The 115096-nt window shown below is 68.7% G+C and carries 92 protein-coding genes, 3 tRNA genes and 3 pseudogenes (2 of these 98 only partly in view); 27 read left to right on the forward strand and 71 right to left on the reverse strand.

Annotated elements, in window-relative coordinates; all coding sequences use genetic code 11:
* Together AB3X07_RS14630 and AB3X07_RS14635 are read left to right on the forward strand one after the other, a co-directional pair.
* On the forward strand, positions 1-844 hold the 3' portion of the coding sequence (locus AB3X07_RS14630; RefSeq protein ID WP_369944779.1) for a DUF4105 domain-containing protein. The gene continues 407 nt to the left of window position 1, outside the view; 844 of the gene's 1251 nt are visible here — the last part of the coding sequence; the start codon falls outside the window, past its left edge; the stop codon is at positions 842-844.
* Positions 845-868: 24 nt separating this feature from the next.
* Positions 869-1861: a magnesium and cobalt transport protein CorA gene (locus AB3X07_RS14635; protein ID WP_369939321.1), complete on the forward strand. Its 993-nt coding sequence runs from the start codon at positions 869-871 to the stop codon at positions 1859-1861.
* Between the two features lie 351 nt (positions 1862-2212).
* Here the strand turns inward: AB3X07_RS14635 and AB3X07_RS14640 are convergent, their stop codons facing one another.
* The 7 genes from AB3X07_RS14640 to AB3X07_RS14670 all read right to left on the reverse strand — a co-directional run bounded on the left by AB3X07_RS14640 (position 2213) and on the right by AB3X07_RS14670 (position 11157).
* Positions 2213-3577: an NAD-dependent succinate-semialdehyde dehydrogenase gene (locus AB3X07_RS14640; RefSeq protein ID WP_369939322.1), complete on the reverse strand. Its 1365-nt coding sequence runs from the start codon at positions 3575-3577 to the stop codon at positions 2213-2215.
* Positions 3578-3769: 192 nt separating this feature from the next.
* Positions 3770-4624, reverse strand: a complete 855-nt coding sequence (locus AB3X07_RS14645) for an ABC transporter permease subunit (protein ID WP_369939323.1) — start codon at positions 4622-4624, stop codon at positions 3770-3772.
* On the reverse strand, positions 4621-5589 hold the full coding sequence (locus AB3X07_RS14650) for an ABC transporter permease subunit (protein ID WP_369939324.1): 969 nt from the start codon (positions 5587-5589) through the stop codon (positions 4621-4623). Before AB3X07_RS14650 ends, AB3X07_RS14645 begins: the two co-directional genes overlap by 4 nt.
* Positions 5586-6746 carry an ABC transporter ATP-binding protein gene (locus AB3X07_RS14655; RefSeq protein ID WP_369939325.1) on the reverse strand — a complete coding sequence of 387 codons (1161 nt, stop codon included), beginning with the start codon at positions 6744-6746 and terminating at the stop codon, positions 5586-5588. The genes AB3X07_RS14650 and AB3X07_RS14655 overlap by 4 nt, the downstream gene beginning before the upstream one ends.
* A gap of 118 nt (positions 6747-6864) precedes the next feature.
* Positions 6865-8352 carry an efflux transporter outer membrane subunit gene (locus AB3X07_RS14660; RefSeq protein WP_369939326.1) on the reverse strand — a complete coding sequence of 496 codons (1488 nt, stop codon included), beginning with the start codon at positions 8350-8352 and terminating at the stop codon, positions 6865-6867.
* Positions 8353-8359: 7 nt separating this feature from the next.
* Positions 8360-9937, reverse strand: coding sequence for a DHA2 family efflux MFS transporter permease subunit (locus AB3X07_RS14665; RefSeq protein WP_369939327.1), 1578 nt, complete (start codon positions 9935-9937; stop codon positions 8360-8362).
* A complete protein-coding gene (locus tag AB3X07_RS14670) occupies positions 9934-11157 on the reverse strand; it encodes an HlyD family secretion protein (RefSeq protein ID WP_369939328.1) in 1224 nt (407 codons plus the stop codon). Before AB3X07_RS14670 ends, AB3X07_RS14665 begins: the two co-directional genes overlap by 4 nt.
* Before the next feature lie 380 nt (positions 11158-11537).
* On the opposite strand from AB3X07_RS14670, the pseudogene AB3X07_RS14675 reads away from it, so the two are divergent.
* A pseudogene (locus AB3X07_RS14675) lies at positions 11538-12333 on the forward strand (IS5 family transposase).
* 272 nt (positions 12334-12605) lie between these two features.
* On the opposite strand, the gene AB3X07_RS14680 reads toward AB3X07_RS14675, so the two are convergent.
* The 3 genes from AB3X07_RS14680 to AB3X07_RS14690 form a co-directional block, all read right to left on the reverse strand.
* On the reverse strand, positions 12606-13730 hold the full coding sequence (locus AB3X07_RS14680) for a polyamine ABC transporter substrate-binding protein (protein WP_369939330.1): 1125 nt from the start codon (positions 13728-13730) through the stop codon (positions 12606-12608).
* 160 nt (positions 13731-13890) lie between these two features.
* A complete protein-coding gene (locus tag AB3X07_RS14685) occupies positions 13891-15027 on the reverse strand; it encodes a polyamine ABC transporter substrate-binding protein (protein WP_369939331.1) in 1137 nt (378 codons plus the stop codon).
* A 99-nt stretch (positions 15028-15126) separates the two neighbouring features.
* Entirely contained in the window at positions 15127-16491 is a 1365-nt protein-coding gene (locus AB3X07_RS14690; RefSeq protein ID WP_369939333.1) for an aspartate aminotransferase family protein, read from the reverse strand.
* Between AB3X07_RS14690 and AB3X07_RS14695 the strand changes: the two genes are divergently transcribed.
* Positions 16444-16983, forward strand: coding sequence for a hypothetical protein (locus AB3X07_RS14695; RefSeq protein ID WP_369939335.1), 540 nt, complete (start codon positions 16444-16446; stop codon positions 16981-16983). The genes AB3X07_RS14690 and AB3X07_RS14695 overlap by 48 nt on opposite strands.
* 412 nt (positions 16984-17395) lie before the next feature.
* Here AB3X07_RS14695 and AB3X07_RS14700 read toward each other — a convergent pair whose 3' ends face one another.
* Together AB3X07_RS14700 and AB3X07_RS14705 are read right to left on the reverse strand one after the other, a co-directional pair.
* Positions 17396-18778 carry a glutamine synthetase family protein gene (locus AB3X07_RS14700; protein WP_369939336.1) on the reverse strand — a complete coding sequence of 461 codons (1383 nt, stop codon included), beginning with the start codon at positions 18776-18778 and terminating at the stop codon, positions 17396-17398.
* A 10-nt stretch (positions 18779-18788) separates the two neighbouring features.
* A complete protein-coding gene (locus tag AB3X07_RS14705) occupies positions 18789-19544 on the reverse strand; it encodes a gamma-glutamyl-gamma-aminobutyrate hydrolase family protein (protein WP_369939338.1) in 756 nt (251 codons plus the stop codon).
* Between the two features lie 255 nt (positions 19545-19799).
* On the opposite strand from AB3X07_RS14705, the gene AB3X07_RS14710 reads away from it, so the two are divergent.
* Together AB3X07_RS14710 and AB3X07_RS14715 are read left to right on the forward strand one after the other, a co-directional pair.
* A complete protein-coding gene (locus AB3X07_RS14710) occupies positions 19800-21179 on the forward strand; it encodes a glutamine synthetase family protein (RefSeq protein ID WP_369939339.1) in 1380 nt (459 codons plus the stop codon).
* A 91-nt stretch (positions 21180-21270) separates the two neighbouring features.
* Complete coding sequence (locus AB3X07_RS14715; RefSeq protein WP_369939340.1) at positions 21271-22578, forward strand: NAD(P)/FAD-dependent oxidoreductase; 1308 nt, start codon at positions 21271-21273, stop codon at positions 22576-22578.
* 9 nt (positions 22579-22587) lie between these two features.
* Here the strand turns inward: AB3X07_RS14715 and AB3X07_RS14720 are convergent, their stop codons facing one another.
* From AB3X07_RS14720 to AB3X07_RS14740, 5 genes are all read right to left on the reverse strand, one after another.
* The gene (locus AB3X07_RS14720; protein ID WP_369939342.1) at positions 22588-23868 is read right to left on the reverse strand and encodes an MFS transporter; all 1281 of its coding nucleotides are present in this window, start codon (positions 23866-23868) and stop codon (positions 22588-22590) included.
* Between the two features lie 441 nt (positions 23869-24309).
* The gene (locus tag AB3X07_RS14725; protein ID WP_369939343.1) at positions 24310-24558 is read right to left on the reverse strand and encodes a hypothetical protein; all 249 of its coding nucleotides are present in this window, start codon (positions 24556-24558) and stop codon (positions 24310-24312) included.
* On the reverse strand, positions 24548-26896 hold the full coding sequence (locus tag AB3X07_RS14730) for an FdhF/YdeP family oxidoreductase (protein WP_369939344.1): 2349 nt from the start codon (positions 26894-26896) through the stop codon (positions 24548-24550). Before AB3X07_RS14730 ends, AB3X07_RS14725 begins: the two co-directional genes overlap by 11 nt.
* Complete coding sequence (fdhD, locus tag AB3X07_RS14735) at positions 26893-27732, reverse strand: formate dehydrogenase accessory sulfurtransferase FdhD (protein ID WP_369939345.1); 840 nt, start codon at positions 27730-27732, stop codon at positions 26893-26895. The genes AB3X07_RS14730 and fdhD overlap by 4 nt, the downstream gene beginning before the upstream one ends.
* 17 nt (positions 27733-27749) lie before the next feature.
* Complete coding sequence (locus AB3X07_RS14740) at positions 27750-29432, reverse strand: OFA family MFS transporter (protein ID WP_369939346.1); 1683 nt, start codon at positions 29430-29432, stop codon at positions 27750-27752.
* Positions 29433-29623: 191 nt separating this feature from the next.
* Here AB3X07_RS14740 and AB3X07_RS14745 point away from each other — a divergent pair, with 191 nt between their 5' ends.
* From AB3X07_RS14745 to AB3X07_RS14760, 4 genes are all read left to right on the forward strand, one after another.
* Positions 29624-30694, forward strand: a complete 1071-nt coding sequence (locus AB3X07_RS14745) for a substrate-binding domain-containing protein (protein WP_369939348.1) — start codon at positions 29624-29626, stop codon at positions 30692-30694.
* 85 nt (positions 30695-30779) lie between these two features.
* Complete coding sequence (locus AB3X07_RS14750) at positions 30780-31394, forward strand: DNA-3-methyladenine glycosylase I (protein WP_369939349.1); 615 nt, start codon at positions 30780-30782, stop codon at positions 31392-31394.
* A 209-nt stretch (positions 31395-31603) separates the two neighbouring features.
* Positions 31604-32197 (forward strand): hypothetical protein, encoded by a 594-nt coding sequence (locus AB3X07_RS14755; protein WP_369939350.1) that lies wholly within the window; start codon positions 31604-31606, stop codon positions 32195-32197.
* A 253-nt stretch (positions 32198-32450) separates the two neighbouring features.
* Positions 32451-32921, forward strand: coding sequence for a DUF1203 domain-containing protein (locus AB3X07_RS14760; RefSeq protein ID WP_369939351.1), 471 nt, complete (start codon positions 32451-32453; stop codon positions 32919-32921).
* 245 nt (positions 32922-33166) lie between these two features.
* On the opposite strand, the gene AB3X07_RS14765 is transcribed toward AB3X07_RS14760, so the two are convergent.
* Complete coding sequence (locus AB3X07_RS14765; protein ID WP_369939352.1) at positions 33167-33571, reverse strand: H-NS histone family protein; 405 nt, start codon at positions 33569-33571, stop codon at positions 33167-33169.
* Between the two features lie 279 nt (positions 33572-33850).
* Here AB3X07_RS14765 and AB3X07_RS14770 point away from each other — a divergent pair.
* Positions 33851-33926, forward strand: a tRNA-Ala gene (locus tag AB3X07_RS14770).
* A gap of 175 nt (positions 33927-34101) precedes the next feature.
* Entirely contained in the window at positions 34102-35331 is a 1230-nt protein-coding gene (locus tag AB3X07_RS14775) for a tyrosine-type recombinase/integrase (RefSeq protein ID WP_279583837.1), read from the forward strand.
* Between the two features lie 65 nt (positions 35332-35396).
* On the opposite strand, the gene AB3X07_RS14780 is transcribed toward AB3X07_RS14775, so the two are convergent.
* A complete protein-coding gene (locus AB3X07_RS14780) occupies positions 35397-35819 on the reverse strand; it encodes a hypothetical protein (protein ID WP_369939353.1) in 423 nt (140 codons plus the stop codon).
* A gap of 40 nt (positions 35820-35859) precedes the next feature.
* A complete protein-coding gene (yecR, locus tag AB3X07_RS14785) occupies positions 35860-36204 on the reverse strand; it encodes a YecR family lipoprotein (protein ID WP_080640090.1) in 345 nt (114 codons plus the stop codon).
* 159 nt (positions 36205-36363) lie between these two features.
* Here yecR and AB3X07_RS14790 point away from each other — a divergent pair, with 159 nt between their 5' ends.
* The 3 genes from AB3X07_RS14790 (at position 36364) to AB3X07_RS14800 (ending at position 38146) form a co-directional block, all read left to right on the forward strand.
* Positions 36364-36597, forward strand: coding sequence for a helix-turn-helix domain-containing protein (locus AB3X07_RS14790; protein WP_040942302.1), 234 nt, complete (start codon positions 36364-36366; stop codon positions 36595-36597).
* Positions 36598-36793: 196 nt separating this feature from the next.
* Positions 36794-37705 carry a ParB N-terminal domain-containing protein gene (locus AB3X07_RS14795; protein ID WP_369939354.1) on the forward strand — a complete coding sequence of 304 codons (912 nt, stop codon included), beginning with the start codon at positions 36794-36796 and terminating at the stop codon, positions 37703-37705.
* A 207-nt stretch (positions 37706-37912) separates the two neighbouring features.
* Positions 37913-38146 (forward strand): helix-turn-helix transcriptional regulator, encoded by a 234-nt coding sequence (locus tag AB3X07_RS14800; RefSeq protein WP_011347765.1) that lies wholly within the window; start codon positions 37913-37915, stop codon positions 38144-38146.
* Between the two features lie 202 nt (positions 38147-38348).
* Here AB3X07_RS14800 and AB3X07_RS14805 read toward each other — a convergent pair whose 3' ends face one another.
* From AB3X07_RS14805 to AB3X07_RS14825, 6 genes and pseudogenes are all read right to left on the reverse strand, one after another.
* Positions 38349-38510 (reverse strand): hypothetical protein, encoded by a 162-nt coding sequence (locus AB3X07_RS14805; RefSeq protein WP_369939355.1) that lies wholly within the window; start codon positions 38508-38510, stop codon positions 38349-38351.
* Positions 38511-38646: 136 nt separating this feature from the next.
* Positions 38647-39156, reverse strand: a complete 510-nt coding sequence (locus AB3X07_RS14810) for a chemotaxis protein CheW (protein ID WP_369939356.1) — start codon at positions 39154-39156, stop codon at positions 38647-38649.
* An 11-nt stretch (positions 39157-39167) separates the two neighbouring features.
* Positions 39168-40061, reverse strand: a pseudogene (locus AB3X07_RS22950) (methyl-accepting chemotaxis protein); the annotation flags it as partial.
* A 291-nt stretch (positions 40062-40352) separates the two neighbouring features.
* Positions 40353-40838 (reverse strand): annotated as a pseudogene (locus AB3X07_RS22955) (CHASE3 domain-containing protein); the annotation flags it as partial.
* 79 nt (positions 40839-40917) lie between these two features.
* Positions 40918-42585 (reverse strand): methyl-accepting chemotaxis protein, encoded by a 1668-nt coding sequence (locus AB3X07_RS14820; protein WP_369939358.1) that lies wholly within the window; start codon positions 42583-42585, stop codon positions 40918-40920.
* A 472-nt stretch (positions 42586-43057) separates the two neighbouring features.
* On the reverse strand, positions 43058-47428 hold the full coding sequence (locus AB3X07_RS14825) for a DEAD/DEAH box helicase (protein ID WP_369939359.1): 4371 nt from the start codon (positions 47426-47428) through the stop codon (positions 43058-43060).
* Between the two features lie 533 nt (positions 47429-47961).
* On the opposite strand from AB3X07_RS14825, the gene AB3X07_RS14830 reads away from it, so the two are divergent.
* Both AB3X07_RS14830 and AB3X07_RS14835 read left to right on the forward strand, forming a co-directional pair.
* A complete protein-coding gene (locus AB3X07_RS14830; protein WP_369939360.1) occupies positions 47962-48279 on the forward strand; it encodes a DUF3175 domain-containing protein in 318 nt (105 codons plus the stop codon).
* Between the two features lie 119 nt (positions 48280-48398).
* The gene (locus AB3X07_RS14835; protein WP_369939361.1) at positions 48399-49772 is read left to right on the forward strand and encodes an EAL domain-containing protein; all 1374 of its coding nucleotides are present in this window, start codon (positions 48399-48401) and stop codon (positions 49770-49772) included.
* A 192-nt stretch (positions 49773-49964) separates the two neighbouring features.
* Here AB3X07_RS14835 and pnp read toward each other — a convergent pair whose 3' ends face one another.
* The 25 genes from pnp to tpiA all read right to left on the reverse strand — a co-directional run bounded on the left by pnp (position 49965) and on the right by tpiA (position 76131).
* Complete coding sequence (pnp, locus tag AB3X07_RS14840) at positions 49965-52073, reverse strand: polyribonucleotide nucleotidyltransferase (protein WP_369939362.1); 2109 nt, start codon at positions 52071-52073, stop codon at positions 49965-49967.
* Between the two features lie 164 nt (positions 52074-52237).
* Positions 52238-52498, reverse strand: a complete 261-nt coding sequence (gene rpsO / locus AB3X07_RS14845) for a 30S ribosomal protein S15 (protein WP_019797620.1) — start codon at positions 52496-52498, stop codon at positions 52238-52240.
* Positions 52499-52701: 203 nt separating this feature from the next.
* Positions 52702-53628 carry a tRNA pseudouridine(55) synthase TruB gene (truB, locus tag AB3X07_RS14850; protein ID WP_369939363.1) on the reverse strand — a complete coding sequence of 309 codons (927 nt, stop codon included), beginning with the start codon at positions 53626-53628 and terminating at the stop codon, positions 52702-52704.
* A gap of 187 nt (positions 53629-53815) precedes the next feature.
* A complete protein-coding gene (gene rbfA / locus AB3X07_RS14855) occupies positions 53816-54229 on the reverse strand; it encodes a 30S ribosome-binding factor RbfA (RefSeq protein WP_369939364.1) in 414 nt (137 codons plus the stop codon).
* Between the two features lie 116 nt (positions 54230-54345).
* The gene (gene infB, locus AB3X07_RS14860; RefSeq protein WP_369939365.1) at positions 54346-57054 is read right to left on the reverse strand and encodes a translation initiation factor IF-2; all 2709 of its coding nucleotides are present in this window, start codon (positions 57052-57054) and stop codon (positions 54346-54348) included.
* A 95-nt stretch (positions 57055-57149) separates the two neighbouring features.
* Positions 57150-58661 (reverse strand): transcription termination factor NusA, encoded by a 1512-nt coding sequence (nusA, locus tag AB3X07_RS14865; RefSeq protein ID WP_369939367.1) that lies wholly within the window; start codon positions 58659-58661, stop codon positions 57150-57152.
* Positions 58658-59269 carry a ribosome maturation factor RimP gene (gene rimP, locus AB3X07_RS14870; RefSeq protein ID WP_369939368.1) on the reverse strand — a complete coding sequence of 204 codons (612 nt, stop codon included), beginning with the start codon at positions 59267-59269 and terminating at the stop codon, positions 58658-58660. Before rimP ends, nusA begins: the two co-directional genes overlap by 4 nt.
* A gap of 207 nt (positions 59270-59476) precedes the next feature.
* Positions 59477-59553, reverse strand: a tRNA-Met gene (locus AB3X07_RS14875).
* 211 nt (positions 59554-59764) lie between these two features.
* Positions 59765-61240: an NADH-quinone oxidoreductase subunit NuoN gene (nuoN, locus tag AB3X07_RS14880; protein WP_369944780.1), complete on the reverse strand. Its 1476-nt coding sequence runs from the start codon at positions 61238-61240 to the stop codon at positions 59765-59767.
* A 37-nt stretch (positions 61241-61277) separates the two neighbouring features.
* Complete coding sequence (locus AB3X07_RS14885; RefSeq protein ID WP_369939369.1) at positions 61278-62780, reverse strand: NADH-quinone oxidoreductase subunit M; 1503 nt, start codon at positions 62778-62780, stop codon at positions 61278-61280.
* A gap of 20 nt (positions 62781-62800) precedes the next feature.
* Positions 62801-64975 (reverse strand): NADH-quinone oxidoreductase subunit L, encoded by a 2175-nt coding sequence (nuoL, locus tag AB3X07_RS14890; protein ID WP_369939371.1) that lies wholly within the window; start codon positions 64973-64975, stop codon positions 62801-62803.
* Positions 64976-64982: 7 nt separating this feature from the next.
* Positions 64983-65288 (reverse strand): NADH-quinone oxidoreductase subunit NuoK, encoded by a 306-nt coding sequence (nuoK, locus tag AB3X07_RS14895; protein WP_145700751.1) that lies wholly within the window; start codon positions 65286-65288, stop codon positions 64983-64985.
* A complete protein-coding gene (locus AB3X07_RS14900) occupies positions 65285-65935 on the reverse strand; it encodes an NADH-quinone oxidoreductase subunit J (RefSeq protein WP_369939372.1) in 651 nt (216 codons plus the stop codon). Before AB3X07_RS14900 ends, nuoK begins: the two co-directional genes overlap by 4 nt.
* Positions 65936-65944: 9 nt before the next feature.
* Positions 65945-66433 (reverse strand): NADH-quinone oxidoreductase subunit NuoI, encoded by a 489-nt coding sequence (nuoI, locus tag AB3X07_RS14905; protein WP_369939373.1) that lies wholly within the window; start codon positions 66431-66433, stop codon positions 65945-65947.
* Between the two features lie 3 nt (positions 66434-66436).
* Complete coding sequence (nuoH, locus tag AB3X07_RS14910; protein WP_369939374.1) at positions 66437-67528, reverse strand: NADH-quinone oxidoreductase subunit NuoH; 1092 nt, start codon at positions 67526-67528, stop codon at positions 66437-66439.
* Entirely contained in the window at positions 67525-69774 is a 2250-nt protein-coding gene (nuoG, locus tag AB3X07_RS14915) for an NADH-quinone oxidoreductase subunit NuoG (protein WP_369939375.1), read from the reverse strand. The genes nuoH and nuoG overlap by 4 nt, the downstream gene beginning before the upstream one ends.
* Positions 69771-71114, reverse strand: coding sequence for an NADH-quinone oxidoreductase subunit NuoF (gene nuoF / locus AB3X07_RS14920; RefSeq protein WP_209031858.1), 1344 nt, complete (start codon positions 71112-71114; stop codon positions 69771-69773). Before nuoF ends, nuoG begins: the two co-directional genes overlap by 4 nt.
* A gap of 5 nt (positions 71115-71119) precedes the next feature.
* Positions 71120-71647 (reverse strand): NADH-quinone oxidoreductase subunit NuoE, encoded by a 528-nt coding sequence (nuoE, locus tag AB3X07_RS14925; protein WP_048489486.1) that lies wholly within the window; start codon positions 71645-71647, stop codon positions 71120-71122.
* On the reverse strand, positions 71644-72951 hold the full coding sequence (locus AB3X07_RS14930; protein ID WP_369939376.1) for an NADH-quinone oxidoreductase subunit D: 1308 nt from the start codon (positions 72949-72951) through the stop codon (positions 71644-71646). The genes nuoE and AB3X07_RS14930 overlap by 4 nt, the downstream gene beginning before the upstream one ends.
* Complete coding sequence (locus AB3X07_RS14935; RefSeq protein WP_369939377.1) at positions 72948-73697, reverse strand: NADH-quinone oxidoreductase subunit C; 750 nt, start codon at positions 73695-73697, stop codon at positions 72948-72950. Before AB3X07_RS14935 ends, AB3X07_RS14930 begins: the two co-directional genes overlap by 4 nt.
* Positions 73698-73731: 34 nt before the next feature.
* Entirely contained in the window at positions 73732-74286 is a 555-nt protein-coding gene (locus tag AB3X07_RS14940; RefSeq protein WP_010343006.1) for a NuoB/complex I 20 kDa subunit family protein, read from the reverse strand.
* Positions 74277-74633 (reverse strand): NADH-quinone oxidoreductase subunit A, encoded by a 357-nt coding sequence (locus AB3X07_RS14945; protein WP_369944781.1) that lies wholly within the window; start codon positions 74631-74633, stop codon positions 74277-74279. Before AB3X07_RS14945 ends, AB3X07_RS14940 begins: the two co-directional genes overlap by 10 nt.
* Positions 74634-74740: 107 nt before the next feature.
* Positions 74741-74825: transfer RNA gene (locus tag AB3X07_RS14950), tRNA-Leu, on the reverse strand.
* 49 nt (positions 74826-74874) lie between these two features.
* On the reverse strand, positions 74875-75315 hold the full coding sequence (gene secG / locus AB3X07_RS14955; protein WP_369939378.1) for a preprotein translocase subunit SecG: 441 nt from the start codon (positions 75313-75315) through the stop codon (positions 74875-74877).
* Between the two features lie 63 nt (positions 75316-75378).
* On the reverse strand, positions 75379-76131 hold the full coding sequence (gene tpiA / locus AB3X07_RS14960; protein ID WP_369939379.1) for a triose-phosphate isomerase: 753 nt from the start codon (positions 76129-76131) through the stop codon (positions 75379-75381).
* Positions 76132-76260: 129 nt separating this feature from the next.
* On the opposite strand from tpiA, the gene AB3X07_RS14965 reads away from it, so the two are divergent.
* Complete coding sequence (locus AB3X07_RS14965; protein WP_369939380.1) at positions 76261-77061, forward strand: SDR family NAD(P)-dependent oxidoreductase; 801 nt, start codon at positions 76261-76263, stop codon at positions 77059-77061.
* Here AB3X07_RS14965 and AB3X07_RS14970 read toward each other — a convergent pair whose 3' ends face one another.
* The 7 genes from AB3X07_RS14970 to trpB form a co-directional block, all read right to left on the reverse strand.
* Positions 77062-77670, reverse strand: a complete 609-nt coding sequence (locus tag AB3X07_RS14970; RefSeq protein ID WP_369939381.1) for a hypothetical protein — start codon at positions 77668-77670, stop codon at positions 77062-77064. It lies immediately after the preceding gene.
* Between the two features lie 10 nt (positions 77671-77680).
* On the reverse strand, positions 77681-78619 hold the full coding sequence (locus AB3X07_RS14975; protein ID WP_369939382.1) for an isopenicillin N synthase family dioxygenase: 939 nt from the start codon (positions 78617-78619) through the stop codon (positions 77681-77683).
* A 118-nt stretch (positions 78620-78737) separates the two neighbouring features.
* Positions 78738-80087, reverse strand: a complete 1350-nt coding sequence (glmM, locus tag AB3X07_RS14980; protein WP_369939383.1) for a phosphoglucosamine mutase — start codon at positions 80085-80087, stop codon at positions 78738-78740.
* Between the two features lie 139 nt (positions 80088-80226).
* Positions 80227-81114 carry an acetyl-CoA carboxylase, carboxyltransferase subunit beta gene (accD, locus tag AB3X07_RS14985; protein WP_369939384.1) on the reverse strand — a complete coding sequence of 296 codons (888 nt, stop codon included), beginning with the start codon at positions 81112-81114 and terminating at the stop codon, positions 80227-80229.
* A gap of 309 nt (positions 81115-81423) precedes the next feature.
* Positions 81424-82227, reverse strand: coding sequence for a tryptophan synthase subunit alpha (gene trpA, locus AB3X07_RS14990; protein ID WP_369939385.1), 804 nt, complete (start codon positions 82225-82227; stop codon positions 81424-81426).
* 26 nt (positions 82228-82253) lie between these two features.
* Positions 82254-82478, reverse strand: coding sequence for a hypothetical protein (locus AB3X07_RS14995; RefSeq protein ID WP_369939386.1), 225 nt, complete (start codon positions 82476-82478; stop codon positions 82254-82256).
* A gap of 3 nt (positions 82479-82481) precedes the next feature.
* Positions 82482-83699 (reverse strand): tryptophan synthase subunit beta, encoded by a 1218-nt coding sequence (trpB, locus tag AB3X07_RS15000; protein WP_369939387.1) that lies wholly within the window; start codon positions 83697-83699, stop codon positions 82482-82484.
* A gap of 95 nt (positions 83700-83794) precedes the next feature.
* Here trpB and AB3X07_RS15005 point away from each other — a divergent pair, with 95 nt between their 5' ends.
* Positions 83795-84700, forward strand: a complete 906-nt coding sequence (locus AB3X07_RS15005; protein ID WP_369939388.1) for a LysR family transcriptional regulator — start codon at positions 83795-83797, stop codon at positions 84698-84700.
* Positions 84701-84854: 154 nt separating this feature from the next.
* Here the strand turns inward: AB3X07_RS15005 and AB3X07_RS15010 are convergent, their stop codons facing one another.
* From AB3X07_RS15010 to prmB, 12 genes are all read right to left on the reverse strand, one after another.
* Entirely contained in the window at positions 84855-85952 is a 1098-nt protein-coding gene (locus AB3X07_RS15010; RefSeq protein ID WP_369939389.1) for a toxic anion resistance protein, read from the reverse strand.
* A 42-nt stretch (positions 85953-85994) separates the two neighbouring features.
* Positions 85995-86708, reverse strand: a complete 714-nt coding sequence (locus AB3X07_RS15015; protein WP_369939390.1) for a hypothetical protein — start codon at positions 86706-86708, stop codon at positions 85995-85997.
* Complete coding sequence (locus AB3X07_RS15020) at positions 86705-92059, reverse strand: DNA repair ATPase (RefSeq protein WP_369939391.1); 5355 nt, start codon at positions 92057-92059, stop codon at positions 86705-86707. The genes AB3X07_RS15015 and AB3X07_RS15020 overlap by 4 nt, the downstream gene beginning before the upstream one ends.
* 122 nt (positions 92060-92181) lie before the next feature.
* A complete protein-coding gene (locus AB3X07_RS15025; RefSeq protein WP_369939392.1) occupies positions 92182-94182 on the reverse strand; it encodes a flotillin family protein in 2001 nt (666 codons plus the stop codon).
* Complete coding sequence (locus AB3X07_RS15030) at positions 94179-94865, reverse strand: hypothetical protein (protein ID WP_369939393.1); 687 nt, start codon at positions 94863-94865, stop codon at positions 94179-94181. The genes AB3X07_RS15025 and AB3X07_RS15030 overlap by 4 nt, the downstream gene beginning before the upstream one ends.
* A gap of 370 nt (positions 94866-95235) precedes the next feature.
* Positions 95236-95898 carry a phosphoribosylanthranilate isomerase gene (locus AB3X07_RS15035; RefSeq protein WP_369939394.1) on the reverse strand — a complete coding sequence of 221 codons (663 nt, stop codon included), beginning with the start codon at positions 95896-95898 and terminating at the stop codon, positions 95236-95238.
* The gene (gene truA / locus AB3X07_RS15040) at positions 95895-96668 is read right to left on the reverse strand and encodes a tRNA pseudouridine(38-40) synthase TruA (RefSeq protein WP_369939395.1); all 774 of its coding nucleotides are present in this window, start codon (positions 96666-96668) and stop codon (positions 95895-95897) included. Before truA ends, AB3X07_RS15035 begins: the two co-directional genes overlap by 4 nt.
* Before the next feature lie 306 nt (positions 96669-96974).
* Positions 96975-98960: a FimV family protein gene (locus AB3X07_RS15045; RefSeq protein ID WP_369939396.1), complete on the reverse strand. Its 1986-nt coding sequence runs from the start codon at positions 98958-98960 to the stop codon at positions 96975-96977.
* A gap of 434 nt (positions 98961-99394) precedes the next feature.
* Positions 99395-100420 (reverse strand): aspartate-semialdehyde dehydrogenase, encoded by a 1026-nt coding sequence (locus AB3X07_RS15050; RefSeq protein ID WP_369939397.1) that lies wholly within the window; start codon positions 100418-100420, stop codon positions 99395-99397.
* A 103-nt stretch (positions 100421-100523) separates the two neighbouring features.
* Positions 100524-101561, reverse strand: coding sequence for a 2-hydroxyacid dehydrogenase (locus AB3X07_RS15055; protein WP_369939399.1), 1038 nt, complete (start codon positions 101559-101561; stop codon positions 100524-100526).
* Positions 101554-102657 (reverse strand): chorismate synthase, encoded by a 1104-nt coding sequence (aroC, locus tag AB3X07_RS15060; protein ID WP_369939400.1) that lies wholly within the window; start codon positions 102655-102657, stop codon positions 101554-101556. Before aroC ends, AB3X07_RS15055 begins: the two co-directional genes overlap by 8 nt.
* Positions 102658-102667: 10 nt before the next feature.
* Positions 102668-103594: a 50S ribosomal protein L3 N(5)-glutamine methyltransferase gene (prmB, locus tag AB3X07_RS15065; protein ID WP_369939401.1), complete on the reverse strand. Its 927-nt coding sequence runs from the start codon at positions 103592-103594 to the stop codon at positions 102668-102670.
* A gap of 79 nt (positions 103595-103673) precedes the next feature.
* Between prmB and AB3X07_RS15070 the strand changes: the two genes are divergently transcribed.
* Positions 103674-104324 (forward strand): SCO family protein, encoded by a 651-nt coding sequence (locus tag AB3X07_RS15070; RefSeq protein ID WP_369939402.1) that lies wholly within the window; start codon positions 103674-103676, stop codon positions 104322-104324.
* On the forward strand, positions 104321-105166 hold the full coding sequence (gene asd, locus AB3X07_RS15075) for an archaetidylserine decarboxylase (RefSeq protein ID WP_369939403.1): 846 nt from the start codon (positions 104321-104323) through the stop codon (positions 105164-105166). Before AB3X07_RS15070 ends, asd begins: the two co-directional genes overlap by 4 nt.
* A gap of 387 nt (positions 105167-105553) precedes the next feature.
* On the opposite strand, the gene AB3X07_RS15080 is transcribed toward asd, so the two are convergent.
* Complete coding sequence (locus AB3X07_RS15080; RefSeq protein WP_369939404.1) at positions 105554-107149, reverse strand: transglycosylase SLT domain-containing protein; 1596 nt, start codon at positions 107147-107149, stop codon at positions 105554-105556.
* 178 nt (positions 107150-107327) lie between these two features.
* Here AB3X07_RS15080 and AB3X07_RS15085 point away from each other — a divergent pair, with 178 nt between their 5' ends.
* The 6 genes from AB3X07_RS15085 to AB3X07_RS15110 form a co-directional block, all read left to right on the forward strand.
* Entirely contained in the window at positions 107328-108833 is a 1506-nt protein-coding gene (locus tag AB3X07_RS15085; protein WP_369939405.1) for a helicase HerA-like domain-containing protein, read from the forward strand.
* 471 nt (positions 108834-109304) lie between these two features.
* Entirely contained in the window at positions 109305-110594 is a 1290-nt protein-coding gene (locus AB3X07_RS15090) for an HlyD family secretion protein (RefSeq protein WP_369939406.1), read from the forward strand.
* Positions 110591-112696 (forward strand): peptidase domain-containing ABC transporter, encoded by a 2106-nt coding sequence (locus AB3X07_RS15095; RefSeq protein WP_369939407.1) that lies wholly within the window; start codon positions 110591-110593, stop codon positions 112694-112696. Before AB3X07_RS15090 ends, AB3X07_RS15095 begins: the two co-directional genes overlap by 4 nt.
* Positions 112697-112964: 268 nt before the next feature.
* Positions 112965-114110: an MvdC/MvdD family ATP grasp protein gene (locus tag AB3X07_RS15100; protein ID WP_369939408.1), complete on the forward strand. Its 1146-nt coding sequence runs from the start codon at positions 112965-112967 to the stop codon at positions 114108-114110.
* A 132-nt stretch (positions 114111-114242) separates the two neighbouring features.
* Positions 114243-114431, forward strand: coding sequence for a hypothetical protein (locus AB3X07_RS15105; protein WP_369939409.1), 189 nt, complete (start codon positions 114243-114245; stop codon positions 114429-114431).
* Positions 114432-114553: 122 nt separating this feature from the next.
* Positions 114554-115096, forward strand: the 5' portion of a protein-coding gene (locus AB3X07_RS15110; protein ID WP_369939410.1) for a hypothetical protein. Its footprint extends 162 nt past the window's final position; only the first 543 of its 705 coding nucleotides appear in the window; it begins with the start codon at positions 114554-114556; the stop codon falls past the right edge of the window.

Raw genomic sequence — 115096 nt, forward strand, 5'->3', positions numbered from 1 at the left:
ACCGGCGCAGGCGCGCGCGCTGCAGGCGGCGCTGGCCTGGCGCGCGCGCCCGGAAAACGCGCGCTACCGCTACGACTACTACACCGCCAACTGCGCCACGATGGTCCGCGACGCGCTGGACCGCGCGCTGGGCGGCAGCCTGCACGCGCAACTGTCCGGGCGCTCGCGCGGCAACACCTACCGCAGCGAATCGGTGCGCCTGGCCTCGCCGGCGCCGTGGATGTGGCTGGGCTTCGACCTGGGCCTGGGGCCGTTCGCGGACAAGCCGCTGTCGCGCTGGGAAGAGGCGTTCGTGCCGATGCGCCTGGCCGAGAGCCTGGGCGAGGTGCGCAACAGCGCCGGCCGGCCACTGGTGCAGGCGCGCCAGCAACTGCTGCCGCAGCGCCTGGCGCCGGAACCGAAGGAACAGGCGCGGCACTGGTGGCCGTGGCTGCTGGTCGGCGTCGCGGTCGCCGCCGGCGTGCTCGCGCTGGCGCGGCGGCCGCGCTGGCTGGCCGCGCTGGCGCTGCCGTTCTGGCTGCTGTGCGCGCTCGGCGGCGGCGTGCTGCTGTACCTGTGGGGCTTCAGCGAGCACCGCGCCGCCTGGGCCAACCGCAACCTGCTGCTGCTCGACCCGCTGTGCCTGCTGCTGGTCGGTGGCGCCATCGCGCGATTGCGCGGCCGCCGGCCCGGGCGCTGGTTCGGCGTCGTGCTGTGGACGGTGACCGCGCTGGCCGGCGCGGCGCTGCTGATCCATTGGCTGTCGATGCTGCAGCCGCAGTTCAACCTGCAATGGATCGCCCTGCTGCTGCCGGTGCACGCCGCGCTGGCGTGGGCGTTCACGCGCCGCCGCTTGCAGCCCTGACCCCGCCCGCGCACGATTTCCGCCATGGCCTCCGTTCCCGCCAATCCCGCCTGCGTCATCAACTGCGTGCACTACGACGGCCACGGCCGTCGCCACGACATCGCGCTGGAGCAGATCAGCGACGTGCTGGCCGGCGACGACGGCTTCGTCTGGGTCGGCATGTACGAACCGGCCGACGCGGTGCTGGAGCAGTTGCAGGAGGAGTTCGGGCTGCACGACCTGGCGATCGAGGACACGCGCAAGGCGCACCAGCGGCCCAAGGTCGAGGCCTACGGCAATTCGCTGTTCCTGGCAGTGCACACCGCGCAGGTGATCGACGAGCGCATCGTCTACGGCGAGACCCACGCCTTCCTCGGCGCGCGCTTCCTGCTGACCGTGCGCCACGGCGCCTCGCTGCCGTACGCGCCGGTGCGCGAACGGCTGGAGCGCGAGGCGGCGCTGATGCAGCTCGGCCCGTCCTACGCGCTGTACGCGGTGCTGGACTACATCGTCGACAACTACCAGCCGATCCTGGACGAGTTCCGGCAGAGCCTGGAGCGTCTGGAGACGGACATCTTCGCCGAGGCCTACCGGCGCGACACCGCGATCCGCCTGTACGAACTCAAGCGCGAACTCAACCAGATGCGCCTGGGCGTGGCGCCGCTGCAGGACGTGCTGGCGCATCTCAAGCGCAACCCCGGCCCGCTGATCCCCGACGAGGTGCGGCTGTACGTGCGCGACGTGCTTGACCACGCGGTGCGCACCAACGAGGCGATCGACACCTTGCGCGAGATGCTCGGCACCGCGCTGAGCGTGAACCTGTCGCTGGTGACCCTGGCCCAGGGCGAGACGGTCAAGCGCCTCGGCGCCTGGGCCGCGCTGCTGGCGGCCCCGACCCTGATCACCAGTTGGTACGGCATGAACTTCAAGCAGATGCCGGAACTGGAATGGCCCTGGGCCTACCCGCTGATGGTCGGCGGCGTGGCCGCGGTGTGCCTGGGCTTGTATGTGGCGTTCAAGCGGGCGAAGTGGCTTTGAGCCGCCGCTTTGCGGCGGCGGGAATGGGGAAACGGGAATCGGGAATGGCAAAAGCACAGCCCGCGACGGACAAACCGTAGCGCCGGGTCAACGCCACAGCGCATGAAGCCGGCCGCAGAGCCGGCTTTTCCTATTCCCCATTCCCGACTCCCCACTCCCCACTCCCCACTCCCAGCCTCACTCACCGAGCCGCCGCGATGCGGCGGCGAGAATGGGGAAACGGGAATCGGGAATGGCAAAAGCGCAGCCCGCGACGGACAAACCGTAGCGCCGTGTCAACGCCACAACGCATGAAGCCGGCCGCAGAGCCGGCTTTTCCTATTCCCCATTCCCGACTCCCCATTCCCAGCTTCACCCCACATACACCGACTTGATGTTCATGAACTCATGGATGCCGTGCTCGGCCAGTTCGCGGCCGAAGCCGGAGCGCTTGATGCCGCCGAACGGCAGGCGCACGTCGCTCTTGACGATGGCGTTGACGAAGGCGGCGCCGCACTGCAGTTGCCGCGCCACGCGCTCGCCGCGGTCGCGGTCGGCGCTCCACACACTGCCGCCGAGCCCGAAGGTGGTGTCGTTGGCCACGCGCACCGCTTCCGCCTCGTCGGCCACGCGCAGGATCGCGGCCACCGGGCCGAACAGTTCCTCGTCGTAGGCCGGCATGCCCGGCGCCACGTTGTCCAGGATCGTCGCCGGGTAGCCGGCATGGGTCGTGGTGTCCGGCGCGCCGCCGAGCAGCGCGGTGGCGCCCTTGGCGATGCTGGCCTGCACCTGCTTGTGCAGTTCGTCGCGCAGGTCCTGCCGCGCCAGCGGCGCCAGGGTGGTGGCGTCGTCCTGCGGATCGCCGAGCCGGCGCTCGGCCGCGGCGGCGGCGAAGCGGCGCACGAACTCCTCGGCGATCGCCTCCACCACCACGAAACGCTTGGCCGCGATACAGGTCTGCCCGGCGTTGTCGAAGCGCGACTTCACCGCCGCGGCCACGGTGCTGTCCAGGTCGGCATCGTCCAGCACCACAAACGCGTCGCTGCCGCCCAGCTCCATCACGCACTTCTTCAGCTGGCCGCCGGCGTTGGCGGCGATCGACCGGCCGGCGCGCTCGCTGCCGGTCAGCGTCACCGCGGCGATGCGCGGATCGCGCAGCACGTCGGCGGCTTGGTCGTTGTCGATGTGCAGCACGTCGAACACGCCGGCCGGCACGCCGGCGGCGGCCAGCGCGGCATGGATCGCGTCGGCGCAGCGCGGCACGTTGCTGGCGTGCTTGAGCAGCGCCACGTTGCCGGCCATCAGCGCCGGGGCCAGGAAGCGGAACACCTGCCAGATCGGGAAGTTCCACGGCATCACCGCCAGCACGCAGCCCAGCGGCTCGTAGCGCACATAGCTGCGCTGCGCGTCGGTGGCGACCGGCACTTCGCGCAGGTAGTCGGCCGCGTGCTCGGCGTAGTAGTCGCAGGCGTCGGCGCACTTGTCGATCTCGGCCAGGGCCTCCTTGCGCAGTTTGCCCATCTCCATGGTCATCAGCCGTTGGATCTCCTCGCGCCGCGCGCGTAGCTGCGCGCCGACCTCGCGCAGCAGCGCGCCGCGCTGTTCCAGCGGCGTCGCCGCCCAGCCGGGAAACGCCTGCGCGGACGCGGCCAGGCGCCGTTCGACGGCGGCCGCGTCCATCAGTTCCTGGCGGTGCTCGACCTGGCCGGTGGCGGGATTGACGGTGTCGTAAGGCATCGCGACGGACTCCTGAAAAAATGTCCGGCCAGCCTAGCGCCGCGAAGGTTGCGGCGGCGTGGCGACGGCGTTGGCGCGATGGACCACAGCGTTCCGTGGCGGCGCCTTTGTAGGAGCGGCTTCAGCCGCGACAGGCACGCGCCGAAGGTATCTGTCGCGGCTGAAGCCGCTCCTACAGAAAGCCGGAAGCGCCTATCCGCCTTGCTGCTGCGCCAGTTGGATATCGCGCTGGCGGCGCTTCTCGTTGCGCGCCATGAGCCACCAGCCGACGAAGGCGGCGATCGACACCGCCAGCACCATCAGCGTGGCCAGCGCGTTGATCTTCGGCTTCAGCCCCATCCGCACCGAGGAGAACACGGTCATCGGCAGCGTGGTCGAGTTCGGCCCGGCGACGAAATTGGCGATCACCACGTCGTCCAGCGACAAGGTGAACGCCAGCAGCCAGCCGGACACCAGCGCCGGTGCGATGATCGGCAGGGTGATCAGGAAGAACACCTTGAGCCGGTTCGCGCCCAGGTCCATCGCCGCCTCTTCCAGCGAGCGGTCCAGTTCCTGCAGACGCGAGGACACCACCACGGTGACGAAGGACAGGGTGAAGGTGACGTGCGCGGCCCAGATCGCCATCACCCCCTTGGGCGGGATGCCGATCAGCCCGCCCATCGACACCAGCATCATCATGATCGACAGGCCGATGATCACCTCCGGCATCACCAGCGGCGCGGTCACCAGCGCGCCGAACAGGCTCTTGCTGGGGAAGCGGCGAAACCGCGTCATCACCATCGCCGCCAGCGTGCCGATCACCATCGACGCGGTCGCGGTCCAGAACGCGACCTTCAGGCTGATCCAGGCCGCCTGCAGGATCTGCCGGTCGCGCAGCAGTTCGCCGTACCACTTGGTCGAGAACCCGGCCCACACCGTCGCCAGCTTCGAGGCATTGAACGAATACACCATCAACAGCAGGATCGGCAGGTAAAGGAAGGCGAAGCCGCCGCCCAGCACCACCCAGCGCAGCACCCGCCCGCCGCGCAGCGCGCCGGCCGCGCTCATGCCTGGCCGCCTTCGAGCTGGCGCTGCTGGTAGCGGTTGAAGATCAGGATCGGCAGCATCAGCAACGCCAGCATCACGATCGCCACCGCCGAGGCCGCGGGCCAGTCGCGGTTGTTGAAGAACTCGCCCCACAGCACCCGGCCGATCATCAGCGTGTCCGGGCCGCCGAGCATTTCCGGGATCACGAACTCGCCCACCGCCGGGATCATCACCAGCATGCAGCCGGCGACGATGCCGGGACGCGACATCGGCAGGGTGATGGTCGCGAACGCCTTCCACGGCCGCGCGCCCAGATCGTAGGCGGCCTCCAGCAGGCGGTGGTCCTGCTTGACCAGGGTCGCGTACAGCGGCAGCACCATGAACGGCAGGTAGCAGTAGACGATGCCGATGTAGGCGGCGACCGGGGTGTAGAGGATGTGCAGCGGCGCATCGATCAGGCCCAGCGCCAGCAGCGCGCGGTTGAGCACGCCGTTGCTGTCGAGGATGCCGATCCAGGCGTAGACGCGGATCAGGAACGAGGTCCACGACGGCAGCACCACCAGCATCATCGCGATGTTGCGCGCCGCCGGCGACATGCGCGCGATCACGTACGCCATCGGGTAGCCGATCAGCAGGGTCAGCGCGGTGGAGATGCCGGCGATCTTGATCGAGCCCCAGTAGGCGGCGATGTACTGGCTGTCGCGCAGCAGCGCCAGGTAGTTCTGCAAGGTGAACTTCAGCGTCAGCACGCCGTCCCTGTAGTCCACCAGCGCGCTGTAAGGCGGGCTGCTGATCGCCTGTTCGGCGAAGGAGATGCGCAGCACGATCAGGAACGGAATCGCGAAGAACAGCAGCAGCCACAGGTACGGCGCGGCGATCACCAGCCAGCGCGTCGCTGGCAGCGCGCGCAGGCGCAGCCGCTGCCAAAGTCGCGGCGTCGGCGTCGGCGACGATACGGGCGCCACCGGGACGACGGGCGCACTCATGCGGTCAGCACCACGCCGTCGTTGTCGTCCCACGACACCCACACGCTGTCGCCCCAGGTCATGCCCTCGCTGTCCCAACGCTTCTGGTTGGCGAAGTTGGATTGCACGCGGATGCCGCTGGGCAGGCGTACGTGGAAGATCGAGTGGCTGCCGAAGTAGGCGATGTCCTCGATGCTGCCGCGCGCCTTGTTGTAGGCCTGCTCCGGCTCGCCCTTAGTGATCCAGACCTTCTCCGGGCGCACCGCGAACGCCACCTCCTGCCCTTCCACCCCGGTGATGCCATGGCTGATGTAGATCGGCACCGGAAACTGCGGCGAAATCACCGTCACGTGATCGGGATGGTCTTCGCCGATCCGGCCCTCGATCATGTTCACCGAGCCGATGAACTCGGCGACGAAGCGACTGTTCGGCGACTCGTAGATGTCGCCCGGGGTGCCGACCTGGCGGATACGGCCGTGCTCCATCAGCGCGATGCGGGTGGCCATGGTCATCGCCTCCTCCTGGTCGTGGGTGACCATCACGCAGGTCACGCCGGAGGTCTCGATGATGTTGACCAGCTCCAGTTGCATCTGCGAGCGCAGCTTCTTGTCCAGCGCGCCCATCGGCTCGTCCAGCAGCAGCAGTTTGGGCCCCTTGGCCAGCGAGCGCGCCAGCGCCACGCGCTGCTGCTGGCCGCCGGAGAGCTGGTGCGGCTTGCGCTTGCCGAGCTTGCCCAGTTGCACCAGCTCCAGCATCTCGGCCACGCGCTTGGCGATGGCCGCGCGCGACAGCCCGTCCTGCTTCAGGCCGAAGGCGATGTTCTGCTCCACTGTCATGTGCGGGAACAGCGCATAGGACTGGAACATCATGTTGAGCGGACGCTCGTAGGGCGGCAGGCCGTCCAGCGGCTGGCCGTCGAGCACGATGCGGCCGCGGCTGGGCTGTTCGAACCCGCCCAGGCAGCGCAGCAAGGTCGACTTGCCGCTGCCCGAACCGCCGAGCAGCGCGAAGATCTCGCCCTTGCCGATATCCAGGTCGACGTCGTCGAGCGCGACGAAGCCGTCGAACTCCTTGCGCACGCCGGCGATGGACAGGTAGCCGCCGCCCTTGGCCGGGGCGGCCGCGGCCGCCGCGAGCGCGGCCGGCGGGAGGTCGGAGTTCGCTTCGCTCGAAGCCATCTATTGCTCCCCGTGGAGGACACCGCCGCGCAGAGTCGCCGAGGCTGCCGGCGATCGCGTGGCCGGCCCCAGTGTAGCCGCGGCCGCCGCATCGGCGATACCGCGGCGCGGGCCGTCGCTATCGCGGCGCGGGCGGCGGCGGTGGCGCCCAGCCCAGGCCCAGGCTCTTCTGCAGCGCCACGTAGCGCAGCAGCACCTGGGTGCGCGCCTGCACCGCGCTGTCCTGCGCCGAAGCCTGCTGGCGTTGCACGTCCAGCGCGTCGATCAACGACGAGGCGCCGGCCGCGTAGCGCTGCTGCAACAAGGCGGCGGAGCGGTCGGCCGAGGCCTCGGCCTTGGCCGCGGCCAGCGCCTGCTGGCGGGCCGCGCCGAACCGCGCCAGCGCGCTGTTGGCGTCCTGCAAGGCGGCCAGCACGGTGCCCTCGTAGGCGGCCAGGCGCGCGTCGTTGCCGGCGCGGGCCTGCTCCACCTTGGCGCGGGTCGCGCCGAAATCGAAGATCGACCAGCGCAGGAACGGCGCCACCACGCTGTTGATCGCGTCACTGCCGAGATCGCCCGGCGAGGTGGCGGCCATGCCGATGGTGCCGAACAGGGTGACCTGCGGGAAATACGCGCTCAGCGCCTGGCCGATCTGCGCCGAGGACGACGCCAGCTGACGCTCGGCACGGCGCACGTCCGGACGCCGCCGGATTAGCGACCCCGCATCGTCCACCGGCACCACCGCCGGCAATGCCGGCAGCGGCCGGTCCTGCGCCAGCGTGGCGTCGAGCGCGCCGGGCTCGCGGCCGATCATCAACGCCAGTTGGTCCAGCGCTTCCTTGGCCTGCGCCTGCAGGTCCGGCAGCACCGCTTCCTGCTGTTGCAGCTGCGCCTGCGCGCGCTCCACCTGCAAGTCGGCATCGGCGCCGCGTTCGCGCCGCTGGCGGGTCAGCTGCAGGGTCTGCCGCGCCGCCTCCAGGTTGCGCTGGGCGATGGCGATGCGCTCGCGCGTGGCGCGATAGCCCAGGTAGGCCTGGCCCACTTCCGCGGCCAGTTGCACCTGGGCGTCGGCCAGTTCGGCCTCGTCGGCCTGCGCGTCGGCCAGCGCGCCCTCGCTGGCGCGGCGGCGACGGCCGAAGAAATCCAGCTCCCAACTCGCGTCGATGCCGACGCTGTACAGCTGCGCGTGCGGATCTATCGTCAGCGGCTGGCCGGTGCCGGCGGCGATGGTCGCCACGCCGTCGGTCAGCGCATCCGGCGCCCGCGCGTTGACGTAGGCGGCGGTGGCGCCGACGCTGGGCAACTGCTCGGCATGGCGCTGCTGCACCAGCGCGCGCGAAGCGCGCAGCTTGGCCTGCGCGGCGCGCAGGTTCGGGCTGTTCTGCAGGGCCTGCTCGACCAGCGCATTCAACTGCGGATCCTGCAGCGTCTCCCACCAGCGCTGCGGCGGCGGCGCCGGCACCACGCCGGCGGCCGCGGCGACTGCGTCGGCGCGATGCAGTTGCGGCTGCGCCTGCGCCGCTTCGGCCACCGGCGGCGGCTTCACGTAGTCCGGGCCGAGCATGCACGCCGACAACAGCAGCGGCAATGTGGCGGGGACGAGAACACGGGGAACGCGCTGGATCATGGAAGCCTCAATGCATCGCGAGCGAAGCGCCGCCCTTGGGCAGCGGTTTGAGCAGGAACGCCAGCGGGATCGTGCACACCACGATCACCCCGAAGATCCAGAACAAGTCGTTGTAGGTCATCACCAGCGCCTGCTGCTGCACCATGCGCGCCAGTTGCGCCACGGACTGCATCGCCGCGCCGGCGCCGGTCGCGGTCTGCAACTGCGTGGCCATGCCGTGCAGATAATCCTGCGCCAGCGGCGAATTGGCGCTGGTGCCGCTGCCGATCATCTGCGTGTGGAACACCATGCGCCGCTCCTGGAAGGTGGAGATCAGCGCCAGTCCGATCGAACCGCCCATGTTGCGCGCGGCGTTGAACAGGCCCGAGGCGTCGCCGGCCAGCTCGGGCGGCACCGAGGAGATCGCCGCCTGGTTCAGCGACATCATCGCCAGAGCCAGGCCGCAGCCCTGCAACAGCTGCCCGACGACGAAGTGCATGCCGACCGAGTCGGCGGTCAGGTGCACGTTGACGAAGCACGCGGCGGCGAAGCAGGTCAGGCCGCCGAGCACCAGCACACGCACGTCCACGGTGGTCAGCAGCTTGGGCATCATCGGCATCAGCAACACCGTGGGCACGCCGGACAGCAGCACCACGTAGCCGGATTGCTCGGTGTTGTAGCCGGAGATTGTGGCCAGGAACTGCGGAATCATGTACATGACGCCGAACAGGATCATGCCCACCGCCATCACCATCACGAACACCGCGCCGAAACTGCGTTGCAGCAGGATCGACAGGCGGATCACCGGCTGCCGGCTGAGGAACTGCGAGGCCAGCAGGGCGATGAAGCCGACCAGCGAGACCACGCTCAGCAGCACGATCTCGCTGGACTCGAACCAGCGCTCGCGCTGGCCCTCCTCCAGCACCACGGTCAGCGCGCCCAGCCCGGCGGTGAGGCCGAAGATGCCGAGCCAGTCCGCGTCCAGCAACCCGCGCAGATACATGCGCTCGTGCGGCAATCCCAGCAGCAGCAGCGCCACCAGCCCGGCGCAGACCGGCACGTTGAGGAAGAACGCGTAGTGCCAGCTGACGTTCTCGGTCAGCCAGCCGCCCAGCAATGGGCCGATCACCGGCCCCAGGATCACGGTCATGCCGAACAGCGCCGTGCCCAGGGTCTGCTGCGCCGGCGGCAGGCGCGTGGCGACGATGGTCAGCGCCGTCGGGATCAATGCGCCGCCGGCGAAGCCCTGGCCGACGCGGCCGAGGATCATCATGGTCAGGCTGTTCGACAATCCGCACACCACCGAGAAAAAGGTGAACAGCAGCGCGCAGATCAACAGGAAGTTGCGCAGCCCGAGCGTGCGCACGAACCACCCGGTCAGCGGGATCATCACGATCTCGGCGACCAGGTAGGCGGTGGAGATCCAGGTGCCCTCGGTACCGCTGGCACCGACCTCGCCCTGGATGGTCGGCAGCGCGGCGTTGACGATGGAGATGTCCAGCGTCGCCATGAACGAGCCGATGGTGCCGGCGGCGACCGCCAGCCACGCGCCGGTATCGGCCTTCTGCGCTGCGCCCGCCGCCGGGGCAGCGGCGGCCTCGCTCACGGCGCGGCCTCGCGATGCGGCGCGGCGGCCTGGCCCTGCCCGCTTTCCTGCTGCACACGATCCTTGGCGTCCTTGGCCGCGCGCGTGTCCACCGTCACCGTCACCGACATGCCCGGCACCAGCACCTTGCGCGCCTCGGCGCCGGCCTTCAGACGGATCCGCACCGGCACCCGCTGCACCACCTTGGTGAAGTTGCCGGTGGCGTTCTCCGGCGGCAGCAGCGCGAACTGCGACCCGGTGCCCGGCGCGATGCTCTCCACCACGCCCTCCAGTTCGACCCCGGGCAGCGCATCGACCTCGATCCGCGCCGGCTGCCCGGGCCGCATCAGCCCGACCTGGGTTTCCTTGAAGTTGGCGCTCAGGTACAGCGCGTCCACCGGCACCACGCTCATCAGCCGCGTGCCGGCGGCGACGAACTGGCCGACCTGCACGGTCTTGTCGCCGATGCGCCCGTCGATGCGCGCGGTGAGCCGGGTGTCCTCCACCGCCACCTGCGCCTGGTCGGCGTCGGCTTGCGCCTGGGTGAGCCCGGCACGGGCCTGGTCGAGCTGCGCGCTGGCGCCCTGCAACTGGCTTTCGGCGGCCGCCACCTGCGCCTTGGCCGCATCGAACTGGGCCTGGGCGCGATCGCGGTCGTGGACGATGCTCTCGTAATGCTCGTGCGTATCGGCGCCCGACGCGGCCAGCGGCCCGAACCGCTTGGCCTCGCCTTGGGCGAAGCGCAGGCTGGCCGCGGCCGCGCTGACCTGGGTACGCGCCTGCAGCAGGGTCGCGCGCTGCGCCTGCAGCGCGGCCTCGGCGGCGGCGATGTCGGCCTGGCGCACCGCGATCGCGGCCTGCGCCTGCTGCAAGGTGGCGCGGTAGGTGCGCTCGTCGATCTGCAGCAGCGGCTGCCCGGCCTTGACCGTCTGGTTGTCGCCGACGAACACCGCGGTCACGTAGCCATTGACCCGCGGCGCCACCGCCACCGAATCGGCCTGCAGATAGGCGTTGTTGGTCTCCTGCAGGTAGCGGCCGGTGGTCAGGTAGTAGATCAGCCACACCACCAGGCCGACCACGACCGCCAGGCCGATCAGCAGCAGGGTCCATTTCACCTTGGGATTCTTCAGCGGCGACGGCTTGTCGGGCTGCTTGCCGTCGTCCTGGGCGGGTCCGTCGCGGCCATCGTCCGGAGCCGCCTGCCGTTGCGTCTGCGTGGGATCTTGGTCGTGGGTGCTCAAGTCGCGGATTCCTGGAGATGGACGGGGCGGTCGATGCCATGCCTTGGCGGGGCGACGGGCGCAGCGTGGCGCTGGCCCGTTACCAGACGGCGGCGTACGGATGAATCTACAAGTATCTGTACCGGCGAGTCCAGATTGTGTGAGGGTGGGCGTCGGTGGAGTTCAGGTGCTGTGCGGCTGTGCTTGTCGCGGACGCTATTGCGCCTGGCCTCGCCTGCTGCGGCAAGGCCGGACCAGTGCAGCCATGCACTCTTCCTCTCCTGGCGGAACCAGGGACGCCTTTTCGGGAAACGTGCCCGCAGGGCCGGATGACGGTGAGGGCTTAGAGTCGCTAACAAAACGTAGTTGAACGCAGATTCGCATGTGGCAAAATTAGCGACATGGCCCGTCGCAAAGAGATCCCCGCCGCGCTGTGGAAGCGCATCGAACCGCTGATCCCGCCAGTCAAGCCCTCGCCCAAAGGAGGGCGGCCTCGCGTCAGCGATCAGCAAGCCCTCAACGGCATCGTCTATGTCCTGCGGACCGGCATTCCATGGGAAGAACTGCCCCTGGAATTGGGCTACGGCAGCGGCATGACCTGTTGGCGCCGGTTGCGCGACTGGCAGGCCGCCGGCGTCTGGCATCGCCTGCATCAGGTTCTGCTGGCCGAATTGCGGCGAGCCGACAAGCTGGACCTGACCGAGCCAGCCTGGACGCGGCCAGTGTGGCCTCCCCCCGGGGGGCGCGTACACCGGACCGAACCCGACCGATCGCGGCAAACTCGGCAGCAAGCGGCATCTGATCGTCGATCGCAATGGCGTTCCCTTGGCGTTCTGCGTGACCGGAGCCAACCGGCACGACTCGGTGGTCTTCGAGGAACTGGTCGATGCCTTGCCGCCGATCGCCGGCAAGCCAGGGCGCCCACGACGTTGGCCAGGCAAACTGCACGCTGACAAGGCCTACGACATCGATCGTTGCCGCCATCACCTCAAGAAGCGGGGCATCACGCCACGCATCGCTCGCAAGGGGATCGAGCGCAACGACCGGCTGGGGCGCCATCGCTGGGTCGTGGAACGCACTCACGCGTGGTTCGCAGGCATGGGCAAGCTACGCATCCGATTCGAACGTCGCATCGATATCCATCTGGCGTGGCTCTCGATTGCCTGTTCGATCATCTGCCTACGGATCCTTCCTTAGTTTTGTTAGCGACTCTTAGCCTCATGCATCCCAGACTCTGCGAGTCGCTTCGCGCCGGACCCTCACCCCAACCCCTCTCCCGATGGGAGAGGGGCTAGCAGCTTTTCCTTCTCCCCGCGGGAGAAGGTGCCCCGAAGGGGCGGATGAGGGTACGGGCGTAGCCTCGTGCGCCCAACTCCGTCAGTCGCTTTCGCGTCGTACCCTCACCCCACCCCTCTCCCGACGGGAGAGGGGCTGTACTGCCTTGCCATCGGGATCTGCTGCGGTCGCGCTCAATGGCCGGTCTTCAGTTCCGTCCACAGCCGCGTGTACTGGCGGTCCACGTCCGGCGGCATCACCGCCAGCGCGAACAACTTGGCCTGCACCTCCGCCGGCGGGTAGATAGTCCGGTCGCCGCTGATCGCCGCATCGATCAAAGGCAGCGACTTGGGCACCGCATTGGGGTAGCTGACGAAGTTGGTGTTGGCCGCGGCCACTTCCGGAGTCAGCAGGTAGTTGATGAACTGGTAGGCGTTCTCCGGATGCTTGGCGTCCTTGGGGATGGCCAGCATGTCGAAGAACTGCAGCGCTCCTTCCTTCGGGATCGAATAGCCGATGCGCACGCCGTTCTTGGCTTCCTCGGCGCGGTCGCGCGCCTGCGCGATGTCGCCGGACCAGCCCACCACCAGGCAGGTGCTGCCCTTGGCCAGCGCGTCGATGTATTGCGAGGAATGGAAGTTCTGGATGTAGGGGCGGATTTCCTTGAGCTTGGCCGCGGCCTTCTCGATCACCTTGGGGTCGGTGCTGTTCGGATCCTCGCCCAGGTAGTGCAGCACCGTCGGCACGATCTCCGAGGCGGTATCGAGGAAGGTCACCCCGCAATCCTTGAGCTTGGCCAGATTCTTCGGCTCGAACACCAGCTCCCAACTGTCGACCACGTCGGTGTTGCCGAACGCGGCCTGGACCTTGTCCACGTTGTAGCCGATGCCGGTGGTGCCCCACAGGTACGGCACCGCATAGGTGTTGCCCGGATCCTGCTGGGCGATGCGCTGCATCATCGCCGGGTCGAGGTTGGCCAGGTTCGGGATCTTGCGCTTGTCCAGCGGCAGGAACACGCCGGCCTGTATTTGCCGGCCGAGGAAGCTCAGCGACGGCACCACCACGTCGTAGCCGCTGCCGCCGGCCAGCAGCTTGGCTTCCAGCACCTCGTTGCTGTCGAACACGTCGTAGGTGACGTGGATGCCGCTGTGCCGCTCGAAGCCGGGCACGGTGCCTTCGGCGATGTAGTCCGACCAGTTGTAGACGTTCAATTGCTTGGCCTCGTCGGCGCCCGCCGCCGCGCCGCCCTCCGGCTCCGATCCGCCGCAGCCGGCCAGGCCCAGCACCGCCCACATCCCCGCTATCGCTCGCCACTTCATCGTCGTCTCCGATGCCGCCCGTCGCGGGCGGCGGTTGGCGGGACGCCGCATGGGCCGCGTCCCGGTGGTCCTCCCCCATTGGCGACCGCGCGCCGCGCGGCCGTACTGCGTGCAGGCGCGGCAGCGTCGCGCCGCGCCATGGACCACGGACGCGACCGGCTCAGCGGCCGGTCTTGATCTCCGTCCACAGGCGGGTATACAGCTTGTCCACCTCGGGCGGGTTGATCGAATAGGTGAACATCTTCGCCGCCACCTCCGGCGGCGGATAGATGGTCGGGTCGTTGCGGATCGCCGCATCCACCAGCGGCGTCGCCTTCGGCACCGGATTGGCGTAATGGATGAAGTTGCTGTTGGCCGCGGCCACCTCCGGGGTCAACAGGTAGTTGATGAACTTGTAGGCGTTCTCCGGATGCTTGGCGTCCTTGGGGATGGCCAGCATGTCGAACCACTGCGGCGCGCCTTCCTTGGGAATCGAATAGGCCACGTGCACGCCGTTCTTGGCTTCCTCGGCGCGATCGCGCGCCTGGATGATGTCGCCGGACCAGCCCACCGCCAGGCAGGTGCTGCCGTTAGCCAGCGAGGTCACGTACTGCGAGGAGTGGAAGTTCTGCACGTAGGGGCGGATGCCCTTGATCAGCGCCGCGGCCTTCTCGATCTTGGCGGGATCGGTGCTGTGCGGATCCTCGCCCAGGTAATGCAGCGCGATCGGGATCAGGTCCGAGGGCGTGTCCAGCAGGGTCACGCCGCAATCCTTGAGCTTGGCCAGGTTCTCCGGCTTGAACACCAGGTCCCAGCTGTTGGCGATGTCGGTGCTGCCGAACGCGGCCTTGACCTTGTCCACGTTGTAGCCGATGCCGGTGGTGCCGACCATGTACGGCACGCCGTACTTGTTGTCCGGATCCTGCTGCGCGATGCGCTGCATGATCTGCGGATCGAGGTTGGCCAGGTTCGGAATCTTGCTCTTGTCCAGCGGCAGGAACACCCCGGCCTGGATCTGCCGGCCGAAGAAGTTCAGCGTCGGCACCACCACGTCGTAGCCGCTGCCGCCGGCCAGCAGCTTGGTCTCCACCATCTCGTCGCTGTCGAACACGTCGTAGGTGACGGCGATACCGGTCTGCTTCTCGAAATCGGGAATCGTGTTCTCGGCGATGTAGTCCGAGTAGTTGTAGACGTTGAGCACCTGCTCCCCGCCCGCCGCGGGCTTGCCGCCCTGGCCGCCGCTTTCGCCGCCGCCGGATCCGCCACAGGCGGCGAGCAACGCCGCGGAGAGGGAAAGAGTGAGCAGTCGCAGCTTCATTGCAGGTCTCCGCAGGTCCATGGGGAAGATCGGAAGATACCGGCCGCGCGCGGCGCCGCCGGTGATGGGGTCACCCCTTCCAGACTAACCAGCGCCGGCCTATTTGCCCAGCGCCTGGGCGGTGTCCTCCAGCGCCAGCCAGGCCTTGTCGAACAGTTCGTCGACCTGGGCGCGGCTGAGGATCAGCGGCGGCGACAGTAGCATCGCATCGTTGGTCGCGCGCAGGATCAGGCCGCGGCGCAGGGCGTGGTCGCGGCACAGCGCGCCGACCTTGCCGCGCTCGGGGAAGTAGTGCCGGCGCGGCTTGTCCGGGACCAGTTCCAGCGCACCGATCATGCCGACGATGCGCGCCTCGCCGACCAGCCGGTGCTCGCCCAGCTCGGCCCAGCGCTGCGCCAGATACGGCGCGATCTCGCTGCGCGCGCGCGCGACGATGCCCTCGTCCTGCAGCAGGCGCAGGTTCTCCAGCGCCACCGCCGCGCACACCGGATGCCCCGAATAGGTGCAACCATGCGCCAGCTCCCCGCCCTGCTCCTTCAGGACCGTGGCCACGCGGTCGCCGAACATCGCCGCGCCGAGCGGGATGTAGCCGGAGGTGATGCCCTTGGCGATGGTCATCACGTCGGGCTGGAAACCGAAGTGCTGCGCGCCGAACCAGTCGCCGGTGCGGCCGAAGCCGCAGATCACCTCGTCGGCGACCAGCAGCACGTCGTAGCGGCGGCAGATGCGCTCGATCTCCGGCCAGTAGCTGCGCGGCGGAATGTACACGCCGATCGCGCCCATGATCGGTTCGCCGATGAAGGCGGCCACCCGCTCCGGGCCCAATTCCAGGATCTTGTCCTCCAGCCTTCGCGCGGCCAGCAGCCCGTATTCCTCCGGGTCCAGGTCGCCGGCGTCGCCGAACGGGTATGGCGGATCGATGTGGTGGATGTCGGGGATCGGCAGGCCGCCCTGGCGATGCATGCCCTTCATCCCGCCGAGGCTGGCGCCGGCCATGGTGGTGCCGTGGTAGCCGTCGTGGCGGCCGATGAAGATGGTCTTCCGTGGCTGGTCCTGCACCGCCCAGAAGTGCCGCACCAGGCGCAGGATGGTGTCGTTGGCCTCGGACCCGGAGTTGGTGAAGAAGGCATGGTTCAAGTCGCCGGGGGTGAGCTCGGCGAGCTTGGCGGCCAGGCGGATGGTGGGCTCGGTGGTGCACTGGAAGAAGCTGTTGTAGTACGCCAACTGCTCCATCTGCCGCGCGGCGGCCTGGCCGAGTTCCTTGCGCCCGTAGCCGAGGTTGACGCACCACAGGCCGGCGAAGGCGTCGAGCAGTTTGTTGCCGTCGGCGTCCCAGACGTAGGCGCCGTCGCCGCGGGTGAGGATGCGGGTGCCTTTCTGCGCCAGGGCGGCGTTGTCGTTGAACGGGTGCAGGTGATGCGCCGCATCCAGGTCCTGCAGGGCCCGCGTGTCTATCCGATCCATGTCCACTCCATGCTTGTTGCTGTGCTGTCGCTGTTGCTGAATCTGTCGCTGTTGCTGTCGTCTCGGCTGTCGCCGCTTCGCTTGCGCTTCGGATCTAGCTGTCGCCTTTACTGCCTTTGGCTTTGGCTTTGGCTTTGGCTGTTGCTCTGGCTGTTGCTGTTGCTCTCGCTGTTGCCCTCGCTGGTGATGTTGCTGTTGCTGTTGCTGTTGCTGTTGCTGCGGCTGTTGCTCTTGCTTTTGACTTACCGGGTTCCCTTCCGAGCGGCGGCCATGGCGGGGAAAAACCCCGCAGGGGCGGCGCACATGGATGTGCGCCGTTCGCGGCAGGGGCAGGATGCCCCTTCCGCGAATCCCCGTCATGGACGCGGACCTGGAGCGCGCAGCGCGGAAGGCGCTCGGCAGGGCGTGCTTTCTTTTGGTTACTTTTCTTTGCACGAGCAAAGAAAAGTGACCCGCCGCCAGGCGGAAGCCTTTGCTCTAGCGCTCTTGTAGGAGTGGCTTCAGCCACGACAGGCTGTACCAGACGTCTGTCGCGGCTGAAGCCGCTCCTACAGTTCCCTCTTGATCCGGCACGCAAAACCTAAAGCAACAGCAAAGCTTTCGCCTTACGGCGAGTTACTTTTCTTTGCTTGTGCAAAGAAAAGTAACCAAAAGAAAGCACACCCCGCAGCGCGCCCTCCGCGCTACGCGCTCCGGGTCCGCAGGCCCGGCGGGCATTTTTCGACGGCACATCCATGTGCCGGCGAAAAACGACGCGCATCCTGCGCGTCGCCCTTCGGGTATTCGCCCGCCGGACCTGCCGCGCTGAGGGGGCCCGGTAGATCAAAAGCAAAGCAGCAACAGCAACAGCAACAGCATGAGATTGCATGCCTTCTCGATCCGCCATCGCAAGCAAGGGCGGACCTCACACGTTCAACAACAAGAACTCCCGTTCCCACGAACTGATCACCCGGAAGAACGTCTCGTACTCCTTGCGCTTGACCGAAATGTACGCACGCACGAAACGTGGCCCCAGCAACTGCTGCAACGGCGCGCAGCGTTCCAGCTCGTCCAGCGCCTCGCCCAGCGAACGCGGCAACTGGAAACCCATCTCCTTGCCGTTGCCGCTGATCGGCGCGGTCGGCTCCAGCTTCTCGCGGATGCCCAGCAGCCCGCAGGCCAGCGTCGCCGCCATCGCCAGATACGGATTGGCGTCGGAACCGGCGAAACGGCTCTCCACCCGCATGTTCTCGATCGTGTCGATCGGCACCCGCAACCCGCAGGTGCGGTTGTCGAAGCCCCACAGCACATTGCTCGGCGACACCTCGCCGAACATCAGCCGGCGGTAGGAATTGACGTTCGGCGCCAGCAACGCCATCGCCATCGGCACGTACTTCTGCAGGCCAGCCAGGTAATGCGCGAAGGTGCGGCTGTACTCGCCCGCGCGGCGGCCGCTGAACACGTTCTTGCCGTGCTTGTCGACCAGGCTCTGGTGGATGTGCATCGCACTGCCCGGCTCGTTCTCCATCGGCTTGGCCAGGAACGTGGCGTACACGCCATGGCGCATCGCCGCCTCGCGCATGGTGCGCTTGAACAGGAACACCTGGTCGGCGCGCGACAGCGCGTCGGAATGGGTGAAGTTGACCTCCAGCTGCGCCGCGCCCGATTCGTGGATCAAGGTGTCCACGTCCAGTTCCATCGCGTCGCAATAGTCGTACATCAGGTCCAGGATCGGATCGAACTCGTTGACCGCGTCGATCGAGTACGACTGCCGCGCCGTCTCCGGCCGGCCCGAACGCCCGGCCGGCGGTAGCAGCGGGAAATCCGGATCGGTGTTCTTCTGCACCAGGAAGAATTCCACCTCCGGCGCCACCACCGGCTTGAAGCCGATCGCGGCATACGCCTCCAGCACGCCGCGCAGCACATTGCGCGGCGCCAGTTCGTGCGGCTGGCCATCCTTGGTGTAGCAGTCGTGGATCACCTGCGCGGTAGGATCGGTAGCCCACGGCACCATCCGCACCGTGTCCGGGTCCGGGCGCAGCTGCATGTCCGAGTCCGACGGCGAGGTCAGGTCGTAGTAGTCGTCGGGATACTCGCCGGTGACGGTGGTGGCGAAGATGCCCTCGGGCAGGCGCGTGCCGTAGTCGTGCGAGAACTTGGCGGCGGGGATGATCTTGCCGCGCGCATTGCCGGTGATGTCCGGCACCAGGCACTCGACCTCGGTAATGTGGCGATCTTTCAGCCAGCGGCGCAGCGAGCTTTCCTGCTGTTCGGGGGTGTTCTTGCGGGAGCGCGGGCGGCTGGCCATGGGGATCGTTTCAGTGCGTGCGGCGAGCCGCGTAGTGGCGACAGGCATCGCCGAAGGATTGGAAGATGCCCAGGTAGAACGGATCGTCGAGCACGCGCCATTCCGGGTGCCACTGTACGCCGAGCAGGAAGCCGGGGCCGATGCCGCGGAACGCCTCGATCAGGCCATCCGGCGCGCGCGCCTCCACGATCAGGTCGCCGCCGAGGCGGGCCACGCCCTGCCCGTGCAGCGAATTGACCCGCGCATGGCCGCGGCCGGCGATCTCCTCCAGCCAGCCGCCCTCGCTCAACGTCACCTCGTGCGCCGGCGCGTACTGCAGCTCCAGCGGCGCCTGGGGGTCCTCGCGGTGATCGGACAGTCCCTGCACCGCATGCACCTTCTGGTGCAAGGTCCCGCCGAGGGCGACGTTGACTTCCTGGAAGCCGCGGCAGATCGCCAGGATCGGCAGGCCGAGCGAGATCGCCTGCGGAATCAGATCCAGCGTGTTGGCGTCGCGCGCCGGATCGTGCGGATTGCCCAGCCAACTCGGCTCGTCGCTGTAATGGTGCGGTTCGATGTTGCTGATCGCGCCGGTCAGCAGCAGGCCGTCCAGCCGCGCCAGCCAGTCGCGCGGCGCGATCGGCGGCTGCAACGAGGGGAGCAACAGCGGGGTCACGCCGGCGCCATCGACCGCCGCGCGCAGGTACTTTTCCCCGGTGACCAGGAACGGATGTTGGCCGATGAGCTTGCGATCGGTCGGCACGCCGACCAGGGGCGATACGGCCATGCGAAGAACTCGTGTGGCGTGCCGGCAACTTACCCCGGGCGTTTTATTTTTACAACACACCGCCGCCGTGCGCGGCGGGGACGGACACGCACTGCCGCGGCGCGCAGGCGACAGGCGGCGGCAGGACCGCCGATCGCAGGGGTGGAGCCCGGCGAGGCGAGATCCGTCCACCCTACACAGCGGCCAGCGCCTGTTGAGTATTCTTGACACGCATACGGCTCTGCTAAGCTCGGCCCACTCCCGCAGGCCGCCGCCATGACCCGCACGCACGACGCCCCGCACCTGCCCCCGGACGACGCCCGCACCCTGCAGCGCCTGCCCGACTGCGAGCAGATCGACCTGCTGCTGCCGGACGGCAACGGCCTGCTGCGCGGCAAGCGCATCACCCGCGACGCGCTGGACAAGGTGTATCGCGACGGGGTGTGCCTGCCGATGTCGCTGATCGGCACCGACATCACCGGCAATACGGTCGAGGAGACCGGCCTGGGCTACGACATCGGCGACGAGGACCGCCTGTGCTTCCCGATCCCCGGCACCCTGCGGCCGGTGCCGTGGGCGCCGGTGCCGTCGGCGCAGTTGCTGCTGGCGATGCGCGACGAGGCCGGCGACCCGCTCGATTTCGCCCCGCGCGAGGTGCTGGCGCGGGTGCTGGCGCGGCTGCGCGCGCGCGGGCTGACACCGGTGATCGCGGTGGAACTGGAGTTCTACCTGTTCGATCCGCGCGCCGATGCGCAAGGCCGGCCGCAGCCGCCGCTGCAGGCGCGCACCGGCCTGCGCAACGACAGCACCCAGGTCTATTACATGCAGGAACTGGACGACCAGCGCGGCTTCACCGACGCGGTCGCGCAGGCCTGCCGCGCGCAGGGCATTCCGGCCGACACCGCGGTCGCCGAGTACGCCCCGGGCCAGTTCGAGATCAACCTCAAGCACCGCGCCGACGCGTTGGCCGCCTGCGACGACGCGGTGCTGCTGAAGCGCGCGATCAAGGCGATCGCGCAGCAGCAGGAGCTGCTCGCCAGCTTCATGGCCAAGCCGTTCGCGGCGCAGTCCGGCAGCGGCATGCACCTGCATGTGAGCCTGCTCGACACGGACGGCGCCAATGTCTTCACTGGCACCGCGCAGGCGCCGGCCGACGCCCTGCGCCACGCCATCGGCGGCCTGCAGCGCAGCGCCGACGACTGCCTGCTGCTGTTCGCCCCGCACGCCAACAGCTACCGCCGCTTCGTCGCCAACGCCTTCGTGCCGCTCAACGACAGTTGGGGCTTCAACAACCGCACCGTGGCGATGCGCGTGCCGCACAGCGATCCGGCCAATACCCGCATCGAACATCGCATCGCCGGCGCCGACGCCAACCCCTACCTGGTCGCCGCGGCGGTGCTGGCCGGCATCGAGCACGGCCTGCGGCACCGTCACGATCCGGGTCCGCCGGTGCAGGGCAATGCCTATGCGCAGACCGCGATCCGCCAGCCCGACTGGCGCGGCGCGATCGCCGACTTCCTCGCCAGCGACTTCGTCGCCGAGCAGTTCGGCGCCCGCTTCCGCCACGTCTACGGCCAGCAGAAGCAGCGCGAGATGCTGGACTTCCAGGCACAGGTGAGCGACCTGGATTACCGCTGGTATCTGCGGACGGTGTGAAGTGCCGGGAATCGGGAATGGGGAATGGAAAAAGCAACGGTACAGCTTCGGAGCCCGAGTCCATGACGGCCCTTCTCGCTACCTCGCCGCCATGACAGCCGCGTCCGCGACTCCCCATTCCCGATTCCCCACTCCCGGCAGCTCCTGGTACTCCGACAGCGCCAGCCCGCTTCCGGCGCAGTCGCCGCTGCAGGGGCAGGTCAACGCCGACGTGTGCATCCTCGGCGCCGGCTATACCGGGCTGAGCGCGGCGCTGGCGCTGGCCGAGGCAGGCTACCGGGTCGCGATCGTGGAGGCGCAGCGGGTCGGCTGGGGCGCGTCCGGGCGCAACGGCGGCCAGGCCATCGTCGGCTACGGCTGCGAGCAGCACACGCTGGAAACGCTGCTCGGCGAGGCGGACGCGCGCCTGTTGTTCGACTTCTCGCGCGACGGCATGCGCCTGCTGCGCGAGCGCATCGACCGCCACGCCATCGCCTGCGACTGGCGCGACGGCCATGCGCACGTGGCGATCAAGCCGCGCCAGGCGCGCGCGCTGCAGGACGGCATCGTCGAGATGGCGCAGCGCTACGACTATCCGCTGCAGTGGTGGGACCGCGCGCAGTTGCAGGACCACTTGCGCAGCGACCGCTATCTGGGCGCGATGTACGACCCGGCCAGCGGTCACCTGCACCCGCTGGAGTACGCGCACGGACTGGCGCGCGCGGCGCTGGCGGCCGGCGTGCGCATCTACGAGCAATCGCCGGTGACCGCGCTGGTGCGCGGCGCGCGGCCGATCCTGCGCAGCGCGCAGGGCGAGGTCCAGGCCGACTTCGCGATCCTCGCCGGCAATGCCTGGCTACGCGGCATCGCCCCGGAGCTGGAGTCGCGGATCATGCCGGTCGGCACCTATATCGGCGCCAGCGCGCCGCTGGGCGAAGCGCTGACGCGCGAGCTGATCGGCAACGACATGGCGGTGGCCGACGTGAACTGGGCGCTGGACTATTTCCGGCTCAGCCGCGACCACCGCCTGCTGTTCGGCGGCCGCGCCAGCTACTCGTCGCTGCCGCCGCCGGGCCTGCGCGGGGTCATGACCCGGCGCATGCGCCGGGTGTTCCCGCAACTGCGCGCGGTCGAACTGGACTACGTGTGGGGCGGCTACGTCGACATCACCCGCAACCGCGCCCCGCACTGGGGCCGGCTCACTCCGAACGTGTATTTCGCGCAAGGGTTCTCCGGCCACGGCGTGGCGGCCACCGGGCTGGCCGGCGCGGTCATCGCCGCGGCCATCGCCGGGCAGGCGCAGCGCCTGGACGTCTTCGCGCGCATCCCGCATGCGCCGTTCCCGGGCGGACGCCTGCTGCGCACGCCGCTGCTGGTGGCGGCGATGTCCTGGTACAAGCTGCGCGACGCGCTGTGGTGAGCGCCGCTGTCAGCGCCGCGCGGCGCCGATCGCCAACAGCGCGAGCAAGGTCACTGCCGCGGTGGCGCTGAGGTAGTAGCCCACCCACTGCAAGCCGTAGTGCTGGGCCAGCCAGCTGGCCACGTACGGCGCCGGCGCCGCGCCGATGATGCCGGCCAGATTGAACGACAGCGACGCGCCGGTGTAGCGCACCGGCACCGGGTACAGCTCGGCCAGCAGAGTGCCGCACGGCCCGTAGGTCAGGCCCATGAAGAAGAACCCCAGCGACAGGAACGCCAGCACCTGCCACGGCTGCCCGGCCTGGAACAGCGGCGCGAAGCCGAGCCCGAACAGGACGATGGCGACGCTGGCCAGGATCATCGCCAGGCGCGTGCCGCGACGGTCGCCGAAGCGCGCCGACAGCGGGATGCCGGCGGCGAAGAACAGGATGCCGACCATCTGCAGCAGCAGGAACTGCTCGCGGCTGTAGCCCAGCGCCGAGGTGCCGTAGCCGAGCGCGAACACGGTCATCAGGTAGAACAGCACGAAGGTGGCGAACACCCCCAGCGTCCCCAGCAACATGGCCCCCGGATGCCGCGACAGCACCGTCCACATCGGCAGCCGCACGCGCTCGTCGCGATCCAGCGCGCGCTGGAAATCCGGGGTCTCGTGGATGCGCAGGCGCACCCATAGCCCGGTCACCACCAGCAGCGAACTGGCCACGAACGGAATGCGCCAGCCCCATTGCATGAACTGCTTGTCGCTCAGCACCTCGCCCAGCAGCAGGAAGATGCCCGAGCACAGCAGGAACCCCAGCGGCGCGCCCAACTGCGGGAACATGCCGTACCAGGCGCGCTTGCCCGGCGGCGCGTTCTCGGTCGCCAGCAGCACCGCCCCGCCCCACTCTCCGCCCAGCCCCAGGCCCTGGCCGAAGCGGCACAGCACCAGCAGCGCCGGCGCCCACGTGCCGATGCTGTCGTGGCTGGGCAGCAGCCCGATCAGCACCGTCGACAGGCCCATGGTCAGCAGCGCCGCGACCAGGGTGGCCTTGCGCCCGATGCGGTCGCCGAAATGGCCGAACAGCGCCGAGCCCAATGGCCGCGCGACGAAGGCCACGGCGAAGGTCGCCAGCGACTGCAGCCGCGCCGCGTCGGGGTCGCCGGCGTGGAAGAACAGGGTCGGGAACACCAGCACCGCGGCGGTGGCGTAGATGTAGAAGTCGAAGAACTCGATGGTGGTGCCGACCAGGCTGGCCACCAGCACGCGGCGTGGCGAGTTGCGGGGCGAAGCGGGAAGCGCGGCAGCGGTCATGGACTCGACATCGACGGGGGCACCGCCGGATTCTGGCAGATCGGTGGAACGGTGGGCGAGACACGGACCGGTGCTTGGCTGCGGACAGTGTGGTGCGCAGGGTCACGCCATCATCGTGATGGTGGTGGTTGTGGTGGTCGTACCGACGCGCGGCGCCGAATCGCCGCCGAGAGCGACGCGATGGAGCGATCTCGTCTCGCCGATCCGCTTGCAGGTCTTCGCGCTGCAACGCCGGCATCACGCGCACTACGAGGCGTCGCAGCGCGACAAAGCCATCACTGAGGCGCAACTGCGCGCACCTCGCTCACGGCCTGCGCGCCACCGGACCGCTGGGCCGTCGCATGCCCATCCAAGCGCGCCCACGCACTTCCTGCGACGTCCGTCGAGAGCAACGCGAGACGCTATCGGCCCGCCACACGCGCGCACCGCACTGGCCCGCACTCACCGCGACAATTGCGCACGCCCCGCCTCGGTCAGCACCGCCACCTCGCGTTCGCCACGCGTCTCCACCCGGATCCAGCCCGGCCCCGGGCGTCCGTCCAGGGTCGCCTCGCCCAGCCAGGCCAGGGTGCGCAGCAGCACGCTCATGCGCACGCCGGTGCGCTTGCACAGCCGCGCCAGCGCCACGCCCTGCGGTTCCACCGCCAGCGCCTCGAACAGTGCCCGCGTCAGCGCCGGATCAGCGGACAAGCGCCACGCCGATGTCGCGCGGGGACGCGTCGGCGGCCTCGGCCAGGTGCGGGGTCACCACCACCGGGATCGACTTGGAGGTCGGCGTGCGCGCCTCGTCGGCGAAACTGGACAACGGCACCAGGCCGTTGGTCTCCGGGTAGTACGCGGCCAGGCAGCCGCGCGGGATGTTGTACTCCACCAGCAGGAAACGCTTGGCCTGGCGCCGCACGCCGTCCTCGCCGATGCTTTCCAGATCGACCCAGGCACCGGCCTGCAAGCCCAGGTCGGCGATGTCGGCGGCGTTGATGAACAGCACCCGGCGTTCGCCGAACACGCCGCGGTAGCGGTCGTCCAGCCCGTAGATCGTGGTGTTGTACTGATCGTGCGAGCGCGTGGTGGCCAGGGTGAACACCGGCTGCCCGGGACGTTGCCGGCGCGCGCGGTGGATCGGGTTGTCGGTGGGCACCGCGTGCGGCTTGAACACCGCGCGCCCTTCCGGCGTGTCCCAGACCCGGTCGCGCGCGCCGTTGGACAGGCGGAAGCCGCCCGGCACCCGCACCCGCGCATTGAAGTCGGCGAAGTCGTCGAACATCTGCGCGATCAGGTCGCGGATGCGATCGTAGTCGGCCACCAGCCAGCGCCAGCGGATCGCGCTGCGGCTGCCGAGCGTGGCCTCGGCCAGGCGCGCGACGATCGCCGGTTCCGACAGCAACTCCGGCGAGGCCGGCGGATTGATCCCCGCCGACAGGTGCACCATGCTCATCGAATCCTCGACGCTGACGCCTTGCGGCCCGGCCTCCTGGATATCGATCTCGGTGCGCCCCAGGCACGGCAGGATCAGCGCGTCGCGGCCGTGCACCAGATGGCTGCGGTTGAGCTTGGTGGTGACGTGCACGGTGAGGTCGCAGCGGCGCAACGCGCGATGCGTGGCCTCGGTGTCCGGCGTGGCGGTGGCGAAGTTGCCGCCCATGGCGAAGAACGTCTTGGCGCGGCCATCGGCCATCGCCTCGATCGCGCCGACCGTGTCGTAGCCCGGCGCGCGCGGCGGCGCGAACCCGAACACCGCCTGCAGCCGGTCCAGGAACGCGGCCGGCGGCTTCTCGTAGATCATCATCGTGCGGTCGCCCTGCACGTTGCTGTGGCCGCGCACCGGGCAGGCGCCGGCGCCGGGGCGGCCGAGGTGGCCGCGCAGCAGCAGCAGGTTGGCGATCATCTGGATCGTCGCCACCGAATGCTTGTGCTGGGTGATGCCCATGCCCCAGCAGGCGATCAGCCGCTCCGACTTCAGGTAGATCTCGCCGGCGTGGCGCAGTTCGGCCTCGCTCAGCCCGGATTCCTCGACGATGGTGGCCCACGGCTCGGCGATCACTTCGGCGGCGAAGGCGTCGAAGTTGGCGGTGTGCTGGGTGATGAACTCCAGGTCCAGCAGCCGCGGCCGCGCCGCCCGCGCCGCCTCGGCGTCGCGTTCCAGCACGTGCTTGATGATGCCCTTGACCGCGGCCAGGTCGCCGCCGATCTTCAGCTGGAAGTAGTCCGAGGAAATCCGCGTGGAGCCGTTGTGCAGCATCTGCAGCTTGTCCTGCGGATCGGCGAACTTCTCCAGGCCGCGCTCGCGCAGTGGATTGAACGACACGATCGCCGCGCCGCGCTTGGCCGCCTGGCGCAATTCGCCGAGCATGCGCGGATGGTTGGTGCCCGGGTTCTGGCCGAAGATGAAGATCGCGTCGGCCAGCTCGAAGTCGTGCAGCGACACCGTGCCCTTGCCCACCCCGATCTGCGCCTTGAGCGCGGTGCCGGATGGCTCGTGGCACATGTTCGAGCAATCCGGAAAGTTGTTGGTGCCGAACTCGCGCACGAACAACTGGTACAGGAACGCGGCCTCGTTGCTGGTGCGCCCGGAGGTGTAGAAGATCGCCTCGTCCGGCGAGGCAAGGCCGTTGAGGTGCGTGGCGATCAGCGCGAACGCGTCGTCCCAGCCCACCGGCACGTAGTGGTCGCTGGCGCTGTCGTAGCGCATAGGATGGGTCAGCCGACCCTGCCCTTCCAGCCAGTAGTCGCTGTACTTGGCCAACTGCGCGACGCTGTACTGCGCGAACAGGTCCGGTCCGGCGCGGCGCGCGGTGGACTCGGCGGCCACCGCCTTGGCGCCGTTCTCGCAGAACTCGAAGGTCGAGGTGTGGTCGCGGTCCGGCCAGGCGCAGCCGGGGCAGTCGAAGCCGTCGGGCTGGTTGGCGTGCAGCAGGGTCTTGGCGCCCTGCACCGCCACGTCCTGCTCCATCAGGTGCCTGGCGACCGCGCGCAATGCGCCCCAGCCGCCGGCCGGCTGCGTGTAGGGCTGGATGGTTTTCTTGCTCATGCGGGCTCTCCGGCGTGCTCGGCCTGGGTCAGGCGCTGCGGATGGCTGTAGACGACGTAATCGTGGTCGCGGGCGAAGCCGATCAGGGTCAGGCCGGCGCTGTCGGCCAGTGCCACCGCCAGCGCGGTCGGGGCGGAAATGGCGGCCAGCAGCGGGATGCCGGCCTGCGCGGCCTTCATCGCCATCTCGTAGCTGGCGCGGCTGGTGATCACGGCGAACCCCGCGGCCGGATCCAGTCCGGCGCCGACCATCGCGCCGATCAGCTTGTCCAGCGCGTTGTGGCGGCCGACGTCCTCGCGCACCAGGCGCAGGCCGCCGTCGGCATCGGCCCAGCCGGCGGCGTGGGTGGCGCCGGTGAGCGCGTTCAGCGCCTGCTGCTGGCGCAACGCGCGCAAGGCGCGGGCCAGTGCCGCCGGCGCGATCGCGGCGCCGTCCGGCAGCGGCGGCGGCGCGCGCAGCACCGCCTCGATCGATTCGCTGCCGCACACCCCGCAGCCGCTGCGGCCCTGCAGGTTGCGGCGTCGCGCCTGCAACGCCGCCGCCTGCGCTGGCGGGATTCGCAGGTGCAGCGACACCCCTTCCAGGTACGTATCGACCGCCGCGATCTGCAGTTGCGCCGGCGCCGCGACGATGCCTTCGCTGAGCGAGAAGCCCAGCGCGAAATCGTGCAGGTCCTCCGGCGTGGCCATCATCACCACGAACGGTTCGCCGTTGTAGGCGAACGCCACCGGCACCTCGGCCGCCAGCAGATCCTGGGTCGTGGCGGTGCGCCCGTCGCGATGGCGGCGCACGCTCCGCGCGACGGCGCCGGGCCGGGAAGAGGCGCGCGAATCCATGGTGACTTGCCTCCGACTCAATGGAACAACACGAACGCCTTCTGCAGGGTGACCCAGATGCCCCACAGCATCGGCACCCCGACCGCCAGCCAGGCCAGCGCCACCAGCAGCGGATTGCCGCCGTGGCCGACCTGCGCCAGTTGCGCCGGATCCAGCGCCGCCTGGCCGCTGCCGCCGACCTTCTCGTGCGCCAGTTGCTTCTCCGCGGCCAGCTCCTGCGCGGTCATGAAGTGCCTGGCCGCCACCGGCCGCACCAGCAGGTTGCAGATCAGGCCCAGCACCAGCATCCCGGCCAGGATGTACATGGTGGTGTTGTACACCTGTGAGGGCGGCACGCCCATCCCGAGCTGGTACTCGCGCATGTAGCCGACCACCACCGGGCCGAGGATGCCGGCGGTGGCCCAGGCGGTCAGCAGGCGGCCGTGGATGGCGCCGACCATCTGCGTGCCGAACAGGTCGGCCAGGTAGGCCGGGATGGTGGCGAAACCGCCGCCGTACATCGACAGGATCACGCAGAAGATGCCGACGAACAGCGCGGTGCCGCCGATCTTGCCGGCCCATGGCGCCGCCGCGTACAGCACGATGCCGAGCACGAAGAACAGCGTGTAGGTGTGCTTGCGGCCGAGCTTGTCGGACATGCTGGCCCAGAAGAAGCGGCCGCCGATGTTGAACAGGCTGAGCAGGCCGGTGAAACCGGCGGCGATGGCGGCGATGGCCGCCAGTTGCGTCGCATCCAGGCTGGCGAAGCCGGCGTTCACGCCGATCAGGCGGCCGCCGAACACTTCCTGCAGCATCGGCGAGGCCATGCCGATCACGCCGATGCCGGCCGACACGTTCAGGCACAGCACGCCCCACAGCAGCCAGAACTGCGGGATGCCCCAGACCTTGCGCACATGCACGTGCTGCGTGGTGATCATGGCGTTGGCGCTGGCCGCCGGCGCGGTCCAGCCGGCCGGCGTCCAGCCGCTCGGCGGCACCCGGTAGCCGAACGCGCCTGCCATCATGAACACGAAATACAGCGCGGCCATCACCAGGAAGGTCTCCTTCACTCCCACCGAGGCCGGGCTGGCGAAATGCCGCATCAGCGCGTCGGCCAGCGGGCTGCCGATCATCGCGCCGCCGCCGAAGCCCATGATCGCCATGCCGGTGGCCATGCCGCGGCGGTCCGGGAACCACTTGATCAGCGTCGACACCGGCGAGATGTAGCCCAACCCCAGGCCGATGCCGCCGATCACGCCCGAGCCCAGCCACAGCAGCCAGATCTGGTGCAGGTGGATGCCCAGCGCCGAGATCACCAGCCCGCCGCACCAGCACAGCGCCGCGACCACGCCGGCCTTGCGCGGGCCGGCACGCTCCAGCCAGCCGCCCCACAGCGCCGCCGAGCAGCCCAGCAGCACGAAGAACAGCGTGTACATCCACTGCAACTCGCTGATCTTCCAGTCGCAGCTGGCCGAGACGATGCGCGCCAGGAAGCCCATGTCGGGCGGACACGCCACCGCCTCGGCGACCCCCAGCGCCTTGGACAGCGGCAGCCAGAACACGCTGAAGCCATACGCCATGCCGATGCACAGATGGATCGCCAGCGCCGCCGGTGGCACCAGCCAGCGGTTGAAGCCGGGTCCGGCGACGATGCGTTCCTTGGCCAGCAGGCCGACGTGGGCGGTGTGCGCGGAACTGGTCGCGCTGGTCGGATGGCTCATTCGGTCCCCCTTGCGTGCCGCGACGGATGCCGCGACGGCCTTGTGTGATGGGATGGGCGCATGCAGGCGTGGCCGGCGGGGACGCCGCGGCAGCACCACGCCGCGTCGCGAGGGTAGTACGGACGCGCGATGGCGCCGAGCGTCGGATGGTCTAATAATCGGCTTTGAAAAGCCGATTGCGAGCGCACCGCGTGTACAAGGTGACCATCCAGCCGCAGTGGGAATTGCGCACCGAGGACGGCCAGCGCCTGCCGCCGCGGCTGGTGGAGCTGCTGCTGGCGATCCGCGACACCGGTTCGCTGGCCGCGGCGTGCCGCCAGCTGGGGCTGTCCTACCGCTACGCCTGGGGCACCCTGCGCGAGGCGCGGCGACTGTTCGGGCAGCCCCTGCTGCGCGCCACCCGCGGCCGCGGCGCGCGCCTGGCGCCGATCGGCGAGCGCCTGGTGTGGGCCGAACAGCGCGTCGCCGCGCGCCTGGCGCCGACCCTGGAAAGCCTGGCCAGCGAACTGGAGACCGAACTGGAGCGCGCGTTCCGCCAGGAAGCGGCGCCGCTGCGCCTGCATGCATCGCACGGCTTCGGGGTGGAGACCCTGCGCCGCTGCATGGTGCTGGCCGGCGCGCCGCTGGACCTGAAGTACCGCAGCCCGGACGATGCGCTGGCGGCGCTGCGCAACGACGCCTGCGACCTGGCCAGCCTGCATCTGCCGATCGGCGAGCTGGAGAACGAACTGCTCGACCACTATCGCGACCGGCTCGACCCGCACGGCGATTGCGTGCTGCACCTGGCCACGCGCACCCAGGGCCTGGTGGTGGCGCCGGGCAATCCGAGGCGCATCCAGGCCCTGCCCGACCTGCTGCGCGCCGACGTCCGCTTCATCCAGCGCCAGCCCGGTTCGGGCACGCGCCTGCTGCTGGAGCGCCTGCTGGCGCGCCAGGGCCTGGCGGCGAACGCCCTGCATGGCCCGGACATGGAGGAACTGACCCACGCCGCGGTCGCCGCCTACGTCGCCAGTGGCCTGGCCGACGCCGGCTTCGGCCTGGAACCGCCGGCGCGGCGCTACGGCCTGGACTTCATCCCGATCGTCGACGAGCGCTACTTCCTGTTGTGCCGCCGCGATGCGCTGGACAGCGGGCGGCTGGCGCCGATCGTGGATCTGCTGCGCAGCGAGACGTTCCAGTACGAGCTCGGCCTGCTGCCCGGCTACGACGCGCGCGACTGCGGCCGCGTGCAAAGCGTGGCCGAGGCGTTCGCCGGATGTTGAACACCGCGACGCCGGCCATGCGGACGCTCGCCTCGCCCTTCCCTCCTCGGCGGCACCGCCATGCGATGCGACAGGACGCAACGCCATGAACACGACGATTCCCGGCCCCGACGGCCGTCCGCGCTGCGCCTGGTGCGCGGCGGCGCCGGCGTTCTTCCACTACCACGACAGCGAATGGGGCTTTCCGGTCGGCGACGACCGGCGCCTGTTCGAGAAGCTGAGCCTGGAAGCGTTCCAGTGCGGCTTGAGCTGGCGCACCATCCTGGCCAAGCGCGAGAACTTCCGCGCCGCCTTCCTCGATTTCGACTTCCACCGGCTGGCCGAGTTCGGCGAGCGCGACGTGGCGCGGCTGCTGCGCGACGCCGGCATCGTGCGCCATCGCGGCAAGATCGAGGCGGTCATCCACAACGCGCGCCAGGCGCGCGCGCTGGTCGAGCGCGAGGGCTCGCTGGCGGCGTTCCTGTGGCGCCACGAACCCGATCCGGCGAGCCCGGTCGCGTCGCAGCCGGTCTCCACCTCACCCGAATCGGTAGCGCTGTCGAAAGCCTTGAAGAAGCTGGGCTGGAAATTCGTCGGACCGACCACGGTGTATGCGTTCATGCAGGCCATGGGACTGGTGAACGATCACGCCGAGGCATGCGCGATCCGCGCCGAGGTGGCGCTGGCCAGGCAACGCTTCCGACGCCCGACCGCACGTTGATCACGGCGCCGCGGCATGGACATCGCCGTACCGCGTGAAACGCCGCCGAGCATCGAGTCGACCACGCACAGCCAGCGAGAGACACGACAAGCTGGGCGGCGGAAATCGGCGCCGGCGCCGCTGTGAGCCATTCCTGCCAGCGAAGGCCAGCGGCCATCGGCCCGCCGCGTCGGTTAGGCTTGCCGCCCCTTCGCACGCGAATCTGCCTCATGCCCATGCCGCTCCGCTTCGGCCTGACCGCCGGCCTACTGCTGCTCGCCAGCCACGGCGCCCACGCCGCCGACCTGCCCGCCGACCTGCTGCGCCAACTGCCGGCCGGCTACCTGCCGCTGGAGACCCTGCGCGCCGACCTGGACGGCGATGGCCGCGCCGACTACCTGGTGGCGCTGCAGCAACGCGGCGAAGCCGAGCGCACCCCGGCGCCGGCGCGACCGCTGCTGATCTTCGTGCAACAGGCCGACGGCCATTACCGGCTGGCCGCGCGCAACGACCGCGTGGTGCTCAAGCGCGACGAGGGCGGCCAGTGCGACCCCTTCACCGACAGCGACGACCCGTTCGCGGCCAAGGGCCGCTATTTCACCGTGCAGAACGGCGTCTCCTGCGGCGGGCACTGGACCGACTTCACCACCTTCCGCTACGAACCCGAGCGCAAGACCTGGCTGTTCCACAAGCGCATCCGCCAGAGCTGGCAGCTGAATTCGGATGCGTCGCCGAACGCCGATGCGCTGCGCAAGACCGCCGACAAGGTGGACGCGGCCGATCCCAAGCATCCGCTGACCTTCGCCGAGTACGTGCCGGACTGAACCCACGCACGCCTGCGCCGCGGCGACGCCGGCGCAAACACCGCGCGGCGGCTGGGACGGCGCGATCGTCTCCGACAACGGCCTGGCCGCCGCCTCGTTGCGCCCGGCATAACCCGCGCCTTGACGCTTCAGCTGCGCACGCGGCAGCGCCGTGGCGGTCTGCTCCGCGGCGGCGGCTGCCATGTCCGACTCCGGCCAGCGCGACGGCGCGGCGACAGGCACGCTGCGCAGCCCATCCGCTGTGGAGCGCCCAATGTCCAGTTTCCTTTGCGTCGGCCTGCCGGCCGCACCGTTCGCCCCGCTGTTCGACCTCGATGCGACGCAGTTGCAGGCGCGCGCCGCGCGCCGCGTCCACGCCGATGCCGCGCCCGGCTTTCCATGCCGGGTCAGCCTGGAAGACGCGCAACCCGGCGAGGAACTGTTGCTGCTGCACTACCTGCACCAAGCGGCGCAGACGCCGTACCGCGCCGCCGGACCGATCTACGTGCGCCGCCACGCGCGCACCGCCGTGCCGATGCCGAACCAGGTGCCGCCGGCCATCGCGCGCCGCCTGATCTCGCTGCGCGGCTACGACGCCGAGGACATGATGATCGCCGCCGATGTGCATGCCGGGGACACGGTCGCGGCGGCGATCGTGCAGGCCTTCGCCGATCCGCGCGTGCGCTACCTGCATCTGCACCATGCGCGCCAGGGCTGTTTCGCGTGCAGGGTCGAGCGGGTGTGAGCGCCAGGCCGGGAACGCGGGAGGCGATCTGGTGCCAATCGCCAACGAACGATCGGGACGGGAAGCATCGACCACCAGCGACCGCCTGACGCCAGGTGCAGCGGAACGCGCCCTGCGCGATCGCCCAGTGATTCCCTGCGCCGGCCGGGCCGCAAGGGACGCGACGGCCAACGGATTCCCGGCCTGAACGGCCTGAATGCCCGCCCACAAAAAAGGCCAGGAAACCTGGCCTTGTTTGTGTCCGATCAGTATTTGACCAGCGGGAACTTCAGATCCGGGTGGCGCGCCTTCCATTCGTTGTAGGCGGCGGTGCCTTCCCAGGCGGCGAAGGCCTTCGGGGTGCGGCCACGGCCGGACCAGGTCTCGCCGGTATGCGGCAGCTGGTACTTCGGCTTGACCTCGCTGCGGCCGCCGGCGGACTTGGCGCTGGCCGCCTTCGGCGCGGCGCTGGTCACGTACGCGGCGATCTCGTTGCGCTGCTTGGCGCTGAAGAACTCGGCGAACTGCTCCAGCAACGACAGGATGTTGGCATGGGCGGCGCTGGTCTCGCCTTCGCGCGCCTGCTTCTCCTGCTCTTCCAGCTTGCGCATTTCTTCCTGCAGCTTGGCCTTGGCTTCGGCGATTTGTTGCAAGTTGCGAACTTCCGTCATGTTTCGAGGACCCGTATATAAAAATTTGGAACGGACGGAATATTTCATCCGGAACGAGGAAATCGCCTGATGGGCGATTTCGGCCCGCGAGTATATCGAGTCCGCCCAGCAACTGCCGGAATGGCGGCCCGGCCGTGGCCATCACGCCACGCGCCGCTGGCGCCACGGTTGCAGATCCGGCGCGCGCCGTGCGTGCGCCGCCGGCAGCGGCATCGCGCTCGATCGCACCGCCCCTCTTGGCACGCGCACCCCTAGCCAGTTAGACTATGCGTCTGATGTGGGGCGGTAGCTCAGCTGGGAGAGCGTCGCGTTCGCAATGCGAAGGTCGAGGGTTCGATCCCCTTCCGCTCCACCATCTTTCCGTCCTAGACGGTGCAAACGAGGCCAGAAAGCCCTGCGACACAAGGCTTTCCGGCCTTTTTTGTTTCCGAGGCAGTCTAGCCGAGACCGCGCAAATCCGGCGGTAGCTGACGGTAATTTTGGCGGTAGCAAGGGCATCCCCTACCCTGTTACCGTCAAGGAGCCGCCCAATGCCTCTCACCGATACCGCCATCCGTAAAGCGAAACCCGCCGCCACGCCTCAGAAGCTGCGCGACGGCAACGGCCTGTATCTGCTGCTACGACCCGACGGCGCACGCTGGTGGCGCTACGACTATCGCCGCCCGGTCACTGGCAAGCGCAACACCCTGTCGTTCGGCACCTATCCGGAAGTGAGCCTCACGGACGCGCGAGAGAGACTGGCGGAAGCGCGCCGCCTACTTGCGGCCAAGATCGACCCCGGCGAACAGCGGAAGGCCGTCAAGGCCGCTGGCGAGGCCGCCGCCGCGAACAGCTTCGAGGTCGTCGCCCGAGAGTGGTTCGCCAAGCAGCAGAAGGATTGGAGTACCCAGTACTCGGACAAGATCATCCGCCGCTTGCAGAGCGACATCTTTCCCTGGATCGGCAGCAGCCCCATCGCAGCCATCACCGCCCCGGAACTGCTGAAGCACCTGGAGCGGATCGAACAGCGAGGCGCCATCGAGACTGCTCATCGAGCCTTGCAGACCTGCGGCGCAGTCTTTCGGTACGCAGTGCGTACTGGCCGGGCCGAAGCCGATCCGACAGGTGCATTGAAAGGAGCGCTGACTCCCTGGCGATCCATGCCGTTCGCTGCTGCCACCACATCGGAGGAAGCGACGACCGTGCTGCGGAAGATTGACATAAGCACCAGCCGGCCAGTGGTCAGGAGTGCCCTGCGACTGGCACCGTTGCTGTTCGCCAGACCCGGCGAGCTTGTCCGCATGAGGTGGGCGGAGTTGGACCTTGACGCCGGACAGTGGCGTTACTTCGTGACCAAGACCAAGCGCACCCATATCGCCGCCCTTTCGACTCAGGCAGTGGAAATTCTGCGCGACCTACACCCCCTTACCGGACGCGGCGAGTTCGTTTTCCCTGGTGGGCGCGACCCTCGCAAGCACATGTCTGGCAATGCCATTTTAGTGGCAGCGCGACGCTGCGGCATCGAGAAAGACGAAAGCACCATCCACGGCTTCCGACACATGGCAAGCACGCTACTGAACGAAATGGGCCGCTGGAACCCCGATGCAATCGAATCCGCCCTAACCCATAAGATGCCTGGAGTGCGCGGCATCTACAATCAAGCACAGTATTTGGACGAACGCCGCAAGATGATGCAGGCTTGGGCGGACAACCTCGACACATTGAAAGCTGACCCTGCGAACAAGGTTGTTCTCTTCAAGCACAGAGTGACGCGTGGGTAAGCTATAAGCCGTGGGCGGGGCATCTTTTCCGAGCGCCCCGCCCTTCGCCTACGCCACCAGAATCATCAAACGATTGGCTTGCTACGCATTGCTCGGTGCAGTAAGACGAACGACTCGCGAGCACGCACAAGCCCCATCCTCATTTCGGTAATGGAGTCCACGGACTTACCCATGTAGAAGGCCACATCGTCAGGCGATCCGATCATGCCTTCCAGCACCTCAAGCTGAGCCCCCGCAATGAGTGGGTTCGCCAACTTGCCGTAACTCAGGGAATCTGCAAGGCTCTTGAGGCAGATTGCAATAAAGTAGGTTTTCTCTGCGGCATCGGCTCCCGCTTCCGCTGCGACGAAATCCGCTTTGGCTTTCACTGCTGAAGCAAGTGCCTCCACGGCATTGATACTTTGGCGGAACCGCCAGAAGCTCCACAGGTACCGCGCAAGCCAAAGACCCGCTGCGCATACCGCGACCGTTCCTATGAACTCAAGCATTGCGCCTCCTGCGGCAACGGCATCTGTATCGTTTCGGTGGCTACTGCTGACTGGGCGAACCAGTGCATTGGAACTCAACGGTCACTCGCCTTGATCCGCAGTTTCCGAATCCTCGGCGCGACAGGCATTCGGTACTCTGCGAACCAAACGGCTCTGCGCCCTTGTACCCCCAATTCCTGCACTTCTGAGTGGCAAGTTGGACGGCCTCTTGTTCGCTCAAGTCGGGACGCTGGAACTCATTGCGCTCGTACGAAAGCGCAATCACACCATCTGCGCGGCTCGCTTTGGTTACCAGCCAGTCGGCATGAGTGGCACATGCGCCGACAAGCAGTACGACAGCCGCCGCACCGCAAAACTTCAATTTCATGGTGAACCCCCTTGGCATTCGGACCCTAGTTGTACAGGGCAGTCGCAGAGCTGTCCGAGCGCTCCACCAAGGAATGATAGAAGAGCCAGGCACCTATGTCACTCATAGAGGGTGTCCTCATAGGGCGTGGTCCGATAGAGGTTGCCACCGCATCGTTCTCACATGCCAGAGAAAGCGATGCCAACCGATCCCCGTGTCCTGTTTGGGCTGCGACTTGCCGAGGTCCGTAAGGCCAAGGGACTCTCCCAGGAACGTCTTGCCTTGGAGAGCGGGTTGGCGCGTAGCTACCTGGGCGGCGTCGAGCGTGGACAGCGCAACATCGCGCTACTGAACATCTACCGCCTTGCCGAGGCGCTGGGCGTGCATCCGAGCTGCTTGCTAGAGCCAACATCCCCCACCAAAGCTCGGTAACTTCAGGTATCGGCCAATCAGGCCATATCCATAAGTCATTGATTTTTAAGGAAAACTAATTTTGGTACACCTACGGCGAAGGGACGCATCTTTCGTTGGCGCGTACCTTGGCACCCAGTATTAGCTGCCTCCTATCAGTAGCAGCAAGCTCAGGAAGCTGTGCGCGTCTCCTTTGAACACCTATTAGGAGACAACCATGAAATACGACGCGGTAATGGAACAGTTCAAACAAGCCCAAACTCGCCTGATCAAGATTGGCGAGATACGAACCCACGACGCTCTGCAACCACGTGTTGCCCGCTTGGTACCGTTCAAGGACAAAGGGCGAGCCGAGGAAAGCAGCGAGCAACATATTGCTACGCTTCGCTTGGTACTGGAAGCGGCGGAGGATAAGCAGCTTGATCCGATTTGGCTCGCCGACATTGGTAGCGCCGAGCCGGTAGAAACTGGCTTGTATGTGGTCGATGGTCACCACCGCCTGAGGGCATACCAACAAGCAGGCAGAAAGCAAGTTCCGGCTGGTGTTTTAGCCCTAGATTGGCGGACGGCCCCGGTTGTTTCCAAGCTGGTGAACTGCACTGGCAGATCGCTCGCTCTTCACAACGAGCAGCGCCGGGACGCGGCTTGGCAATACCTTGCAGATCTAACGCATCGAGGAGCTATCGAGCTTCCCAGTGTTGGGGAGTCTTTACGCTCTGTCGCCGCTCGATTTGGCATCAGCAAGAGTACGGTAAGCAGCATGCTCACCAATATGCCGCACGTCATCGCTACAGAGTTCCACACGCTGGCGATAGACCCCGGCACGGGTTGGCCGAGGTGGCGACATGTACGCGAAGCAAAGAACCCTTGGCAAACAAGCCTGCCTAGCTCGGACCAGCAGCAGCTAGACCGGGATGCAGAAAGGGTTGCGCGCCACATAGTCAAGCTCGTGGATGGCTCATCCCCAGCCGTGCGCGCCAGAGCGCTTGAGATGCTGGCGAACGACGAGGTGAGTGCCACAGATCAACTCGCATCGGTGGAGCTTCTTGCTCCCTTCAGCCCAACACGCCGCCCTGTCCCAATTAGGACACCCGCTGTCTCAGCGCAACCGGCACATCTGGACAACTGACAGCCCCAGCCTGATTTGACCGCACTGCCGGCGGGAGATGAAACAAGATTTTCGCTGCGAAATTACGCGGCAGTCACTTAAACCATCCAAGGCCCAGCCGCCCCCATGCCGCCCCCTCCGGGGAAAGCTGCCCGACGGCAGGCACCACACCAACCCAAAGGCTCGCTGCAATCTCATGCAGCGGGCCTTTCTCATTTCAAGGAAGCCATGACGACTCAACCACAGACGACACTGCCGTATCACTTCATGCGCTTGCCCGAGGTTATCGCGACCGTCGGCGTCAGCAAGTCCACGCTCTATGCCTGGGCCGCTGCGGGCAAGTTCCCGAAGCCCGTACAATTCCCCGGAGGCAACATTGCCGCTTGGGTCTCCACCGAAGTGGCCGCATGGATGAGTGCAGCGGTAGACGCACGCAATGGTACGCAGGGCCTAGCCGCATGAGTTTGGCGGTAACTATGGCGGTAACAGCGCTCACCGCGCCGGAAATACCTATTGCATTACAGTCACTTGCAGGTATTATTCGGGAGCCTTCCGCCCACCACTTTTCAGACGAAAGCCCCGGAGGCGACTCCGGGGCTTTTTTGTGTGTTCGAGCAACCGCACTCCGCAAGCGCGGGCGGCACACGCCGCCTGCGCGACCGGCTCAGCCCGCCTTGTCGCCGGACTTCGGGCCGCGCTCGTGCGCCTCGCGCAGCTTCTGATCCTCCAGCCCGGGACGCTGCTTGGCCACCGCGTCCTGATCGCGGCTCTGCTGGCCCTGCTGGATGCCCTGCTGTTCGTCGTGCTGATCGTCTTTGTCTGCCATCGTCCGGCCTCGCTTGCATGGGCGGATGCCCGCTTCCGGACACCCTAGCGAGGACGCCGTGATGCGCGTATCACGAATGGCGCATGCGCGCGTGCCACCTTCGCTGGCGCCGGCCCGGCATCGCCGCGGTGGCGGCTCACGCGGCGGCCGGCAGCACCGGCGCGTCGTCCATCCGCAACAGCCGCGTGCGCTCCAGCAGGACCACCAGGCGCCCCTCCAGCTTGCCCACGCCCTGCATCAGGTCGCCGCGAATGCCGCTGCCGAAGGTCGGCGCCGCCTCGATCTGCTGCGGCGCGATGTCCATCACTTCGCTGACCGCGTCGACCAGCAAGCCGAACGCCTGGTCGGCGCCGTCGCGCTCCAGCGTCGCGATCACCACGCAACTGCGCCGGGTGACGTCGCTGGCCGCGCGCCCGAGCCGCAGCTGCAGATCCACGATCGGCACCACCGCGCCACGCAGGTTGATCACCCCGCGCACGCACGCCGGCATCGACGGGACCGGCGTCGGCGCGCGGTACTCGATGATTTCATTGATGCCCACGATGCTCAGGCCGAACAGTTCCTGCCCCAGGTGAAAGGTCAGGAACTGCAACGGAGCGTGTGCGTCGTGCGCCTGCGCCGAAGCGTCATTGGTCGTGTCGTGCATCGTCTCGGCCTCTAGAAATTGACGAACTGCGCTTCGTCGGGGGATTCGACCATCGCGTAGGCCGGCGCCAGCGTGCGCGGCCGCACCGCCTTGGCGCGCGCGCGCGCCGGGCGCACCGTGCCGGTCCGCGGCCGCTCCGCGCGCGTCGGCAGCGCCCCGTGGTCGCGGCCCAGGCGGAAGAACGCCATCGCCTGCTGCAGCGACTCGGCCTGCGAACTCATCTGCTCGGCGGTCGCCGCCAGTTGCTCGGAAGCGGTGGCGTTCTGCTGCGTGGTCTGGCTCAACTGCGACACCGCCAGGTTGATCTGGGTCACCCCGGAGGACTGCTCCTGCGAGGCGGAGGCGATCTCCTGCACCAGGTCGGAGGTCTTCTTGATGCTGGGCACGATGGTTTCCAGCAGGCCGCCGGCGCGATCGGCCAGCGCCACGCTGTTGGCCGCGACCTCGCCGATCTCCTGCGCGGCGACCTGGCTGCGCTCGGCCAGCTTGCGCACCTCCGCGGCGACCACCGCGAAGCCCTTGCCGTGCTCGCCGGCGCGCGCCGCCTCGATCGCCGCATTCAAGGCCAGCAGGTTGGTCTGGTAGGCGATGTCGTCGATGATGCCGATCTTCTGCGCGATCTGCTTCATCGCGTGGGTCGAGGCCAGCACCGCTTCGCCGCCCTGCACGGCCTCCTTGGCCGCCTGCGCCGACATGCCCTCGGTGATGCGCGCGTTGTCGGTGTTCTGCGCGATCGAGGCGGTCATCTGCTCCAGCGACGCGCTGGTCTCCTCCACCCCGGCCGCCTGCTCGGTGGCCGCCTGGCTCAGGGCCTGCGCGGTGGCGCTGACTTCCTCCGACGAGCCGGCCAGCGACTGCGCGCTGTTGTTGACGTCGCCGACCACCTCGGCCAACCGATCGACCATCGCCTGCAAGGCGACCATCGCGCTGCTGGTGTCGTTGCCGCGGGTCGGCACCTGCACGGTCAGGTCGCCCTGCGCGATGGACTTGGCCACGGCCATCACCACGCTGGGCTCGCCGCCCAGTTCGGTCATCAGCGAGCGCGTGATCAGGAACCCGATCGCCAGCGCACACAGCGCCGCGACCAGGCTGCCGGCGATCAGGGTGATGCTGGTGCGCCGCTCCAGTTGCTCGGCCTCTGCCGCGCGCGCGGCCAGCAGCGCGCTCTCGGCCTGGCGCACTTCGGCCATCTTGTCGCGCATCGCATCCATGTAGGTCTTGCCGTTGGACGAACGCACCGCGGCCGCCAGTTCCTCCATCGTGGCCTTGCCGCCATTGACGTTGTGGCGCAGCGCGATCTGCGAATGCACCGCCTGGCTCAGCCATTGCTCCTGGGTCTGCTTCAACTCGGTCAACCGCGACTGCTGCTTGGCATTGTCCGCGGTCAGCTCGCGCGCCGTCTTCAGGTGCTGCTCGAACTCGGTCAGGCCGGAGCGGTAGGGCTGCAGAAACGCGTCCTCGCCGGTGAGCGAGAAGCCGCGGGTGCCGGTCTCGATGTTGATCAGGCTGCTGAGCGCGCCGTCCACTTCGGCGATCACCTTGTAGGTGTGCGTGTTCCAGTAGTTGGCCTGCGACAACGCGGTGACGTTGTAGTAGGCCGTGGCGGCCAGCGCCAGCAGGATCAGCAGGATGACCGAGAACCCGCCGTAGAGTTTGGTCGATATCTTGGTGTTCTTTATCACGGCATTCGCTCCAGAATGGGATGCTCGCTATCGAAAACAGAAGGCGCGAGGACGCACCATCGCGTCCCCGCGCGGCGCCTCAGGCACGGCCCAGCAACGCATCGGCGCGGTCCGGCTTGGCGCTGCCCGGCCGACGCGTCGCGACCGCGCGCTCGCGCCCTGTCGAGCGCCCGCGCGGGTAGCGCGGGGTCGCTTCCGCATCGCCGTCGTCGAAGTGCGCGACGCCGCCGCGCGCCAGTCCCGGCAGATGGAAGAACGCCATGCTGTTCTGCAACTGCAGCGCCTGCGAACTCATCTCCTCGGCGGTCGCCGCCAGTTCCTCGGAGGCGGTGGCGTTCTGCTGCGTGGTCTGGCTCAGCTGCATCACCGCCGAGTTGATCTGCGCCACGCCCGAGGCCTGTTCCTGCGAGGCGGCGGCGATCTCCTGCACCAGGTCGGAGGTCTTCTTGATGCTGGGCACGATGGTCTCCAGCAGATGCCCGGCCTTCTCCGCCAGTTCGACGCTGGAGCCGGCGACCTCGCCGATCTCCTGCGCGGCGACCTGGCTGCGCTCGGCCAGCTTGCGTACTTCTGCGGCGACGACCGCGAAGCCCTTGCCATGCTCGCCGGCGCGCGCGGCCTCGATCGCCGCGTTCAGCGCCAGCAGATTGGTCTGGTAGGCGATGTCGTCGATGATGCCGATCTTCTGCGCGATCTGCTTCATCGCCGCGACCGTGGCCACCACCGCTTCGCCGCCTTCCAAGGTTTCCCGCGCCGCCTGCGCGGCCATGCCATCGGTGATGCGCGCGTTGTCGGTGTTCTGCCCGATCGAGGCGGTCATCTGCTCCAGCGAGGCGCTGGTCTCCTCCACCCCGGCGGCCTGCTCGGTCGAGGCCTGGCTCAGCGACTGCGCGGTCGCATTGACCTCCTCCGAGGCGCCGGCCAGGGTCTGCGCACTGGCGTTGACCTCGCCGACCACCTGCTGCAGCCGGTCGACCATGCGCTGCATCGCCAGCAGCAACTGGCCCGCCTCGTCCTTCGACGCGCTCTCGATCACCACGCTCAGGTCGCCCTCGGCCAGCGCATTGGCCACCTCCACCGCCTTGCCGATCGGCTTGGTCACGCTGCGGCTGATGAAGAAGCCCAGGCCGACGCCGAGCAGCACGCCGACGACGATGATGGTGGTCAGCATCCTGGCGCCGCTGACGTGGATCGCGCGGGTTTCGGCGCTCGCCTCGGCCGCGCGGGTTTCCTTGATCGCGGCCAGTTCGCTCATCAGCCCGTCGAGTTCGTCCGACGCGCCGCGCACCTTGGCCGACAGCGCGCTCAGTTCCGGATTGGCATGCTGGAGCGGCTCGCGCGCGACCTTCTCGACGAACTCGCCGCGATGCAACAGGTACTGCTTCCATACCTCGTCGAAGCGCGCCAGTTTGGCCTTGGACTCCGGGCTGGTGAACGAGCCGCGCGACTTGGCGACGGAATCGACCACGGCGGCGGTGTACTTGTCGAGGCTGGCCAGGTGCTTGGCGCGCTCCTCCTGCGTGGTGGCGAGCTGCAGATTGGCGCGCGCACGGCCGGCGTAGATCAGGTTGATGTTGGCTTCCTTGATGCTGGACAGGCCGAGCAGCTCGCGTTCGTACAACTGCGTGGCGTAGTCGTTGATGCGCCCCGAGTTGCGGATGCCGATGGCGCCGATGCAGGCGCCGATGGCCGCCACGATCAGAAACGCGCAGGTAAGCCTGGTACCGATCTTCATATTGCCCAACATGATGTTTCCCCGATTGTGTGTTCGCGACCGCGACGACTGGGAGCGGCCTCGACGGTTGCCCTGTTCGCGATTCGGTGGAATCGGGAACGACCGTCAACGTGCGTGCGGTGCGATTGCCTTGCTGGTCCTCGCCCGTTGCCTGAACGCTATCGGCGCTCGCAGAAGCCGTCTTTAATCGGCGCGGGCGCTGCGGAATTCGGCATACACCCGGGAATTTTCACGCTAGCGATGAATACGCATCGCGCCTTTTGCGGCGCATCATTGCGGGACACGGCACGCTGTAACGCGCGTGCAATGTGCGTGCAGGAGTTGTTCTGTAAGCGAAATCGCGCGGTAAACAGCCCCAAAATTTCTGGGATGAGAACCTAATTTATTTGTAGACAACACGTGAAAATTTGCAGTGCCGAGCGCCGCGCCCCCGCACGTCTGAACGAACTAAATTGATGAACAGGGACCTCAGCGACGCAGCGCTTCAGCGCAGTCCGGCGAGCATCGCGGCGATGGCCTCGCGTGGGCCGGACGGCGCCGCCTCGGCGAGGCGTTGTCGCGCAACGATCGCGTCGGCGGCAGACATGTCCTGCAACGGCTCGAAACGCTCCGCCGCCCACGTCGCCATCGGCAGGCCATCGCGGTACAGCACCCGCGCGCCTGGCACGCGCGGTACCCGCGTCCCCGGCAGGACGCTGCCGAGCAGGTTGGCTGGATCGGCGGCGGCGACGCACAGCCAGGCGCCGTCGTGCGGCTGGCGACGGATCTGGCGCAGCAGGCCGATCGCGTCCGGCAGCGCGAACTGCTCACCGGACAGCCCGCTGATGAAGCGCCCGCCACGGATTTCGCCGCGCGCCTCCAGCCGGCGATAGACGCGCAGCAACTCGCGCCATGGCGGCAGCCACGCCGCCTCGCGCTCGAGCAGGCGCCAGCACACCACGCCGTAACGGCGCAGCAGAGTGCGCGCGACGTGTTCGACGGCGGCGCCGTGCGCGGCCGCATCGCCGCCATCGCCGGCCGCGCGCAGCAGCGCCCAGCGGCCCGCGTCCTGGATGCCGGACAGCGGCACGCGCCGGCGCCGCCGCGACAGCGCCGATGGCCGCTTGGAGGCCGGCACCAGCAAGGCGCGCAGCCCGGCGTAGCTGTCGCAGTGGATGCGGCCGACCGCCACCAGTTCCGCCAGCGCCTCCTCCAGCTCGGTGGACAGCAGCCGCGTGGCGTCGGCGATCTCGTCGAAGAACGAGGCGCCGTGCGCGTCCAGGTACGTGGCGACCTTCTGCGCGCGCGATCCCAGCGCCGCCGGCGCGGCCGCGGCCGGCAGCAGCCGCGACCACTGCGCGACGCTGCGCCGCGGCAGCAACAGGATCGGCGTGCTGCGCAACGATCCCGCGCCGGCCGCTGCGCCCGCCGCGGTCGCCGCCGACGGGCGCAGCCGCGTCCACAGCGTGCGTCCGGCGCTGCACAGTTCGTCCAGCCAGGCCGGGGCGTAATCGCGCACCCGCGCCGGCAGCAGCTCGCTTTCCCACAGCGCCGCCGGCGCCTCGAAGCCTTCCAGTTGCGCCAGCACGCTGGCCAGCGCCTCGGCGCCGGCGACGCGGCCCTCGCCGTCCAGGTGCTGCCAGCGGAACAGGAAGCGCGCGTAATCGCGCGGCGCCACCGGTTCGATCTCGCGCCGCAGGCGGCCGAGCGTGTAGCGATGGATGCGCGCCAGCAGATGGCGTTCGCACCATTCGTCGGTGTCGGTCTCGGCGCTGAAGCGGCCGGGTAGCACGTAGCCGTCGCCTTGCAGCGCCAGCAAGGCCGCCTGCACCTCGCGCAGCGGCAGCCGCAGCGGCGTCGCCAGGGCAGCCGCGGTGGTCGGGCCAAGCGCGCCCAGGCGCGCGCGCAGCAGCTCGCGCACGGCCTCCTCGCGCTGCCAGGCATCGATCGCATAGCCGTCGGGCACGGCGATGCGCGGCTGCGCGACGGCCCGCGGGTACAGCGGCGCGACCAGCGCCAGCGCCTCGGCCGCCACCCACAGCGCGGCACCGGCACCGTCGATGTCCTGCAGCAGGGTGGCGCGCGCGTCGGCCGCCAGTTCCGCCAGCCAGGCCGGCCATCCGGCCTGCGCCGCGGCTTCGGCGGCCTCCAGCGCGCCGAGCGCGAGCAGCGCCTCGTGCATCTCGTCGCGGCTGCGCGGTTGCGGCCAGGCCTCCTCGCGCACCGCGGCGATCGCCTGCGGATCCAGCCGGCCCAGGTCGTCGGCGCTCTCCGGATCCTGGTAGCGGCGGCTGTGCACGGCCTGGGTACGGCGCTCCTCCAGCGGCGCGTCGTCGAGGAAGGCGTACGGCCGCGCGTCCAGCGCCTCGGCCGCCAGCGGCGACGGCGCGGCCAGGTCGCGCGCCAGCACGCGCACGCCGCCGTCCTCGATGCCGCGCAGCAGCCGCAGCCAGCCCTCGCTGTCCATCGCCTCGTGCAGGCAATCGTGCAGCGTCTGCGCGACCAGCGGATGCTCCGGGATCTCGCGCTCGCCGACCAGGTTCTCGGCGCAGGCCACCTGGTCGGGGAACACCGTCGCCAACAGATCCTCGGACTTCATCCGCTGCAGCTGCGGGGCGACCTTGCGGCCGCCGGTGAAGCGCGGCAGCGCCAGCGCGTTGGTGGCGTTCCAGCGCCAGCGCACGCCGAACAGCGGCGCTTCCAGCAAGGCCTGCACCAGCACGTCCAGCGCCGAGGACGTGTGCAGATAGCGCAGCACCTCCTCCAGCGCGAAGCTGTGCCGCGTGGACAGCGACAGCACGATCGCGTCCTCGGTCGCGGCCGCCTGCAGTTCGAAATTGAAGGTGCGGCAGAAGCGCTTGCGCAGGGCCAGGCCCCAGGCGCGGTTGATGCGGCTGCCGTACACGCTGTGGATCACCAGTTGGGTGCCGCCGCTGTCGTCGAAGAAGCGCTCCAGCACGATGCGGTCCTGCGTCGGCAGCGCGCCGAGCGCGGCATGGGCGCGGCCGAGGTAATCGACCAGTTGCTGCGCCGCGGCCGCGTCCAGCGCCAGCTCCCCGCCCAGCCACGCCAGTGCCTGCGCCGCCCCACCCTGCTCCAGGCAGCGCTCCACCTGCGCGCGCAGCCGCGACACGCCGGCCGACAGTTCGTCGCTGCGCCCTGGCGCCTCGCCCAGCCAGAACGGGATGTTGGGCGGCGCGCCGCGCGCGTCCTCCACCCGCACCCGCCCCGCTTCCACGCGCAGGATGCGGTAGCTGGCGTTGCCGAGCTGGAACACATCGCCGCTGAGGCTTTCGACCGCGAAGTCCTCGTGGACCGTGCCGATGGTCTCGGCCTGCGGCTCCAGCAGCACGCTGTAGTCGCCGGTCTCCGGGATGGTGCCGCCGGAGGTCAGCGCCGCCATGCGCGCGCCGCGGCGTTCGCGCACGCGGCGATGCACCGCGTCGCGATGCAGGTAGCCGGCGCGCGGGCCGAGCCGGGTGCTGAAGCCGTCGCTGAGCATCCGCAGCACCGCGTCGAAGCGGTCGCGCGGCAGGTTCGCGTACGGCCAGGCACCGCGCACCAGCGCGAACAGCGCGTCCTCCTCCCATTCCTGGCACGCCACCTCGGCGACCAGTTGCTGCGCCAGCACGTCCAGCGGCGCGTCGAGCATGTGCAGCGCATCCAGCTCGCCGCGGCGCACGCAGTCCAGCAGCGCGGCGCACTCGACCAGATCGTCGCGCGACTGCGGGAACAGCCGCGCCTTCGGCGTCGCGCCGACCGCGTGGCCGGAGCGTCCGGCGCGCTGCAGGAAGCTGGCGATCGAACGCGGCGAGCCGAGCTGGCACACCAGGTCCACCTCGCCGATGTCCAATCCCAGCTCCAGCGAGGCGGTGGCGACCAGCACCTGCAGCTCGCCCGCCTTGAGCCGCTGCTCGGCGAGCAGCCGCGCCTCGCGCGCCAGGCTGCCGTGATGCGCCGCCACCGCCGCGTTGCCGAGCAGTTCGCCCAGATGCCGCGCGGCGCGCTCGGCCATGCGCCGCGTGTTGACGAACACCAGCGTGGTGCGATGCGCGCGCACCAGCTCGGCCAGGCGCGTGTACACCTGCTGCCACTGGTCGTTGGACATGCTCGCGCTGAGCGGCGTCGGCGGCAGCTCCAGCGCCAGATCGCGGGCGCGCGCATAGCCGATGTCGACGATCGCGCAATCGGGCGTGCCGTCGCGCACCGCGGCGCTGCCGACCAGGAAGCGCGCGACCGCGTCGATCGGCTTCTGCGTCGCCGACAGGCCGATGCGCAGCGGCGGCGTCGCGCACAGCTGCTGCAGACGCTGCAGCGATAGCGCCAGGTGGCTGCCGCGCTTGTTCGCGGCCAGCGCATGGATCTCGTCGACGATCACCGTGCGCACGTGGCGCAGCGCCTCCCGCCCCGATGCCGAACCGAGCAGCACGTACAGCGATTCGGGCGTGGTCACCAGCACGTGCGGCGGCCGCCGCCGCGCCTGCGCGCGCTCGCGCTGCGGAGTGTCGCCGGTGCGCACCGCGGTGCGGATCTCCATGTCGGGCAGGCCGAGCGCGGCCAGTTCGGCGCGGATGCCGGCCAAGGGCGCCTCGAGATTGAGCTGGATGTCGTTGGACAAGGCCTTCAGCGGCGACACGTACAGCACCTGGGTGCGATCGGCGAGCGCGCCGTCGCGCAGGCCTTCACGCAGCAGCGCATCGAGCGCGGCGAGAAATGCCGTGAGCGTCTTGCCGGAGCCGGTCGGCGCCGCCACCAGCGTATGCCGCCCGTCCAGGATCGCCGGCCAGGCGGCGGCCTGCGCCGGGGTCGGCGCGGCGAAACGCCGCTCGAACCAGCGAGCGACGGCGGGATGGAAGCGGTCTTGCAGCAGCGACATGCGGTCTCCTGCGGCGCGCGGCGCGCGGCCGACGGAAGCGGAACGTCGCGATTGTCTCACGCGTGTCTCACGCGACAATCGCGACGACGGCGATACGGTGCGAGATGGCGACGTCGCCGCCGCGGATCAAGCGCGCACATGCGGCGCCGCTGTTTTCACGATGATTTGACGGTTAATCGTTCATCGGGAAATGCACTGTCTACCACAGTGCCCGCATTGCGCGGTTATGTTGGCGCTCGTCACGTTTGCCTCGTCTGCACGGCAGCGAACGCGACCTGACACTCGCTCGGGGGAGGCATGCATGCGGCATTGCAGCATGATCGGACGGCAGCGTCGCCTGTATCGCAATCGCCGGCATGTCGGCCTCGGTTCGGCACGTGCGCTGGCCACGCTGGATCGCGCCTGCCGCCCGCAGCGATGCGCACGTGCTGGTCCGTAGGCGTTCGCGCGATGCGTGCGGCGCTGCTGCAACCGGCGCTAACCGGATCCCGGCTTTCCTCATTCCATTCCGTTACCCGCAAGGAGCATCGTCAATGGCACAAAGCAGCCCGAACGCTTCCACCGCCCACTGGGTCCAGCGCGTCAACGACAGCAGCGATGCGCTGGATCTCACGCCCAGCGTGTTCGAACGCGACGATCCGGTGTCCATCGCCCGTTCGCTCAAGCATTCCGCCGACCAGAGCGCACGCCGCCGTACCGGCCCCTATCGTTCGGCGATGTCGATGCTGACCTTCTACATCAACCGTGCCGGCAAGCAGTTGCCGGCGCAGCGCCGCGAAGTGCTGGAGCAGGCCAAGGACGAATTGCGCAGCCTGTACGGCAAGCCGCGCAGGAACGGCGCCGCCGAATGAGCGCTGCCGTGCCCGCCGCGCCGCCGCTCGGCGGCGCGCGCAGCGCACCCGCGGCCGGCTGACCGCCTGCGGGCGCTCCGCGATTGCCCTGCGTCGCCCCACGGGCGCATGATCCAGACATGACCAAGCAACCCGACGTTTCGGACCAGGTCGAGCAAGCCGCCGATCCCGCCGACAGGCGCGCTCCCCTCGCCTCGCCGATGAGCGAGGACGCGGTGCTGCTGTCGCGCATCATCCTCGCCCAGGGCGAGATCGCCGCGGCCGGCAGCGATCCGTTGCAGGTGGTCAACGTGGTGACCCGCCGTGCGCAGGAGTTGACCCGCTCCACCGGCGCGGTGGTGGAAATGCGCGACGGCAACGACATGCTGTACTGGTCCGCCAGCGGCACCGCCGAGCAGCACCTCGGCCTGCGCCTGCCCAGCGACGGCAGCCTGTCCGGCTTGTGCATGCGCAGCGGCCAGGTGCTGCAATGCGACGACTCGGAAGAAGACCCACGGGTCAATCGCGACGCCTGCCGCAAGGTCGGCCTGCGCTCGATGCTGGTGGTGCCGCTGCGCTACGGCGACCGCGGCATCGGCGTGCTCAAGGTGATGTCGCCGTACCGCAACGGCTACACGCCGCAGGACGTGCGCACGCTGGAGATGCTGGCGACCCTGGTCGGCGCGACCCTGGCGCTGGCGATGGACCGCGCCGCGCTGCAGACCGACGTGGCGCGCCGCCAGAACGCGGAAAAGCACGCGTTCCGCGAGAAGGCGGCGATCGCCACGCGCATCCGCGAGGTGGTCGCCAACGAACGCCTGCAGATCGTGACCCAGCCGGTGCTGGCGCTGGCCTCGCAACGCATCGTCGGGGTCGAGGCGCTGTCGCGGTTTCCGTCCAACCCCGCGTTGCCGCCGCTGCGCTGGTTCGACGATGCGGGCAAGGTCGGGCTAGCGGTGGAACTGGAACTGGCCGCCGCGCGCAAGGCGCTGGACCTGCTGCCGCAGCTGCCGGCGCCGCTGTACCTGGCGATCAACGTCTCCGCGCAGACCCTGCTGCACCCGCAACTGGACGCGCTGCTGCAGGGCCACCCGCTGTCGCGGGTGGTGCTGGAGATCACCGAGCAGCTGCAGCCGCCGGACTACCCGCGCCTGTCCGAGCGCATCGCCGCGCTGCAGCGGCAAGGCCTGCGCATCGCGCTGGACGATGCCGGCACCGGCTTCGCCAGCCTGCGCCACCTGCTGCACCTGGCGCCGGACATCATCAAGCTGGACCTGACCCTGACCCGCGGCATCGATGCCGAACCGCGGCGCCAGCGGCTGGCGCTGGCGATCCTGTCCTTCGCCGCCGAAACCAACGCCAGCGTGATCGTGGAAGGCATCGAGACCGAAAGCGAACTGGCGACGTTGCAGGCATTGGGGGTGCGCTACGGACAGGGCTACCAGCTCGCGCACCCGGGGCCGCTGGCGGCGCACCTGGCGCGCTATCCGGCGATCGAGGACGGCATCGGCTAAGTCCCCGCGCGCTCGAGCGAGCGCGCCGCATTCCGTGTAGGAGCGGCTTCAGCCGCGACACAACCCCACTGGTGCCGCCCTGCCGCGGCTGAAGCCGCTCCTACACGCGAGCGTCGATCCGCTTCCGCGGCGCCCATGAAAAAAGCGGGCCGAAGCCCGCTTTTTCCTGGAATCGCGCTGGAGACGTGCGGCTTATTCGGCCGACACGCCCTCGCCTTCTTCCACGGCCTTCATCGACAGGCGGATGCGGCCCTGCTTGTCCACTTCCAGCACCTTGACCTTGACCACGTCGCCTTCCTTCAGCTTGTCGCCGACCTTCTCCACGCGCTCGCTGGAGATCTGCGAGACGTGCACCAGGCCGTCCTTGCCCGGCAGGATGGTCACGAACGCGCCGAAGTCCATGATCTTGGCGACCTTGCCTTCGTAGATGCGGCCCGGCTCGACGTCCGAGGTGATCTGCTCGATGCGCGACTTGGCGGCCTGCGCGGCGATCGCGTTGACCGAGGCGATGACGATGGTGCCGTCGTCCTGGATGTCGATCTGGGTGCCGGTTTCCTTGGTGATCGCCTGGATGGTGGAACCACCCTTGCCGATCACTTCGCGGATCTTGTCCGGGTGGATCTTGATCGTCAGCAGGCGCGGCGCGTAGTCGCTCAGCTCCGCACGCGGGGTGGTCAGCGCGCTGGCCATCTCGCCGAGGATGTGCAGTCGGCCGGCCTTGGCCTGCGCCAGGGCCTGCTTCATGATCTCCTCGGTGATGCCTTCGATCTTGATGTCCATCTGCAGCGCGGACACGCCCTCGGCGGTACCGGCGACCTTGAAGTCCATGTCGCCCAGGTGATCTTCATCGCCCAGGATGTCCGACAGCACCACGAAGTCGTTGCCTTCCTTCACCAGGCCCATGGCGATACCGGCCACCGGCGCCTTCACCGGCACGCCCGCGTCCATCAGCGCCAGCGACGAACCGCAGACCGAAGCCATCGACGAGGAACCGTTGGATTCGGTGATTTCCGAGACCACGCGGATGGTGTACGGGAACTCTTCCATGGTCGGCATCACCGCCAGCACGCCGCGCTTGGCGAGGCGGCCGTGGCCGATCTCGCGACGCTTGGGCGCGCCGAAGCGGCCGCACTCGCCCACCGAATACGGAGGGAAGTTGTAGTGGAACAGGAAGTTTTCCTTGTACTCGCCTGAGACCGCGTCGATCACCTGGCCGTCGCGGGCGGTGCCCAGCGTGGTGACCACGATCGCCTGGGTCTCGCCGCGGGTGAACAGCGCCGAGCCGTGGGTGCGCGGCAGCACGCCGGCCTTCACGCTGATCGGGCGCACGGTGTCCAGCGCACGGCCATCGATGCGCACCTTGGTGCTCAGCACCGAACCGCGCATGGTCTGGTACTCCAGCTCGCCGAACTCCTTGGACAGGTCGGCGGCGACCCAGCCTTCGGCGGCGGCGCGCGGCGCCAGCTGCGCCAGCACGTCCTTCTTGATCGCCGAGATCGCATCGCGGCGCTGCAGCTTGTCGCGCACCTGGAAGGCCGACGCCAGCTGATCGCCAACCGCTTCCTTCAGCGCGGCGATCATGGCCTCGTTCTTGGCCGGGGCGACCCAGTCGGACGGCTTGGTGCCGGCTTCGACGGTCAGCTCGTTGATGATGTTGATGACCTTCTGCATCTCGCGATGACCGAAGGTGACCGCGCCCAGCATCACTTCCTCGGACAGCAGCGCGGCTTCGGACTCGACCATCAGCACCGCGTTGGCGGTACCGGCGACGACCAGCTCCAGCTGCGAGTCCTTCAGCTCCGACACGGTCGGGTTGAGGATGTATTCGCCGTTCTTGTAACCGACCTTGGCGGCGCCGATCGGACCGTTGAACGGGGTGCCGGCCAGCGACAGCGCGGCCGAGGCGCCGATCAGCGCGGCGATGTCGCCGTCGATGTCCGGGTTCATCGACATCACCGTGGCGATGATCTGCACTTCGTTCTTGTAATCCTCCGGGAACAGCGGACGGATCGGACGGTCGATCAGACGCGAAATCAGCGTCTCCTTCTCGGTCGCACGTCCCTCGCGCTTGAAGAAGCCGCCGGGGATGCGGCCGCCGGCGTAGAACTTCTCCTGATAGTCGACCGTCAGCGGGAAGAAGTCCTGACCTTCGCGCGCGCTCTTGGCGGCGACGGCGGTGACCAGCAGTACGGTGTCGTCCATCTTGACGATGACGGCGCCGCCGGCCTGGCGGGCGATCTCGCCGGTTTCGAGGGTGACGGTGTGCTTGCCGTACTGGAAGGTTTTGGTGATTTTTGCCACGGGGTTTCCTTGGATGATGCTGTCTTCGAATGGACCGCTGACGGCCCATGCCGCTGGCGGGTGGCCGGGAGGATCCGGCCGGTGACGCGGAGCGATCCCCGGGTCACGGTACTACCCAAAACAAAACCGCGGCGCATCGCTGCGCCGCGGTGGGGTTCGTTGCCTCAGCGACGCAGGCCGAGCTTCTCGATCAGCGCCTTGTAGCGCTCGCCATCCTTCTTCTTCAGATAGTCGAGCAGGCTGCGGCGGCGGTTGACCATCTGCAGCAGGCCGCGGCGGCTGTGGTGGTCCTTCTTGTGGGTCTTGAAGTGGCCGGTCAGCTGTTCGATGCGGGCGGTCAGCAGCGCGACCTGCACTTCCGGCGAACCGGTGTCGGCGGCGCCGCGCTTGTTTTCTTCGATGACTTTCTGGGTGTCGATGGACATGTGGTGTTTTCTCTGAGATGCGGGGCCGGCAGGAACGTGCGAAGGACGCACCGCCTGGCTCGCCGATTGCGAAGGATTGCGCCGGAGCGCAGCGTGCCGGAAAGGCCGCGGAATTGTACCGGCCCCGGCCCGGGGGAACAAGGCGTTAAGACGGCGTCATGACTGACCGGCGGTCGGCGAGACCCGCCACGGCCGGCCTCCGGTCACAGATTGAACATGCGCTGCGGCGCCAGCAGCCCGCCGGCATCGACCTGGCCCAGCCCCAGCGGGGTGCCATCGACGTCGAACACCGCGGCCAGGCCCGGCGGCCAGGCCGGATCGCGCAGCCGTTGGCCCATGCGAAAACGCTGCGCGGCAGCAGATTCCAGCCGCAACGGCGGGAAATCGGCAAGACCGGCGGCCAGCGGCAGCACCAGCGCCTCCAGCGCCGCAGGATCCTGCGCGGCCAGGTGCTGCAGGTGCTCCAGGGTGACCATCTGCGGCGTCCGGAACGGTTCCACCCACAGCCGCCGCAGCGCGGCGATGTGTGCGCCGCAGCCCAGCGCCTCGCCCAGATCGCGGGCCAGACTGCGGATGTAGGTGCCGGAGCCGCACGCCACGTGCAGACGCAGGCGCTCGCCCTGGTGCGCGAGCACGTCGATCGCATGCACCTCGACCTCGCGCTCCGGCGCCTCGATCGCCTCGCCGCGGCGCGCCTTGGCGTACAGCGGCTCGCCGCCCTGCTTCAATGCCGAATAGATCGGCGCGCGCTGGCGGATGCGGCCGCGCAACGGCGCCAGCGCCGCCTGCAAGGTCGCCGCATCGATCGCCGGCACCGGCCGGGTCTGCAGGACCGCGCCGTCGGCGTCGTCGCTATCGGTGGTGGTGCCGAGCACGATCTCGGCCTCGTAGGCCTTGGCCGAGCCCAGCAGCAACCCCGCCAGCTTGGTCGCCTCGCCGAAGCACAGCGGCAGCAGCCCGGTGGCGAGCGGGTCCAGGCTGCCGGTATGGCCGCCCTTCTCCGCCCGGAACAGGCGCCGTGCCGCCTGCAGCGCGGCGTTGGAACTCATCCCGGCCGGCTTGTCGAGCAGCACGATGCCGTCGAGGCGGCGGAAGGCGATACGCGGCAGTCGGGGACCGATCAGGGACATGGCGGAGCGGCTGGGATTCGGGATTCGGGATTCGGGATTGGCGAATCCGCGGCGGGGCCGGCGACCCGCGCAGGTCAGGAAGAAAAGCAGAAATCAGATCGCAGGCTGCAAATGCGGGTGCCAGGACGCGGAAGCACAGGCAGGCGATCGGCGGTACGCGCCGATGCGCGCACCGCTACAGGAGGGCTCAGCCCTTGGGCGGAACCAGGCTGCCATTGCCGTCGGCATCGTCGCCGGCGTCTTCACGTTGTTGCAGTTCCGGCATGTCGCGCAGCAGATTGTCGATGCGCTCGCCGCGATCGACCGAATCGTCGTAGTGGAAATGCAGCTCGGGCACGTGGCGCAGCTTCATCGCCCGCGCCAGTTCGCTGCGCAGCTGCGGCGCCAGTTCCTTCAGGCCCTTGACCGCCTCGACCGAACGCTCCGGCATCAGCGCGGTGACGAACACCTTGGCATGGGCCAGGTCGCGGGTGACTTCGACGTCGGACACGCTGACCGACGGCAGGCCATGATCGCGCACGGCCGCATGCACGATCGTGCCGAGGTCGCGCCGGATCTGCGCGGACACGCGATCGGTACGGTGAAAGGACTTGGTGGGCATGACTGAGAATTCTCTATATTCGGAATGAAGGAACCGGGGAGGGTCTGGGACGAACGAAGCGCACGCAGCGCCCCGCTCTTCCCATTCCCCACTCCCGATTCCCGAATCCCGGCTCTTTAAAGCGTGCGCTGCACTTCGATACGCTCGAAGCACTCGATCTGGTCGCCCGGCTTGACGTCGTTGTACGCCTTCACGCCGATGCCGCACTCGGTGCCGTTGCGCACCTCGTCGACGTTCTCCTTGAAGCGACGCAGCGATTCCAGCTCGCCTTCGAACACCACGGTGTTGTCGCGCAGCACGCGGATCGGCTTGTTGCGCTTGACCACGCCCTCCACCACCATGCAGCCGGCGACGGCGCCGAACTTGGAGCTGCGGAACACGTCGCGCACCTCGGCGGTACCGATGATCTCCTCGCGGATCTCTACGCCCAGCAGACCGGACGCCACCTGCTTCACCTGGTCGATCACGTCGTAGATGATCGAGAAGTAGCGCAGGTCGATGCCGTTGGTCTCGATGATGCGCCGCGCCGAGGCGTCGGCACGCACGTTGAAGCCGATCACCGTGGCCTTGGAGGCCAGCGCCGAATTCGCATCGGACTCGGTGATGCCGCCCACGCCGGAGTGGATCACGTTGATGCGGATCTGCTCGTTGGACAGCGCGGTCAGCGACTGCTTCAGCGCTTCCACCGAACCCTGCACGTCGGCCTTGATCACCAGGTTCAGCGACAGCTGGCCCTCGCCCTTGCCGAGCTGCGACATGATGTCTTCCATGCGGCTGCCCGCCGAGGACACCAGGCGCGACTCGCGGCGCTTGGTCTCGCGCTGCTGCGCCACGTCCTTAGCCAGACGCTCGTCATCGACGACCACGAAGTCGTCGCCGGCATCCGGCACGCCGGACAGGCCCAGCACCTGCACCGGGATGGACGGGCCGGCGGCATCGGGCTGCTTGCCGGTTTCGTCGAACAACGCACGCACGCGGCCGTACTGGATGCCGCACACCAGGTAGTCGCCCTTCTTCAGCGCGCCCTGCTGCACCAGCACCGTCGCCACCGGGCCGCGGCCCTTGTCCAGCGAGGACTCGATCACCACGCCGCTGGCGCGGCCGTCGGCCACCGCCCGCAGTTCCAGCACTTCGGCCTGCAGCGAGATCGCGTCGAGCAGCACGTCGATGCCCTGGCCGGTCTTGGCCGAGAGTTCGACGAACTGGGTGTCGCCACCGAATTCTTCGGCGACCACGTCCTGCGCCAGCAACTCGTTCTTGACCCGCAGCGGATCGGCGCCGGACTTGTCGATCTTGTTGACCGCCACGATCAGCGGCACGCCGGCCGCCTTCGCATGCTTGACCGCCTCGACCGTCTGCGGCATCACGCCGTCGTCGGCCGCGACCACCAGCACCACGATGTCGGTGAGCTTGGCGCCGCGCGCGCGCATCGAGGTGAACGCGGCATGGCCCGGGGTGTCCAGGAAGCTGATGACGCCGCGATCGGTCTCGACGTGGTACGCGCCGATGTGCTGGGTGATGCCGCCGGCTTCGCCCGAGGCGACCTTGGTGCGACGGATGTAGTCCAGCAACGAGGTCTTGCCGTGGTCGACGTGGCCCATGATGGTGACCACCGGCGGCCGCGGCAGCTTCTCGCCCTGCGCGTCCTCGGTGTGCGCCAGCAGCGCGTCCTCGGCGTCGGCGCTGCCCGCGCGCACCGGCTTGTGGCCGAGCTCTTCGGTGATCAGCGCCGCGGTGTCGTGGTCGATGGACTGGGTGATGGTGGCCATCACGCCCATCTTGAACAGCGCCTTGACCACGTCGCCGCCCTTCAGCGCGAGCTTCTGCGCCAGATCGGCCACGGTGATGGTGTCGCCGATCGCCACTTCGCGCACCACCGGCGCGGTGGGACGCTCGAAGCCATGCGCGCCGCCGCCGCTGCGCGACGGTTCGGCCTGGCGACGGCCGCCGCTGTGGCTGCCGCCGCGCGGCTTGCCGCGCACGTTGGAACGGCGCGCGCGGTCGGCCGCGGACAGGTGCAGCTGGCCGGCGAAGCGGCTGGTGCTGTCGTCGTCCTCGACCCCGGCGACCATCACGTGCGAGCCGCGGGTCTTGTGCTTGTTGTTGGCGTTGTTGCGGTCGTCGCTGCGCGGCGCGGCCGGCTTGGCCGGATGCGCGGCACCGGCCGGACGCGGCGCCACCGCCGGACGTGCCGGGCGCGGCGCCGCGGCGGCATTGCGGTCGGCGGCAGGCGCGGACGGTGCCGCGGCCGGCGGTGCCGACTCGGCGTCCAGCGCGGCCTGCGCCGCGCGCTGCTCGGCCTCGACGCGCTCGCGCGCGTCCTGCTCGGCCTTGCGCTTGCGCTCGATTTCCTCGGCGCGCGCACGGTCCTGCTCGGCCAGCTTCTGCTGTTCGGCCAGATTGCGCTGCTTGGATTCCTCCAGCTTGCGCAGGATCTCGGCGCGCTCGTCGTCCACCCGCCCGCCCGACGACGTGCCCGCGCGCTCGGCGGCCAGATCCTCGGCCGACTTCACGTAGGTGCGCTTCTGCCGGACCTCGACGTTGACCGTGGTCTTGCTGCGCCCGGCGCTGACCGTCACTTCCTGCAGCTTGCGCCGGTTCAGGGTGATCTTCTTCGGCGCGGCCTGGGCTTCTTCCTCGGCCGGCTTGTCGGTCTTGCCATGGGTGCGGCGCAGGAAGCCGAGCAGCTTCATCTTTTCGGTACTGGTCACGACCTGGTCGGGACCGCTGAACTTCATCCCGGCCTCGGCCAGTTGAACCAGCAGTTTCTCGACCGGCGTGTTCACCAGTTCGGCCAGCTTGCGGATGGTGGTTTGCTGCGACATTCGGATCCTATGATCTGGTTGGCGCCCCCTCGCCGCGTGCGAAGGTAGCGCGGATTCTAAGCCCTGATCGGGTCAGGGCGGCATTCATCGCTGACTCATTCGCCGCGTTCCAATCGGGCGATCTCCTCGGCACGGGCGGCCAGGATGAGCGCCGCGGCGCGTTCCTGGTCCAGGTCCTCGATGCCGAATTCGAGGATTTCGTCGGCGGCCAGGTCCGACAAGTCCTCGCTGGTGCGCACGCCATGGGCGGCCAGCGCATAGGCGGTGGCTTCGTCCATGCCGTCCAGGGCCAGCAGGTCCGCCGCCGGCACGCCGTCGCCGTCGCTCTCCTCGGCGGCCAGCGCCTCGTTGAGCAGCGCGTCGCGGGCGCGGGCGCGCAGTTCCTCGACGATGTCCTCGTCGAAGCCCTCCACCGCCAGCAACTCGCCGACCGGCACGTAGGCGATTTCCTCGACCGAGTTGAAGCCCTCGGCGACCAGGATCGCGGCGATTTCCTCGTCCACTTCCAGCTTGTCCATGAACAGCTGGCGGGCGACGGCCTGCTCGGCCTCGGACTTGGCCGCGACCTGCTCGGCGGTCATCACGTTGAGCTGCCAGCCGGTCAGGCGGCTGGCCAGGCGCACGTTCTGGCCGCCCTTGCCGATCGCCTGGGCCAGGCGGTCTTCGGCCACCGCCAGGTCCATCGAGTGCTTCTCTTCATCGACGATGATCGACTGCACCTCGGCCGGCGCCATCGCGTTGATGACGAAGTTGGCCGGGTTGTCGTTCCACAGCACGATGTCCACGCGCTCGCCGTTGAGCTCGTTGGACACCGCCTGCACGCGCGAACCGCGCATGCCGATGCAGGCGCCGATCGGATCGGTGCGGGTGTCGTGCGCCAGCACCGCGATCTTGGCGCGGTCGCCCGGATCGCGCGCGCAGGCCTTGATCTCGACCAGGCCCTGGCCCACTTCCGGCACTTCCAGCTTGAACAGCTCGATCATGAATTCCGGCGCGGCGCGGCTGATGAACAGCTGCGGGCCGCGCGGCTCCGAACGCACTTCGGCCAGGTAGCCGCGCACGCGGTCGCCGGCGCGCAGCACGTCGCGCGGAATGCCCTTGTCCTTCGGAATGAAGGCCTCGGCGTTGCCGCCCAGGTCCACGTAGATGTTGCCGCGCTCGGCACGCTTGACCACGCCGGTAACCAGTTCGCCGACGCGATCCTTCCACGCATCGACGACCTGCTGGCGCTCGGCCTCGCGCACGCGCTGCACGATCACCTGCTTGGCGGCCTGCGCGGCGATGCGGCCGAAATCCGGGTTCTCGATCTGTTCTTCGATGTAGTCGCCGACATCCACGCCGTCGGCCTCGTCGACCGCGTCCATCAGGCGGATCTGCCGGTCCGGCGATTCCATCACCACGTCGTCGGCCACCACTTCCCAACGGCGGAAGGTCTCGTAGTTGCCGTCCTTATGGTCGATGGTGACGCGCGTCAGCACGTCCTGGTCGGGATAGCGCTTCTTCGCCGCCGAGGCCAGCGCGGCCTCGATCGCGTCGAAGATCACTTCGCGCGGCACGCCTTTCTCGTTGGCTACCGCGTCGACTACCAGCAACAGTTCCTTGCTCATTCTTTCGCTCCGCGCGCAGCCTTGTTGGCCGCCGGTTCGTTGGATGGTTTCTTATTGGGGTTTGCGGTCTTGCCGGCCGGCTTGGGCTTGGGGCTCTTGCCGGGCTTGGTCGGGGCCAGGCCCAACGCCGCCCAGTCGGGCAGGATCCGCGCCTTGTCGATATTGTCGAAGTCCACCGCCAGTTCGGCGCCGTCGATCTCGAACACGATGCGCCCGGCGTCCACGTCGACCTGGGCGATGCGCCCCTGCAGGCGCCGACGGCCCTGCTGCGGCAGCTTCAGCACCACCTTGGCCGACTCGCCCTGGTGGCGCGCGAACTGCTCGGCGCTGAACAATGGTCGGTCCACGCCGGGCGAGGACACTTCCAGCGTGTAGTTGCCGCTGATCGGATCTTCCACGTCCAACTGCGCGGACACCTCGCGGCTGACCCGCTCGCAATCGTCGATGTTGACGATGCGCTCGGGCTGCTCGGCCAGCGGCACGTCGATGTACAGGCGCAGCGTGGCGCCGCCCGGGGCCGGCAGGTATTCCGCCCCCAGCAGTTCCAGGCCCAACGCGTCCACGGTCGGGCCCAGCAGAGTCGCGATTTCGTTTGCCTTGTCGCTCACAGCCTGCCTTGCATCTGGATGAATGAAGAATCGATTACGCCGGTTTTCCCGGACCCCGGAAACGACAAAGGGCCCGTTGGGCCCCTTATCCGGTACGACTCCGGTCACGCTGGATTCCGGTTGCAAAGACGGGAACATGCGTCTTCGCGAAGCCCAGATTTCCCTACCGCGGGCAACCGATGCACTGGTTGCCGCCGTAGACAAATATGGTAGCGGGGGCAGGATTTGAACCTGCGACCTTCGGGTTATGAGCCCGACGAGCTGCCAGACTGCTCCACCCCGCAGCAGAAGCGGAATTATGAAGAATCAGCGCGATGATTGCAAGCCCTGATTTTTCATCCGACCCGGCGGCGATGCCGCCGGTCTTCGAGCGACATGATACGCGCAAGCGACCGCGAACGGAATAGCGCGCGTCGCGCGCAATGCAAAAACGACAACGCCGCCCTTGCGGCGGCGTTGTCGAAAACAGCTTGAAAACAGCGCTTTCGTGCGCGATCAGGCCAACTGCGCGAAGGCGCGCTGGCACCACGCCATCAGCGGGCTCCAGGCCAGGCCCAGCGCCAGCAGGCCGATCGAATTGACGCCGAGCACCACGCCGAGCAGGCGGTCGTCGTTGCCCGGCAGCGGTTCGCCGACCGGCTCGTCGAAGTACATCACCTTGATCACGCGCAGGTAGTAGAACGCGCCGATCACCGCGCACAGCACCGACAGGATCGCCAGGCCGGTCCACCACACAGTGTGATCGGGCACCGCGACCACCGCGCCCAGCACCGCCAGCTTGGCCCAGAAGCCCAGGAACGGCGGCACGCCGGCCAGCGAGGCCATGATGCACAGCACCAGCAGCGCCATCCACGGGTTGCGCGCGTTCAGGCCCTTGAAGTCGTCGATGCGCTCGGCCTCGAAACCCCGGCGCGACATCGCGATGATCGCGCCGAACGAGGCGGTGGACATCACCGCATAGCAGATCGCGTAGAACAGCGCCGCCGCATAGCCGCGCTCGCCGCCGCCGGCCACGCCAAGCAGCAGGAAGCCGATGTGCGAAACCGTGGAGTACGCCAGCATGCGCTTGAGGTTGCTCTGCGCCAACGCCATCAGGTTGCCGACCAGCAGCGACAGCGCCGCCAGGCCGCCGATCACCCAGTGCCATTGTTCGGCCAGCGGTCCCACGCCCACTTCCAGCAGGCGATAGGCCATGCCGAACGCGGCCAGCTTGGACGCCGAGCTGATGAACAGCGCGATCGGCGCCGGCGCGCCCTGGTAGACGTCCGGCAACCACATGTGGAACGGCGCGGCGCCGAGCTTGAAGGCCACGCCGGCGATCATAAAGACCGCGCCGGTCAGCAGCAGGGTGTGCTCCTGGCTGGAACCGATCGCCTCGTGGATGGCGGCCAGGCTCAACGTGCCGGTGGCGCCGTAGATCAGCGACATGCCGTACAGCAGCAGGCCCGAGGCCAGCGACCCGAGCACGATGTACTTCATCGCCGCCTCGGTGGCCATGCCGTTGTCGCGGTTGGAGGCGACCAGCGCGTAGGAACACAGCGCCAGCAGTTCCAGGCCCAGGTAGACCATCAGCAGGCTGCCGGCCGAGACCAGGATCATCATGCCGACGGTGGCGAACAGCACCAGCACCGGGATCTCACCCTGGTACAGCTTGCGCTCGCGCAGGTAGCTCCAGCCGTAGATCAGGGTCAGCGCGCTGAGGCCGACGATCACCGTCTTCATCACGTCGGCGGCGGCGTCGCGCACGAACATGCCATGGAACACCTCGCCCTGCCCGCCCACGCCGGCCAGCAGCATCGCGAACACCGCGACCAGGATCGCGACCGAGACGATGTGGGTCCAGACCTTGTTGCGCTCGCTGATGAACAGATCGAGCATCAGCAGGGCGAAGGCGCCGGCGGTCAGCACCAGCTCGGGGAGCAGGGGCGGCAGGTCGACGGCGGTCAGGGGCAGCAGCGCAGGGGTGGTCATCATCAACTCTCTGGAATCATTTCGCTCGACGGCCCGATTACAGCTTGCTGGTGGCGATCTGCGCCGCCAGCTTTGCGATCGAGGGCTCCATCAGGTCGGTCAGCGGCTTCGGATACAGGCCCAGGGCCAGCACGCCCAGCGCGAACACGCCCAGCACCAGCGCCTCGCGGCCGTTGATGTCCTTCAGTTCGGCCACGTGCGCGTTGGCCACTTCGCCGAAGAACACGCGCTTGTACAGCCACAGCGTGTAGGCGGCGCCGATCACCAGCGTGGTGGCGGCGGCGAAGGCCTGCAGCGGGTGCGACTGGAAGCTGGACAGGATGACCATGAACTCGCCGACGAAGCCGCTGGTGCCCGGCAGGCCGGCATTGGCCATGAAGAACAGCATCGCGAACGCGGCGAACCACGGCATCACGTTGGCCACGCCGCCGTAGTCGGCGATGCGGCGGGTGTGCATGCGGTCGTACAGCACGCCGACGCAGGAGAACATCGCGCCGGACACGAAGCCGTGCGAGATCATCTGCACCATCGCGCCCTGCAGCGCCAACTGCGCGGCGTCGCCGCTGCCGGACGCCACCAGGGCGAAGGCGACGAAGGCGCCGAGGGTGACGAAGCCCATGTGCGCGATCGACGAATACGCGATCAGCTTCTTCATGTCCTCCTGCACCAGCGCGACCAGGCCGACGTAGATCACCGCGATCAGCGATAGCGCGATCACCAGCCAGGCCCAGTGGTTGCTGGCATCGGGCAGCATCGGCAGGTTGAAGCGCAGGAAGCCGTAGCCGCCGATCTTCAGCGCGATCGCGGCCAGGATCACCGAACCGGCGGTCGGCGCTTCCACGTGCGCGTCCGGCAGCCAGGTGTGCACCGGGAACATCGGCACCTTGACCGCGAAGGCGATCAGGAAGGCGAAGAACAGCCAGGTCTGCTCCTTGGAGGTCAGCGACAGCTGGTACAGGTCGGCGAGCTGGAAGCTGCCGCCCTTCAGGTACAGGTAGATCAACCCGACCAGCATCAGCACCGAGCCGAGGAAGGTGTACAGGAAGAACTTGACCGCGGCGTAGATGCGGCGCGGGCCGCCCCAGATGCCGATGATCAGGAACATCGGGATCAGCATCGCCTCGAAGAACACGTAGAACAGCATCGCGTCGGTGGCGGCGAAAATGCCGACGGTGACGCCTTCCAGGATCAGGAACGCGGCCACGTACTGGTTGACCCGCTTGTCGATCGAGGCCCAGGCGCCGATCAGCGCCAGCACCGTGACCAGCGTGGTCAGCACGATCAACGCCACCGCGATGCCGTCGGCGCCGAGGTTGTAGCCGATGTCGTAGGCCGGGATCCACGCGTGGGTCTCGACGAACTGCAGCGCGTCGCTGGCGTAGTCGAAGCCGGTGAGCAGCGGGATGCTCAGCGCGAAGGTCAGCAGCGCGACCAGCAGCGACGCCCAGCGCGCGGTGGTGGCGTCGCGCAAGGCGAGGATCAGCGCGCCGCCGACGATCGGCAGCCAGATCAGGATGGAGAGTAGAGGCCAGTTCGACACGTGTTCTTATTCCGTACAGGTCAACGCCAGAAATGCATCAGCACGCCCAGCAGGGCAATGAGACCGATGATCATCGCGAAGGCGTAGTGATAGAGGAAACCGGATTGCGTGCGACGCAGCAGGTTGGCTGCCAGGTCGATCACGCGCGCGGTGCCGTTGACCATGACGCCGTCCACGACATGCGTATCCACCGCGCGCGACGCCTTGCCGAGGCGGACGCCGCCGCCGGCGAAGCCGTCGATCCAGAGCTTGTCGAAACCGTACTTGTTCTCCAGCACCCACACCGGTCCGGCGAAGGTCTTGCGCGCCTTCGCCGCCAGTTCGGGCTTCCACAGGTACAGGATCCAGGCCAGGGCGAAACCGGCCAGGGTCAGGAAGAACGGCGGCTGGGTCAGGCCGTGCAGCGCGAACGCGACAGGACCGTGGAACTCCTCGGCCAGCGCGCCGACGGTGTCGCGCGCCGGGTCGTAGAAGTCGACGATGCCGCTGAAGAAGCTCAGCGCCTGGCCCTTCACCGCCACCGCGGCGTTGTGCCCCATCCAGTCGGTGCCGAACAGCATCGGGCCGATGGTGAAGAAGCCGATCGCGATCGACGGGATCGCCAGCAGGATCAGCGGCACCGTCACCACCCACGGCGACTCGTGGGGCTCATGTGCGCCATGGTGGCCGTGGCCATGATCGTCGTGCGCGTGATCGTCATGCGCATGCCCGTCGTGCGCGCTGTCGTGGTGCGCGTCGTGGTGCGCATGCGCATCGCGGAAGCGCTCCTGCCCGTGGAAGGTCAGGAACAGCAGGCGGAAGCTGTAGAAGCTGGTGACCAGCACGCCGCCGAGCACCGCCCAGTAACCGTAGGTCGCGATCCAGCTGTGCGAGGTGTGCGCATGGTGCGCAGCGGCCTCGATGATCGTGTCCTTGGAGTAGAAGCCGGCGAAGAACGGGGTGCCGACCAGCGCCAGGGTGCCGATCACGCTGGTCCAGTAGGTGACCGGCATGTACTTGCGCAGGCCACCCATCTTGCGCATGTCCTGCTCGTGGTGCATGCCGATGATCACCGAGCCGGCGGCCAGGAACAGCAGCGCCTTGAAGAAGGCGTGGGTCATCAGGTGGAACACCGCCGCCGAGTAGGCCGACACGCCCAGCGCCACGGTCATGTAACCCAGCTGCGACAGCGTCGAGTAGGCGACCACGCGCTTGATGTCGTTCTGCACGATGCCGATCAGGCCGGTGAAGAACGCGGTGGTGGCGCCGATGAACAGCACGAAGTTCAGCGCGGTCTCGGACAGCTCGAACAGCGGCGACATGCGCGCCACCATGAAGATGCCGGCGGTGACCATGGTCGCGGCATGGATCAGCGCCGAGATCGGAGTCGGACCTTCCATCGAGTCGGGCAGCCACACATGCAGCGGCACCTGCGCCGACTTGCCCATGGCGCCGATGAACAGGCAAATGCAGACCATCGTCGGGACCGACCACACCACCGGGTCGATGACGTGGATCGCGTGCTCGGTGAAGGGAATGGTGATCGAGCCGGTCCACACGGTGATGGTGCCGCCGACCATGGCGGTGGCGTTGGCGAACACCATCGAGTAGTCGAGGCTGCCGAACACGTACAGCACCAGGGCGATACCGAGCAGGAAGCCGAAGTCGCCGACGCGGTTGACCAGGAACGCCTTCATGTTGGCGAACACCGCGGTCGGGCGCTTGAACCAGAAGCCGATCAGCAGGTACGACACCAGGCCCACCGCTTCCCAGCCGAAGAACAGCTGCAGGAAGTTGTTGCTCATCACCAGGCTCAGCATCGAGAAGGTGAACAGCGAGATGTAGCTGAAGAAGCGCTGGTAGCCCGGGTCGTCGGCCATGTAGCCGATGGTGTAGATGTGCACCAGCAGCGACACGAAGGTCACCACCACCATCATCATCGCGGTCAGGCGGTCGACCATGAAGCCGACGTGGGCCGAGTAGTTGCCGACGTCGAAGAAGGTGTAGACGTTCTGGTTGAACGGCGCCGCGCCCTGCCCGACCAGCTGGTACAGGGTCCAGCACGACAGCGCGCAGCTGACCGCGACGCCGAGGATGGTGACCAGCTGCGCACCCTTGCGGCCGACCTGCCGGCCGAACAGGCCGGCGACGATGCTGCCGACCAGCGGCGCAAGCACCACCGCGATCAGCAGACTCTGGGAGAGCGTAATTTCCATCTGCAGGTCAGCCCTTCAGCGAATCGACTTCGGCCACGTTGATCGTGTGGCGGGTACGGAACAGCGTCACCAGGATCGCGAGGCCGATGGCGGCCTCGGCCGCGGCCACGGTCAGGATGAAGAACACGAACAGCTGCCCGGCGGCATCGCCGAGCTCGCGCGAGAAGGCGACGAAGTTGATGTTGACCGACAGCAGCATCAGCTCGATCGACATCAGCAGCACGATGACGTTTTTGCGGTTCAGGAAGATGCCGGCCATGCTGATGCAGAACAGCACCGCGCCGAGCGCCAGCAGGTGACCTAAGGTGATCATGGCTGGCCCTCCTGCGGTGCCGCGGCCGGGGTGTGGAGCGTGGGCGCCTCGGCGTCCATCTTGACCATGCGCAGGCGGTCGCCGGCCTTGACCCGCGACTGGTCGCCCGGGTTCTGGGTCTTGATGCCGGTGCGCTTGCGCAGGGTCAGCATCACCGCCGCCACCACCGCCACGGTCAGGATGATCGCGGCGAACTCGAACGGCAGCAGGAACTTGGTGAACAGGGTCTTGGCCAGCCAGGTGATGTTGGAGGTGTCTGCGGCCTGCGCGGCGGCGTTGTCGACCGGGAACGGCGCGGCGGTGCGCGCCTTGACCCCGATCAGGGTGACCATCTGCACCAGCATCGCCACCGCCACCACCAGGCCGACCGGCAGGTAGCGCACCCAGCCTTCGCGCATGCGGCTGGTGTCGATGTCCAGCATCATCACCACGAACAGGAACAGCACCATCACCGCGCCGACGTAGACCAGCACCAGGGTCACGCCGAGGAACTCGGCGCCCACCAGCAGCCACACGCAGGCGATGGAGAAGAAGGTCAGGATCAGGCACAGCACCGCATACACGGGGTTGCGCACGCTGATCACCGCGCCGGCGGCGACCGCGGCGGTGGTGGCGAAGATCCAGAAAGCGATATTTACCCAATCCATTGCAGGACCTCAGCGGAAGGCGGCGTCGGCGGCGCGGCGCTCGGCGATCTCGGCTTCGAGCCGGTCGCCGATCGCCAGCAGCTGCGGCTTGGTGACGATGTTCTCGCCGCGGTTCTCGAAGTGGTACTCGAGCACGTGGGTCTCCACGATCGAATCGACCGGGCAGCTCTCCTCGCAGAAACCGCAGTAGATGCACTTGAACAGGTCGATGTCGTAGCGCGTGGTGCGGCGGGTGCCGTCCTCGCGCTTGGTCGAATCGATGGTGATCGCCAGCGCCGGGCACACCGCCTCGCACAGCTTGCAGGCGATGCAGCGTTCCTCGCCGTTGGGGTAGCGGCGCAGCGCGTGCAGGCCGCGGAAGCGCGGCGACTGCGGGAACTTCTCCATCGGGTACAGCACGGTGTACTTGGGACGGAACGTGTACTTCAAGGTCAGCCACAGGCCGCCGAGCAGCTCGAGCAGCAGCAGGCTCTTGAAGTAATGGGTGATTTTATTCATCGCTTACACGCCCTTCTGGATCACGCCGTAGAACACCATCAATGCCGTCACCGCGATCCACACGATCGTCAGCGGGATGAACACCTTCCAGCCCAGGCGCATGATCTGGTCGTAGCGGTAGCGCGGGAAGCTGGCACGGAACCAGATGTACGCGCTGGCGAAGAACAGCACCTTCATCAGCAGCCACGGCCAGCCGCCGGTCCAGATCCAATTGACCCACGGCGAGACGTCCGCGGTGACCCAGCCCTGAATCGGGCTCAGCCAGCCGCCCAGGAAGAAGATCGAGACCAGGAAGCTGACCAGGATCATGTTGGCGTATTCGGCCAGGAAGAACAGCGCGAACGCACCGCCCGAATACTCGACCATGTGGCCGGCGACGATCTCCGACTCGCCTTCGACCACGTCGAACGGCGCGCGGTTGGTCTCGGCCACGCCGGACACCCAGTACACGATGAACAGCGGGAACAGCGGGATCAGGAACCAGTCGAGGAAGCCGGAGCTGCCGGCCTGCGCCTGCACGATCGCGCTCAGGTTCAGGCTGCCGGCGGCGATCATCACGCCGACCAGGGCGAAGCCCATCGCGATCTCGTAGCTGACCACCTGCGCCGCCGAGCGCATCGCGCCGAGGAAGGCGTACTTGGAGTTGGACGCCCAGCCGGCCAGGATGATGCCGTACACGCCCAGCGAGGTCATCGCCAGCAGGTACAGCAGGCCGGCGTTGGCGTTGGACAACACCAGCTTGGCGTCGAACGGCACCACCGCCCAGGCGGCGAAGGCCGGCGCCAGGGTGATCAGCGGCGCGATCACGAACATCGCCTTGTGCGAGCTGCTGGGCTGGATGATTTCCTTGAACAGCAGCTTGAACACGTCGGCGAAGGCCTGGAAGATGCCCATGCCCACGTACATCGGCCCGTGGCGCACGTGCATCCAGCCGATCAGCTTGCGCTCCCAGACCACGTAGAACGCCACCGAGATGATCACCGGCATGGCGATCAGCAGGATCTTCAGCACGATCCACAGGACCACGCCGAAGGCGCCCAGGCCGAGGAACCACTGGTGCAGCGGGTCGACCACGTTCAACAGCATCTCGTTCATGCAGCCACCACCGTCACCCGACCGGCGCCCAGCGGCGCGGTCGCGCCGTGGCCCGTTTCGATCCAGGCCGCGCCCGGCGCGACCCGCTTGTCCGTCGCCAGCGGCAACGTGGCGCTACCCGCCGCGGTGCCGACCTTGACCATCTGCCCGTCGCGCAGGCCCAGCCGCTCGGCCTCGTCCGGATGCACCGCCACGCCCGGCGCGCGGTTCAGCGGATGCTGCTGCAGCGCCTGCGCGCGGCGTACCACCGCATCGGTGCGGTAGATCGCCGGGCTGGCGGCCAGTTCCAGGCCCTCGTCCTGGCGTGCCGGCTGCGCCGAACTCGCCGCGGCCACCTCGCGCGGCTGCAGGCCGTCGCGCAGTCCGGCCAGGTCGATGAACTCGAAGCCGGGCAGGCCCAGCTCGCCGCCGAGCGCGCGCAGCACGCGCCAGCCCTCGCGGGCCTCGCCCGGCAGCTTGCCGCCGGCGCGGGTGCGCTGGTCGCTGCCGTTGAGGTTGGTCAGGGTCGCCTCGATTTCCGGCAGCGCGCCGATCGGCAGGATCACGTCGGCCACGTCGCGGGTGGAGGCGCAGGCGAAGTGGCTGAACGCCACCACCTTGGCCCCGGCGAGCGCGCTGCGCGCAGCCGCGGCGTCGGCGAAGTCCAGACCCGGCTCCAGGCCGTACAGCACGTACGCGCTGCGCGGTTCGGCCAGCATCGCCGCGGCGTTGCGGCCGCGCGGCAGCACGCCGTAGCGGGCCAGGCCGAGGGCGTTGGCGCCCTGCGGGATCCGGCACAGCGCCGCGCCGGTGGCAGCGGCGAAGTCGCGCGCGGCCGCGCGCAGTGCGGCGGCCTGCGGATGGTTCTCGACCAGCGCGCCGACGATCAGCACCGCACGGCCGGCGCCCTGCACCGCGTCGCGCAGCGCAGCGTCGGCCAGGGCCTCGGCGAACTTCGACGGCGCCACGATCTGACGGCCGGCCTGGTCGAAGGCCACGTCGAAATCGACCGGGTTGATCGAATACACCTTGGTCTGGCGCTGCATCCGCGCCTTGCGGATGCGCGCATGCAGCAGCGGCAGCTCGTGGCGCAGGTTGCTGCCCAGGATCACCACCACGTCGGCCTGCTCGATCTCCGCCAGCGGCAGCGCGAACGGCTCGGCCAGCGCGGCGTCGGAGAAATCGCGGTTGTACACGCGGTGGTCGAGGTTGCCGCTGTCCAGGCCGTCGGCCAGGCGCGCCAGCAGCGCGCCCTCCTCGTTGGAGGTGGACGGATGCGCGAGCACGCCCAGCGCGTCGCCACGGTTGGCCTTGAGGATCTCGCTCGCGGCGGACAGCCCTTCGGCCCACGACACCTCGCGCCACTGCCCGTCGACCTTGCGCATCGGCCGCAGGGCGCGGTCCTCGGCGTACAGGCCCTGGTGCGAGTAGCGGTCGCGATCGGACAGCCAGCACTCGTTGACCGCTTCGTTGTCGCGCGGCACGGTGCGCAGCACTTCGCCGCGGCGCACGTGCAGGAACAGGTTGGAGCCCATCGCATCGTGGTAGCCCAGCGACTCGCGCGCCACCAGTTCCCAGGGCCGCGCACGGAACTGGAACACCTTGTTGGTCAGCGCTCCCACCGGGCACACGTCGACCACGTTGCCGGACAGCTCGGTGGTCAGCGGCTTGCCGTCGTAGGTGCCGATCTGCAGGTTCTCGCCGCGGTACATGCCGCCCAGCTCGTAGGTGCCGGCGATGTCCGCGGTGAAGCGAACGCAGCGGGTGCACTGGATGCAGCGGGTCATCTCGGTGGCGACCAGCGGCCCGATGTCCTCGTCCGGCACCACGCGCTTGCGCTCGTTGAAGCGGCTGACCGAGCGGCCATAGCCCAGCGAGACGTCCTGCAGCTCGCACTCGCCGCCCTGATCGCAGATCGGGCAGTCCAGCGGATGGTTGATCAGCAGGAACTCCATGACGCTGCGCTGGTACTTCAGCGCCTTGTCGCTGCGGGTCTGCACCTTCATGCCGTCCATGACCGGCGTGGCGCAGGCCGGCGACGGCTTGGGCGACTTCTCGACGTCGACCAGGCACATGCGGCAGTTGGCGGCGATCGGCAGCTTCTCGTGGTAGCAGAAGCGCGGGATCGGGATGCCGGCCTTGTCGGCCGCCTGGATGATCATCGAGCCCTTCGGCACGACCAGCGACTGGCCGTCGATCTCGACGGTCACATGGCCTTCCGGCACGACCGCGGGGGTCGCGCCGGGATTGTTGGGTTGCGCGCTCATGCCGCCGCTGCCTCCAGCTTCTTGCCGTCAACCATCGAATGACCGTTGACGATGTAGTACTCGAATTCGTCCCAGAACTGGCGCAGGAAGCCCTGGATCGGCCAGGCCGCCGCTTCGCCGAAGGCGCAGATGGTGTGGCCTTCGATCTGCCCGGCGACGGTGCGCAGTTGGTGCAGGTCTTCCATCGTGGCCTTGCCGGCGACGATGCGCTCGAGCACGCGGTGCATCCAGCCGGTGCCTTCGCGGCACGGGGTGCACTGGCCGCAGGACTCCTTGTGGAAGAACTGCGAGATGCGGCAGGCGAACTTCACGCAGCACACGCTGTCGTCCAGCACCACGATCGCCCCCGAGCCCAGGCCGGTGCCCAGCGCGCGCAGGGTGTCGTAGTCCATCTGCAGGCCCTTGAGCTGCTCGGCCTTCAGCACCGGCATCGACACGCCGCCCGGGATCGCGCCCTTGAGGGTGCGGCCCGGCTTCAGCCCGCCGGCCATCTCCAGCAGTTCGTCGAAGGTGGTGCCCAGCGGCACCTCGAAGTTGCCGCCCTTCTGCACGCAGCCGGAGACCGAGAAGATCTTCGGGCCGCCGTTCTTGGTCTTGCTCAGCCCCAGGAACCATTCCGGGCCGTTGCGGATGATCGCCGGCACCGACGCGTAGGTCTCGGTGTTGTTGATCGTCGACGGCTTGCCGTACAGACCGAAGTTGGCCGGGAACGGCGGCTTGTAGCGCGGCTGGCCCTTCTTGCCTTCCAGCGACTCCATCAGCGCGGTCTCTTCGCCGCAGATGTAGGCGCCGGCGCCCAGCGCGCCGTAGATGTCGATGTCGATGCCGCTGCCGAGGATGTCCTTGCCCAGCCAGCCATTGGCATAGGCGTCGGCCAGGGCTTGCTCGAAGTGCTCGAACGGCTCGTGGTGGAACTCGCCACGCAGGTAGTTGTAGCCCACGGTGGAGCCGGTGGCGTAGCAGGCGATGGCCATGCCCTCCACCACCGAATGCGGGTTGTAGCGCAGGATGTCGCGGTCCTTGCAGGTGCCCGGCTCGGACTCGTCCGAATTGCACAGGATGTACTTCTGCGGCGCGCCCTTGGGCATGAACGACCACTTCAGGCCGGTCGGGAAGCCGGCGCCGCCACGGCCGCGCAGGTTCGACTGCTTGACCATCTCGATCACCTGCTCCGGCGGGATCTTCTCTTCGAGGATCTTGCGCAGCGCGGCGTAGCCACCGGTCTTCAGATAGCTTTCGTAGGACCACGGGGTGTCGTAGTGCAGCGTGGTGTACACCACCTGGTGCGGCTGCGGCGCGGGGCCGACCGGACCGGTGGGAGCGTGGGGATGCTGTGCCATTGCCGTTACTCCAACCCGTCCAGCAATTCGTCGACCTTGTCCTTGGTCAGATGCTCATGGTAGTGGCCGTTGATGACCATCATCGGCGCGCCTGCGCAACCGGCCAGGCATTCTTCCTCGCGCTTGAGGTAGACGCGGCCGTCGGCGGTGGACTGGCCCAGCTTGCAGCCGAGCTTCTTCTCGGCGTGCGCGACCAGGTCCTCGGCGCCGTTGAGCCAGCAGCTGATGTTGGTGCAGAACGCGACGTTGTTGCGGCCGACCTTCTCGGTCTCGAACATCGAGTAGAAGCTGGCGACCTCGTAGGCCCACACCGGCGGCAGTTCCAGGTACTTGGCCACGCCGGCGATCAACTCGTCGGTCAGCCAGCCCTGGTTCTGTTCCTGCGCCGCGTGCAGGCCCTGCAGCACCGCCGAGCGCTTGCGGTCCGGCGGGAACTTGGCCAGCCAGTGATCGATGTGCGCGCGCGTCTTGTCGCTCAGCACCACCATCGGATCGACGTCGCGCGCCGCTTCGAAATTACCTGTCGCCTTCATCGGTCGACCTCACCAAACACCAGATCATAGGTACCAATCATCGCCACCACGTCGGCCAGCATGTGGCCGCGCACGATCGCGTCCATCGACGACAGATGGGCGAAGCCCGGCGCGCGCAGGTGCACGCGGAACGGCTTGTTGGCGCCGTCGGACATCAGGTAGCAGCCGAATTCGCCCTTCGGCGCCTCGACCGCGCAGTAGGTCTCGCCGGCCGGCACGCAGTAGCCTTCGCTGAACAGCTTGAAGTGGTGGATCAGCGCTTCCATGTCGTCCTTCATCTCGGCGCGCTTGGGCGGCGCCACCTTGAAGTTCTCGACCATGACCGGGCCCGGGTTGGCCTTCAGCCACTGCACGCACTGCTTGATGATGCGATTGGACTCGCGCATCTCGGCCACGCGCACCAGGTAGCGGTCGTAGCAGTCGCCGTTGGTGCCGACCGGGATGTCGAAATCCACCGCGTCGTACTTGGCATAGGGCTGCTTCTTGCGCAGGTCCCATTCGATGCCCGAGCCGCGCAGCATCACCCCGGTCATGCTCCAGGCGTAGGCCTGCTCCGGCGTGACCACGCCGATGCCGACGGTGCGCTGTTTCCAGATGCGGTTGTCGGTGAGCAGCGTCTCGTACTCGTCGACGCGCGCCGGGAAGGTGTTGGTGAACTCCTCCAGGAAGTCCAGCATCGAGCCTTCGCGCGCGGCGTTGAGCCGCTTCAGCGCACCGCCCTTGTGCCAGCGCGATTCCTTGTACTTGGGCATGCGGTCCGGCAGGTCGCGGTAGACGCCGCCCGGGCGGTAGTAGGTCGCGTGCATGCGCGCGCCCGACACCGCCTCGTACACGTCCATCAGCTCTTCGCGCTCGCGGAACGCGTACAGCATCACCGCCATCGCGCCCAGATCCAGGCCGTTGGAGCCGACCCACATCAGGTGGTTCAGGATGCGGGTGATCTCGTCGAACATGGTGCGGATGTACTGCGCGCGCTCCGGCGCCTCGATCCCCATCAGGGTCTCGATCGCGCGCACGTAGGCGTGCTCGTTGCACATCATCGACACGTAGTCCAGGCGATCCATGTAGCCGATCGACTGGTTGAACGGCTTGGACTCGGCCAGCTTCTCGGTGCCACGGTGCAGCAGGCCGATGTGCGGATCGGCGCGGACCACGGTCTCGCCGTCCATCTCCAGGATCAGGCGCAGCACGCCGTGCGCGGCCGGATGCTGCGGGCCGAAGTTCATCGTGTAGTTGCGGATCTCCTGCTTGGCTTCGGCAGGATTGCTGGCGAACGCATCGTGCGCCTGGTGGTACTCGCTCACTTGGCGGGCTCCTTCTGTGCTTCGCCCGCCGCGGTCTGGTAGCGCGCATCGTCGCGGATCACCCGCGGCACGCCCACGCGCGGCTCCACCGAGGTCACCGGCTCGTAGATCACGCGCTGCTTCTCTTCGTCGTAGCGCACTTCGACGTTGCCGATCAGCGGGAAGTCCTTGCGGAACGGATGGCCGACGAAGCCGTAGTCGGTGAGGATGCGGCGCAGGTCCGGGTGGCCGGCGAAGACCACGCCGAACAGGTCGAACGCTTCGCGCTCGAACCAGTTCGCGCCCGGCCAGATGTCGGTGACCGAGGCCACCACCGGCAGGTCTTCGTTCGGCGCGTAGCAGCGCACGCGCAGGCGCTGGTTGTGACGGTAAGAGATCAGTTGCGCCAGCACGGCGTAGCGCTGCTGCGGCACCGGCAACGGCTGCGCGCCGCCGGCGCTCTCGGCGCTGGGGAATTCGCCCCAGGCGAAGCGGCCCACGGCCTTGCCTTCCACGCCGCGGCTGAAGCCCTGCGAGGACACGTCCGAGGTATCCCACTCGTCGCTGCCGTAGCCCAGGTAGTCCACACCGCACAGGTCGGACAATTGCTCGAAACCGAACTCGTCGCGCAGCGCCAGACAGGTGGCGTGCCAGGCGTCGGCCGGCACTTCCAGGGTGACTTCGCCACGCGGGAGGACCACGAACACCTGGCTGCCCGGGAACCGGGCGCCAAGGCGTTCGCTAAAGGAAGATGCTTGCTCTGCCATGGGGGCTTGGCGTGCTCTTAGGAAGTAAGAGGGATCAGCGCGCGATGGTCTGGGTTCGCCAGATCTTCTTCTGCAGCTGCAAGATGCCGTAGACCAGCGCTTCGGCGGTCGGCGGGCAGCCCGGGACATAGACGTCCACCGGCACGATGCGGTCGCAACCGCGCACCACCGAGTACGAATAGTGGTAATAGCCGCCGCCGTTGGCGCAGCTGCCCATCGAGATCACCCACTTCGGGTCCGGCATCTGGTCGTAGACCTTGCGCAGCGCCGGGGCCATCTTGTTGACCAGGGTGCCGGCGACGATCATCACGTCGGACTGGCGCGGCGACGGGCGGAACACCACGCCGTAGCGGTCCAAGTCCAGGCGCGCGGCGCCGGCGTGCATCATCTCGACCGCGCAGCAGGCCAGGCCGAAGGTCATCGGCCACATCGAGCCGGTGCGCGCCCAGTTCAGCAACGCGTCGACGCTGGTGGTGACGTAGCCCTTCTCCAACAGCGGGTTCTCGCCTTCGGGACGCAGGATGTCGTCCACCCGCCCTTCCGGGATCGGGTTGGTCATCAGGCGATCCAGGGTCTGAATCACTCCCATTCCAGCGCTCCCTTCTTCCACACGTAAACAAAACCGAGGAACAGCATGCCGACGAACAGGCCCATGGTGACCAGGGAGCGAGCGCCCAGGTCCATGAACACCTGCGTCCACGGCACGATGAAGATGATTTCCAGATCGAAGACGATGAACTGGATGGCGATGAGGTAATAGCGCACGTCGAACTTCATGCGCGCGTCCTCGAAGGCCTCGAAGCCGCACTCGTAGGGCGAGAGCTTCTTCAGGTCCGGACGCCGGGGACCGAGGAACCGTCCCACCAGCATCAGCGCGACGCCGATACCGGTGGCCACGATCAGAAACAGCAGGGACGGCAAATATTCGGCCAGCACTCGCAATTCTCTCTTGCCTGTGCCCGCGCGCGTGCCGCGCAGGCATGGGATAGACGATTGTCCGAACAGGAGCGTGACGCCCCTGCGCAGAAACCGCAGCCAAACAATGGTGCCCAAGAGGGGACTCGAACCCCTACGACCTAAGTCGCTACCACCTCAAGGTAGTGCGTCTACCAATTCCGCCACCTGGGCTTGCGTATCGCGCGCGGCAATCCCGCCGCGCAACATATTGTAACCGTCTTCAGTCTTTCTGCGATGGGGCAGGCGACTTTTGTTGTGCATTTTCCGGCGCCTGCTGCGCCGGCGGCGCGGCGGCGGGCACGGCCGGGGCGGCCGGGGCGGTCGACGCCGGGGCCTGCGGGATCTGCAGCTCGCCGGCCGGCGCGGCCGGCGCCGGGGTCGCGGCCTGCGACATCACGCCCAGATTGGCCTCGGCCGCCGGACGCGCGCTGTGGCCGGCATACCAGGCCATGAACAGGCTGATCGCGAAGAACACCACGGCCAGCCACTTGGTCGACTTGGACAGGAAGTTGGACGCGCCGCGCGATCCGAACACGGTGCCGGACGCACCCGCGCCGAAGCCCGAGCCCGCCGCCGCGCCGGAACCGCGCTGCATCAGGATCAGCGCGATCATCGCGATCGCCACCAGCACGTAGACCACATTGAGGATGACCATCAGCATTTCGAAATCCGTCCGGACAGTACGACTTGAGTAGCGAGCGGCCGCCACCCGGCGGCCGTTCGGTTAACGGGCCGCCGCGCGCGCGATGGCCAGGAATTCCGCGGCGACCAACGAGGCCCCGCCGATCAGCCCGCCATCGACGTCCGGCTGCGCGAACAGCTCGGCGGCGTTGTCGGGCTTGACGCTGCCGCCATACAGAAGCGGCAGCGAATCCGCGATTCTAGCATCGTGGGCGGCGACTTCGCCACGGATGAACGCGTGCACCGCCTGCGCCTGGGCCGGGCTGGCGGTCCGCCCGGTGCCGATCGCCCAGACCGGCTCGTAGGCCACCACCGCCTTGGCGAACCCCTGCACGCCCACCAGCGCCAGCACCGGCGCCAGCTGCGCGGCGATGACCGCGTCGGTCTGGCCGGCCTCGCGCTGCTCCAGGGTCTCGCCCACGCACAGGATCGGGATCAGCCCGGCGTGCAGCGCCGCGGCGAACTTGCGCGCGACCAGTTCGCTGCTCTCCTGGTGGTACTGGCGCCGCTCCGAATGCCCGACCAGGCCGTACTCGGCGCCCACGTCCACCAGCATCGCCGCCGACACCTCGCCGGTGTAGGCGCCCTTCTCGTTGCTGCTCACGTCCTGCGCGCCGAAGTGCAGCGCATGGTCCTCGAAGTCCTCGATCAGGTCGCCCAGGTAGGGCAGCGGCGGCAGGATGACGACGTCCACGCCCTCGGCCGGCAGGCCGGCGGCCACCTCCTGCACCAGGGCGGTGGCGAAATGGCGGTTGCCATGCAGTTTCCAGTTTCCGGCTACGATCTTGCGTCGCATCGGCGCGTTCTCCGGCGAAAAGTGCCGAAAGGATAGCCGATGCGCGGCGCCGCCCGGCAGCGCCGCCGGCCCCGGCCCGGCCTGCATGCCCCCTCCCCTGCCCCGATCGCCCACTCCTGCGAGACCGCCATGCCCCAGCCTTCCGCCTATGCCCTGATCACCGGCGCCTCCAGCGGCATCGGCCGCGAGATCGCCCGCGAATACGCTCGCCGCGGCGTGCCGCTGATCCTCACGGCGCGTCGCGAGGCGCTGCTGCAGGCGCTGGCCGCCGAACTGCGGGCGCAGGTGCCGGTGGAGGTGGTGGTGGCCGACCTGGCCGACCCGGCGGCGCCGGCCGCGCTGGTGGCCGAACTGGAACGGCGCGGGCTGGCGGTGCGGATCCTGGTCAACAACGCCGGCTATGGAGTGCCCGGCCGCTACACGACCCAGGACTGGGCGGTGCATGCGGCGTTCCTGCAGGTAATGGTCGGCGCCGTATGCGAACTGACCTGGCGCCTGCTGCCGGCGCTGCGCGCCAGCGGCCAGGGGCGCATCCTCAACGTGGCCTCGTTCGCCGCGCTGGTGCCCGGCGCCGACGGCCACACCCTGTACGCGGCGGCCAAGAGCTTCATGCTGCGCTTCAGCGAGTCGCTGGCGCTGGAGAACGCGGACAGCGGCGTCAACGTCTGCGCGCTGTGCCCGGGCTTCACCTGGTCCGAGTTCCACGACGTCACCGGCACCCGCGAACAAATGGACGCGATGCCGCGCTGGATCTGGCTACAGACCGCGGCGGTGGCCCGCGCCGGCATCGACGGCGCCGAACGCGGCAAGGTGCGCGTGGTCCCGGGCACGGTCTACCGCGCCCTGCTGGGCCTGACGGCGCTGCTGCCCAATGCGTTGTTGCTGCGGCTGATGGGGCGCGGCTCGCATCGGATCAGGTCGGCGGAATGACTAGAACTTCATACTGGGGCCAGCAGAAGGGACCAGCGCGCTTACCAGCTCCGGCAACGACAAAGTGAAATGGTGGCAGGATCCTCGTGCTCTGGCGACCACCAAAACGACGTCGCTCCCATCGCCGCCTCCGTTCGTATGAGCGAGCAGCGCCTGCGCATAGTCGAGAAAATCCGCGTTCTCCAACCCGACGTTAGGCGGCTCCGCCAGGAGCCGCTGAATGAAGTCCTCGGACCAGGCATCCGGCATCCTGGGCAACGGCGAGCGCGAGCAAACCACAGAACGGTACCCCCAGAACCCAATGTCGCAGGCTTCGTTCTGCGCATAGAAATGGCATCGCTCATGCGCCTTCGCATTGGCGTTGTCCGCAGCCAACCATGCGCAAACCCCCGGAACTACGGCCTTTTCGCGCTCGGCGTCGATTCCTGCAGCGGCATCCTTGAATTCGATCAGTGTCCAATGCATTGCATGGTTGGTGATCAGGTCGGCGAGTAGCCGCCGATCGCTACCATTGGTGGGAATGGTATCGGCGCGCCGCGCCATTTCGGCTGCGCGAGCGTCGAGCGCACGGGTAAAGATGGTGATGAGTCCAGTCTCTTGCTGCGCCACCGCCCACCCCCTACTTCAGCTTGATCTCGCGCAACCGCTCTTCCAGATAGCCCTGCGCGGTGATCGGCTCGGGGTAGCGGCTGGGGTTGTCGGCGCTGACGCAGGAGGGCAGCACGTCGATCACGAAGTCCGGGTTCGGGTGCAGGAAGAACGGCACCGAGTAGCGCGGCTGCCGCGCCTGCTCGCCCGGCGGGTTGACCACGCGGTGGGTGGTCGAGGGATACACATGGTTGGTCAGGCGCTGCAGCATGTCGCCGATGTTGACCACGATGGTGTCGGCGTCGGAGGTGAACGGCACCCACTCGCCCTGCTTGGACTTGACTTCCAGGCCGGCAGCGCTGGCGCCGACCAGCAGGGTGATCAAGTTGATGTCCTCGTGCGCGCCGGCGCGCACGTTGGGGATGTCGTCGGCGGTGATCGGCGGGTAGTAGATCGGGCGCAGGATCGAATTGCCCGAATCGGTCTTGTCGGCGAAGTAGTGTTCGGGCAGGCCGATGTGCAGCGCCAGCGCCGACAGCACGCGCGCGCCGAGCTGGTCCAGCGCCTGGTACAGGCCGTAGCCGTGCTCGCGAAAACCCGGCACCTCGCTCGGCCACAGGTTCGGCGGCATCACTTCGCGGTACTTGGAGTCGTCGGGAATCTCGCGGCCGATGTGCCAGAACTCCTTCAGGTCGAAGTGCTTGGAATCCTTGGCGGTCTCCACGCCGAAGGCGGTGTAGCCGCGTGCACCGCCGCTGCCCGGCACGTGGTACTGGCGCTTGGTGTCCTCGGGCAACGCGAAGAACGCCTTGAACACAGCGTAGGCGGCGTCGATCCGCGCCTGCGCGATGCCGTGGTTGCGGATGCCGGCGAAGCCCCACTCGCGATAGGCCGCGCCGAGTTCGGCGACGAAGGCGTCGCGGTCCGTGTCGAAGCGGGTGATGTCGAGGGTGGGAATGCGCGCAGTCATGGCAGGAACCGTCATCGGGTGAAAGGGGAAGAAGCGCCGCGATCAGCGCAACAAGCGATAGAGCAGGTAGAAGGTGGCCATCTTGGCGATGACCACCGCGATGGCGATGGCGAGCGACTCACGCCGCGTCACGGACCGCCCCGGCGAGTTTCTCCAGGGTGTCGCGCATCAGCGCCGCGTCGTCGGCCTCGACCGTGACCCGCAGCACCGGCTCGGTGCCGGACGGGCGCAGGAAGGCGCGCCCGCGCCCCTGCACCGCCGCCTGCGCCGCGGCCAGCGCGGCCTGCACGCTGGCCGCCTCGGCCGGACGCGCGCCCGGCTGCAGGCGCACGTTGACCGTCTGCTGCGGCACCTTGCGCAAGTCCTGCAATCCCTCGCGCAGGCTCTGCCGCGAGCGCTTGAGCACCTCCAGCACCTGCAGCGCGCTGACGATGGCATCGCCGGTGGTGGCGCGATCCAGGCACAGCATGTGCCCGGAAGTCTCGCCGCCGAGCACGCCGCCGTGCTCGACCAGCGCCTGGTGCACGTAGCGGTCGCCGACCTTGACCCGCAGGAACGGCAGCTGCAGCGCGGCCAGCGCCTGCTCCAGGCCGTAGTTGGTCATCAGCGTGCCGACCACCGGCCCGCGCAGGCGCCCGCTGGCCTGCCAGCCGCGCGCCAGCACGTACAACAGGTCGTCGCCGTCGACCGGATTGCCCCGGTCGTCGGCCATCAGCACGCGGTCGCCGTCGCCGTCGAAGGCGATGCCCAGGTGCGCGCCATGGCTGCGCACGTTGCTGGCGAGGTTGTCGATGTGCATCGAGCCGACGCCAGCGTTGATGTTGAGCCCGTCCGGCGCGGCGCCGATCGCGACCACCTCCGCGCCCAGTTCGCGGAACAGCAGCGGCGCGATGTGGTAGGTCGCGCCGTGCGCGCAATCCAGCACCAGCTTCAGCCCGCGCAGGTCGAAGCCGCGCGGCACGCTGGCCTTGCAGAACTCGATGTAGCGACCGATCGCGTCGCGCGCGCGCATCGCCTTGCCAAGGCGTTCGGATTCGACGGTGGCGAACGGCGCGTCGAGCGCCGCTTCGATCGCGCTCTCGGTAGCGTCGTCGAGCTTCTCGCCCTCGGCGGAGAAGAACTTGATGCCGTTGTCGTAGTGCGGATTGTGCGAGGCGCTGATGACGATGCCGGCGTCGGCGCCGAGGGTGCGCGTGAGGAACGCCACCGCCGGGGTCGGCATCGGCCCGAGCAACTGCACGTTGGCGCCGGCGGCGACCAGCCCGGCCTCCAGCGCCGACTCGAACATGTAGCCGGAAATGCGCGTGTCCTTGCCGATCACCACGGTCGGCCGCGCCGCGCCATCGGCGCCCGCGCCGAGCACGCGGCCCAGCGCATTGCCCAGGCGCATCACGAAATCGGCGGAGATCGCGCCCTGCCCGACCCGGCCGCGGATGCCGTCGGTGCCGAAGTATTTGCGTTGGTTCATACGGCTGTGAATGGGGAATGGAGAATCGGGAATGGGAAAAAGCCGGAAAATTCCACGGGTCGCGGAAACGCGCTTGCCACGCGATGCATCGCGCTCGCGACAACACGGTTCCCGATTCCCGATTCCCGATTTCCGGCTTTCACGCCACCTCCGTCTTCGCCGGCGCCGGCTGCCGCATCATCATCGCCAGCAGTTCGGACAGACGATCGCGCAGGTCGCGGCGGTCGCAGATCTGGTCGATGGCGCCGTGCTCGAGCAGGAATTCCGAGCGCTGGAAGCCTTCGGGCAGGGTCTCGCGCACGGTCTGCTCGATCACGCGCGGGCCGGCGAAGCCGATCAGCGCGTGCGGCTCGGCGATGTTGATGTCGCCGAGCATGGCGAAGCTGGCCGAGACGCCGCCGGTGGTGGGATGGGTGAGCACCGACACGTACGGCAGCCCCGCCTCGCGCAGGCGGCCGAGCGCGGCCGAGGTCTTGGCCATCTGCATCAGCGAAAACAGGCCTTCCTGCATGCGCGCGCCGCCACTGGCGGAGAAGCACACGAACGGCGCGCCGATCTTCAGTGCGGTTTCCGCGGCCAGAGCGAAGCGCTCGCCGACCACCGAGCCCATCGAGCCGCCCATGAAGGCGAAATCGAACGAGGCCGCGACCAGCGGCTGGCCCTTGAGCAGGCCCTGCATCGCCACCAGCGCGTCGTATTCGCCGGTGCTCTTCTGCGAGGCCTTGATGCGCTCGCCGTACTTCTTCTGGTCCTTGAACTTCAGCGCGTCGGTCGGGCCCAGGCGCGCGCCGATCTCGGTCGGCGCGGTGTCGGCATCGAACAGCGCGGCCAGCCGTGCGCGGGCGCGGATCGCCATGTGGTGGCCGCACTTCGGGCACACCTCCAAGTTCTCCTCCAGCTCCGGCCGGTACAGCACGGCGCTGCAGTTGGGGCACTTCTCCCACAGGCCTTCGGGGACGCTGCGCTTCTTGCTGGGCGTGCTATCGGTGCGGATGCCGGAGGGCATCAATTTGCTGAGCCAACTCATGCGGAATGACGATCCAGTCGCGCGGCCCACCGGGCCGCCAAGGGGCGACAGTCTAGCGCGCCGCTAGATATCGCGCCGCAATACGCCGGCGCATCGCCTCGGCGGCAGATTGCTGCGCTGCAACACGCATTTCGAAGGCGGCTCGCCGCATCGGCGTGCCATGCCACCGTTGCGGTGACGGAAGATGCGCCGCTGGCCGGAGCCTGGGACGCGCGAACGCGATGGCCGCGCCAGTTCGCCATCAGGGACAGACGCCACGCGTGGTCAGCGCATCGACCGGCATCCGAGAGACGCCGGCGAACATGCGGCTCAGGCGTGGTCCAGCGCCTGCCGCAGCGGCGTCAGGAACGCCAGGGCGGCGTCGCGCGCGGCCTGCGGACTGCCCGCTTCGGCCAGCGCCGCGACCAGCGCGCTGCCGACCACCACGCCATCGGCATCCACCGCCATGGCCTTGGCGCTGGCGGCGTCCTTGATCCCGAACCCGGCCACCACCGGCACCGTGGAGCGGGCACGCAACTGGCGCAGGCGATCGCCGGCGGCGCGCGTGTCCAGGTGGTCGGCGCCGGTCACGCCGGCGAAGCTGACGTAGTAGAGATAGCCGCGCGCGGCGTCGCACAGCAGGCCGAGGCGCGCGTCGCTGGTGGTGGGCGACGCCAGCACGATCAGGTCCAGCCCGGCCGCGGCGAAGATCGCCAGGGTCTCGGCCGACTCTTCCGGCGGCAGGTCGACCAGCAGCACGCCGTCCACGCCGGCGGCCACCGCCTCCTCGGCGAAACGCGCGGCGCCGTGGATCTCGACCGGGTTGAGGTAGCCCATCAGCACCACCGGCGTGTCCGCATCATCGCGACGGAAGGCGCTGACCGCCTCCAGCACGTAGGCCAGGCCGGCGCCGCGCGCCAGCGCGCGCTCGGAGCTGCGCTGGATGGTCGGGCCGTCGGCCATCGGGTCGGAGAACGGCACGCCGAGCTCGATCACGTCGGCGCCGGCCTCGACCAGCGCATGCATCGCCGGCACGGTCGCCTCCAGCGATGGATCGCCGGCGGTAAGGAAGGGAATCAGGGCCTTGCGCGAGTGCGTGCGCAGGCGGGCGAAGGTGGCGTCGATGCGGCGCATGAGGGATCCAGGCTAGGAAGAGAGGGTCAATCGGTCGGCGGCGCGGCGCAGGCGGACACCATGTGCGCAGGCAGTTCCGCCAGCGCCGGCGCGGGCGCCTCCACCACGAAACTGTCCACGCAGCAGCCGCAGCCGGTGTTGTCGGAGCAGGCGCGCAACGCGTCGCGCCAGCGCGCGAGCCAGTCGAGCAGCAGTTCCTGCTCGCCCGGCACATCGCATTCGGCGGTCAGCGTCGCGCGCACCCAGCGCATCGCTCAGACCTGCACGCCTTCACGCGCGGCGATGGTGTGCACATCCTTGTCGCCGCGGCCGGACAGATTGCACAGCACCAGCGCATCCTTGGGCAGTTCGCGCGCCAACTTGATCGACTGCGCCACGGCATGGCTGGATTCCAGCGCCGCCAGGATGCCCTCGGTGTGCGCCAGCAGGTGGAACGCGGCCAGCGCCTCGTCGTCGGTGACGCCCTGGTAGGTGGCGCGACCGCTGTCGGCCAGGAACGCGTGTTCGGGGCCAACGCCCGGATAGTCCAGCCCGGCGGAGACCGAGTGGGTCTCGACGATCTGGCCGTCGTCGTCGCAGATGACGTAGGTGCGGTTGCCGTGCAGCACGCCCGGGCGGCCGGCGGCGATGGACGCGGCATGGCGGCCCGTGGCGATGCCGTCGCCGGCGGCTTCGGCGCCGTAGATCTTCACGTCCGGGTCGTTGAGGAAGGCATGGAACAGGCCGATCGCGTTGCTGCCGCCGCCGACGCAGGCGCTGATCGCGTCCGGCAGGCGGCCGTAGTCCTTGAGCATCTGCGCACGCGCCTCGCGGCCGACGATGGCGTTGAAGTCGCGCACCATGCGCGGATACGGATCGGGGCCGGCGACGGTGCCGATGATGTAGAAGGTGTCGCGCACGTTGGTCACCCAATCGCGCATCGCCTCGTTGAGTGCGTCCTTGAGCGTGGCCGAGCCCGAATGCACCGGCACCACCGTGGCGCCGAGCAGCTTCATCCGGTAGACGTTGATCTTCTGCCGCTCGATATCGGTGGCGCCCATGTACACCACGCACTCCAGGCCCAGCCGCGCGGCCACGGTGGCGCTGGCCACGCCGTGCTGGCCGGCGCCGGTCTCGGCGATGATGCGGGTCTTGCCCATGCGGCTGGCCAGCAGCGCCTGGCCGATGGTGTTGTTGATCTTGTGCGCGCCGGTGTGGTTCAGGTCCTCGCGCTTGAGCAGGATCTGCGCGCCGCCGACTTCGCGGCTGAGCCGCTCGGCGTGGTAGATCGGGCTGGGGCGGCCGACGTAATGGGTGAGGTCCTTGTCGTATTCGGCGATGAAGGCCGGATCCTGGCGCGCGGCGTCGTAGGCGGCGGCCAGTTCCTGCAGCGGGCCGATCAGGGTCTCGGCGACGAAACGGCCGCCGTAGCGGCCGAAATGGCCGGCGGCGTCGGGATAGGCGTGGAAGTCGCTGATGGGGACGGAGGACATGGGGATCGCAGGCAGCAGGACAGGGCTGCACTTTAACGCACACGTCGCCAGGCAAAAACCGATAAAGTCTGACCAGACCCGTCAGGAAATCTCACATGTCCAGCCTGCGCCGCCTGCCCTCGCTGAACGCCTTGCGCGCCTTCGAGGCCGCGGCGCGGCTGCGCAGCGTGGGCGGCGCGGCCGCCGAGCTGCACGTCACCCACGGCGCGGTCAGCCGCCAGATCCGGCTGCTGGAAACGGAACTGGGCCAGCCCCTACTGCAACGCGACGGCCGCGGCATCCGCCCGACTGCGGCCGGCGAGCGGCTGCGCGAGGCCGCCGGCGGCGCCTTCGCCCAGTTGCAGGACGCGGTGGCGGAGTTGCGCCGGCCGCAGCGGCCCAGCGCACTGGTGCTGGGCTGCCCGGGCAGCATCCTGGCGCGCTGGATGATCCCGCGGCTGCAGGCCCTGCAGCGCGACCTGCCCGCGCTGACCCTGCACCTGTCGGCGCACGAAGGCGCGTTCGCCGCGGACCTGGACGGCCTGGACGCCGCACTGCTGCTGGGCGAGGCGCCGTGGCCGGCCAGTTGGCGGGTGCACGTGCTGGCGCCGGAGCGGATCGGCCCGGTGCTGAGTCCGGCGCTGCCGCAAGCGGCGGCGCTGGCCGCGGGCACGCCGGCGGCGTTGCTGCGGCAGCCGTTGCTGCACACCGCCTCGCGCCCGCAGGCGTGGCCGGCCTGGGCGCAGCGGCAGGGGGTGGACCCGGCCACGCTGCGCTACGGCACCGGCTTCGAGCACCTGTACTACCTGCTGGAAGCGGCGCTGGCCGGGATCGGCGTGGCGATCGCGCCGCAGCCGCTGGTCGCCGACGACCTGGCCAGCGGCCGCCTGCTGGCGCCGTGGGGCTTCGTCGACACCGGCGGGCAATGGGCGCTGTGCACGCGGCGGGAGCAGCAGGACCCGCGGGTGGAGGCATTGGCGGGCTGGTTGGCCGGCGAGCTGCTGCGGCAGGATCGCGGTTAGGCGGGTTGCCTGCCGCGTTCGCCGCCGATCCGCGCGCAATGGCGCCGCCTGAGACACGAGGCCGCGGCGCCTGGGATGCGAGTGGCTTGGGGTGTCTGTCGCGGCTGAAGCCGCTCCTACAGGTCGGCTGGGGCGCGTTTGCGGCGCGTGCGCCTCAGCCCGGCTGCGCCGGCGCGGCCAGGCGCCGCTGCAGATCGTCGCGCAGCCGGCTCAGTTCGACCTCGGCCGCGCGCCGTTGCTGCATGCCGTCGCGGTGGATCTCGCGCACCTCCTCCACCGTGGCGATCAGCTGCTCGTGCACATGGCGCAGCGTGTCCATGTCGATCACCGCGCGCTGGTTGGCGCGCGCCGTGTCCACCGAGGCCTGCCGCAGCAGGTCGGCGTTGCGGCGCATGATGTCGTTGGTGGCATCGTCGATGGCGTTGGACAGCGCCACCGCGTTCTGCTGCTCGTGCAGCGACAGCTGGATCGCGAACTGGCGCTTCCACGACGGGATGGTGATGTCGCGGACGGTGTTGAACTTCTCGATCAGCTGCAGCGCGTTGGCCTGGATCAGCCGGATCATCGGCAGCGACTGGTCGGCCGCGTGCTGCATCACCTGCAGGTCGCCGACGCGCTTGTCGAGCAGGCGCAGGGCGGTGTCGATCTCGGCGCGCTGCCCGCGCGCCTGCGGATCGTCCTGGCCCGCCAGCGCCAGGTGCTGTTGCTGCAGCTCGGCCAGGCGCAGCTTGCCGGCGGCGACGTGCAGGCCCAGTTCGCGGCGCTCGGCCTGCACCATCTGGTGCATGCGGTCGAATTCGCCCACGCGCTGGCCGAGGTTGGCCTGCTGCGCGCCGACGTCGCGCAGCAGTTGTTCGATCTGCCGGTTGGTGTCGCTGAACTTCTGCACCAGTTCGTCCTTGGAGGCGCGCAGGCGATCGATCAGGCCGCCGATCAGCGGCACCCGCGAGCGCTCGCCGAGCTGGTCGAGCTTGAGCGCGCGCGCGATCCGCACCACTTCGCCGAGCTTGTCGCCGCTGGCCTCCAGGTCGCGGTTGCGGACCTGGTCCAGCAACTGGCTGGAGAACGCGGCGGTCTGCGCGGCGACCTCGGTGCCGAACAGGTGCAGGCTGCCGGGCGTGAGCTCGCGCAGGCCCTGCGCCAGCGCGGCGATCTGCGCGCGGTCGTCCGCCACCAGGCCGAGCGCCTTGAGGTCGGCCTCGTCGGGTTGCAGCGGCAGGCTCTGCGGCGTCAGCGGGTGTTCCTGGGTCATCGTGGTTCTCCTTCGATAGCGATTCGCGGCGGCGGCGCAGGCTCAGCGCAGTCTAGCCCGCATGGCCTGCAGTTCGGCCAGGATGTGCCGCTGCGCCTGCGCGGCGCGGGCCGCGTGGTCCCCGCCCCGCGCCGCCTGCGGCGCGGTGGCGGCCTGGCGCCAGGCCGGCAGCAGCACCTCGCGGATGTGCCGGTAGCGTTGCAGCAGGTCGTCGCCCTGCTGCTGCAGCAACCGCCACTGCGCGGCTTCCAGGCGCCAGGCGGCGGCGAGGCGGCGCAAGTGGTCGAGCCGCTGGCTCCAGGCCGGCGCCAGCGCCGGGTCGGTCGCCGGCGCCGCGGCGATCCAGCGCTCGAGCGCGGCCACGCCGGCCTCGGCGACGCCGGCCATTTGGGCATGCGCCTGGCCCGCACGCTGCAGCGCCTCGGCATGCCCATCGGCGCGCAGCAGGACCACGCCGAGTTGCGCCTGCAGGGTCTCGGCCTCGGCCTGGCGCTCCAGGTCGCGCCCGAGCAGGCGCCCGAGCAGGCCGCTGTCGCGGCGGATGCGCTGCGGATCGCGCGCCTGCAGCGCGTGCTGGATGCGCTCCAGTTCCTGCACCAGCGCCGCGCCGGCATCCGGCGCGGTGGCACACGCGGCCAGGGCCAGCGCGACCGCCTCCAGCAGCGGCGCCGCGTAGCCGGATGCGGCCTGCGCGTCGCGCGCCGTCGGCGGCGAGGCCGGCGGCGCGGGCAGCGCCGGGGCAGCGTCCGCGCTCACGCCGGGCCGGGTTCGGGATCGTCGCCGCGCGCGGATCCCGCATCGCCATAGAAATGCCGCGCCAACGCTTCGTCGAGCTGGCGCTCGGCCAGCGTGCGCGGGCGCCGCACGCGCGGCTCCGCCGCCGGCGCGGACGGCTCGCGCAGCGACGCGCGCAGCGCCTCGGCCAGCGCCGCCAGTGCCTGCCCGGCCTGCGCCTGGCCCTCGTGCGAGCGGGCGATCGCGTCGAGCAAGGGCTGCAGCGTGGGCATGACCGGCGCCTGCGTCGGCGCAGGCGCCGGCGCTGCCGGCGTGGCCACAGCCGCGGCGGGCGGCGTTTCGCGCTCGCGTTCGGCCAGCACCTGGCGCAGCAGCGCGAGCAGTTGCTCCCAGCGCGCCGGCTCCGGACTCGGCTCGGCACGCAGCCCCTGCAGCCCCCCGGCGATGTCCGCCAACTGCGCCACCATGCGCCCGCCGACATCGGCCTCGTCGGCGCCCATCGCCTTGTTGCGCAGGAAATCGCGCTTGATCTGGTCCCAGCGCGCCTGGTCCTCGGCGCCCATCGCGCCGCGCAGTTCGGCCAGCTTGAGCAGGTTCTCCTCGGCGCCACTGGTCAGCAGTTGCGCCTCGCCCAGGTAGTGGTCGGAAATCAGTTGCTGCAACTCCGCCTCGTTCATCACCGGCGAGACCTTCTCCGCCAGTTTGTTCATGTTGCGGTAGCTGCCCTGCAGGCGGAACGGCGGCTCGGTGCGGTAACGGTCGTCCTGCGCGGCGCTGGCGATGTACTGCTGGTTGACCTTGTACACCACGTCGCGCACGCGCAGCAGGCGCTGCAGCGTGGCCACGATCTCGTTGATCTCCGCGCCGCTGTAGGCATGGCTGAGCGCGTTGCTGGAGATCTCCTTGCCGCGCGCGCGATCCACCAGCAGGTACAGATCGGCCAGTTCGCGCGTGGCCAGCGGCGCCAGCACCGGATTGGAGGTGAGCGCGTTCTCGATGTAGCTGAGCAGGAACGCCTCCTCCATGCCGCCGAGCACATCGCCGAGGTTGTAGATGTCGGCGCGGTTGGCGAGCATGTCCGGGATCTTGAACACCTCGCCGGACTCGGTGTACGGATTGCCGGCCATGACCACGCAGAACTTCTTGCCGCGCATGTCGTAGGTGCGCGTGCGCTGCTTCCACACGCCTTCGATGCGGCGCGTGCCGTCGCACAGCGAGATGAACTTCTGCAAGAACTCCGGGTGCGTGTGCTGGATGTCGTCGACGTACAGCATGGTGTTGTTGCCCATCTCCAGCGCGAGATTGAGCTTGAGCAGCTCCTGCCGCGCGGTGGCGTCCGGCGCCTGCGCCGGATCCAGCGAGCGCACCGCGTGCCCCAGCGCGGGGCCGTTGATCTTCATGAAGACCAGGCCCAGCCGGCTGGCGACGTACTCCATCAGCGTGGTCTTGCCGTAGCCCGGCGGCGAGATCAGCATCAGCAGACCCATCAGGTCGCTGCGCTTGTTCTCGCCGACGGTGCCCATCTGCTTGGCGAGGTTGTCGCCGATCACGCCCAGGTAGACGTCGTTGATCAGCTTGTTGCGCACGAACGAGGACAGCGGCCGCGGCTTGAACTCGGACAGGCGCAACTGCTCGCGCTCGCGGCCGATGACCTGCTGGCGCAAGGCCTGGTAGTGGCGGAAGCCCGGCACGAACACCTGTTCGTGGTGACGCAGGCGCGCCAGGAAATCGTCGATGGCCAGACCCAGGCGGCCGCCGTCGATGCGCGGATGTTCGCCGAGCAGGCCTTCCACCGTGGCCATCAGCGCCACCTCGCTGGCGCGGCTGCGCAGCCGCGGCGCCAGCAGCGCGATCGCCACCGCCTCGGGCGCATAGCCGGCGTGGACCGCGAAGCGCGGATCGTGGCACAGGCCCTGCACCCACTGGCTGGCCTGCGTCCAGGCGGCGCCGAGCTTGCCGCGCACGCGCTCCAGGGCTTGGTCGAACTGCTCGCGCAGCCCGGCCTCGGCCAGCCGCGCATGCAGCGCATCGAGCAGTTCCCGCGCATGGCGGCTGAACGGGAACGTCGGTTCGCCCTGCGCCAGTTCGGCCGCCAGGTAGGCGGCGGCCGCCTGCGCCTGGGCGGGGTCGAACGGCAAACCGGTGTCCTCGGCGAAGCGCTGCATGGCCTGCGCCATTTCCGCCCGCAGCGCGTCGCGGCCGTCGCGCGCGCCGAACAGGCGCGCGATCGCATCGACCCCGGCCTGGCGCGCGACCCACGAGGCCACCTCTTCCTCGCGCTGGCGTTCGGCCCAGAACGCCATCGCCAACGCGCGCGCGGCCGGCGCGTGCATCAGCGTACCCGCGGCCTGCTGCAAGGGCAGCAACGCCTGCAGGATGCGCGTCGCGTCGTGATCGTGGATGCCGCGCTCGTAACCCTCGCGGTAACGCGGCGCGGCGAAGTCGCGCACGCTGCGCGCCAGCGCGTCGGGCGCGGCGGCCAGTTGCGCCAGCGCATCCAGGCTCAGCCCCTCCTCGCCCGCCAGCGCCGTTTCCAGCATGCGCCCGGCCAGGTACTCGCCGCGGTACAGGCTGGGCGATTCCGAATCCAGCGCCACCTGCCAGTAGGCGCGGGTGGCGTCCAACGCGGCGTCCTGCAGCGGTTCCAGGTAGTCGGTGCCGGTGAGATGCAGCGCCAGTCCGTCCTCGCGCGGCAGCAGGGTCAGGTCCAGCGCCTGGGTGTTGACGCTGAAGCGGTGCCGCGGCCCCAGCCGCACCACGTTGCCGCCGGACTCGAACAGTTCGCTGCGGTCGCGCAGCGCGCGCACCGCCTGGTCGCGCACGCCCTTCAGCCGCGCCTCGACATCGTCGGCCTTGACGCTGTCGCGGTAGCCGCGCAGCCGCTCGGCCAGCTCGCGCAGCTTGAGGATCAGTGGGTCGCCGGCGAAGAAGGCGTTGAGTTCGTCGGCATTGGCGAAGCGCTCGGTGCGCCGCGGCAGGCCGTCGAGGATGCGCGTGGCCGCGTCCAGCAGCGAGCGCGCCTTGCGCTGGCGGTCGTCGAGCAAGGCCTGCTTGTGCGTCTCGAACGCCTCGACCAGTTCCTCGCGCTTGCTGAGGATGTCGCCCAGGAACTGCTCGTGCTCGCCGAACTGGCTCTCCAACTCCTCCAACTGCACCATCAGTCGCGACAGCTGCTCGTCGGCGCGCTCGGGATCGGTGGACAGCGCCAGCGCGCTGGTGATCGCCTGGCCGAACAGCGCGAACTGCGCGCCGAACTGGGCCACGGTCTCGGCCGAGCCCAGGCTCTTGCGGCGCTGCTCGGCGCGCGCGCGCGCCTGGTTGAGCCGCGCATAGACTTCGGACAAGGCCTCGACCACGCGGGTGCGCTCGGTGGCGTCGTCGACCTTGAGCCCGGCCATCAGTTCCGACAGCAGGTCCAGGTCGGCCGACATCGCCTGCATCGCCTGCACCTGCTCGGACAGCGCGCGCGCGGTCGCCGCGGCCTGCGCCGCCGCATCCAGTTCGGCCAGGCGCGCGTGCAGCGGCGCCAGCGCGCTCTCGCTGCCGAGGAAGCGCCCGGTGGCGGCGCCGACCGTATCGTGGGCCTGCTGCAGCGTCGCGCCCATCGCGTCGATCGCCTCGGTGTCGATGTAGCGGTACTCGCGGATGGTCAGCAGATGCCCGCGCTGCGCGGCGATGGCGTTGAGCGGTTCGACGAACTCCTGGATGGTGTTCCAGTTCTCCGGCTGCAGCCGCGCCAGCAGCGCCTTGTGCGCGGCCGTCGCCTCGGCCATCGCCTGGTCGGACTGCTGGCGGATCGACAGGACCTTCTCGTATTCGTCCAGCACCGCCTCGCCGGTGGCGCTGATGCCGCGCAGCACGCCGGCCAGGTCGCCGCAGTGCGCGTCCTCCAGCCAATGGTGCGCGTCGAACAGGCGCCGCGCGTCCTCGACCAGCACTTGGTAGCGCTGCACCGAGACCTCGTCGCGGTCGATCGCGCGCGCCAGCCCGAACAGGCTGGAGATGCCGCGCACCAGTTCGGCATTGCCGATGCGGCCGAGGAAGGTGTTGCTCGGCGGGCGCCTGGCGGCGAACTCGTCGCTGCTGAACGGGGTCTGCCAGACCTGCATCGGATGGATCCGGGTCGGCTCGGTGCCCTCGGCATGGAACAGCACCATGCGCCCGTCCTGCAGCAGCGCATAGCCATGGCCGAACACCGGGTTCTGCAGCGCGCGGCGGATGGTGTTGTAGACGAACAGCGCGGACTTGCCGCCCTCGCGCTCGTAGAAGATGTACAGCACGTCCTCGCCGTTGGGCGAGCGGATCGCGCGCTTGAACTGCATCCCGTCCATCGCCGCGTCGAACGCCTTGTGGTCGCCGTTCTGCAGGTAATAGCCGCCGGGAAAGATGATGCCGTGGTCCTCGGGCAGCTGCACGCAGGCCTGCACGATGGCGTCGTTGCGCACGATGCGGCCGCTGAGCGTGTTGTAGATCAACCCGCGCCACTGCGTCTCGCGATACGGCAGCACCTTGAGCAGGACCAGGCTGCCGACCCGCGCGAAATCGAATTGCGCGTCGTCCAGCGACTGGGTCTTGTCCTCCACCGGTTCGCTGTAGATGCCCTGCCCGGTCTCGGTGTTGTTCTCGACCTTGATGGTGAGATCGCCGCCGATGGTCTCCACGAACAGGGTGTCGAGGATGTTCAGATGCGAATGGCGGCCGTTCACCGCCATCTCGCGGGTGGCGCGGGTCCATTCGAAGTCGAACGGCGGCGGCAGCGCGATGTCGCGTTCGCCGCGCGCGTCGATGTAGGTCAGCGCGCCGGCGCTGTCCTGCGCCCAGCGGAACACGCGCACGTCGCTGCTGCGCTCGCCGATCTGGAACGCCGCCAGCAGCTTGCCGCCGATGACGATCAGTTGCAGCAGCCGGGCGTGCTTGTAGTAGGCGTAGAGTTCGCCGAAATCGTGCACGAAGCCGGCCTGGCCGAGGAAGCTGCCGGCCAGGTCGATCGGGCTGACGTCGTAGCCGTCGGCGCCCTCGACCAGCCGGTACAGGCCGAACACGTCCTGCACGCGGGTCTGGTTCTTGAGCCCGAGGAACACGTTGTAGCCGAACAGCAGCAGGTCCGGCCCGACCTGCACGATGTCGCGGCCGACGCAATTGTGCTCGGTGCGGATGCGGAAGCGGCCGTCCACCTCGAGCCGGCTGTCGCCGAACTCCTGCAGGCGCTGGCGGTTGAGCGCCTCGACCGCGTCCTGCAGCCGCGCGCCCTGCTCGACCAGGCGCTTGCGCAGCACGTCGTAGGCGCCGCCCTGGGCGACCGCCTGGTCGACCTGGCTGGGCGCGCCGCCCTCGGCCTGCGGATCGGTCTCGGATTGGGGAGGTGTTGCCATCGTCGCGGCTCCTGCCGGCTTGCAGGCGGTCGGCGCCTTGCGGCGCGCGCCCGCCACGGGTTGCGACGGCGCGCCGCCGTTGCCGGCCGCGCGCCGCCTGCGCACTCAGTCCAGTGCCGCGCTCAAGCCTGGGCGACGGGCAGTTGACCGGCGGTGTCCGGCGCCGGCCGCGACGGCGCCGCCGCGCCGCGCTGCACGCCGAGGTAGCGCTGCATCAGGTCCTGCACGATCGGGCTCTTGTCGGCCAGGCCTTCGATCGACTTGCCGAGCGAGACCGCCTTGACCAGATTCTCGAACATGCCGCCGTCGCCGCCGACCAGATCGATGTCGGCATTGCGCAGGGCGCTGGCGATGACCTCGGCGTTCTCCTTGGAGACTTCCTTGCCGGCCTCGATCGACGCCAGGGCCTGCTTGAGGCTGTTGTCGAGCAGCATCCGGAACTCCTCATGGCCGCGCGCGCTGTCGCTGAGCGCGCCGATCGCCTCGAACTTGCGGGTCAGGCCGTCGGCCTCGGCGAACAGGCGCTTCTCCACCACCACCGCCTCGGCCATGCCGATCGACTCGGCGGCGCTGGCCTTGGCCTTGCCCATCTGCTCTTCGCCCTGCGCCTTGGCCTGCAGCGTCTCGGCCAGCACGCGCGCCTCGTTGCTGCCCTGCTTGAGGCTGGCATCGGCCTTGGCCTCGATCACCCGCGCCTCGGCGATGCCGACCTTCTCGATCGCCAGCGCCGAGGCTTCCTTGACCTGCGCGTCGGCCAGGCCGGGCGCGGCCTTCTCGGCGCGCGTGCCGTCGGCGAGCAGCTTCTTGGCCTCGGCCTGCTTGCCGGCGGCCTCGTGCTCGGCCTGCGCCAGGGTGGTGAGTTCGACCGCGCGGTGCTTGGCCGCGGTCTCGCGCGCCTGCGCCTCCTTGACCTGGCGCACCAGCAGCTCCTGCGCCTTGGCCTCGGCTTCCAGGATCGTCACCTGCTTGTGCCGGTCGGCCTCGGCCACTTCGCGCACTTCCTTGATCCGCTCTTCTTCCTGCGCCACGGTCTTGTCGATGGCGATGCGCTCGCGGGTGATGTTGGCCACGTCCATCTTGCCGTTCTCGACCACCTTGTCGCGCTCCACGCCCTGCAGCTGCACCTCGCGATCGGTGGTGACCTGCTCCAGCTGGCGCGCACGCGCGACCCGCTCGACCTCGATCGCCACCGCGCGCTGGCGGTTCTGCTCGGCGACCTCGACCTCGCGCAGGCGGTTCTGCTCGCGGATGTCGATCAGCTGCTGCGCCTCGATGCGCGCGTTCTCCGCCAACTGGCGCTGCTCTTCCTGCACCTTCAACGTCTCGGCCTGCTCGCGCGCGCGGATCGTATCGACCTCGCGCTTCTGCCGCGCCTCGGCCTCGGCCTGCTGCCGCTCCAGCGCCAGCATCGCCTCGCGCGCCTCCACGTTCTTCTTGGTGATCGCCAGCTTCGCGTTCTGCTCCAGCTCATTGGTCACCACATTCTGGGTGCCGGTGAGCTCGGTGATCTTGCGGATGCCCTCGGCGTCGAGGATGTTGTGCGGGTCCAGCAGCGCCTTCGGGGTCTGCTCCAGGTAATCGATCGCCACGTCCTCGAGCACGTAGCCGTTGAGGTCGTTGCCGATCACCGCGATGATCTCGTCGCGGAATTCCTGGCGCTTCTCGAACAGCTCGGTGAACTCGAACTTCTTGCCGACCGTCTTCAGCGCCTCGGAGAACTTGGCGTTGAACAGTTCGTCGACCGCGTCCTTGTCCGAGGCGCGGTCGGCCCCGATCGCCTTGGCCACGCGCAGCACGTCGGCCTGGGTCTCGTTGACGCGCAAGTAGAACGCCACCGCGATATCGGCGCGCATGTTGTCGCGGCAGATCAGTCCCTCCTTGCCGCGGCGATCGACCTGCAGGGTGATCAGGCTGATCCGCATCAGCTCGGCGCGGTACAGCACCGGCACGATCAAGGCACCGGTGAAATGCACCTTGGGCGTGGAGCTCATGTCGTTGACGATCAGCGCCACGCCCTGGTCCACCTTGCGATAGAAGGCGCGGAACAGGCCAGCCAGCCCCAGCAGCAGCACCAGCAGGATACCGACGCCGATCAGGAACGGCGCCATCGTCGCAAAACTCATCGGTGGATCTCCTTATCGCCCGCAATCAGGCTGTGTGGAAACGGTGCGCCCAGTTGGTCCTGCTCGCGGGCGATCAAGTAATGGTTGTGCGCGTGCACGTAATCGACCAGCACCACGCGCTCGCCGCGCGGGTAGACCTGGCCGGCGGGCGCGCGCACCTGCAGCACCAGGCCGGCGCCGCCATCGTCGAAGGTGGCGTAGCCGCTGTTGGCGTCGGCGCGCGGCGAGGCGACGATGCCGATCTTGCCGAGCAGCGATGCCTGCGCCACCGGGCGCAAGCGCAACAGCAGCCGGCGCAGCGGCCGCAGCATCCAGGAGGTCAACGGCACCGCCGGCAGCAGCGCCAGCAGCGCCACGCCGGCGCCGATGCCCCAGCGCAGACCGGTCGGCAACGGCTGCAGCAGGAACAGGTGGACGAAATAGGTGCCGATCCAGCCCCAGAACGACAGCAGCGCCACCACCAGCATCACCGGCGCCCCGCCCAGGCCCAGCCGCGCGAAGATGCCGGACACACCGTGCAGGCCGTGATCGGCGCCATGCGCGCCATCGGCATGCAGGTGCCCGTCGCCGGCCAGGTCGCCGATGCCGGTGGCGGCCAGCGCCCAGTAGATCGCCGAAAACGCCAACAGCACGCTGTACGGCAGCGTGGGAAATCCCAGTGCGACGTTCAAGAACTCGGCCATTCCCCCTCATCCGTGCTGTGCCGTATCGACGCGTCCCGTCATGGACAGCGCCGCATTGCTTCCACCTGCCAGGCGCGCATTCGGCGCGCGGCGCACCAACGCCAGGGCAGGCCCCTGCAGGAATCATACGTGAAAGGCGTGGCGATATGCCGGCAGGCACGGCGACATGGCCGGCCTTCGCCAGGCCATGCGCGATGCACGCACTGCGATCAGGCTGGAGCGCGCGTCCAAGCGCAGCCGCCGCGATGCGCAGCAAGCGCATGCGTTTGGCCACAGCGGCAAGCCGCGGCAATCGACGTCGCTCCGGGATCGGCGCTGCTCGTGTCCTGCAGCCGCTTCACGCGCCCGCCCGGGCGACGCGGTCGCGCACTCAGCAGTTGGTGGACAGCTCGTGGCAGTCCGCGCGGCGCACTTCCTCGACGAACTTGCGCATCTTGTGGCCGTCCTTGATGCCCGGCTCGCTCTCGATGCCGCTGGACACGTCCACGCCCCACGGCAAGGTGGCGATGATCGCGTCGAACACGTTGTCGGCGGTGATCCCGCCGGCCAGCAGGAACGGGCGGTGCAGCCCGGTGGGCAGGCGCGTCCAGTCGAAGGTCTTGCCCGAACCGCCGCTCTCGCCCGGGGCATGGCTGTCGAACAGGAAACCGGCCGCGTTCGGGTACTGCAACTGCAGGGTCCGGGCGTTGATCTCGCCGCCCCCCATGGGGACCGCCTTCAGGTACGGCAGGTTGAAACTCCGGCAGAAGCCATCGTCCTCGTCGCCGTGGAACTGCAGCAGCGTCGGCCGTACCGTCCGCAGGACTTCGCGCACTTCGTCCTTGGGGTTGTCGCGAAACAGCGCCACCACGTCGACCATCGGCGCGGCGGCCTGGCGCATCGCGCGCGCCTCGGCCGGCGCGACCCGGCGCGGACTGCCGTGAGCGAAGACGAACCCGACCGAATCCACGCCAAGTTCGCCGGCCAGGCGGATGTCGCCAGCACGGGTCATGCCACAGAACTTGATGCGGGTGCGATACAGGGTGCGATTCATAGGGTGACCTCGGCCGGTAGCTTCCAGGTGTCGGGGTAGAGCGGACCGACGAACACCAGTCCCTGCGGCGGCGCGGTCGGGCCGGCGACGCTGCGGTCGCGCCCGGCAAGCAGTTCGCCGATCCAGGACACCGGCTTTTCGCCCGTCCCTACCATGATCAAGGACCCTACGATATTGCGCACCATGTGATGAAGGAATGCATTGGCCTGGACCTGGACCTCGATCACCTCGCCGCTGCGGGTCACCGCGATCGACTGCAGTTCGCGCCGCGCGTGCAGCGCCTGGCACTGGATGCTGCGGAACGCGCTGAAATCCTGCTCGCCCAGCAGCGCCTGCGCCGCGGCGTGCATCGCCTCGGCCTGCAGCGGCCGCCGCTCCCAGCTCAGGGTCTGACGGTACAGCGCCGGACGCACCTGCCGGTTGAGCAGGCGGTAGCGGTAACGCCGCGCGCGCGCGGAGAAGCGCGCATGGAAATCGTCGGCGGCCGGCACGCACCAGCGCACGCACACCGAGGGCGGCAACCGCGCGGTGGTGCCGAGCATCCAGCCGCGCGGCGCGCGCGGCGCATCGCAGTCGAAATGCACCACCTGGCATTCGCCGTGCACGCCGGCATCGGTGCGGCCGGCGCAGACCACGCTCACCGGCGCATCGGCCACCGACGACAGCGCCGCCTGCAGCGTCGCCTGCACGCTCGGCCCGCCGGATTCGCCGAGCTGCTGCCAGCCCTGGAATTCGCTGCCGTCGTACTCCACGCCGAGCGCGTAGCGCATGCGCCTACCCCGCCCTTGCGCGCAATGCGGACAGGCCCGGCCAGCGCGCGGCGTGGTCGCACGGGCGAACCCGCTGCGGTGCGCGGCGCGCGGCCACGGCGGCGCGCGGCGGCGCCGATCGCACGGATCGGCGCGTGATGCGGGCAGCGCCCACGCGGGAGATCCCGGCCTGGAGACGTCGCGCCGGCCGCACTGCTGCGCCGGCGGGCACCGGCGCGGTCGTGTCGAGGAGGGGCTCGCGCATCGTCGCCATCCCGGTCGCGGCGGGACGGCGGCGGCGCGAGCGCCGCGCACCGTCCGCGTGGATCACCCCAGACGCCCCAGCAATTGCAGCGCCTCGGCGCGTGCCGTCGGATCGCCGCCGGCGGCCACCTCGTTGAGCAGGGTGCGCGCGGTTTCGTTGTCGCCCAGGTCCATATAGGCCACCGCCAGTTCCAGCCGCTCGCGGCCGATCGGCGGATACGCCGGTGCCGGCTCGGCGACCGGCTCCGGGGCAGCGGGCAGCTCGTCCTGATGCCAGGTCGGCTCCTGGCGGACCGCCGCCGGCGGGACCGCTGGCGCCTGCCGCCATGGCGCGTCGGCGTCGTGCGAAACCTGCGGCGCGGGCGCCAGGTCGAGGTCGGGCTGCGGCGCGGGCGACGGCGGCGGCACGTCCTCGGCAGGCGCGCGCGGCGGCGCATGCGTGGCCAGTTCGCGCTCGAACGCGTGATCCTGATCGACCTGGGCGTGATCCAGCCACTCCCGCTCCGCCTCCTGCTCTGCCTCCTCGCGCGCGTGCCGGTCCAGCGGCGGCAGGTCCGGCGCGTCGACGTCGCGATGCGCGGTCGTCGGCACCGCCGCGGCCAGTTCCGCGGTGTCGTAGCCATGCCGCGGCAGCGGCGGCAACGGCGACGGCTTGCGCCGGCGTGACAGCAGCAAGGCAACCACGCCAAGCACCAGCAGCGCCAACCCGCCCCACAGCCACAGCGGCCAGCCGTTGGCGGCCGCCGGCGCGGGCTGCGCCTGGGCCGGCACCTGCCCCGCCTGCGCCAGACGCTTCTGCGCGGCCGCCAGATCGCTGTCCTTGAGCGCGATCAGCTGCTGCTGCTGGGCCTTGAGCTTCTCCAGTTGCTCGACCCGCGAGCGCAGTTCCTGGACCTCGGCATCGCGTGCCGCGAGGTCTTCGCGCGCCTGCTGCAATTGTTGAGTCGCCACCATGTCTCCCTCGTCGCCGGCACCGGTGCCGGACTTGCTTCCCGCGTTGTCGCGCTGCGCCGGCACCGCCGGCGCGATTTCCAGACGTGCCCCGGGGGCGCCGGCGGCGCTCGCCGTCGCCGCCGGCTTGGCGGCGGCCGGCGCCGGCGCGTCGGCCTGCTGCGCCTGCGCCGGTTGCGGCACCGGCGCGCGGGCCTGGCGCCACTGCGCGGCCTGCTCGCGGACGATGGCGGTGGCCGCCGCGGCATCGATGCTAGCCAGTTCCTCCTCGCGCGGCGTGCGCAGCACCGCGCCCTGCTTGAGCAGGTTGAGGTTGCCGCGGATGAACGCATCCGGATTGGCGCGCAGCAGCGCGACCATGGTCTGGTCCAGCGAGCGGTCGCTGCCGCGCGCCAGTTGCCGGGCGATCTGCGACAGGGTCTGGCCGCGCTGCACCGGCGCCAGCGCATCGCCGGGCGCCGCGACCGGTGCCGGCGCGGTGCGCACCGGCGCGGGCCTGGGCGCGGCCGCCGCTGGCGGCACGGCGGTGGCGGCGGGCGGCGCCGCGGCCGGCGGTGCCGGCTGGGCGCGGTCGATGCGGTCGGAGGGCATCGCCGCCGCCGGCGCGTCGATCGCCGGCGCCTCGATCGCCGCGGCGGTGCTGGGCGCGTCGACCAGGGCGGAGTACTCGCGGATCAAGCGGCCCTGGCCCCAATCGACCTCGATCAGGAAGCTCAGCGACGGCACATCGACCGGCATGCGGCTGCTGACGCGGATCACCGCGCGGCCCTGGTTGGTCTGCGCGAAGCGGAATTGCAGGTCGCCGACCAGGCCTTCCGGGCGCTGCAGGCCGACCCGGGCGAAGGTCGCCGGCGAGGCCAGGGCCACGCGCGCGTTCTCCAGTTCGCCCGGTTCGTTGGAAATCACCGGAATTTCGGCCAGGAACGGCTCGCCCGGCTTGGACAGCACGCGGATGTCGCCGAGCCCCAGCGCCAGAGCGGCCTGGCTGCAGGCCAGCAACAGCACTGCGCAGCCCGCACGCCAGGCGTGGCGCCAGCGGCGCGCGAGCGGTGCGTCGCCGTCGCGGCGGAGAGAGAACGAACGTGGTTGTAGGCGCATCCCGCCCCTGCCCCTTGGAGTCATGGCGTGCAATATATATGAAGCGGGGATTCGGGATTGGGGATTGGGGATTCGCTGCAGATGCGGCGGCGGCATGGAGCACCGACATGGAATCGGCAAGGCGGTCGGGAGCGAGGCCCCAGTTGTTGCGACGCGCCGTTGCCCTGTAGGAGCGGCTTTAGCCGCGACGAAGCGTTACCGGTAAAGCCCATCGCGGCTAAAGCCGCTCCTACACGCGCGCCTCCTATCGTGACTGGAGACCAATGGCGCCCCGCTACACGGGGCCAGTGCGACACGCATGCCGTAGACGACAACGGCCAGGGCATGCGCCACTGGCCGTTGCGTGGGCAGCTGGGGATTCCGCGCTCCGCAGCGCCGAAGCGGCGCTGCGGAGCGCCTGCGAATCCCCAATCCCCCTCCCGAATATCGGCTCCTCAGCCCTCCTGCGCCACCAACTCGGCCAACTGCACCGCATTGAGCGCGGCGCCCTTGCGGATGTTGTCGGCCACCACCCACAGATTGAGGCCGCGCGGGTGCGAGAAGTCCTCGCGGATGCGGCCGACGAACACCGGATCCTTGCCCGAGGCATGGGTCACCGGGGTCGGGTAGCCGCCGGCCTTGTGCTCGTCGACCACTTCCACGCCGGGCGCCTGCCCCAGCAGGGCGCGCGCCTGCTCGACGGTGATCTTGCGCTTGGTCTCGATATTGACCGCCTCGGAATGGCCGTAGAACACCGGCACGCGCACCGCGGTGGGGTTCACCAGGATGCTGCTGTCCTCGAGGATCTTCTGCGTCTCCCACACCAGCTTCATCTCTTCCTTGGTGTAGCCGTTGGGCTGGAAGTCGTCGATGTGCGGGATCAGGTTGAAGGCGATCTGCGCCTGGAACTTCTGCGGCTCGATGTCCTGGAACGCCAGCAGCTGCGCGGTCTGCTTGCCCAGTTCCTCCATGCCCGAGCGACCGGCGCCGGACACCGACTGATAGGTGGCCACGTTGATGCGCTCGATGCCGTATTCCTTGTGGATCGGCGCCAGCACCGGCATCAGCTGCATGGTCGAGCAATTGGGGTTGGCGACGATGCCGCGCGGACGGTTCTTCAGCGCATGCGGATTGACTTCCGACACCACCAGCGGCACGTCGTCGTCGTAGCGGAAGGTCGAGGAGTTGTCGATCACTACCGCGCCGGCCGCGGCGAACTTCGGCGCGTACTCCTTGGAGATGCCGCCGCCGGCGGAGAACAGCGCGATGTCCACGCCGCTCGGGTCGAAGGTGGCCAGGTCGAGCACGGTGACCTTCTGGCCGTTGAACTCGACCTGGCCGCCGGCCGAGCGCTCGGAGGCCAGCGGGTACAGCGTGGCGATGGGGAAGCCGCGCTCGGCGAGGATGCTCAGCATGGTTTCGCCGACGGCACCGGTGGCGCCGACGACGGCGACGTTGAAACGACGGGTTGCATTGCTCATGGAAGGATTCGATCCGCAGGAAGAAAAAAGGGGAGGAACAGCCGCACTGCCGCTTGGATTCGGGGAACCTGCCGTGCGCGCCGCGCACAGGGCCGCAGGCTCCCTATCGTTTTTTGTCCGCGATCGCCCGCCCGCCGCCGCCCGCCGCGGCGATCGCGTCCAGGTTCAGCGCGTTGGGCGGGCGCCCGGCGTCGGCGCCGATGCCCAGCGCGGCGAGCAGGTTGTCCACCGCCAGCGACACCATCGCGCGGCGCGTGGCCACGCTGGCGCTGCCGATGTGCGGGGTCAGCACCACGTTGCGCAGCGCCAGCAGCTCCGGACGGATCGCCGGCTCGCCTTCGAATACGTCCAGGCCGGCCGCGGCCAGGCGCCCGTTGGCCAGCGCGTCGGCCAGGGCGATCTCGTCGACCAGGCCGCCGCGGGCGATGTTCACCAGCGTCGCGGTCGGCTGCATCTTCGCCAGCGCGGCGGCATCGATGAGGTGGTGCGACTGCGCGCTGTACGGCAGTACCAGCAGCAGGTGGTCGGCGCGCGCCAGCAGCTCGTCGAAGCCGACGTACTCGGCGCGATGCGCGCGCTCCACCTCGGCCGGCAGGCGGCTGCGGTTGTGGTACAGCACGCGCATCGAGAAGCCGGCGGCGCGACACGCGATGGCCTGGCCGATGCGGCCCATGCCGAGGATGCCGAGGGTGCTGCCGTGGACATCGGCGCCGAGCATGGTCTGGAACGACCACTGCTGCCATTGCCCGTCGCGCAGCCAGCGCTCGGATTCGGTGATGCGCCGCGCCGCCGCCATCAGCAACGCGAAGCCGAGATCGGCGGTGGTCTCGGTGAGCACGTCGGGGGTATTGGTGGCGACGATGCCGGCCGCGCTGAGCGCGTCCAGGTCCAGATTGTTGTAGCCGACGCCGACGTTGGCGATGGCGCGCAGCCGCGGCGCGCCGGCGATCTCGGCGGCGCCGATGCGTTCGTTGAGAGTGACCAGGGCACCGTCCAGCGGCGCCAGCGCCGCGGCCAGCGCCTGCGGCGAATACTTGGTCACGTCCGCGGTGGTTGTCAGCGCGCAATGCGCGCCCAGCCGTGCGACGACGTCGTCGAACAACGGCTGGCTGACCCACACCCGCGGCCGCGACTCAACCATCGCCACCGCCCGGGATGCGCGGCGTCACAGTGCCCACGTCGCCACATTGCGCTCGGTGGCGCAGCGCCTGGTCCATCAGCACCAGCGCCATCATCGCCTCGGCGATCGGGGTGGCGCGGATGCCGACACAGGGGTCGTGGCGGCCGGTGGTGATCACGTCCACCGCCTGCCCATCCACGTCCACCGTGGCGCCGGGCAGGCGCAGGCTGGAAGTCGGCTTGAACGCCATCGAGACGACGACGGGCTGGCCGGTGGCGATGCCGCCGAGCACGCCGCCGGCATGGTTGGACTGGAAGCCGTCCGGCGCGATCAGGTCGCGGTGCTCGGTGCCCTTCTGGGTCACCGCGGCGAAGCCATCGCCGATCTCCACGCCCTTGACCGCGTTGATGCTCATCATCGCCGCGGCCAGTTCGCCGTCGAGCTTGCCGTAGATCGGCTCGCCCCAGCCCGCCGGCACGCCGTCGGCGACCACGGTGACCCGCGCGCCGATCGAATCGCCGGACTTGCGCAGCGCATCCATGTACGCCTCCAGCTCCGGCACCTGCGGCGCATGCGGCCAGAAGAACGCATTGTCTTCCACAGCGTCCCAGGCGAAGCCCTGCGGTAGCAGCGGCCCGAGCTGCGACAGATAGCCGCGCACGCGCACGCCGTAGCGTTGCGCCAGCCACTTCTTGGCGATCACGCCGGCGGCCACGCGCATGGTGGTCTCGCGCGCGGACGAACGCCCGCCACCGCGCGGATCGCGGATGCCGTACTTCTGCCAGTAGCTGTAGTCGGCATGGCCGGGGCGGAACTGCCGGGCGATGTCGGTGTAGTCCTTGCTGCGCTGGTCGGTGTTGCGGATCAGCAGGCCGATCGGGGTGCCGGTGGTGCGGCCTTCGTAGACCCCGGACAGGATCTCGATCTCATCGGCCTCGCGCCGCGCCGAGGTGTGCCGGCTCTTGCCGGTGGCGCGGCGCTGCAGGTCGTGGGCGAATTCGCCGGGGTCCAGTTCCAGGCCCGGCGGGCAGCCATCGACCACACAGCCGATCGCCGGCCCGTGCGATTCGCCGAAGGTGGTGACGGTCAGCAGCTTGCCGAAACTGTTCGCGCTCATACGTGTCGCGTCACCGGTCCGCGGCCAGTTCGGCGATGCGCGCGTGATGCGCGACCAGTTCGGCGCACTCCACCGCGAAGATGCCCATCTGCCCGACCTTGAACTCGACCCAGGCGAAGTCCACTTCCGGCAGCAGCTGCGCCAGCGCGCGTTCGGACTCGCCGACCTCGCAGATCAGCAGGCCGTCCTCGCTCAGGTGCGCCGGCGCGTCGCGCAGGATCTTCAGCGCCAGGTCCAGGCCGTCGTCGCCCGCGCGCAGGCCCAGCTCCGGCTCGTGTGCGTATTCCGGCGGCAGCGCGTCGGTCTCGGCATGGGTGACGTAGGGCGGATTGGTCACGATCAGCTCGTAGCGGCGTCCGCCCAGCCCGGCGAACAGGTCGGACTTGACCAGTTCGACGTTGTCGGCCAGCAGCCGTTCCTTGTTCTCGGCCGCCAGGCTCAGCGCGTCGTCGCTGATGTCGACCGCGTCCACCTGCCAGTTCGGGTTGTAGTGCGCCATGGCGATGGCGATGCAGCCCGAACCGGTGCACAGGTCCAGCGCGCGCTCGACCGGGCGGCCGGCCAGCCACGGCTCGAAGCCGGCCTCGATCAGCTCGGCGATCGGCGAACGCGGCACCAGCGCGCGCGCGTCGCTCTTGAAGCTGAGCCCGGCGAACCAGGCCTCGCCGGTGAGGTAGGCGGCGGGGATGCGCTCGGCGATGCGGCGTTCGAACAGCGCCAGCACCTGCGCCTTCTCCGGCGTGGTGACGCGCGCGCCGCCGTAGGCCGGGCCCAGGTCGTGCGGCAGGTGCAGCGCGTGCAGCACCAGTTGCGTGGCCTCGTCCAGGGCATTGTCGTAGCTGTGGCCGAAGCTCAGCCCGGCGGCGTTGAAACGGCTGGTGCCGTAGCGGATCAGGTCGATGATCGTGTGGAGTTCGGCGGCCGCGTCGGCAGTCATGGCAACAGGCAAGGCAATGTGGCCCCCGATTATAGAGGCCCGGCCGCTATGATGAGCGTTCGTTGCATGGGAAATCAGTATGTTCAACCGCACCTTCGGCATCGTCCTGGTGGTCGCCCTCGCCGCTGGCCTGGGGCTGCTGCTGGCCCAGAAGTACTTCGGCGGCAGCGCCGCCCCGGCCTGGCCGGAAACCCGCGCGGTGCGCATGTACCCGCAACCGCGCGCCCTGCCCGACTTCCATCTGCGCCAGTCCGACGGCACGCCGCTGGTCCCGGGCGAGCTGAAGGGTCACTGGACCCTGGTGTTCCTGGGCTTCACCGCCTGCCCGGACGTGTGCCCGACCACCCTGGCCGACCTGGCCCGGGCGCAGAAGCAGTGGGAGTCGATCCCCGACCCGCTGCGCCCGCGGGTGCTGTTCGTCTCGGTCGATCCCGAGCGCGACACTCCCTCGCGGCTGGGTGCCTACGCCCACGGCTTCCACAAGGACACCCTCGCCGCCACCGCCGACGTGCCGGAGTTGGAACGCTTCGCCACCGCGCTGGGCTTCGTGTTCCAGAAGGTGCCCGGCAAGCATTTCCAGGAAAACCCCAACGACTACAGCATGGACCACTCCGCAGCGATCGCCGTGCTCGACCCGCAGGGTCGCCAGACCGGGCTGATCCGCCCGCCGTTCGATGCGGCCGCGATCGCCGCCGACCTGCAGGCGCTGACCAAGGCCACCGCGCCATGAGCCTGCTGACCACGCTGACCTACGTCCTGCCGCACCGGCTGCTGTCGTCGCTGGCGCGGCGCCTGGCCTACTCGTCGCGACCCGGGCTGAAGCAGTGGCTGATCGACACCGTGGTGCGCCGCTTCGGCGTGAACCTAGCCGAGGCCGCCGAGCCCGATCCGCGCGCCTATCCGACCTTCAATGCCTTCTTCACCCGCGCGCTGCAGCCCGGCGCGCGCCTCGCCGATCCAGATCCGCAGGCGCTGCTGATGCCGGCCGACGGCCGCATCAGCCAGCTCGGCCGGATCGAGGACGGACGCATCTTCCAGGCCAAGGGCCAGTCGTTCACCGCCGCCGAGCTGCTCGGCGACGACGCGGCCGCGGCGCCGTTCGCCAACGGCCTGTACGCCACGGTGTATCTGTCCCCGCGCGACTACCACCGCGTGCACATGCCCTGGACCGGCACCCTGCGCGAGACCGTGCACGTGCCGGGCCGGCTGTTCAGCGTCGGCACCGACGCGGTGCGCAACGTACCGCGCCTGTTCGCGCGCAACGAGCGCCTGGTCTGCCATTTCGACACCGACTTCGGCCCGATGGTCTCGGTGATGGTCGGCGCGCTGCTGGTGTCCGGGGTGGAGACGGTGTGGAGCGGCGTGGAGATCCCGCGCTACGGCGACCGCATCACCCGCAAGGATTGGCGCGGCAAGGGCATCGTGCTGGAGCGGTTCGCGGAGATGGCGCGCTTCAACTACGGCTCGACCGTGATCGTGCTGTTGCCGCCGGGCGTGGCCGCGTTCGATCCGGCGCTGGCCGCGGAATCGCCGGTGCGGCTGGGCCAGGCACTGGCGCGTCTGGTGCGCTGAGGCGTGCAGGGCCGCGTTGCGGCCCTTTGTGGGGAGTGCAGTTATGGGAGGGACTTCGGTCCCGACGCATGGACGGTGAGGTGCGGCCAACCTGTCGTTGACGACGGGAACGCCGCACACCCAACACTGCGGCCGCCGCACCCTCATCCGGCGCTACGCGTCACCTTCTCCCGGAAGGAGAAGGGATGGGATCGCGCCTGCGTCTTGCCGCTGATGGTGAAGCACAGCCCCCTACTGTAGGAGGGACTTCAGTCCCGACGCATTGACGGTGAAGGGCCGCAGGCTCTCAATGCATGGCCGAAACGCCATCCATCCGACACTGCAGCCGCCGCACCCTCATCCGGCGCTGCGCGCCACCTTCTCCCGGGAGAGAAGGCGTGCACGGCCTTATTTCTCGCAGCCCACCAGCTTCAGCGACTGGCCCGGCTTCAGCGCATAGCCCGGGGCGCGCAGGCCGTTGGCCTTGGCCAGTTCCTTCACCTCGCAGTCGTGGCGGTCGGCGATCCGGCCCAGGGTGTCGCCCTTGGCCACGCGGTAGCTGCGCACCTGCTTCTGCTTGGGCTTGGCCGGCGCCGGCCGGCCGGTGGCCACCGTGGTCGGCACGCCGGCAACCGGGCTGACATCGCCCACCGCCACGTTGCCGGTGAGGTCGGCCGCCGGCGTGCTGCTGCGGATCGCGGCGTTGACGTCGGCGGTGATCAGCGCGCGCGCCAGGTCGGCGCGCGGGCCGCTGACGCAGTAGCGGTTGTACAGCCCGACGATCTTGGTCGTGGCGTTGATGGTCACCCCGGCCGGGATCCAGCCATCGGGTTCGTAGCGCGGGTTGAGGTTGCGCAGCGCGCGCATGTAGCCGTCGCGGGTGCCATCGCTGCCCAGGCAGATGGTCAGTTCGTAGATCGTGGTCGACTTGGCCAGGCGCAGCGTGGCCGGCTGCGCGTTGATCTTCGGGAACGCCACACCGTACTGCTGCGGGTGCAGGAAGATCCAGGCCGCGGCAATCACCATCGGCACGTAGTCCTTGGTCTCGGCCGGGAACTGGTTGTACACCTGGGCATCCCAGAAACTGCGCCCCTGCATCTGGTTGAACACGCGCGCCGCGCGGCCCTCGCCGCCGTTGTAGCCGGCCAGCGACAGCTCGATGCTGCGATTGAGCTCGGCCATGCGCTCGTTGATGTACACCGCGCTGGCCTCGGCGGCGCTGCGCGCGTCGTAGCGGGTATCGAAGCCGGTACCGTCCGGACCCAGCCCGAAGCGGCGCCCGGTGGCGGGCATGAACTGCATCAGCCCGGCGGCGCCAACCCGCGAATTGGCATGCACGCGGCCGTTGGATTCCTTGGCGATGATGCCGAACAGCAGCGCTTCCGGAAGGCCGCGTTTTTCCCATTCCGGCCACATGATCGCGCGCAGGTTCTGGTAGTTCTCGTAGCTGTTCATCAGCGACGGGCGCATGTCGGTGAGCCAGCGGCGGATGCCGGCCTGCACCGCCGGGTTGTACTCGACCATGGCATCGAAGGCGTGGCGCTGGTCGTTGAGCAAGCTGGCCGCGCGCGCGGCCTCCGGCACGTCCGCGGCCAGCGGGCTGATGTGGTCGGGATCGGCCTGCAGCGGCGCGGCGCCATCGTCCACCGCATCCGCGTCGGTCGCCGCCCCCTGCGCATCGGCCTTGGCCTTCAGCAGGCGCTTGTACGCGCCCAGGTAGGTGCCGACCTGGCAACCGCGCTGCTTGATGCAGGCGTCGACCACGTCCTCGATGTCCTCCAGCGCCGCGTCGCTCTCCTGGCTGCCCTTTGGGTCGCTGTTGCCGACCAGCACCATGGCGTCGTTGTAGCGCTTCTCGGCCGCCGCCAGGCGCTGGTCGAGCACGGCGATGGCGGCCTTGTCGCGGGCGGAGACGCGTTCGGCGTGGGCGGTGGGCGCGGCGCAGGCCAGCGCCAAGGCAGCCACGGCGGGCCATCCATGGGTGATACGGAACGAAGGGAGCATGAGCGGACGCGACGACGGAAAGGCCGCAGGGTAGCCGCCGCCGTCGCATCGCGGCAAGGTCGGAGGTGCGCCAACAGCCCCTCGGCGGGGCATCCATTCATCGCCGCGGGCGGCCCGGGCGGCGAGCGGGCGCCGGCGCGAACGCCTAGAATCCGCCCACCTCACCGCGGAGCTGTTCATGGACCCGATCCTGCTGGGCAAAGGCGTGACCGACGACATCGCGGTGCTGCTGCAGCCGCGGCTGGGCAATCGCCATGGCCTGGTCGCCGGGGCCACCGGCACCGGCAAGACCGTGACCCTGATGACCCTGGCCGAAGGCTTCTCGCGGATCGGTGTGCCGGTGTTCATGGCCGACGTGAAGGGCGACGTGGCCGGACTGGCGGTCGCCGGCGACGGCAGCGAAAAAGTGCTGCAGCGCGCCAAGGACATCGGCGTGGCCGACTACGCCCCGGCCGCCAACCCGGTGGTGTTCTGGGACCTGTACGGCCAGCTCGGGCATCCGGTGCGCACCACCGTCAGCGAAATGGGGCCGACCCTGCTGGCGCGAATCCTGGAACTCAACGACACCCAGGCCGGCGTGCTCGATATCGTGTTCAAGCTGGCCGACGACCGCGGCCTGCTGCTGCTCGACCTGGACGACCTGCGCGCGCTGCTGGCGCTGGTCGCCGAGGAGCGCAAGGACATCTCCACCGAATACGGCCTGGTCAGCGCACCGTCGGTGGCGGCGATCCAGCGCGCGCTGCTGCGCCTGGCGCAGGACGGCGGCGAAGGCTTCTTCGGCGAGCCGGCGCTGGACCTGGCCGACGTGATGCGCGTGGGCAGCGATGGCCGCGGCGTGATCGGCATCCTCGCCGCCGCGCAACTGGTGCTCAAGCCGCGCCTGTATTCCACCTTCCTGTTATGGCTGCTGTCGGAACTGTTCGAGCGGCTGCCGGAAGTGGGCGACCTGGACAAACCCAAGCTGGTGTTCGTGTTCGATGAGGCGCACCTGTTGTTCGACGACGCGCCGCCGGCGCTGGTGCAGCGCATCGAGCAGGTGGTGCGGCTGATCCGCTCCAAGGGCGTGGGCGTGTACTTCTGCTCGCAGTTCCCCGACGACGTACCGGACAACATCCTCGGCCAGCTCGGCAACCGCGTGCAGCACGCGCTGCGCGCCTACACCCCGCGCGACCAGAAGGCGGTGCGCACCGCGGCCGAGACCTTCGTCGCCAACCCCAAGCTGGACGTGGCCAAGACCATCGCCCAGCTCGGCACCGGCGAAGCCCTGGTATCCACGCTGCAGGACAAGGGCGTGCCGGCGCCGGTGCAGCAGACCCTGATCGCGCCGCCACGCTGCCGCATGGGCGCCATCACCGACGCCGAACGCGCGCAGGTGCGCGCCGGCAGCGTGGTCGGCCATCGCTACGACACCGCGGTCAACCGCGAGTCGGCGGCGGAGCTGCTCGCGCGCCGGGTCGAACAGGCGGCCTGCACCGCCGCCGCGCCGGCGGCGCGCACCCGCGAGCAGGACGAGGCGCAGGACAGCGGCTTCGGCCAGGCGGTCAAGGACGCGGTGTTCGGCACCAAGCGCCGCCAGGGCATGCTGGAAACCATGGCCAAGCAGACCTCGCGCACCATCGGCAACCGCATCGGCCAGCAGATCGTGCGCGGCATCTTCGGCAGCATCTTCGGCGGCAAGCGCTGAGCGTGGCGAATCGAACTACGGTCTGCGTGGCACCTGCGCGGATGCGTCCACGATGCGGCCCTTGCTACGGGAGCGGCGCGACGGAGATCTATCACGCGCGGAGCGCGACCGTTCCAGTCGGTGTCATGCGCGCCCCTCGTTGATCTGCGCGCACTCCTCGCGCTTCATTCGTTTGCTGCATCGCAAGATCAACGGTCGCCGCTGAGGTGGCGTACGCCTCTCCGCACCACTGCGGCCAGCACATCATGCCCTCGATGGAAATCGCCTCGAACGCCGGCTGGCGCGCGATCTCGCGTAAATGCGCATTGTTCGAAGTCCGTGGCTGGACTGAACGTCCTCGTCCTACCGGCACGCCCCCGCTTGACGCACCCAACTGCGACTGCTAGAACGACAGCGCCTGAATTAGTCTATTTGGGCAAGATGGAAGGCGCTTAATTCACCAGGATTGGTTTCGTTACAGTCGAGAAAAGGATGTCGGACGACTTGTTCCGCAAGGAAGCCGTAGATTCGCAACGCAGCGGACTACTGGGCAGTATCTTTTTCCAGGCCCCGCGATTGGGCTGGGTATTCTTTGGCATCGGCGCAGCGACCATCGTCGCGATTTTCGCGTTTCTGTTCTTCGGCCACTACACGCGCCGCCAGACGATCGAAGGAACGCTGGTGCCCAGCACCGGGCTGCTGGTGCAGACCACGCCCGCCGCTGGCGTGATCGGACGCGTGCTGGTGCGCGAAGGCGAACGCGTGCACGCCGGGCAGCCGCTCATCGAGATCTCGCTCAAGCAGGAAAGCACGCTGCTGGGCGACACGCAGCAACGCATCGCCGACCAGCTCGACGTCAAGCAAAGCCGCCTGCATTCGGACTTGGCCGAACAGCAACGCATCTCGCAGCAACAGCAGCGGGATCTACGGGTGCAACTGGAGATGCTGCGCCAGCAGGTCGCCCAGAAGCAGACGCAAACCGAGCTGCAGCAGCAACGCGCGGACAACTCCATGGCGCTGTACAAGCAATGGTCCGGCGTGGCGGAAGACGGGATCATCAGCAAGGTGCAGCTGGCGCAGCAACGGGACATCGCGCTGCAGAACCTGTCTCAGCTCAACGACCTGAAGAGCCAGGTGCTGCAATTGAAGCAGCAAGCGGAGCAAGTGAGCGCAGAACTGATCCAACTGCCCTCCTCCGCTGCGCGCCAGCGCAACGAGACCGAACGCCAGCTCGCCGACGTCAGGCAGTCGATGGCGAGCAATGCCGCGCAGAGCTCGGCCCTGGTTCGCGCCTCCGCCGACGGCATCGTCGCGAACGTGCTGATCCACCCAGGCCAGGCCATCAAGGAGCAGCAATCGCTGTTGACCGTGCTTGCGGCCGATACCACGCTGCGGGCCGAGCTGTGGATGCCCTCGCAGGCCATTGGCTTCGTGCGCCCGGGCAAACCCGTGCTGATCCGGTACCGCGCCTTTCCCTATCAGAAATTCGGCCAGTACCTGGGCCGCATAGAATCGGTGTCGCGCAGCGCCACCTCGCCCAGCGAGATCAGCGCCCTGCTGGGCCAGCAAATCGCCGAACCGCGTTATCGCGTGGAGGTGGCGCTGGACCATCAGCAGGTCGACGCATACGGACGCAAGGAGCCGCTCAAGCCCGGCATGACCCTGGAGGCGAGCGTCCTGCTGGATCGGCGCCGCCTGATCGAATGGCTGTTCGAGCCGCTGTACGAATTCGCTCCCGGCGTGCACGGCGATCGGATCGCGGACCTGGGCGCAGCCCGATGATGGAGGCCGCGGCTCTGCCGAATTGGCACCAGCGGCGCGCACTGCCGCTGGTGCTGCAGACCGAAACCGCCGAGTGCGGGCTGGCCTGCCTGGCGATGATCGGCTGCTTCCACGGACATGAAGTGGACTTGGTCAGCCTAAGACACCGCTTCAGCACATCGATGCAAGGCGTCCACCTGGCCAGACTCATCGAGATCGCCGATGCGCTCGGCTTCGAGTCGCGCCCGCTGCGGGTGGAACTGGAGGACCTGCCGCAGGCCCAACTGCCGTGCATCCTGCATTGGGACTTGAATCACTTCGTGGTCCTCAAGCGCGTCTCCCGCCGCGGGCTGTACATCCATGATCCGGCGCACGGCCGGCGCTTCGTGCCCATCAAGGAAGCGGGCAAGCACTTCACCGGCATCCTGCTCGAACTGACTCCGGGGCACGACTTCACCATCGTGCGTGAGCGGCAACACATCCCGCTGCAAGCGCTCACCGGCCGGTTGGTGGGTTTGCCGAAAGTGCTCATGCAGGTTCTGGGGCTGGCAGTGGCGATCGAGCTGCTGACGCTCATCCTTCCGTTCCAGATGCAGTGGATCCTGGACCAGGTCATGCTGTCGGCGGATCGCGGCTTGCTGTTGCTGATGACATTCGGCTTCCTTGCGATCGTCGTGCTCTCCGCCGGCCTGAGCATCGCCCGCGCCTGGATCATCAGCTGGCTCGGCGCGACCTTGAACACGCAGTGGATCGGCAATCTCTTCAGCCACTTGCTGAAGCTGCCCATGGACTTCTTCGAAAAGCGGCAGATGGGCGACCTGCTTTCTCGCTTTTCCTCCATCCATGCGATACAGAACACGCTGACCGGCAGCTTCATCGAGGCCGTGCTCGATGGCGTCATGGGCGCCCTGGCCCTGGCCGTCCTGTTCCTGTACAGCGCCGAACTCACGCTCCTGGTGCTGGCGGCCGTGATGACCTACGTGGCGATGCGCTGGATGATGTATCGCAAGCTATGGCGACTCAACGAGGAGCAACTGGTCTACTGGGCGCGGCAACAGAGCGAACTGATGGAGTCGGTGCGGGGCGTGCAAGCCATCAAGCTCGCCAACAAGCAGAGCCAGCGACGCGCGCGCCTGACCAACGCCACCTTGGCGGCCAACCAGAGGGAAATGCAGGCGCAGCGGATCACCCTGATCTTCGGCGTGCTCAACCGCAGCTTCTTCTCCATCCAGCGGGTGCTGCTGCTGTCGCTGGGCGCCTACCTGGCCCTGAAGGGACAATTCTCGGTCGGCATGCTGGTCGCCTATCTCGCCTACGCGGACCAGTTCGCTACGAAAGCCCACAGCCTGATCGACAAGATCGTCGATTTCCGCATGTTGCGCCTGCACGCCGAACGCATTTCGGACGTGGCGTTGGCGGCGCCGGAAAAGCACACGCAGAGCAGCTACAGCGGCCCGGAGCCGGACGCGCGGATCACGGTGAAGGGACTGGGCTTCCGTTACTCGCAGGGAGACCCGTGGCTGTTCCGCGATCTGAACCTGGAGTTCCGTGCAGGTGAGTCGGTGGCGGTCGTCGGACCCAGCGGCTACGGAAAGAGCACGCTGGCCAAGCTCCTGGTGGGCTTGCTCGAACCCAGCGAAGGCTGCATCGAGATCGACGGGATCGACATCCGGCGATTCGGCCTGGACAACTACCGCCGCCTGCTGGGTGTGGTCATGCAGGACGACGCGCTGTTCGCGGGCAGCGTCGCCGCCAACATCGCGCTCTTCGACGATGCGGCGCAGATGGACGCGATCGTGGCCGCCGCGACGCTGGCCGATATCCACCGCGACGTCATGGCGATGCCGATGGGATACGAGTCGTTGATCGGCGATATGGGCGCCGCCCTGTCCGGTGGGCAGCGGCAACGCCTGGTCCTGGCGCGCGCGCTGTACCGCAAGCCGAGGATCCTGGTGCTGGATGAGGCAACCAGCCACCTGGACGTCAAGACCGAGCAGACCATCAACCAGGCAATCTCCGGCATGCGCATGACCCGCATCATGTTCGCGCATCGCCCCGAGACCATTGCCAGCGCCGATCGTATCGTCGACATGGAACAGCTTGCGGGAGCGCGCGATGCATAACGAACGCGCCGACGAAATCGCGTCTAGACGTCTGGCCGTCACTCCGAATTGCGGGGGACCGCTGCACGGCACCGAAACGGCACCGAGGCGACCGGCGTGGGCGAGGACACAGAACCGTACAAGCGCAAACAGAACTGTTGCCAGGCCGTCGCGGCGTCCGGTTCGCGAAGCTTTTGCCGCGACACCGCTTGCTTGGGCCCTGCTCAGGCAATCCCAGCGGCAATTCAAAACGGAAGATTTCGCTATTTGACAAGGAGTGGGGTGACCCATGCGCGCAGAGGATGCAATGGGCGGTACGAGACCGGAAGCCAGCGAAAGCGATGGTAGCGCCGGTGTCGCCTCTGGACGGGCGACCAGGAATGTATTGATTCACACCGTCCGCAACGACTTCCATGCGACCGTCGTCGCACACGCCCTGGGCTTGCGCGGACACCGGGTTATTCGGTGGATCGGGCAGGACTATCCGGAGCGCATCACGGGCAGCGTGTCCTTCGTGGGCGACCAGGTCGGCATCCGGTTCTCGGTGGACGAGGCGGCCTTCACGCCATCCCAGGTCGACGTCGTCTGGTTTCGCAGACACGCGACGCCGGTGGCGCCTTCCTTCATCGATCGGCGCGACGTCGATTTCGTGACCGATGAACTGCAGATCGCCGATACGGCGCATGCGCGGCTGTTCGACCATGCGTTCTGGATCAACAGCACAAGCGCGTCGGCTGCCTGCGATGTCAAGACGACGCAGTTGATGGTGGCCAAGGCGGTGGGCATGACCCTGCCTCGCACCCTGGTCAGCAACGACCCGAACGACATCCGGGCGTTTCTTTCGCGGGGAGAAGCCTGCATCTACAAGCCATTGAGTGGCCACACCTGGACGGAGGAAGGCCGGACGCGCAAGACGTACACGGCCGAAGTCACGCTCGACCACCTCCCCGCCGATCCGATCCTGCAGGCCACTCCCGGCATCTTCCAGCAGAAGGTGCGCAAATCCTACGAAGTCCGGGTGCAGTTCTTCGGCGCCTTCTATGCCGGAGTGAAGATCGAGTCTTCCAGTTTGAGGGAAGGCGATCTGGACTGGCGTATCGATCAGGACACCATCACGTCCTGTCAGCCCGTGGTGCTGCCGCCGCACGTGTACGCCAGTTGCAGAGACATGATGCGGCGACTCGGCATCGTCAGTGGCGGCTTCGACTTCATCGTCGACGACCGCGACCAGTGGATCTTCATGGAAGTGAACGAGGCCGGGCAATTCCTGTTCATCGAGTCGTGGTGCGAACAACTTCCGCTACTCGATGCGTTTTGCCAGTTCATCGAGAAGGCCGATGCGGAGTTCGAGTACGCGCCGACTCCGACCCCGCTGACGCTCAAGGCGGCCTGCGCATCGGCCGAGCAGGCAGGGGTTCTGAGCAAGCACAAATGAGCGAGACGCTCCATCCATCCCGGATTTCCGACAGGCGGCGCCGATCGCGGCGCGCGTGCCGGACAACAGTCGTGTGGCAACGCCACGCGAGAACGTGCGGTAGCTTCCGCACATAACCAAGGAGAAGCAAAAATGTTTGCGAAGAAGAACGATAAGGACGCTTCAATCCAGTCGAACAGCCGTGTCCTCGGCCAGTTGCTGTCGCGCGAGGAGACGCAGCGCGTCGGCGGCGGAGCGGGCCCGACCGATATCTGGGCGGACGAGAACAAGTGCACGCCGCAGCGCGATGGCGTAGGCACCACCCCTCGGCCCCAAGGCTGAGATGAAGCAAACCCTGCCCGGCCACGATTCGCTGTAGCCGGGCCAGGGTGCCACTTCCGGTCGCTTCGCGGCCGGAAGTGGCACTTTTACGGCAACTGGCTCATCCAGCACCCAGGACGGCGATGGACACGAAACACCCGCGGCGGATCCTTCTTTCTGCCTTCCTTCTCTTTCAGGCCAGCGCGCTGCCTGCCGCGCCTCCTTCCGATTCGAATACCTACGTGGAGTTCCTGTGGTCGCGCCCATCGTCTGATGCACTCGCGCGCCAGGAAACCCGGGGCTTCCTGCTAGGGAACAGCGACCATCGGGTCTGCGTGGCCGCCATCAATCCGCCGCCAGGCGGCGTCGCATCGTTGCGCATCGACGCAGTGGACGCGGCGGGCAAGCTCGCCTCCCGGCAATACCACGACGACTTCCGCGGAGCCAAGCAGTGCTACCCCGCTGAGCTGGGGACGACTGGCCAGCCGGGAGAATGGACGTTCAACATCTACATCAACCAGGCACTGGCCGCGACCAAGCAAATCGAGGTGGCAAGGAGCCTGGAGACAGCGACGTTCTACGCGCCGTCCTTGACCCCATATGTCCTGGGTCGCCCCAATTACGACGCCACCCTTGACCCGGACAAATTCGTCGGACGCCTGGTGTGGATCATGAGTGTCGACAAG

The sequence above is a fragment of the Xanthomonas sp. DAR 35659 genome, assembly GCF_041242975.1.
Classification (GTDB): domain Bacteria; phylum Pseudomonadota; class Gammaproteobacteria; order Xanthomonadales; family Xanthomonadaceae; genus Xanthomonas_A; species Xanthomonas_A medicagonis.

What these genes read in the sequence shown, in the direction of transcription:
- AB3X07_RS14635 (WP_369939321.1), top strand. Translation starts at nt 869, where the DNA reads ATGGCCTCCGTTCCCGCCAATCCCGCCTGCGTCATCAACTGCGTGCAC.
- AB3X07_RS14640 (WP_369939322.1), bottom strand. Translation starts at nt 3,577, where the DNA reads ATGCCTTACGACACCGTCAATCCCGCCACCGGCCAGGTCGAGCACCGC.
- AB3X07_RS14645 (WP_369939323.1), bottom strand. Translation starts at nt 4,624, where the DNA reads ATGAGCGCGGCCGGCGCGCTGCGCGGCGGGCGGGTGCTGCGCTGGGTG.
- AB3X07_RS14650 (WP_369939324.1), bottom strand. Translation starts at nt 5,589, where the DNA reads ATGAGTGCGCCCGTCGTCCCGGTGGCGCCCGTATCGTCGCCGACGCCG.
- AB3X07_RS14655 (WP_369939325.1), bottom strand. Translation starts at nt 6,746, where the DNA reads ATGGCTTCGAGCGAAGCGAACTCCGACCTCCCGCCGGCCGCGCTCGCG.
- AB3X07_RS14660 (WP_369939326.1), bottom strand. Translation starts at nt 8,352, where the DNA reads ATGATCCAGCGCGTTCCCCGTGTTCTCGTCCCCGCCACATTGCCGCTG.
- AB3X07_RS14680 (WP_369939330.1), bottom strand. Translation starts at nt 13,730, where the DNA reads ATGAAGTGGCGAGCGATAGCGGGGATGTGGGCGGTGCTGGGCCTGGCC.
- AB3X07_RS14685 (WP_369939331.1), bottom strand. Translation starts at nt 15,027, where the DNA reads ATGAAGCTGCGACTGCTCACTCTTTCCCTCTCCGCGGCGTTGCTCGCC.
- AB3X07_RS14695 (WP_369939335.1), top strand. Translation starts at nt 16,444, where the DNA reads ATGCGCCGCATCCAGGTCCTGCAGGGCCCGCGTGTCTATCCGATCCAT.
- AB3X07_RS14690 (WP_369939333.1), bottom strand. Translation starts at nt 16,491, where the DNA reads ATGGATCGGATAGACACGCGGGCCCTGCAGGACCTGGATGCGGCGCAT.
- AB3X07_RS14700 (WP_369939336.1), bottom strand. Translation starts at nt 18,778, where the DNA reads ATGGCCAGCCGCCCGCGCTCCCGCAAGAACACCCCCGAACAGCAGGAA.
- AB3X07_RS14705 (WP_369939338.1), bottom strand. Translation starts at nt 19,544, where the DNA reads ATGGCCGTATCGCCCCTGGTCGGCGTGCCGACCGATCGCAAGCTCATC.
- AB3X07_RS14710 (WP_369939339.1), top strand. Translation starts at nt 19,800, where the DNA reads ATGACCCGCACGCACGACGCCCCGCACCTGCCCCCGGACGACGCCCGC.
- AB3X07_RS14715 (WP_369939340.1), top strand. Translation starts at nt 21,271, where the DNA reads ATGACAGCCGCGTCCGCGACTCCCCATTCCCGATTCCCCACTCCCGGC.
- AB3X07_RS14720 (WP_369939342.1), bottom strand. Translation starts at nt 23,868, where the DNA reads ATGACCGCTGCCGCGCTTCCCGCTTCGCCCCGCAACTCGCCACGCCGC.
- AB3X07_RS14730 (WP_369939344.1), bottom strand. Translation starts at nt 26,896, where the DNA reads ATGAGCAAGAAAACCATCCAGCCCTACACGCAGCCGGCCGGCGGCTGG.
- fdhD (WP_369939345.1), bottom strand. Translation starts at nt 27,732, where the DNA reads ATGGATTCGCGCGCCTCTTCCCGGCCCGGCGCCGTCGCGCGGAGCGTG.
- AB3X07_RS14740 (WP_369939346.1), bottom strand. Translation starts at nt 29,432, where the DNA reads ATGAGCCATCCGACCAGCGCGACCAGTTCCGCGCACACCGCCCACGTC.
- AB3X07_RS14750 (WP_369939349.1), top strand. Translation starts at nt 30,780, where the DNA reads ATGAACACGACGATTCCCGGCCCCGACGGCCGTCCGCGCTGCGCCTGG.
- AB3X07_RS14755 (WP_369939350.1), top strand. Translation starts at nt 31,604, where the DNA reads ATGCCCATGCCGCTCCGCTTCGGCCTGACCGCCGGCCTACTGCTGCTC.
- AB3X07_RS14760 (WP_369939351.1), top strand. Translation starts at nt 32,451, where the DNA reads ATGTCCAGTTTCCTTTGCGTCGGCCTGCCGGCCGCACCGTTCGCCCCG.
- AB3X07_RS14765 (WP_369939352.1), bottom strand. Translation starts at nt 33,571, where the DNA reads ATGACGGAAGTTCGCAACTTGCAACAAATCGCCGAAGCCAAGGCCAAG.
- AB3X07_RS14775 (WP_279583837.1), top strand. Translation starts at nt 34,102, where the DNA reads ATGCCTCTCACCGATACCGCCATCCGTAAAGCGAAACCCGCCGCCACG.
- AB3X07_RS14780 (WP_369939353.1), bottom strand. Translation starts at nt 35,819, where the DNA reads ATGCTTGAGTTCATAGGAACGGTCGCGGTATGCGCAGCGGGTCTTTGG.
- yecR (WP_080640090.1), bottom strand. Translation starts at nt 36,204, where the DNA reads ATGCCAAGGGGGTTCACCATGAAATTGAAGTTTTGCGGTGCGGCGGCT.
- AB3X07_RS14790 (WP_040942302.1), top strand. Translation starts at nt 36,364, where the DNA reads ATGCCAACCGATCCCCGTGTCCTGTTTGGGCTGCGACTTGCCGAGGTC.
- AB3X07_RS14795 (WP_369939354.1), top strand. Translation starts at nt 36,794, where the DNA reads ATGAAATACGACGCGGTAATGGAACAGTTCAAACAAGCCCAAACTCGC.
- AB3X07_RS14800 (WP_011347765.1), top strand. Translation starts at nt 37,913, where the DNA reads ATGACGACTCAACCACAGACGACACTGCCGTATCACTTCATGCGCTTG.
- AB3X07_RS14805 (WP_369939355.1), bottom strand. Translation starts at nt 38,510, where the DNA reads ATGGCAGACAAAGACGATCAGCACGACGAACAGCAGGGCATCCAGCAG.
- AB3X07_RS14810 (WP_369939356.1), bottom strand. Translation starts at nt 39,156, where the DNA reads ATGCACGACACGACCAATGACGCTTCGGCGCAGGCGCACGACGCACAC.
- AB3X07_RS14820 (WP_369939358.1), bottom strand. Translation starts at nt 42,585, where the DNA reads ATGTTGGGCAATATGAAGATCGGTACCAGGCTTACCTGCGCGTTTCTG.
- AB3X07_RS14825 (WP_369939359.1), bottom strand. Translation starts at nt 47,428, where the DNA reads ATGTCGCTGCTGCAAGACCGCTTCCATCCCGCCGTCGCTCGCTGGTTC.
- AB3X07_RS14830 (WP_369939360.1), top strand. Translation starts at nt 47,962, where the DNA reads ATGGCACAAAGCAGCCCGAACGCTTCCACCGCCCACTGGGTCCAGCGC.
- AB3X07_RS14835 (WP_369939361.1), top strand. Translation starts at nt 48,399, where the DNA reads ATGACCAAGCAACCCGACGTTTCGGACCAGGTCGAGCAAGCCGCCGAT.
- rpsO (WP_019797620.1), bottom strand. Translation starts at nt 52,498, where the DNA reads ATGTCCATCGACACCCAGAAAGTCATCGAAGAAAACAAGCGCGGCGCC.
- truB (WP_369939363.1), bottom strand. Translation starts at nt 53,628, where the DNA reads ATGTCCCTGATCGGTCCCCGACTGCCGCGTATCGCCTTCCGCCGCCTC.
- rbfA (WP_369939364.1), bottom strand. Translation starts at nt 54,229, where the DNA reads ATGCCCACCAAGTCCTTTCACCGTACCGATCGCGTGTCCGCGCAGATC.
- infB (WP_369939365.1), bottom strand. Translation starts at nt 57,054, where the DNA reads ATGTCGCAGCAAACCACCATCCGCAAGCTGGCCGAACTGGTGAACACG.
- nusA (WP_369939367.1), bottom strand. Translation starts at nt 58,661, where the DNA reads ATGAGCAAGGAACTGTTGCTGGTAGTCGACGCGGTAGCCAACGAGAAA.
- nuoN (WP_369944780.1), bottom strand. Translation starts at nt 61,240, where the DNA reads ATGACCACCCCTGCGCTGCTGCCCCTGACCGCCGTCGACCTGCCGCCC.
- nuoL (WP_369939371.1), bottom strand. Translation starts at nt 64,975, where the DNA reads ATGGAAATTACGCTCTCCCAGAGTCTGCTGATCGCGGTGGTGCTTGCG.
- nuoK (WP_145700751.1), bottom strand. Translation starts at nt 65,288, where the DNA reads ATGATCACCTTAGGTCACCTGCTGGCGCTCGGCGCGGTGCTGTTCTGC.
- AB3X07_RS14900 (WP_369939372.1), bottom strand. Translation starts at nt 65,935, where the DNA reads ATGGATTGGGTAAATATCGCTTTCTGGATCTTCGCCACCACCGCCGCG.
- nuoI (WP_369939373.1), bottom strand. Translation starts at nt 66,433, where the DNA reads ATGAATAAAATCACCCATTACTTCAAGAGCCTGCTGCTGCTCGAGCTG.
- nuoH (WP_369939374.1), bottom strand. Translation starts at nt 67,528, where the DNA reads ATGAACGAGATGCTGTTGAACGTGGTCGACCCGCTGCACCAGTGGTTC.
- nuoG (WP_369939375.1), bottom strand. Translation starts at nt 69,774, where the DNA reads ATGAGCGCGCAACCCAACAATCCCGGCGCGACCCCCGCGGTCGTGCCG.
- nuoF (WP_209031858.1), bottom strand. Translation starts at nt 71,114, where the DNA reads ATGGCACAGCATCCCCACGCTCCCACCGGTCCGGTCGGCCCCGCGCCG.
- nuoE (WP_048489486.1), bottom strand. Translation starts at nt 71,647, where the DNA reads ATGAAGGCGACAGGTAATTTCGAAGCGGCGCGCGACGTCGATCCGATG.
- AB3X07_RS14935 (WP_369939377.1), bottom strand. Translation starts at nt 73,697, where the DNA reads ATGGCAGAGCAAGCATCTTCCTTTAGCGAACGCCTTGGCGCCCGGTTC.
- AB3X07_RS14940 (WP_010343006.1), bottom strand. Translation starts at nt 74,286, where the DNA reads ATGGGAGTGATTCAGACCCTGGATCGCCTGATGACCAACCCGATCCCG.
- secG (WP_369939378.1), bottom strand. Translation starts at nt 75,315, where the DNA reads ATGCTGATGGTCATCCTCAATGTGGTCTACGTGCTGGTGGCGATCGCG.
- tpiA (WP_369939379.1), bottom strand. Translation starts at nt 76,131, where the DNA reads ATGCGACGCAAGATCGTAGCCGGAAACTGGAAACTGCATGGCAACCGC.
- AB3X07_RS14965 (WP_369939380.1), top strand. Translation starts at nt 76,261, where the DNA reads ATGCCCCAGCCTTCCGCCTATGCCCTGATCACCGGCGCCTCCAGCGGC.
- AB3X07_RS14975 (WP_369939382.1), bottom strand. Translation starts at nt 78,619, where the DNA reads ATGACTGCGCGCATTCCCACCCTCGACATCACCCGCTTCGACACGGAC.
- glmM (WP_369939383.1), bottom strand. Translation starts at nt 80,087, where the DNA reads ATGAACCAACGCAAATACTTCGGCACCGACGGCATCCGCGGCCGGGTC.
- accD (WP_369939384.1), bottom strand. Translation starts at nt 81,114, where the DNA reads ATGAGTTGGCTCAGCAAATTGATGCCCTCCGGCATCCGCACCGATAGC.
- trpA (WP_369939385.1), bottom strand. Translation starts at nt 82,227, where the DNA reads ATGCGCCGCATCGACGCCACCTTCGCCCGCCTGCGCACGCACTCGCGC.
- AB3X07_RS14995 (WP_369939386.1), bottom strand. Translation starts at nt 82,478, where the DNA reads ATGCGCTGGGTGCGCGCGACGCTGACCGCCGAATGCGATGTGCCGGGC.
- trpB (WP_369939387.1), bottom strand. Translation starts at nt 83,699, where the DNA reads ATGTCCTCCGTCCCCATCAGCGACTTCCACGCCTATCCCGACGCCGCC.
- AB3X07_RS15005 (WP_369939388.1), top strand. Translation starts at nt 83,795, where the DNA reads ATGTCCAGCCTGCGCCGCCTGCCCTCGCTGAACGCCTTGCGCGCCTTC.
- AB3X07_RS15010 (WP_369939389.1), bottom strand. Translation starts at nt 85,952, where the DNA reads ATGACCCAGGAACACCCGCTGACGCCGCAGAGCCTGCCGCTGCAACCC.
- AB3X07_RS15020 (WP_369939391.1), bottom strand. Translation starts at nt 92,059, where the DNA reads ATGGCAACACCTCCCCAATCCGAGACCGATCCGCAGGCCGAGGGCGGC.
- AB3X07_RS15025 (WP_369939392.1), bottom strand. Translation starts at nt 94,182, where the DNA reads ATGAGTTTTGCGACGATGGCGCCGTTCCTGATCGGCGTCGGTATCCTG.
- AB3X07_RS15030 (WP_369939393.1), bottom strand. Translation starts at nt 94,865, where the DNA reads ATGGCCGAGTTCTTGAACGTCGCACTGGGATTTCCCACGCTGCCGTAC.
- AB3X07_RS15035 (WP_369939394.1), bottom strand. Translation starts at nt 95,898, where the DNA reads ATGAATCGCACCCTGTATCGCACCCGCATCAAGTTCTGTGGCATGACC.
- truA (WP_369939395.1), bottom strand. Translation starts at nt 96,668, where the DNA reads ATGCGCTACGCGCTCGGCGTGGAGTACGACGGCAGCGAATTCCAGGGC.
- AB3X07_RS15045 (WP_369939396.1), bottom strand. Translation starts at nt 98,960, where the DNA reads ATGCGCCTACAACCACGTTCGTTCTCTCTCCGCCGCGACGGCGACGCA.
- AB3X07_RS15050 (WP_369939397.1), bottom strand. Translation starts at nt 100,420, where the DNA reads ATGAGCAATGCAACCCGTCGTTTCAACGTCGCCGTCGTCGGCGCCACC.
- AB3X07_RS15055 (WP_369939399.1), bottom strand. Translation starts at nt 101,561, where the DNA reads ATGGTTGAGTCGCGGCCGCGGGTGTGGGTCAGCCAGCCGTTGTTCGAC.
- aroC (WP_369939400.1), bottom strand. Translation starts at nt 102,657, where the DNA reads ATGAGCGCGAACAGTTTCGGCAAGCTGCTGACCGTCACCACCTTCGGC.
- prmB (WP_369939401.1), bottom strand. Translation starts at nt 103,594, where the DNA reads ATGACTGCCGACGCGGCCGCCGAACTCCACACGATCATCGACCTGATC.
- AB3X07_RS15070 (WP_369939402.1), top strand. Translation starts at nt 103,674, where the DNA reads ATGTTCAACCGCACCTTCGGCATCGTCCTGGTGGTCGCCCTCGCCGCT.
- asd (WP_369939403.1), top strand. Translation starts at nt 104,321, where the DNA reads ATGAGCCTGCTGACCACGCTGACCTACGTCCTGCCGCACCGGCTGCTG.
- AB3X07_RS15080 (WP_369939404.1), bottom strand. Translation starts at nt 107,149, where the DNA reads ATGCTCCCTTCGTTCCGTATCACCCATGGATGGCCCGCCGTGGCTGCC.
- AB3X07_RS15085 (WP_369939405.1), top strand. Translation starts at nt 107,328, where the DNA reads ATGGACCCGATCCTGCTGGGCAAAGGCGTGACCGACGACATCGCGGTG.
- AB3X07_RS15090 (WP_369939406.1), top strand. Translation starts at nt 109,305, where the DNA reads ATGTCGGACGACTTGTTCCGCAAGGAAGCCGTAGATTCGCAACGCAGC.
- AB3X07_RS15095 (WP_369939407.1), top strand. Translation starts at nt 110,591, where the DNA reads ATGATGGAGGCCGCGGCTCTGCCGAATTGGCACCAGCGGCGCGCACTG.
- AB3X07_RS15100 (WP_369939408.1), top strand. Translation starts at nt 112,965, where the DNA reads ATGCGCGCAGAGGATGCAATGGGCGGTACGAGACCGGAAGCCAGCGAA.
- AB3X07_RS15105 (WP_369939409.1), top strand. Translation starts at nt 114,243, where the DNA reads ATGTTTGCGAAGAAGAACGATAAGGACGCTTCAATCCAGTCGAACAGC.